117 protein-coding genes and 1 tRNA gene (2 of these 118 cut by a window edge) are annotated in these 111367 nt (G+C 66.1%); 47 read left to right on the top strand and 71 right to left on the bottom strand.

The genetic code is table 11. From position 1 onward, the window contains the following. Both ldtR and J3367_RS15455 read right to left on the bottom strand, forming a co-directional pair. Nucleotides 1–338: the 5' portion of a transcriptional regulator LdtR gene (gene ldtR, locus J3367_RS15450; protein ID WP_370195042.1), read on the bottom strand. It extends 160 nt beyond the left edge of the window; 338 of the gene's 498 nt are visible here — the first part of the coding sequence; the start codon lies at nt 336–338; its stop codon lies off the left edge, out of view. Nucleotides 339–562: 224 nt separating this feature from the next. After that, nucleotides 563–985 (bottom strand): DUF6163 family protein, encoded by a 423-nt coding sequence (locus J3367_RS15455; RefSeq protein WP_024350543.1) that lies wholly within the window; start codon nt 983–985, stop codon nt 563–565. A 281-nt stretch (nt 986–1266) separates the two neighbouring features. Here J3367_RS15455 and hemB point away from each other — a divergent pair, with 281 nt between their 5' ends. From hemB to J3367_RS15480, 5 genes are all read left to right on the top strand, one after another. Further along, complete coding sequence (hemB, locus tag J3367_RS15460) at nt 1267–2301, top strand: porphobilinogen synthase (protein ID WP_024350542.1); 1035 nt, start codon at nt 1267–1269, stop codon at nt 2299–2301. A 105-nt stretch (nt 2302–2406) separates the two neighbouring features. Beyond that, entirely contained in the window at nt 2407–2880 is a 474-nt protein-coding gene (locus tag J3367_RS15465) for an RDD family protein (protein ID WP_348646314.1), read from the top strand. A gap of 161 nt (nt 2881–3041) precedes the next feature. Next, entirely contained in the window at nt 3042–4862 is a 1821-nt protein-coding gene (locus J3367_RS15470; RefSeq protein ID WP_024350540.1) for an SLC13 family permease, read from the top strand. Between the two features lie 16 nt (nt 4863–4878). Beyond that, nucleotides 4879–5628: an arginyltransferase gene (locus J3367_RS15475; protein WP_024350539.1), complete on the top strand. Its 750-nt coding sequence runs from the start codon at nt 4879–4881 to the stop codon at nt 5626–5628. Between the two features lie 77 nt (nt 5629–5705). Beyond that, nucleotides 5706–6632: a DMT family transporter gene (locus J3367_RS15480; RefSeq protein ID WP_421461562.1), complete on the top strand. Its 927-nt coding sequence runs from the start codon at nt 5706–5708 to the stop codon at nt 6630–6632. A 53-nt stretch (nt 6633–6685) separates the two neighbouring features. Here J3367_RS15480 and parC read toward each other — a convergent pair whose 3' ends face one another. After that, the gene (parC, locus tag J3367_RS15485; RefSeq protein ID WP_024350537.1) at nt 6686–8938 is read right to left on the bottom strand and encodes a DNA topoisomerase IV subunit A; all 2253 of its coding nucleotides are present in this window, start codon (nt 8936–8938) and stop codon (nt 6686–6688) included. Between the two features lie 207 nt (nt 8939–9145). Between parC and J3367_RS15490 the strand changes: the two genes are divergently transcribed. Further along, nucleotides 9146–10327, top strand: coding sequence for a hypothetical protein (locus tag J3367_RS15490; RefSeq protein ID WP_024350536.1), 1182 nt, complete (start codon nt 9146–9148; stop codon nt 10325–10327). Between the two features lie 109 nt (nt 10328–10436). Here the strand turns inward: J3367_RS15490 and aspS are convergent, their stop codons facing one another. Then, nucleotides 10437–12224: an aspartate--tRNA ligase gene (aspS, locus tag J3367_RS15495; protein WP_024350535.1), complete on the bottom strand. Its 1788-nt coding sequence runs from the start codon at nt 12222–12224 to the stop codon at nt 10437–10439. Nucleotides 12225–12403: 179 nt separating this feature from the next. On the opposite strand from aspS, the gene rnd reads away from it, so the two are divergent. Continuing rightward, a complete protein-coding gene (rnd, locus tag J3367_RS15500; protein WP_024350534.1) occupies nt 12404–13555 on the top strand; it encodes a ribonuclease D in 1152 nt (383 codons plus the stop codon). Nucleotides 13556–13572: 17 nt separating this feature from the next. Here the strand turns inward: rnd and J3367_RS15505 are convergent, their stop codons facing one another. Genes J3367_RS15505 through J3367_RS15525 form a run of 5 tightly spaced genes read right to left on the bottom strand, consistent with a single transcriptional unit; the run spans nt 13573 to nt 20093 of the window. Continuing rightward, entirely contained in the window at nt 13573–15117 is a 1545-nt protein-coding gene (locus J3367_RS15505; protein WP_024350533.1) for a Ppx/GppA family phosphatase, read from the bottom strand. Next, nucleotides 15080–17602 carry an RNA degradosome polyphosphate kinase gene (locus tag J3367_RS15510; protein WP_024350532.1) on the bottom strand — a complete coding sequence of 841 codons (2523 nt, stop codon included), beginning with the start codon at nt 17600–17602 and terminating at the stop codon, nt 15080–15082. The genes J3367_RS15505 and J3367_RS15510 overlap by 38 nt, the downstream gene beginning before the upstream one ends. 23 nt (nt 17603–17625) lie before the next feature. Then, nucleotides 17626–18318, bottom strand: coding sequence for a DnaA ATPase domain-containing protein (locus J3367_RS15515; RefSeq protein WP_024350531.1), 693 nt, complete (start codon nt 18316–18318; stop codon nt 17626–17628). A 12-nt stretch (nt 18319–18330) separates the two neighbouring features. Then, nucleotides 18331–19491 carry an AI-2E family transporter gene (locus J3367_RS15520; RefSeq protein WP_187391838.1) on the bottom strand — a complete coding sequence of 387 codons (1161 nt, stop codon included), beginning with the start codon at nt 19489–19491 and terminating at the stop codon, nt 18331–18333. Beyond that, complete coding sequence (locus J3367_RS15525; protein ID WP_029703074.1) at nt 19488–20093, bottom strand: CDP-alcohol phosphatidyltransferase family protein; 606 nt, start codon at nt 20091–20093, stop codon at nt 19488–19490. Before J3367_RS15525 ends, J3367_RS15520 begins: the two co-directional genes overlap by 4 nt. Before the next feature lie 92 nt (nt 20094–20185). On the opposite strand from J3367_RS15525, the gene purM reads away from it, so the two are divergent. The 4 genes from purM (at nt 20186) to J3367_RS15545 (ending at nt 23797) form a co-directional block, all read left to right on the top strand. Next, nucleotides 20186–21250 (top strand): phosphoribosylformylglycinamidine cyclo-ligase, encoded by a 1065-nt coding sequence (gene purM / locus J3367_RS15530; RefSeq protein ID WP_024350528.1) that lies wholly within the window; start codon nt 20186–20188, stop codon nt 21248–21250. After that, a complete protein-coding gene (purN, locus tag J3367_RS15535) occupies nt 21247–21948 on the top strand; it encodes a phosphoribosylglycinamide formyltransferase (protein WP_009209408.1) in 702 nt (233 codons plus the stop codon). Before purM ends, purN begins: the two co-directional genes overlap by 4 nt. 167 nt (nt 21949–22115) lie before the next feature. Beyond that, nucleotides 22116–22553, top strand: a complete 438-nt coding sequence (locus J3367_RS15540) for a PACE efflux transporter (RefSeq protein ID WP_024350527.1) — start codon at nt 22116–22118, stop codon at nt 22551–22553. Between the two features lie 425 nt (nt 22554–22978). Next, nucleotides 22979–23797: an outer membrane protein gene (locus J3367_RS15545; RefSeq protein ID WP_024350526.1), complete on the top strand. Its 819-nt coding sequence runs from the start codon at nt 22979–22981 to the stop codon at nt 23795–23797. 225 nt (nt 23798–24022) lie between these two features. On the opposite strand, the gene J3367_RS15550 is transcribed toward J3367_RS15545, so the two are convergent. Both J3367_RS15550 and J3367_RS15555 read right to left on the bottom strand, forming a co-directional pair. Continuing rightward, nucleotides 24023–26155 carry a molybdopterin-dependent oxidoreductase gene (locus tag J3367_RS15550; protein ID WP_081651898.1) on the bottom strand — a complete coding sequence of 711 codons (2133 nt, stop codon included), beginning with the start codon at nt 26153–26155 and terminating at the stop codon, nt 24023–24025. A gap of 140 nt (nt 26156–26295) precedes the next feature. Then, nucleotides 26296–27408, bottom strand: coding sequence for an alkene reductase (locus tag J3367_RS15555; RefSeq protein WP_024350524.1), 1113 nt, complete (start codon nt 27406–27408; stop codon nt 26296–26298). A 184-nt stretch (nt 27409–27592) separates the two neighbouring features. Here J3367_RS15555 and J3367_RS15560 point away from each other — a divergent pair, with 184 nt between their 5' ends. The 3 genes from J3367_RS15560 (at nt 27593) to J3367_RS15570 (ending at nt 29654) form a co-directional block, all read left to right on the top strand. After that, the gene (locus tag J3367_RS15560; RefSeq protein ID WP_024350523.1) at nt 27593–28438 is read left to right on the top strand and encodes a 23S rRNA (adenine(2030)-N(6))-methyltransferase RlmJ; all 846 of its coding nucleotides are present in this window, start codon (nt 27593–27595) and stop codon (nt 28436–28438) included. 62 nt (nt 28439–28500) lie between these two features. Next, complete coding sequence (locus J3367_RS15565) at nt 28501–29034, top strand: hypothetical protein (RefSeq protein WP_024350522.1); 534 nt, start codon at nt 28501–28503, stop codon at nt 29032–29034. Nucleotides 29035–29048: 14 nt separating this feature from the next. Further along, nucleotides 29049–29654, top strand: a complete 606-nt coding sequence (locus J3367_RS15570; protein WP_024350521.1) for a glutathione S-transferase — start codon at nt 29049–29051, stop codon at nt 29652–29654. A gap of 18 nt (nt 29655–29672) precedes the next feature. Here the strand turns inward: J3367_RS15570 and J3367_RS15575 are convergent, their stop codons facing one another. Continuing rightward, entirely contained in the window at nt 29673–30344 is a 672-nt protein-coding gene (locus tag J3367_RS15575; RefSeq protein WP_024350520.1) for an outer membrane protein, read from the bottom strand. A 368-nt stretch (nt 30345–30712) separates the two neighbouring features. On the opposite strand from J3367_RS15575, the gene uvrC reads away from it, so the two are divergent. The 4 genes from uvrC to J3367_RS15595 all read left to right on the top strand — a co-directional run bounded on the left by uvrC (nt 30713) and on the right by J3367_RS15595 (nt 34280). Then, on the top strand, nt 30713–32785 hold the full coding sequence (gene uvrC, locus J3367_RS15580; protein WP_024350519.1) for an excinuclease ABC subunit UvrC: 2073 nt from the start codon (nt 30713–30715) through the stop codon (nt 32783–32785). A 91-nt stretch (nt 32786–32876) separates the two neighbouring features. Continuing rightward, complete coding sequence (gene pgsA, locus J3367_RS15585; protein WP_024350518.1) at nt 32877–33458, top strand: CDP-diacylglycerol--glycerol-3-phosphate 3-phosphatidyltransferase; 582 nt, start codon at nt 32877–32879, stop codon at nt 33456–33458. A gap of 70 nt (nt 33459–33528) precedes the next feature. Further along, complete coding sequence (gene moaD, locus J3367_RS15590) at nt 33529–33780, top strand: molybdopterin converting factor subunit 1 (protein WP_024350517.1); 252 nt, start codon at nt 33529–33531, stop codon at nt 33778–33780. 2 nt (nt 33781–33782) lie between these two features. Continuing rightward, nucleotides 33783–34280 carry a molybdenum cofactor biosynthesis protein MoaE gene (locus J3367_RS15595; RefSeq protein WP_051141577.1) on the top strand — a complete coding sequence of 166 codons (498 nt, stop codon included), beginning with the start codon at nt 33783–33785 and terminating at the stop codon, nt 34278–34280. A 92-nt stretch (nt 34281–34372) separates the two neighbouring features. On the opposite strand, the gene ndk is transcribed toward J3367_RS15595, so the two are convergent. Next, nucleotides 34373–34795: a nucleoside-diphosphate kinase gene (ndk, locus tag J3367_RS15600; protein WP_009209396.1), complete on the bottom strand. Its 423-nt coding sequence runs from the start codon at nt 34793–34795 to the stop codon at nt 34373–34375. A 195-nt stretch (nt 34796–34990) separates the two neighbouring features. Here ndk and J3367_RS15605 point away from each other — a divergent pair, with 195 nt between their 5' ends. The 3 genes from J3367_RS15605 to J3367_RS15615 all read left to right on the top strand — a co-directional run bounded on the left by J3367_RS15605 (nt 34991) and on the right by J3367_RS15615 (nt 38501). Beyond that, nucleotides 34991–35500 (top strand): DinB family protein, encoded by a 510-nt coding sequence (locus J3367_RS15605; protein ID WP_421461572.1) that lies wholly within the window; start codon nt 34991–34993, stop codon nt 35498–35500. A gap of 99 nt (nt 35501–35599) precedes the next feature. Further along, nucleotides 35600–37510 (top strand): ABC-F family ATP-binding cassette domain-containing protein, encoded by a 1911-nt coding sequence (locus tag J3367_RS15610; RefSeq protein ID WP_024350514.1) that lies wholly within the window; start codon nt 35600–35602, stop codon nt 37508–37510. A gap of 241 nt (nt 37511–37751) precedes the next feature. Beyond that, on the top strand, nt 37752–38501 hold the full coding sequence (locus J3367_RS15615) for a hypothetical protein (protein WP_024350513.1): 750 nt from the start codon (nt 37752–37754) through the stop codon (nt 38499–38501). 23 nt (nt 38502–38524) lie between these two features. Here J3367_RS15615 and J3367_RS15620 read toward each other — a convergent pair whose 3' ends face one another. Together J3367_RS15620 and J3367_RS15625 are read right to left on the bottom strand one after the other, a co-directional pair. Beyond that, nucleotides 38525–38977: a DNA polymerase III subunit chi gene (locus J3367_RS15620; protein ID WP_009209392.1), complete on the bottom strand. Its 453-nt coding sequence runs from the start codon at nt 38975–38977 to the stop codon at nt 38525–38527. A gap of 13 nt (nt 38978–38990) precedes the next feature. Further along, on the bottom strand, nt 38991–40490 hold the full coding sequence (locus tag J3367_RS15625) for a leucyl aminopeptidase (protein WP_024350512.1): 1500 nt from the start codon (nt 40488–40490) through the stop codon (nt 38991–38993). A gap of 286 nt (nt 40491–40776) precedes the next feature. On the opposite strand from J3367_RS15625, the gene J3367_RS15630 reads away from it, so the two are divergent. The 6 genes from J3367_RS15630 to rsmA all read left to right on the top strand — a co-directional run bounded on the left by J3367_RS15630 (nt 40777) and on the right by rsmA (nt 48671). Then, a complete protein-coding gene (locus tag J3367_RS15630) occupies nt 40777–41955 on the top strand; it encodes an LptF/LptG family permease (RefSeq protein ID WP_024350511.1) in 1179 nt (392 codons plus the stop codon). Next, entirely contained in the window at nt 41952–43034 is a 1083-nt protein-coding gene (gene lptG / locus J3367_RS15635; RefSeq protein WP_024350510.1) for an LPS export ABC transporter permease LptG, read from the top strand. Before J3367_RS15630 ends, lptG begins: the two co-directional genes overlap by 4 nt. Before the next feature lie 143 nt (nt 43035–43177). After that, complete coding sequence (locus tag J3367_RS15640) at nt 43178–45625, top strand: LPS-assembly protein LptD (protein WP_244495420.1); 2448 nt, start codon at nt 43178–43180, stop codon at nt 45623–45625. 205 nt (nt 45626–45830) lie between these two features. Then, nucleotides 45831–46775, top strand: coding sequence for a SurA N-terminal domain-containing protein (locus tag J3367_RS15645; RefSeq protein ID WP_024350508.1), 945 nt, complete (start codon nt 45831–45833; stop codon nt 46773–46775). A 25-nt stretch (nt 46776–46800) separates the two neighbouring features. Further along, entirely contained in the window at nt 46801–47835 is a 1035-nt protein-coding gene (gene pdxA, locus J3367_RS15650) for a 4-hydroxythreonine-4-phosphate dehydrogenase PdxA (RefSeq protein WP_373279280.1), read from the top strand. Then, nucleotides 47832–48671, top strand: a complete 840-nt coding sequence (rsmA, locus tag J3367_RS15655; protein ID WP_024350506.1) for a 16S rRNA (adenine(1518)-N(6)/adenine(1519)-N(6))-dimethyltransferase RsmA — start codon at nt 47832–47834, stop codon at nt 48669–48671. Before pdxA ends, rsmA begins: the two co-directional genes overlap by 4 nt. Nucleotides 48672–48717: 46 nt before the next feature. On the opposite strand, the gene gmk is transcribed toward rsmA, so the two are convergent. The 7 genes from gmk to fabD form a co-directional block, all read right to left on the bottom strand. Then, nucleotides 48718–49383, bottom strand: coding sequence for a guanylate kinase (gmk, locus tag J3367_RS15660; protein WP_024350505.1), 666 nt, complete (start codon nt 49381–49383; stop codon nt 48718–48720). After that, nucleotides 49380–50267, bottom strand: coding sequence for a YicC/YloC family endoribonuclease (locus J3367_RS15665; protein ID WP_024350504.1), 888 nt, complete (start codon nt 50265–50267; stop codon nt 49380–49382). Before J3367_RS15665 ends, gmk begins: the two co-directional genes overlap by 4 nt. Before the next feature lie 40 nt (nt 50268–50307). Beyond that, nucleotides 50308–51399, bottom strand: a complete 1092-nt coding sequence (gene mltG, locus J3367_RS15670; protein WP_029703065.1) for an endolytic transglycosylase MltG — start codon at nt 51397–51399, stop codon at nt 50308–50310. A gap of 103 nt (nt 51400–51502) precedes the next feature. Continuing rightward, nucleotides 51503–52768 carry a beta-ketoacyl-ACP synthase II gene (fabF, locus tag J3367_RS15675; RefSeq protein ID WP_024350503.1) on the bottom strand — a complete coding sequence of 422 codons (1266 nt, stop codon included), beginning with the start codon at nt 52766–52768 and terminating at the stop codon, nt 51503–51505. Between the two features lie 40 nt (nt 52769–52808). After that, a complete protein-coding gene (locus tag J3367_RS15680; protein ID WP_009209380.1) occupies nt 52809–53045 on the bottom strand; it encodes an acyl carrier protein in 237 nt (78 codons plus the stop codon). Nucleotides 53046–53229: 184 nt separating this feature from the next. Further along, a complete protein-coding gene (gene fabG / locus J3367_RS15685; RefSeq protein WP_024350502.1) occupies nt 53230–53967 on the bottom strand; it encodes a 3-oxoacyl-[acyl-carrier-protein] reductase in 738 nt (245 codons plus the stop codon). 68 nt (nt 53968–54035) lie between these two features. Continuing rightward, nucleotides 54036–54968: an ACP S-malonyltransferase gene (fabD, locus tag J3367_RS15690; protein WP_024350501.1), complete on the bottom strand. Its 933-nt coding sequence runs from the start codon at nt 54966–54968 to the stop codon at nt 54036–54038. Between the two features lie 407 nt (nt 54969–55375). Here fabD and rpsF point away from each other — a divergent pair, with 407 nt between their 5' ends. The 7 genes from rpsF to alr all read left to right on the top strand — a co-directional run bounded on the left by rpsF (nt 55376) and on the right by alr (nt 62215). Next, nucleotides 55376–55816, top strand: coding sequence for a 30S ribosomal protein S6 (gene rpsF / locus J3367_RS15695; RefSeq protein ID WP_009209377.1), 441 nt, complete (start codon nt 55376–55378; stop codon nt 55814–55816). A gap of 6 nt (nt 55817–55822) precedes the next feature. Continuing rightward, nucleotides 55823–56071 carry a 30S ribosomal protein S18 gene (gene rpsR, locus J3367_RS15700; protein ID WP_024350500.1) on the top strand — a complete coding sequence of 83 codons (249 nt, stop codon included), beginning with the start codon at nt 55823–55825 and terminating at the stop codon, nt 56069–56071. A 165-nt stretch (nt 56072–56236) separates the two neighbouring features. Next, a complete protein-coding gene (locus J3367_RS15705) occupies nt 56237–57202 on the top strand; it encodes a hypothetical protein (RefSeq protein WP_024350499.1) in 966 nt (321 codons plus the stop codon). Between the two features lie 33 nt (nt 57203–57235). Continuing rightward, complete coding sequence (gene rplI, locus J3367_RS15710) at nt 57236–57844, top strand: 50S ribosomal protein L9 (RefSeq protein ID WP_024350498.1); 609 nt, start codon at nt 57236–57238, stop codon at nt 57842–57844. Nucleotides 57845–58059: 215 nt separating this feature from the next. Continuing rightward, nucleotides 58060–59349 carry an SAM-dependent methyltransferase gene (locus J3367_RS15715; protein ID WP_024350497.1) on the top strand — a complete coding sequence of 430 codons (1290 nt, stop codon included), beginning with the start codon at nt 58060–58062 and terminating at the stop codon, nt 59347–59349. 212 nt (nt 59350–59561) lie between these two features. Continuing rightward, a complete protein-coding gene (locus J3367_RS15720) occupies nt 59562–61049 on the top strand; it encodes a replicative DNA helicase (RefSeq protein WP_024350496.1) in 1488 nt (495 codons plus the stop codon). A gap of 38 nt (nt 61050–61087) precedes the next feature. Next, nucleotides 61088–62215 (top strand): alanine racemase, encoded by a 1128-nt coding sequence (gene alr / locus J3367_RS15725; protein ID WP_244495425.1) that lies wholly within the window; start codon nt 61088–61090, stop codon nt 62213–62215. Here alr and J3367_RS15730 read toward each other — a convergent pair. Continuing rightward, nucleotides 62212–62529, bottom strand: coding sequence for a DUF1294 domain-containing protein (locus tag J3367_RS15730; protein WP_024350494.1), 318 nt, complete (start codon nt 62527–62529; stop codon nt 62212–62214). The genes alr and J3367_RS15730 overlap by 4 nt on opposite strands. 173 nt (nt 62530–62702) lie before the next feature. Here J3367_RS15730 and radA point away from each other — a divergent pair, with 173 nt between their 5' ends. The 4 genes from radA to J3367_RS15750 all read left to right on the top strand — a co-directional run bounded on the left by radA (nt 62703) and on the right by J3367_RS15750 (nt 67178). After that, a complete protein-coding gene (radA, locus tag J3367_RS15735; RefSeq protein ID WP_024350493.1) occupies nt 62703–64091 on the top strand; it encodes a DNA repair protein RadA in 1389 nt (462 codons plus the stop codon). Between the two features lie 120 nt (nt 64092–64211). Continuing rightward, nucleotides 64212–64826 (top strand): CvpA family protein, encoded by a 615-nt coding sequence (locus J3367_RS15740; RefSeq protein ID WP_009209369.1) that lies wholly within the window; start codon nt 64212–64214, stop codon nt 64824–64826. Between the two features lie 122 nt (nt 64827–64948). Beyond that, nucleotides 64949–66400, top strand: coding sequence for an amidophosphoribosyltransferase (gene purF / locus J3367_RS15745; RefSeq protein WP_009209368.1), 1452 nt, complete (start codon nt 64949–64951; stop codon nt 66398–66400). Nucleotides 66401–66437: 37 nt separating this feature from the next. After that, nucleotides 66438–67178, top strand: a complete 741-nt coding sequence (locus J3367_RS15750; protein ID WP_024350492.1) for an SDR family NAD(P)-dependent oxidoreductase — start codon at nt 66438–66440, stop codon at nt 67176–67178. Nucleotides 67179–67186: 8 nt separating this feature from the next. Here J3367_RS15750 and J3367_RS15755 read toward each other — a convergent pair whose 3' ends face one another. The 4 genes from J3367_RS15755 to J3367_RS15770 form a co-directional block, all read right to left on the bottom strand. Beyond that, nucleotides 67187–68017, bottom strand: coding sequence for a CDP-alcohol phosphatidyltransferase family protein (locus J3367_RS15755; RefSeq protein ID WP_024350491.1), 831 nt, complete (start codon nt 68015–68017; stop codon nt 67187–67189). Between the two features lie 5 nt (nt 68018–68022). Beyond that, nucleotides 68023–68721, bottom strand: coding sequence for a phosphatidylserine decarboxylase (locus tag J3367_RS15760; RefSeq protein ID WP_024350490.1), 699 nt, complete (start codon nt 68719–68721; stop codon nt 68023–68025). 111 nt (nt 68722–68832) lie between these two features. After that, on the bottom strand, nt 68833–70647 hold the full coding sequence (locus J3367_RS15765) for an ABCB family ABC transporter ATP-binding protein/permease (protein WP_228241137.1): 1815 nt from the start codon (nt 70645–70647) through the stop codon (nt 68833–68835). Between the two features lie 230 nt (nt 70648–70877). Beyond that, nucleotides 70878–73577: a LysM peptidoglycan-binding domain-containing protein gene (locus tag J3367_RS15770; RefSeq protein WP_421461581.1), complete on the bottom strand. Its 2700-nt coding sequence runs from the start codon at nt 73575–73577 to the stop codon at nt 70878–70880. A 294-nt stretch (nt 73578–73871) separates the two neighbouring features. On the opposite strand from J3367_RS15770, the gene J3367_RS15775 reads away from it, so the two are divergent. The 4 genes from J3367_RS15775 (at nt 73872) to J3367_RS15790 (ending at nt 76045) form a co-directional block, all read left to right on the top strand. After that, nucleotides 73872–73961, top strand: a tRNA-Ser gene (locus J3367_RS15775). A gap of 154 nt (nt 73962–74115) precedes the next feature. After that, nucleotides 74116–74526 (top strand): thermonuclease family protein, encoded by a 411-nt coding sequence (locus tag J3367_RS15780; protein ID WP_421461583.1) that lies wholly within the window; start codon nt 74116–74118, stop codon nt 74524–74526. A gap of 127 nt (nt 74527–74653) precedes the next feature. Beyond that, nucleotides 74654–75031, top strand: coding sequence for a hypothetical protein (locus J3367_RS15785; protein ID WP_421461585.1), 378 nt, complete (start codon nt 74654–74656; stop codon nt 75029–75031). A 45-nt stretch (nt 75032–75076) separates the two neighbouring features. After that, nucleotides 75077–76045 (top strand): flagellin, encoded by a 969-nt coding sequence (locus J3367_RS15790; protein WP_421461586.1) that lies wholly within the window; start codon nt 75077–75079, stop codon nt 76043–76045. Nucleotides 76046–76134: 89 nt separating this feature from the next. Here J3367_RS15790 and J3367_RS15795 read toward each other — a convergent pair whose 3' ends face one another. The 4 genes from J3367_RS15795 to J3367_RS15810 form a co-directional block, all read right to left on the bottom strand. Continuing rightward, nucleotides 76135–76470, bottom strand: a complete 336-nt coding sequence (locus tag J3367_RS15795; RefSeq protein WP_421461588.1) for a hypothetical protein — start codon at nt 76468–76470, stop codon at nt 76135–76137. A 3-nt stretch (nt 76471–76473) separates the two neighbouring features. Continuing rightward, a complete protein-coding gene (locus tag J3367_RS15800) occupies nt 76474–76926 on the bottom strand; it encodes a hypothetical protein (RefSeq protein ID WP_421461590.1) in 453 nt (150 codons plus the stop codon). A gap of 235 nt (nt 76927–77161) precedes the next feature. Beyond that, entirely contained in the window at nt 77162–77518 is a 357-nt protein-coding gene (locus J3367_RS15805) for a hypothetical protein (RefSeq protein ID WP_421461592.1), read from the bottom strand. 20 nt (nt 77519–77538) lie between these two features. After that, nucleotides 77539–78261 carry a peptidoglycan-binding protein gene (locus J3367_RS15810; RefSeq protein ID WP_421461594.1) on the bottom strand — a complete coding sequence of 241 codons (723 nt, stop codon included), beginning with the start codon at nt 78259–78261 and terminating at the stop codon, nt 77539–77541. A 152-nt stretch (nt 78262–78413) separates the two neighbouring features. Between J3367_RS15810 and J3367_RS15815 the strand changes: the two genes are divergently transcribed. Next, a complete protein-coding gene (locus J3367_RS15815) occupies nt 78414–79742 on the top strand; it encodes a hypothetical protein (protein WP_421461595.1) in 1329 nt (442 codons plus the stop codon). A gap of 14 nt (nt 79743–79756) precedes the next feature. Here J3367_RS15815 and J3367_RS15820 read toward each other — a convergent pair whose 3' ends face one another. From J3367_RS15820 to J3367_RS15865, 10 genes are read right to left on the bottom strand one after another with little or no spacing between them, the layout of a single operon-like run. Next, nucleotides 79757–80329 carry a hypothetical protein gene (locus tag J3367_RS15820; protein WP_421461597.1) on the bottom strand — a complete coding sequence of 191 codons (573 nt, stop codon included), beginning with the start codon at nt 80327–80329 and terminating at the stop codon, nt 79757–79759. A 3-nt stretch (nt 80330–80332) separates the two neighbouring features. After that, nucleotides 80333–81349: a DUF2793 domain-containing protein gene (locus J3367_RS15825; RefSeq protein WP_421461598.1), complete on the bottom strand. Its 1017-nt coding sequence runs from the start codon at nt 81347–81349 to the stop codon at nt 80333–80335. A gap of 39 nt (nt 81350–81388) precedes the next feature. After that, nucleotides 81389–82087 (bottom strand): DUF2612 domain-containing protein, encoded by a 699-nt coding sequence (locus J3367_RS15830; protein ID WP_421461600.1) that lies wholly within the window; start codon nt 82085–82087, stop codon nt 81389–81391. After that, complete coding sequence (locus tag J3367_RS15835; RefSeq protein ID WP_421461602.1) at nt 82077–82976, bottom strand: hypothetical protein; 900 nt, start codon at nt 82974–82976, stop codon at nt 82077–82079. The genes J3367_RS15830 and J3367_RS15835 overlap by 11 nt, the downstream gene beginning before the upstream one ends. Next, nucleotides 82976–83350, bottom strand: a complete 375-nt coding sequence (locus tag J3367_RS15840) for a hypothetical protein (RefSeq protein ID WP_421461603.1) — start codon at nt 83348–83350, stop codon at nt 82976–82978. The genes J3367_RS15835 and J3367_RS15840 overlap by 1 nt, the downstream gene beginning before the upstream one ends. Beyond that, entirely contained in the window at nt 83347–84018 is a 672-nt protein-coding gene (locus tag J3367_RS15845; RefSeq protein WP_421461605.1) for a Gp138 family membrane-puncturing spike protein, read from the bottom strand. Before J3367_RS15845 ends, J3367_RS15840 begins: the two co-directional genes overlap by 4 nt. Continuing rightward, nucleotides 84015–84923 carry a phage protein gene (locus J3367_RS15850; protein WP_421461607.1) on the bottom strand — a complete coding sequence of 303 codons (909 nt, stop codon included), beginning with the start codon at nt 84921–84923 and terminating at the stop codon, nt 84015–84017. The genes J3367_RS15845 and J3367_RS15850 overlap by 4 nt, the downstream gene beginning before the upstream one ends. Next, nucleotides 84923–85258, bottom strand: coding sequence for a phage baseplate plug family protein (locus J3367_RS15855; protein ID WP_421461609.1), 336 nt, complete (start codon nt 85256–85258; stop codon nt 84923–84925). Before J3367_RS15855 ends, J3367_RS15850 begins: the two co-directional genes overlap by 1 nt. Further along, entirely contained in the window at nt 85255–85866 is a 612-nt protein-coding gene (locus tag J3367_RS15860; protein WP_421461610.1) for a phage baseplate protein, read from the bottom strand. The genes J3367_RS15855 and J3367_RS15860 overlap by 4 nt, the downstream gene beginning before the upstream one ends. Then, entirely contained in the window at nt 85863–87791 is a 1929-nt protein-coding gene (locus J3367_RS15865; RefSeq protein ID WP_421461612.1) for a tape measure protein, read from the bottom strand. Before J3367_RS15865 ends, J3367_RS15860 begins: the two co-directional genes overlap by 4 nt. A 59-nt stretch (nt 87792–87850) precedes the next feature. On the opposite strand from J3367_RS15865, the gene J3367_RS15870 reads away from it, so the two are divergent. Further along, nucleotides 87851–88168 (top strand): hypothetical protein, encoded by a 318-nt coding sequence (locus tag J3367_RS15870; RefSeq protein ID WP_421461613.1) that lies wholly within the window; start codon nt 87851–87853, stop codon nt 88166–88168. Here the strand turns inward: J3367_RS15870 and J3367_RS15875 are convergent. The 14 genes from J3367_RS15875 to J3367_RS15940 all read right to left on the bottom strand — a co-directional run bounded on the left by J3367_RS15875 (nt 88165) and on the right by J3367_RS15940 (nt 96062). Beyond that, the gene (locus tag J3367_RS15875; protein WP_421461614.1) at nt 88165–88308 is read right to left on the bottom strand and encodes a hypothetical protein; all 144 of its coding nucleotides are present in this window, start codon (nt 88306–88308) and stop codon (nt 88165–88167) included. The genes J3367_RS15870 and J3367_RS15875 overlap by 4 nt on opposite strands. A 44-nt stretch (nt 88309–88352) precedes the next feature. After that, nucleotides 88353–88805, bottom strand: coding sequence for a phage tail assembly chaperone (locus tag J3367_RS15880; protein WP_421461616.1), 453 nt, complete (start codon nt 88803–88805; stop codon nt 88353–88355). An 8-nt stretch (nt 88806–88813) separates the two neighbouring features. After that, nucleotides 88814–89242 carry a phage structural protein gene (locus J3367_RS15885; RefSeq protein ID WP_370194371.1) on the bottom strand — a complete coding sequence of 143 codons (429 nt, stop codon included), beginning with the start codon at nt 89240–89242 and terminating at the stop codon, nt 88814–88816. A 15-nt stretch (nt 89243–89257) separates the two neighbouring features. Further along, the gene (locus tag J3367_RS15890) at nt 89258–90421 is read right to left on the bottom strand and encodes a DUF3383 family protein (protein WP_421461618.1); all 1164 of its coding nucleotides are present in this window, start codon (nt 90419–90421) and stop codon (nt 89258–89260) included. 65 nt (nt 90422–90486) lie between these two features. Beyond that, a complete protein-coding gene (locus tag J3367_RS15895; protein WP_421461620.1) occupies nt 90487–90981 on the bottom strand; it encodes a phage neck terminator protein in 495 nt (164 codons plus the stop codon). Beyond that, nucleotides 90978–91310 (bottom strand): head-tail adaptor protein, encoded by a 333-nt coding sequence (locus J3367_RS15900; protein ID WP_421461622.1) that lies wholly within the window; start codon nt 91308–91310, stop codon nt 90978–90980. Before J3367_RS15900 ends, J3367_RS15895 begins: the two co-directional genes overlap by 4 nt. Nucleotides 91311–91312: 2 nt before the next feature. Beyond that, nucleotides 91313–91753 (bottom strand): hypothetical protein, encoded by a 441-nt coding sequence (locus J3367_RS15905; RefSeq protein WP_421461624.1) that lies wholly within the window; start codon nt 91751–91753, stop codon nt 91313–91315. After that, complete coding sequence (locus J3367_RS15910) at nt 91753–92160, bottom strand: DUF4054 domain-containing protein (RefSeq protein ID WP_421461625.1); 408 nt, start codon at nt 92158–92160, stop codon at nt 91753–91755. The genes J3367_RS15905 and J3367_RS15910 overlap by 1 nt, the downstream gene beginning before the upstream one ends. Nucleotides 92161–92162: 2 nt before the next feature. Beyond that, nucleotides 92163–92576 (bottom strand): hypothetical protein, encoded by a 414-nt coding sequence (locus J3367_RS15915; protein WP_421461627.1) that lies wholly within the window; start codon nt 92574–92576, stop codon nt 92163–92165. Further along, nucleotides 92573–93109, bottom strand: coding sequence for an HNH endonuclease signature motif containing protein (locus tag J3367_RS15920; RefSeq protein WP_421461628.1), 537 nt, complete (start codon nt 93107–93109; stop codon nt 92573–92575). The genes J3367_RS15915 and J3367_RS15920 overlap by 4 nt, the downstream gene beginning before the upstream one ends. A gap of 89 nt (nt 93110–93198) precedes the next feature. After that, nucleotides 93199–94122 carry a DUF2184 domain-containing protein gene (locus J3367_RS15925; protein ID WP_421461630.1) on the bottom strand — a complete coding sequence of 308 codons (924 nt, stop codon included), beginning with the start codon at nt 94120–94122 and terminating at the stop codon, nt 93199–93201. Between the two features lie 12 nt (nt 94123–94134). Beyond that, nucleotides 94135–94593, bottom strand: coding sequence for a structural cement protein Gp24 (locus tag J3367_RS15930; RefSeq protein WP_421461632.1), 459 nt, complete (start codon nt 94591–94593; stop codon nt 94135–94137). Beyond that, on the bottom strand, nt 94594–95727 hold the full coding sequence (locus J3367_RS15935) for a DUF2213 domain-containing protein (protein WP_421461634.1): 1134 nt from the start codon (nt 95725–95727) through the stop codon (nt 94594–94596). It lies immediately after the preceding gene. After that, a complete protein-coding gene (locus J3367_RS15940) occupies nt 95727–96062 on the bottom strand; it encodes a DUF3307 domain-containing protein (protein ID WP_421461636.1) in 336 nt (111 codons plus the stop codon). The genes J3367_RS15935 and J3367_RS15940 overlap by 1 nt, the downstream gene beginning before the upstream one ends. Nucleotides 96063–96119: 57 nt before the next feature. On the opposite strand from J3367_RS15940, the gene J3367_RS15945 reads away from it, so the two are divergent. Together J3367_RS15945 and J3367_RS15950 are read left to right on the top strand one after the other, a co-directional pair. Beyond that, nucleotides 96120–96338 (top strand): hypothetical protein, encoded by a 219-nt coding sequence (locus tag J3367_RS15945; RefSeq protein WP_421461638.1) that lies wholly within the window; start codon nt 96120–96122, stop codon nt 96336–96338. Then, nucleotides 96338–96583, top strand: a complete 246-nt coding sequence (locus tag J3367_RS15950) for a hypothetical protein (protein ID WP_421461640.1) — start codon at nt 96338–96340, stop codon at nt 96581–96583. The genes J3367_RS15945 and J3367_RS15950 overlap by 1 nt, the downstream gene beginning before the upstream one ends. On the opposite strand, the gene J3367_RS15955 is transcribed toward J3367_RS15950, so the two are convergent. Genes J3367_RS15955 through J3367_RS15965 form a run of 3 tightly spaced genes read right to left on the bottom strand, consistent with a single transcriptional unit; the run spans nt 96580 to nt 99428 of the window. Further along, the gene (locus tag J3367_RS15955; RefSeq protein WP_421461642.1) at nt 96580–97407 is read right to left on the bottom strand and encodes a minor capsid protein; all 828 of its coding nucleotides are present in this window, start codon (nt 97405–97407) and stop codon (nt 96580–96582) included. The two genes, J3367_RS15950 and J3367_RS15955, sit on opposite strands and share 4 nt — an antisense overlap. A 1-nt stretch (nt 97408) precedes the next feature. Further along, nucleotides 97409–97621 (bottom strand): hypothetical protein, encoded by a 213-nt coding sequence (locus tag J3367_RS15960; protein ID WP_421461643.1) that lies wholly within the window; start codon nt 97619–97621, stop codon nt 97409–97411. Between the two features lies 1 nt (nt 97622). Continuing rightward, complete coding sequence (locus tag J3367_RS15965) at nt 97623–99428, bottom strand: anti-CBASS protein Acb1 family protein (protein ID WP_421461645.1); 1806 nt, start codon at nt 99426–99428, stop codon at nt 97623–97625. On the opposite strand from J3367_RS15965, the gene J3367_RS15970 reads away from it, so the two are divergent. Then, a complete protein-coding gene (locus tag J3367_RS15970; protein ID WP_421461646.1) occupies nt 99409–99813 on the top strand; it encodes a hypothetical protein in 405 nt (134 codons plus the stop codon). The two genes, J3367_RS15965 and J3367_RS15970, sit on opposite strands and share 20 nt — an antisense overlap. A 293-nt stretch (nt 99814–100106) precedes the next feature. Here the strand turns inward: J3367_RS15970 and J3367_RS15975 are convergent, their stop codons facing one another. The 13 genes from J3367_RS15975 to J3367_RS16035 form a co-directional block, all read right to left on the bottom strand. After that, entirely contained in the window at nt 100107–101393 is a 1287-nt protein-coding gene (locus tag J3367_RS15975) for a phage terminase large subunit (protein WP_421461647.1), read from the bottom strand. After that, complete coding sequence (locus J3367_RS15980; RefSeq protein ID WP_421461649.1) at nt 101380–101889, bottom strand: terminase small subunit; 510 nt, start codon at nt 101887–101889, stop codon at nt 101380–101382. The genes J3367_RS15975 and J3367_RS15980 overlap by 14 nt, the downstream gene beginning before the upstream one ends. Before the next feature lie 214 nt (nt 101890–102103). Next, a complete protein-coding gene (nusG, locus tag J3367_RS15985) occupies nt 102104–102736 on the bottom strand; it encodes a transcription termination/antitermination protein NusG (RefSeq protein WP_421461651.1) in 633 nt (210 codons plus the stop codon). An 81-nt stretch (nt 102737–102817) separates the two neighbouring features. Then, nucleotides 102818–103210, bottom strand: a complete 393-nt coding sequence (locus J3367_RS15990) for a hypothetical protein (protein WP_421461652.1) — start codon at nt 103208–103210, stop codon at nt 102818–102820. A 308-nt stretch (nt 103211–103518) separates the two neighbouring features. After that, nucleotides 103519–104286, bottom strand: coding sequence for a KilA-N domain-containing protein (locus J3367_RS15995; RefSeq protein WP_421461654.1), 768 nt, complete (start codon nt 104284–104286; stop codon nt 103519–103521). A 308-nt stretch (nt 104287–104594) separates the two neighbouring features. Beyond that, nucleotides 104595–106949, bottom strand: coding sequence for a bifunctional DNA primase/polymerase (locus tag J3367_RS16000; RefSeq protein ID WP_421461655.1), 2355 nt, complete (start codon nt 106947–106949; stop codon nt 104595–104597). Between the two features lie 2 nt (nt 106950–106951). Continuing rightward, nucleotides 106952–107335 carry a hypothetical protein gene (locus tag J3367_RS16005; RefSeq protein ID WP_421461657.1) on the bottom strand — a complete coding sequence of 128 codons (384 nt, stop codon included), beginning with the start codon at nt 107333–107335 and terminating at the stop codon, nt 106952–106954. Next, nucleotides 107319–107774, bottom strand: a complete 456-nt coding sequence (locus tag J3367_RS16010; RefSeq protein ID WP_421461659.1) for a helix-turn-helix domain-containing protein — start codon at nt 107772–107774, stop codon at nt 107319–107321. The genes J3367_RS16005 and J3367_RS16010 overlap by 17 nt, the downstream gene beginning before the upstream one ends. Then, nucleotides 107774–108364, bottom strand: coding sequence for a hypothetical protein (locus J3367_RS16015; RefSeq protein ID WP_421461661.1), 591 nt, complete (start codon nt 108362–108364; stop codon nt 107774–107776). Before J3367_RS16015 ends, J3367_RS16010 begins: the two co-directional genes overlap by 1 nt. Continuing rightward, nucleotides 108361–109017: a methyltransferase gene (locus J3367_RS16020; RefSeq protein WP_421461663.1), complete on the bottom strand. Its 657-nt coding sequence runs from the start codon at nt 109015–109017 to the stop codon at nt 108361–108363. The genes J3367_RS16015 and J3367_RS16020 overlap by 4 nt, the downstream gene beginning before the upstream one ends. Beyond that, nucleotides 109017–109700, bottom strand: coding sequence for a hypothetical protein (locus J3367_RS16025; RefSeq protein WP_421461664.1), 684 nt, complete (start codon nt 109698–109700; stop codon nt 109017–109019). The genes J3367_RS16020 and J3367_RS16025 overlap by 1 nt, the downstream gene beginning before the upstream one ends. After that, nucleotides 109700–111337: a DEAD/DEAH box helicase gene (locus tag J3367_RS16030; RefSeq protein WP_421461666.1), complete on the bottom strand. Its 1638-nt coding sequence runs from the start codon at nt 111335–111337 to the stop codon at nt 109700–109702. The genes J3367_RS16025 and J3367_RS16030 overlap by 1 nt, the downstream gene beginning before the upstream one ends. Further along, nucleotides 111334–111367, bottom strand: partial view of a hypothetical protein gene (locus J3367_RS16035; protein ID WP_421461668.1) — the 3' end only. Its footprint extends 275 nt past the window's final position; 34 of the gene's 309 nt are visible here — the last part of the coding sequence; its start codon lies beyond the right edge, outside the window; its stop codon occupies nt 111334–111336. Before J3367_RS16035 ends, J3367_RS16030 begins: the two co-directional genes overlap by 4 nt.

Below are 111367 nucleotides of genomic sequence, written 5' to 3' on the forward strand. Positions count from 1 at the left end.
GTGTCGGTCAGCGACACCTTCACCGCGCGGCGGTCGACCCGCGACTTCTGGTGGTTGATGAAGCCCAGATCGACCAGCTTCTTCAGATTGTAGGAGACGTTGGAGCCGAGATAGAAGCCGCGGGTGCGCAGCTCGCCGGCGGTCAGCACCGAGTCGCCGATGTTGAAGAGCAGCAGCGCCTGGACCGCGTTGATGTCGGTGCGGCTGTTGCGGTCGAACTCGTCCTTGATGACGTCCAGCAGGCGGCGGTGCAGCCGCTCGACCAGCTGCAGCGTCTCCAGGTAGAGCGACTTCAGTTCATCCTTCGGACCGACCTGCGGGGCGGCGTCTGCCTTCATCTGAGCGTTCATAGTAGTCTCCGCTGTTGAGCTGATGGATGTTCTCTATCGACCCCATCTTGAGACCCAACATAGGCAGCGCATCTAAAATTCGACTTAAACCGCAGGCTTAATGCGCCCTTACACTTGCGCATTCAAAGTCTTGATTAACAAGACCTATCCCCGATCTGAACAATTCCTTTCGGCCTCCCGGCAGGCCGCGGAGGCGGGGTATGGAGGCCACCTCAATAGCCGCGCAGGCGCCGCCGTTCGTAGAGCCCCACCGCGCGGATCACCGCCAGCATGCCGAGCCCCCACAGATGGAAGCCGAGCCACAGGAGGTTGGGGCCGAACAGTTCCGGAAAGCCGAGATGCATCACCGCTTCGATCAGGGCGATCAGCACCCAGACGACAGCGCCCCAGCCGACCGTGAGCCACAGGCCGATCCCGGCGACCGGATAGAGCACCGCCAGCGCCGGCGCGGCGATCTTCCACCACAAGGGCATCAGGTCGAAGCGGTTGAGCGGCCCCTCGTCGATGCCGACGAGACGGATCCAGTAGCCGACGCCGGCGACGAACATCACGATGGCCGCCAGCCGGTAGAGCCAGACCGCCAGCGCGCGATTGAACGCTTCGGCCTTGGCGCGCTGGGCAAATCCCTTGATCACGAGGCTCCACCTTCCGGACCGTTCGGCGCCCTTGCCGCCTTGCATGCGGTCGCGCGGGGAGACATGGCGTGCGGATGACCGCATGCGGGCCGGGCGAGCGCCCGACGCGCCGGAACCTACGGTGGACGCGAAGAGCGCGTCAATCTTGAAGTCGCGGCGCCGAGGGCATACGCAGAAGCCGACCGCGCGGCGATCGGCCCCGCGCATGATGGACGCCGTTCTCGCCTCTCCATGAAAGGCGCGGGACGGAGGCGCCCGACAGACAGATAGGATGCTGCCGCATGACACGGACCGGCGATTCTGGAGTTTCGATCACCACGCGGATCGATGCGGCGACGGCAGGCCTGCGGATGCGGCGGCTGCGCCAGTCCGACTGGTCGCGCCGGCTGGTGCGCGAGACCAACCTGACCGCCGACGATCTGATCTGGCCAATCTTCGTGCGCGAAGGCGGCGGCGCGCCGGAACCGGTGCCCTCCATGCCGGAGGTCTTCCGCCTCTCGGTCGAGGGCTGCGTGGAAGCCGCCAGGCGGGCGCGGGATCTGGGCATCCCGGTCGTCGCGCTGTTTCCCTATACCGATGCCGACAAGCGCGACGAACTTGGCAGCGAGGCCTTCAACGAGGGCAATCTCGTCTGCCGGGCAAGCCGGGCGATCAAGGCCGCCGTGCCGGAGGTCGGCATCCTCTGCGACGTCGCGCTCGATCCCTATACCTCCCACGGCCACGACGGCATCATGGAGGGCGACCGGATCCTCAACGACGAGACCGTCGAGGCGCTGTGCCGACAGGCCGTCGTGCAGGCCGAGGCCGGCTGCGACATCATCGGCCCCTCCGACATGATGGACGGGCGGGTCGCCTGCATCCGCCAGGCGCTCGACGAGGTCGGCCATCGCGACACGCTGATCATGTCCTATGCGGCGAAATACGCATCGGCCTTCTACGGCCCGTTCCGCGACGCGGTCGGCTCCGGCGGTATGCTCAAGGGCGACAAGCGCACCTACCAGATGGACTACGGCAACAGCGACGAGGCCGTGCGCGAGGCCGCGCAGGACATCGCCGAGGGCGCCGACATGATCATGGTCAAGCCCGGCATGCCCTATCTCGACATCGTCTCGCGCCTGTCGCGCGAATTCGGCGTTCCGACCTTCGCCTACCAGACCTCCGGCGAGTACGCGATGATCATGGCGGCGGCCGGCAATGGCTGGCTCGATGGCGAGCGGGCGATGATCGAGAGCCTGACCGCGTTCAAGCGGGCCGGTGCGTCCGGCATCCTCAGCTACTTCTCGCCGACCATCGCCGCGCGCATGCCCCGCCGCTGACTGGAAGCGTCCCGCGCGACGGGCGCCGCTGCTGCACCGAAGTTGCACGCGGCCGTGATCGTCACCATCTGGAGGACGACAGCAAACCGCGACGAAGGACAGCCCGTGTACGACGACACCATGACCCGGACGGCCGAAACGCGCGCGACGGATCTCGACGCGCCGCGGCTCTATGATGGCGTGCGCACCCGGCGGATGATGTCCTTCGTGGTTGATTACGCGCTGGTGCTGCTTCTGTCGGTGCCGGCGGCCATCGTCGTCTTCATCCTCGGCATCGTCTCCTTCGGCCTCGCCTGGGGCCTCTACGCGATCCTCCTGCCGGTGATCGCCATCGTCTACATCGCCTTCACCATGGGCGGCGCCAAGCAGGCCACGCCGGGCATGCGGGTGGCCGGCCTGCGTGTCGCCCGGCTCGATGGCGCAAGGGTCGACCCGACGCTGGCGGTCCTGCACGGCGTCCTGTTCTGGGCCTCCGTCTCGGTCCTGACACCCTTCGTCCTGCTGGTTGCCCTGTTCACGCGCCGCAAGCAGCTGTTGCACGACCTGTTGCTGGGAACCGCGGTCGTCCGCGACCGCTGAACCCGGCGGCCTCCCAGCCGGACGCCCTCGCCGTTCGCCCTCTCTCCGCTGCTGATCGCGCCGAACTCCGCTTCGGCCGATCCTGTTCGATCGACCCCACGGGTTGCCATTCGCCGCCACGACACGGATAAGGTCAGGCGGACAACGGAACGCGGCGGTTTATGGATTCGCTACACGTCTGGGTCACTTACCTTTTCATCCTGGTGAGTGTGATCGGGTATTCGCTGGAACGCTGGCCGATCGAGGCCGTCGCCGCGGCATCTCTCAGTGCATTCCTGCTGTTCTTCGCCCTGTTCCCCTACCGGGACGCGGCCGGCTTCGCGGTCACCAGCGGCGACCTGCTCGCCGGCTTCGCCAATCCGGCGCTGATCACCGTTCTGGCGCTGCTGATCGTCGGCCAGGGCCTCTTCGCAACCGATGCCATGGCGCAGCCGACGCAATTGCTGTCGCGGATCGGCGGCACGGCCGGCGCCGGTGCGATCGCCGTGGTCCTGCTCACGGCCGCCGTCCTGTCGGCCTTCCTGAACAACACGCCGGTGGTGGTGATCTTCATCCCCATCCTCACCATGCTGGCGACCCAGCGCGGCATCTCGCCCTCGCGGGTGTTCATGCCCCTGTCCTTCCTGTCGATCCTCGGCGGCGTCACGACGCTGATCGGCTCGTCCACCAACCTCCTCGTGGCAGGCGTCGCAGCCCGCTCGGGCATCACCCTCGACTTCTTCGACTTCACCATTCCGGGCCTCGCCATCGCGGTGGTCGGCGGCATCTACGTGATCAAGGTGATGCCGCGCATCCTCACCCCGCGCGAAGGCCCGCAAGGCCGCGTCGTCGATGCGGGCGGCAAGCAGTTCCTCGGCGAGATCGACATCACCGAGGAGCACGCCTTCGTCGGCAGCACGGCGCGGGCCGGCCTGTTCACCGATCTCGGCGATCTGATGCCGCGAATGATCCTGCGCGACGACGAGACCTTCCTGCCGCCCTTCGACGGGGTCTCGCTGCAGCCCGGCGACCGGCTGATCGTCACGGCAACGCGCCGGGCCTTCTCAAAGGCGCTCGCAGCCGGCAATCTGACCATCAAGACGCTCGACCCGTCCGGCTACTCGGCCGAACAGCGCAAGATCGGGCCCGACATGGTGATGGCCGAGGCAGTGGTGGCGCCGGGCTCGCGCTATGCCGGCCGCACGATGCAGTTCTCCGGCCTGCGCACCCAGTTCGGGATCACCCTCTTCGGCCTGCAGCGCAAGAGCCGCATGGCCCGCTCGGCGCTGTCGGAAATTCGGCTCGAGCCCGGCGACACGCTGCTCCTGTGCGGCCGCGAGGCGGCGATCTCGTCGCTCAAGGGCAACCACGATCTGCTGCTCCTGGAATACAGCGCCCAGGCGATCCCGCAGAGCACCAAGGCCAAGCTCGCCGTCGCGATCTTCCTCGGCATCATCGCCGGCTCGGCCACCGGCCTCTTGCCCATCGATGTCCTCGCGGTGACCGGCGCGGTGCTGATGGTCGCCACCGGCTGCCTCACCGTCGGCGAGGCGGCGCGTTCGGTCGATCGCTCGATCTTCATGCTGGTGGGCGCAGCGATCGCTGCGGCGACGGCGCTGGAGCGCACCGGCGGCGCCGCGATGATCGCCGAAGGCACGGTCGCCGCGCTCGACGGCCAGTCGCCGACGATCATCCTCTCGGCCCTGTTCCTCGTCATCGCGATCATGACGAACTTCCTGTCGAACAACGCCACCGCCGTGCTGTTCACGCCCATCGCGCTCGACATCGCCAACCGGCTGGGCGCGCCGCCGCAGGCCTTTCTCGCCTGCGTCATCTTCGCCGCCAACGCATCCTTCGCCACACCGATCGGCTACCAGACGAATCTCATGGTCATGGGCCCGGGACGCTATCGTTTCGTCGACTTCGCCAAGGCCGGTGTTCCCCTCGTGATTCTGGTGTGGTTAACATTTTCGATCGTGGGCCCATGGTATTATTCGTTGTGAGACGGGAGGCTCGGCCTTGACGGTTCATCATCCGCAGACGCCGCAATTCTTCCTCACGTCGCCCTCGCCCTGCCCCTATCTGCCGGGGCAGTCCGAGCGGAAGGTGTTCACCCATCTGACCGGCGAGCGCGCGCCCTCGCTGCTCGACCTCCTCAGCCAGGGCGGTTTCCGCCGCAGCCAGAACATCGCCTACCGGCCCGCCTGCGAGCGCTGCCGCGCCTGCGTGTCGGTGCGCATCCTGGTGGACGAGTTCCAGCCGACGCGCTCCATGCGCCGTGTGGCGACGCGCAACCGCGACCTGATCGGCCGGATGGACCAGGCCGAACCGTCGAGCGAGCAATATTCGCTGTTCCGGCGCTATCTCGACCACCGCCACGCCGAGGGCGGCATGGCCGAGATGAGCGTTCTCGACTACGCCATGATGGTCGAGGACAGCCAGGTCGATACGCGGCTGGTGCAGTACCGCCGACGCGGCGCGGATTCGGCCTTCAGCCCGCATTCCGACGGCGAACTCGTCGCGGTCGCGCTCAGCGACGTCATGGCCGACGGGGTGTCGATGGTCTATTCGTTCTTCGAGCCCGACGAGAGCGAGCGAAGCCTCGGCACCTTCATGATCCTCGACCATATCGAGCGCGCCCGGAAGCTCGGCCTGCCCTATCTCTATCTCGGCTACTGGGTGAACGGCTCGCGCAAGATGGACTACAAGATCCGCTTCCGCCCGCAGGAACACCTGCTGCCCAAGGGCTGGGAACGCTACGAGGGCTGACGCCGGACGTCGCGCCGGTTGCCATGCCGCGCCCGGCACGATAGCCGGTCAGGGTAACTTACCATTCGCAGGTTCCCATGTCCGCCGTTTCGTCGCAGACCGAAGCCGCCGCTTCGGCCCAGTCCTATGGCCAGGGCCTTGCCATCGTCGGCATCGGCGGTCTGGTCCTGTCCTTCGACATTCCGCTGATCCGCATGTCGGAGAGCGCCTTCTGGACCGTGCTGGCGGTCCGTGGCCTGCTGACCGGCCTCGCCGTCCTCCTGATCTGGCAGGTCGACCGGATCCGCAATCCGCGCGGCCAGAAGCTGATCGCCGGCTGGACCGGCCTTTTGATCGTCGCCGTCTTCTCGGTGGCGGCCACCACCTTCGTCTTCGCCGTCTTCAACACCAGCGCGGCGAATGTCGTCTTCATCCTCGCCTTCAACCCGATGTTCGCGGCGATCCAGTCCTGGTGGCTGATCGGCGAGCGTCCGCCCCTGGCCACGGTGCTGGCGATCCCGGCGACGCTCTTCGGCGTGCTCCTGATCATCGGCGCGGGCTTCGAGACAGGCAACTGGACGGGCGACCTCTCCGCGCTGGCGACCGCCTTCCTGATAGCCCTCGCGCTGACCCTGTCACGGCGCTCGCGCACCGACATGCGCTACACCGCAGCGCTCGGCGGTCTGCTGCCGGCCATCATCGCCCTGCCCTTCGTCGCCGGCGAGGGGCTTCATTCCGAGGCGATCATCTGGCTCATCCTGAATGGCGGCGTGCTGATCCCCGTCGCCATGATCTGCCTGGCGATCGGGCCGATGTTCGTACCCGCCCCGGTCGTCTCCATGGCCTTCCTGATCGAAACCGTGCTGGCCCCGGTCTGGGTCTGGCTGATCTTCGGCGAGCGCCCGGTCGATCTGGCGATGGCGGGCGGCGGGGTGGTGATCGCGACGCTGGTCGCCCATTCGGTCGCCGAGTTGCGGCGGGTGCGCGGTCAGCGGCGCCTTGCCGGGCAGAACCGCGTCGACTGAGGCGCGGGGAGCTTCGCGCATCGCCTCGCCCGCATGCCGGGCAAGGCCGGTGACTAGCCGTCGAAGCGGTTGGTCTTGGGGAAGCCCTTCGGCACCAGCCGGCCGGCCTGGGCGCGGTCGCCGCGCCATTCCAGGAGCTCAGTCTCCGAGCGGGTAAAGCTGCGGCCGGCGGAATCGGTCCAGGTCAGCCCGTCCGCCATGGCGAAGACGCGGGCATCCGACAGGCCGCCATCCTTGTAGCGCTGCAGCCGCACGCCCTTGCCGCGGGTCATCTGCGGCACCTGTACCAGCGGGAAGACCAGCAGCTTGCGGTTCTCGCCGACGATGGCCACGTGGTCGCCTGTCCCCACCGGCGCGGCCAGCGCGAGCTTGGTCTTGCCGGCGACATTCATCAGCTGCTTGCCCTTGCGGGTGTTGGCCAGCATGTCGGCCTCGCTGGCGACGAAGCCATTGCCGTCGGAGGAGACCAGCAACCGGCGGCGCTCGGGATCGGCGACGAAGGCCAGCGCGATGTCCTGATCGTCCTCGAGCTCGAAGGCCAGCCGGATCGGCTCGCCCTGCCCGCGCCCGCCCGGCAGCTTGTCGGCGCCATGGGTGAAGGCGCGACCGCCGGTCGACAGGAACAGCAGCTTGTCGGTGGTCATGGCGTGGAAGGCGAGCTGCAGCCCGTCGCCCTCGCGGAAGGCCAGCGACGAGAAGTCGGCCAGATGGCCCTTCATGCCGCGCAGGAAGCCCTTCTTGGACAGGACGACGGTGATCGGCTCCTTCTCGATCAGCGCCACCGTGATGTCGTCGAGCGCCCGGTTCGGCGCGTCGGCGAACAGGGTGCGGCGACGACCGATCTTGGTCTTCTTCGAATAGGTCTCGCGGACCTCGCGTACTTCGGCAGCGATGCCCGCCCACTGGCGTTCGTCCGAAGCCAGCAGCGCTTCCTTCTCGGCCTTTTCCTCGGTCAGCGTGTCGAACTCGCGCTTAAGCTCGAATTCCTCCAGCTTGCGCAGGGAGCGCAGCCGCATGTTGAGGATCGCCTCGGCCTGGGTGTCGCTCAGCTCGAAGGTCCGCATCAGGACGGCCTTGGGCTCGTCCTCCTCGCGGATGATCCGGATCACCTCGTCGAGGTTCAGGAAGGCGATCAGATATCCGGAGAGGATCTCCAGCCGCCGCTCGATCTGCGCCAGCCGGAAGCGCGAGCGCCGCACCAGCACCTCGCGCTGATGCGCCAGCCATTCGGCCAGAACGTCCTTGAGCGACATGACCCGGGGCACCTTGCCGCCGGACAGGACGTTCATGTTGAGCGGGATGCGCGATTCCAGATCGGTCAGCCGGAACAGCGATTCCATCAGGAGTTCGGGATCGACCGTGCGGCTCTTCGGCTCGATGACGATGCGCACGTCCTCGGCCGATTCGTCGCGGATGTCGCCGAGCAGCGGCAGCTTGCGGGCCAGAAGCAGCTCGGCGATCTTCTCGATCAGCCGCGACTTCTGGACCTGATACGGGATCTCGGTGACGACGACCACGTAGCCGCCGCGGCCCTGGTCCTCGGTCTCCCAGCGCGCCCGCACCCGGAACGAGCCCCGCCCGGTGTCGTAGGCCTCGCGGATCTGCGCCTGGTTGTCGACGATGACGCCGCCGGTCGGCAGATCCGGCCCCTGCACGAAGCGCAGCAGCGCGTCGGTGGTGGCGTCCGGGTTCTCGATCAGCTTGAGCGCCGCGTCGCAGAGCTCGGCCGCGTTGTGCGGCGGGATCGACGTGGCCATGCCGACGGCAATGCCCGACGAGCCGTTGGCGAGAAGGTTCGGGAACGCGCCCGGCAGGACGATCGGTTCCTCTTCCTCCTCGTTGTAGGTCTTCTTGAAGTCGACCGCGTCCTCGTCGATGCCGCGCAGCAGCAGCGTCGCGACGTCGGTCATCCGCGCTTCGGTGTAGCGCATGGCCGCCGGGCTATCGCCGTCGATATTGCCGAAATTGCCCTGCCCGTCGATCAGCGGGTAGCGGATGGCGAAATCCTGCGAGAGCCGGACCAGGGCGTCGTAGATCGACGCGTCGCCATGCGGATGGAACTTGCCCATCACGTCGCCGACGATGCGGGCGCATTTCTTGTAGCCCTGGCCGGGATCGAGCCGCAGGATGCGCATGGCATGGACGATGCGCCGATGCACCGGCTTCAGGCCGTCGCGCACATCCGGCAGCGCCCGGCCCATGATGGTCGACAGCGCATAGGCAAGGTAGCGCTCTTCCAGCGCTGCCTTCAGATCGATCGGTTCGATGTCGCCGCCACCAGCCGGCGGTTCGGTAGCCTTGCCCATGCGGTTTCCTCTAGGCCATGCACCGGATGGGAACAACACCGGAACGGGCTTATCCCGAACTTTGTCGGCGCCGGCCAGACGGGCAATTGCCGCATGCCGCCGCGCCCCCCTTTAACGGCGAAGCGACTTGGCCATATGTGTCGCGCAGGGCACGACGACCGGGCACCGGACGGATCGGCTCACCGGCTTCCAGCGAAAGGTTTTCCCATGCGCGCCACGACAGGCATTTCCGCAGCCGCGACAGCCGTGCTGCTTCTCTCCTCGACCTCGGCCTTCGCGGTCGATGCGCAGGCCTTCGGCGAGCGCCTGAAGACCCTCGTGCAGAACGGCGAGCATTCGATGTCCTATTCGAGCGCCGAAGCCGACGGCGAGAACGTCATCCTGAAGGACGTCTCCTTCGGCGAGGACTCCGATGTCGGCGACCTGACCTTCGAGAACGTCGCCGGGTCGACGCCCGAGGGCTGGACGGTCGAGCGCCTGGCCTTTCCCGAGCTCGACCAGACGGAAGACGGCAAGCGCGCCCAGATCAGCGACGTCAGCATCGAGGGCCTGATGCTCGCCGGCACCGATACGGCCAACGCCCCCGCCGCCATGAAGCTCTCCAGCTTCTTTTTCGACAAGGCGACGATCGGCAGCATCAACCTCGCAAGGGACGGCAAGACCGTCTTCGAACTCTCCGACGCGTCGATGGAAAACGAGGTCGGCGACAGCGGCAGCCTGGCCACCGAGGTCAATGTCGGCGCCTTCACCGCCGACCTGACGACGGGCGACTCGCCCGAGGCGACCCAAGCCATCCGCGACGTCGGCTACGAGACCATCAGCGGCTCGCTGAACGGTTCGGCGAACTGGGAGCCCGAGAGCGGCCTCCTGGAGCTCGATCCCTTCCTGCTGTCGGTCGAGGACGCGGGCGAGCTGTCCTTCACCTACGCGATCTCGGGCTACACGACGGCCTTCGCGGATTCGCTGTCGCAGCTGCAGGAGCAGATGGCGAGCAATCCCGACAACCAGCAGGCCACCGGCATGGCGGTGATGGGGCTGATCTCGCAGCTGTCGCTGAACTCGGCCGACATCACCTTCACCGACGAATCCCTGACCGGCAAGCTGCTCGACTATTACGCCAAGGAGAACGGCCAGAGCCGCGAGGAACTGGTGCAGAACCTGACGGCGATGCTGCCGGCGGTTCTCGGCTATCTGCAGAACCCGGAGTTCCAGGAAGAGGTCACCGGCGCCGTGACGACGTTCCTCAACGACCCGCAGGCGCTGTCGATCACCATCGCGCCGGAGAACCCGATCGCCGCCACCCAGATCATGGGCGCCGCGATGGGCGCGCCCCAGACCCTGCCAAAGGTCCTGTCGCTCACCGTCGACGCCAACGCGGACGCGAAGTAACCCGCCGATCCCTGCGGTTAGAACGAGAAAGGCCCCGTGCTGGACGCACGGGGCCTTTTTCATGTCGGCTTGAAGATGCGCCGGACGAAGTGCCCGTCCGGCGGCTTCCTCAACTCTTCGCCTGCGGCGCGATGCGCAGGCCGAGGTCGCGCAGCTGCGCCGGCGAGGCCTCGTTCGGCGCGCCCATCAGAAGGTCGTGCGCCTGCTGGTTCATCGGGAACATGGCGATCTCGCGCAGGTTCTTCGCCCCGCAGAGCAGCATGACGATGCGGTCGACGCCGGCGGCCATGCCGCCATGCGGCGGCGCGCCGTACTGGAAGGCGCGGTAGAGCCCGCCGAAGCGCTCCTCGACCGTCTCCTTCGAATAGCCGGCGATCTCGAACGCCTTCACCATCGTCTCGGGGAGATGGTTGCGGATGCCGCCCGAGGCGATCTCGAAGCCGTTGCAGACGATGTCGTACTGGAACGCCTTGAGCTCCAGCGGCTCTTCGTTCTGCAGCGCGTCCATGCCACCCTGCGGCATCGAGAACGGATTGTGGGCAAAGTCGATCTTCTTTTCCTCTTCCTGCCACTCATAGAAGGGGAAATCGATGATCCAGGCGAGCTCGAACCGGTCGCGATCGACGAGGTTCAGCTCCTCGCCGACCCGCGTGCGCGCAGCGCCGGCAAAGGCCGTGAAGGCCTCCGGACGCCCGGCGACGAAGAAGCAGGCATCGCCCGCCTCGAGGCCGAGCTGGGTGCGGACCGCCTCGGTGCGCTCCTCGCCGATGTTCTTGGCCAACGGCCCGGCGCCGGCGACGGCCCCCGCCTCCTCGCGCCAGAAGATGTAGCCGAGGCCGGGCTGGCCCTCGCCCTGCGCCCAGGAATTCATCCGGTCGCAGAAGGCGCGGCTGCCGCCGGTCTTGGCCGGGATCGCCCAGACCTCGACCGCCGGATCGCCGGCGATCATGTTGGCGAAGACCTTGAAGCCCGAGCCGGCGAAATGCTCGGTCACGGCCTGCATCTCGATCGGGTTGCGCAGGTCGGGCTTGTCGGAGCCGTATTTGCGCATGGATTCGGCGTAGGGAATGCGCCGGAAGCTCTGGCTCACCGGCTTGCCGTCGGCAAACGCCTCGAACACGTCGCGGATCACCGGCTCCATGGTCGACAGGATGTCCTCCTGCTCGACGAAGCTCATCTCCACGTCGAGCTGGTAGAACTCGCCATAGAAGCGGTCGGCGCGCGGGTCCTCGTCGCGGAAGCACGGCGCGATCTGGAAGTACCGGTCGAAGCCGGACATCATGATCAGCTGCTTGTACTGCTGCGGGGCCTGCGGCAGGGCGTAGAACATGCCGTTATGCAGCCGCGACGGCACCAGGAAGTCGCGGGCGCCCTCGGGCGACGAGGCGGTCAGGATCGGCGTCTGGAACTCGAAGAAGCCGGCATCGCCCATCAGCGTGCGCATCTTCGAGACGATCTGCGTGCGCCGCATCATGTTCTTGTGCAGCGTCTCGCGGCGCAGATCGAGGAAGCGGTACTTGAGGCGGATGTCCTCCGGATAGTCCGGCTCGCCGAAGACCGGCAGCGGCAGCTCCTTGGCGGCCGACAGCACCTCGATCTCCTTGGCGAAGACCTCGATCGCGCCGGTCGGCAGCTTCGGGTTGACCGTCTCGGCCGAGCGCGCCTTCACCTCGCCGTCGACCCGGATCACCCACTCGCCGCGCACCGTCTCGGCAATGGCGAAGGCCGGGGAATCGGGATCCACGACGACCTGGGTCAGGCCGTAATGGTCGCGCAGATCGATGAACAGCAGGCCGCCGTGGTCACGAATGCGATGGGCCCAGCCCGACAGGCGAACCGTGTTGCCGACATCCTCCTTGCGGAGGGCGGCGCAGCTGTGACTGCGATAGCGATGCATGGCGTTCTTCCTAATGGCTGGTCCGCGCCGACGCTGCGTCGATGCGCGCGCAGGCGGGTCGTTCTCGATCGGCGGAATCGCCGCGGACAAGCGCATGCGTCATGCCCCATGTCAAGATTCCGTCCGCGCGCGACGCTTCCGGGTTTCGCCCGCGCCGCGGATCGGTCTAAAGGATGGCCATGCATACGATCACCACCACCGCCGAATTGTCCGAAGCCTGTTCGCGGCTCGCCGCCGCCGAATTCGTCACCGTGGACACCGAATTCATCCGCGAGACCACCTTCTGGCCCGAGCTCTGCCTCATCCAGATGGCGTCGGACGATCTGGCCGTGCTGGTCGATCCGCTGGCGGACGGCCTCGACCTGGCGCCGTTCTTCGATCTGATGCGCGACGAGCGCATCGTGAAGGTCTTCCACGCCGCCCGGCAGGACGTCGAGATCATTCACAAGCTCGGCAACATCATCCCGGTGCCGCTGTTCGATACCCAGGTCGCCGCCATGGTCTGCGGCTTCGGCGAGTCGATCGCCTACGACCAGCTCGTGGCGCGCACCACCGACGGCCGCATCGACAAGACGTCGCGCTTCACCGACTGGCGCCGGCGTCCGCTGAGCGACCAGCAGCTCGCCTACGCGCTGGCCGACGTGACCTATCTGCGCGACGTCTACCGCTTCCTCTCCGCGCAGCTCGCCGAAAAGGGTCGCACGCGCTGGGTAGACGAGGAGATGGCCGTCCTCACCGATCCGGCGACCTACGATCTGCATCCCGACGACGCCTGGCGCCGCCTGAAGCTGCGGGTGCGCAAGCCGATCGAACTGCAGATCCTCAAGGAAGTCGCGGCCTGGCGCGAGCGCGAGGCGCGCGAGGCCGACAAGCCGCGCGGCCGCATCCTCAAGGACGACGCGATCTACGAGATTGCCCAGCAGGCGCCGACCGACGAACAGTCGCTGTCGCGGCTGCGGACGATCCCGCGGGGCTTCGAGCGCAGCAATGCCGGCCGCGAGATCGTCGCCGCCGTACAGCGCGCGCAGGCCGTGCCGCGCGCCGACCTGCCGTCGATCCCGCGCCCGCCGCAGCTTCCCGAAGGCACGGCGGCGGCCGTCGAGTTCCTGAAGGTGCTCCTGAAGATCGTCGTCGAGGAGAACGGCGTCGCCGCCAAGATGATCGCCTCGGGCGACGACCTGGAGAAGCTCGCCTGGAAGGGCGACGAGGCCCCCATCGCCGCGATGGACGGCTGGCGCCGCGAAATTTTCGGCGACCGTGCGCTGAACCTCCTGAAGGGCGAAACCGCTCTCGTCTATCGTAACCGCAAGGTAGAGATCGTCGCGCTCTGACGCGGCGATCGGGCCTCTCAGCGCACTTCCATGCGTAGGGTCTTCTCCACGACCTTGGCAAATTGCTGCAGGCGCCCTTCCGGGCGCTCGCCGACGAGATCGGCCAGGTGCTGCGGGATCACCAGTGTAAAGCCGCCACGCGGGTCCTGGGCCCATTTGATCTGGTCGAGGACGCCGGGCATCGAGGCGGTCAGCAGATAGGCCACCCGGAACAGCGAGCCGAGAATGCGCGCCCGGCGCATCAGCCGGTCGTCCACGAGGCGTTCGATCTCCGGCAGGTGCACCTGCTCGAAGCTGCCTTCGTGGCGATAGTAATTGGTCAGTCCAAGATAGACGCGCCCGCGATGATCGACCGCCGGGAACGCGGCATGGGCGATGATCGAGAGCGACTGCTTGCCGCGATAGTCGGGATGCGCCCGCCAGCCGATGTCGGCGAGGAGGCAGGCGGCCTGGCGCAGCCGTTCCTCGGCCGGCGTCTCGTCGATGCCGAAGGCCTCGAAGGTGCGCCGGCTCCACTCCACGAGTTCGCGGGCATGATCGGGCGAGCGTGAGCGCAGGATCGACAATTCGCGGGCCGATTCCAGCAGCGGGTCCTTGGCCCGCTCTTCCGGCGACAGCAGCGAATGCAGGTAGCCCTCGCGCACCCCGAGCGCCGACAGGACGATCTTCGACGGCTTCAGGTGCCGTATGATGCTCTTCAGCGTCACCGCGCCATAGGCCAGCAACGGCCGGCGCGACTTCGAGACCGCGCCGATGCCCGGCAGCTTGTCGGGCGGCGTGCGCACGACCATGTCGAGGAAACCGTCGATGCCGGCCGCGTCGATCTCGTAGCCGTGCATCACATGCAGGGGATATTTCTCCTGCTCCATGTGCAGCTTGGCTAGATTGCGCCAGGTGCCGCCGACGGCGAAGAACGGCCGCCCCTCGCCCTTGCCGGCCAGAGCGCAGGCCGACAGATGGCTCTCGGCCACCGCCTGGGCGCGCGTCAGATCGCCTTCCGAGAGGTCGCGCAGCCGCAGCCCGCCCAGCGGCAGGGTCAGACCGCCCTGGAAGCCGCCTGCGTCGATGTCCACCAGTTCCAGGCTGCCGCCGCCGAGATCGCCGCCGACCCCGCTGGGATTGTGGAACCCCGACAAGACGCCCTCGGCCGCGTAGCGGGCTTCGTCCTCGCCCGACAGGATGACGATCTCGCAGCCGATCGCAGCTTCCGCCGCCGCGATGAAGTCTGGCCCGTTCTGGGCCTCGCGGGCGGCGGCCGTCGCGATGGGATGGATCTCGCGCACATTGGCCTGCGCGGCGAGCCGGCGAAAGCGCGACAGCGCGGCGAGCGCACTGTCGACGGCCTTCGGGTCGAGCCGGTTGGTCCGCGCCAGCCCCTTGCCGAGACCGCTCAGGACCTTCTCGTTGAAGAGCACCGTCAGCGAGCGGCAATTGCCTTCGTAGATGACCAGGCGAACCGAGTTCGACCCGATATCGACGACCGCGACCGGCTGACGGTCCTGCAGCCGTCCCTGCGCGATCGGCTCAGTCGAACCGGGAATGTTCTGCCCGTTGTCTTGCAATGAGTTTTGGAGCATCCGTCTTCAGTGCTTTACCGCGCCCCGACAGACTCGGATTTGTCATGAAATAGCGTTGGGCATTGAACGGCTGTTCGCCCGGCGAGGGTACGATATGGCGCGATGTACCGTCCGCGGCTACCGACCAGCTCTGCTGATTGTCCAGAATATTGCCCAGCATGATCTGGGACAGGATCTGACTGTGGACCGTCGGCGTGGAAATCGGCACCAGCGTCTCGACCCGCCGGTCGAGATTGCGCGGCATCATGTCGGCCGAGCCCAGATACACGATCGCTCCCTCCGAGGGCAGCCCCTGGCCGTTGCCGAAGCAGAAAATGCGGCTGTGCTCCAGGAAACGGCCGACGATGGATTTCACCCGGATGTTGTCGGACAGGCCGGTGACGCGCGGGCGCAGGCAGCAGATGCCGCGCACGATGAGGTCGATCTCCACGCCCACCTGGCTGGCGCGGTAGAGGGCGTCGATGATCGCCGGATCGACCAGCGAGTTCATCTTCATCCAGATCTGGCCGGGCCGCCCGGCCTTGGCATGCTCGGCCTCGGCGCGGATCAGGTCGACGATGCGGTTGCGCATCGTCAGCGGCGAGATCGCCAGCTTCTTGACCTCGGTCGGCTCGGCATAGCCGGTGATGTAGTTGAACACGAGCTGCACGTCGTGGGCGATCGCCGGGTCGGCCGTGAAGTAGGACAGGTCGGTGTAGATGCGCGCCGTGATCGGGTGGTAGTTGCCCGTGCCGATATGGACGAAGTTGACGAGCTTGCCCTCTTCGCGCCGCACCACCAGCGACAGCTTGGCGTGGGTCTTCTTCTCGATGAAGCCGAACACCACCTGCACGCCGGCCCGTTCCAGGTCGCGCGCCCAGCGGATATTGGCCTCCTCGTCGAAGCGGGCCTTCAGCTCGACCAGCGCCGTCACCGACTTGCCGGATTCCGCCGCGTCGATGAGCGCCCGCACGATCGGGGAATCGTTCGAGGTCCGGTAGAGCGTCTGCTTGATCGCGATGACATTGGGGTCCTGCGCCGCCTGGCGCAGGAACTGCACCACCACGTCGAAGGATTCGTACGGGTGGTGGACGATGATGTCCTTCTCGCGGATCGCCGCGAAGCAGTCGCCATTGTGTTCGCGAATGCGCTCGGGAAAGCGCGGGATGTAAGGCGTGAACTTCAGGTCGTCGCGCGGCAGCTTGCAGAGCTGCGACACCGAATCGAGCGCCAGCATGCCGTCGAGCACCGAGACCCGGGAATCGGGCACCTCGAGCTCGTTGGCGACGAAGTTGCGCAGCGATTCCGGCATCACCGAATCGAACTCGATACGGATCACCGAGCCGCGCCGGCGCCGCTTCAGCGCGCTCTCGAACAGCCGCACCAGATCCTCGGCCTCCTCCTCGACCTCGATATCGGAGTCGCGGATGATCCGGAACGTGCCGGCGCCGCTGACCCGGTAGCCGGGGAAGAGCTTGCCGATGAACAGGGCGACGACGCTCTCCAGCGGCACGAAGCGGGTCATGCCCGCCGCGTTCGGCTCCATCTGGATGAAGCGCTGCAGCGCCACGGGCAGCCGCAGCAGGGCGTTCATCTTCTGCGAATCGCGCTCGCGCACCAGCGCCAGCGCGATCGAAAAGCCGAGATTGGGGATGAACGGGAACGGATGCGCCGGATCGACCGACAGCGGCGTCAGCACCGGGAAGATCGTCTCGTTGAAATGGTTCTCCAGCCAGGCGCGGTCCTCGCGCTTGAGATCGCCGGCGCCGACGATCTGGATGCGCTCCTCGCGCAATGTCTTCACCAGTTCGGCGAGCGAGGCCTGCTGCTCTTCCTGCAGATTGTGAACGTCGATCAGGATCTGGTTGAGCTGTTCCTGGGGCGTTAGCCCGTCGATGCTGCGCACCGAGATCTTCTCGCGCACCTGACCGGCGAGGCCGGCGACGCGGACCATGAAGAACTCGTCGAGATTGTCGGCCGAGATCGACAGGAAGCGCACGCGCTCCAGGAGCGGATGCGCCGGATTGAGCGATTCCTCCAGCACACGGCGATTGAACTGCAGCCAGGAAATCTCGCGATTGACGAAGCGGTCGGCCGGCAGCTCGGTCTCGGCCGCCAGGTTCTGCGCCGCCGTGCGGGCCTCGACCTCGGCCGTCGGGGCCTCAAGGATGACCGAGGCTTCGCTGACCCGTGTGTCGGTCGAGGCGGCGGCCGGGGCGCCCTCCTCCGGCTTGTGCGCACCGGAGCCGGCATCCGCCGGCTTCACGCTGTCGGCGGTCCGCTGCTCTGTCAGCGCGGACTTTGCCGGAGCTTTCGCAGGCCTGCGGCGGATCGGCGTGCGCGCCAGATCCTTCGCCTCACCGTTGCCGGGCGCTGTATTTTCAGCGGGCGTCGCCGTGGCGGATGCCCTGGTATTGCTGCGCGGGGTCGCCGTACGGCGCCGCGGCGCGCGCGGCTTGCGTTCCGGTCGGGGCGGTGTGGTGTCGTCCATGCAAACTCCTCCGTCGCCGCCGGTTAGCGGCCGGATGCGACAGTCGCATGACGCATCGCCGCAGTGCCGCGGTCAAGCACCCGTTTGATCAATCGCGTGCCGATCCGCTCGCGCGTCGCCAGCGCCTCCCGGTCGATCTCGGCCACCAGGAAGCCGGCCGCATCCAGCGAGCGCTCCATGCGCTGCACGAGATAGTTCACCGCCCGGGGCGACACGGCGATCTGGCGATCGGCGAAAAGCTTGATCAACACACCGGTCAGCAGCGCGTCGTCGGGCGCGCCGAGTTCGGCGATGGTCGCCGCGGCGAGGCGCGAGCGCAGATCGGCGGTCGCGACGTTCATTGCCTGCGGCATCACCCGCGAGGTCAACAAAAGGCTGCCGCCGCCCAGCCGGGCCGCATTGACGAGGCCGAACAGTTCGGCCTCCGACAGGGCCGTCCGGTCGGCATCGTCCACCACCACGCGAAAATCGGCGGCCGCAAGGCTCGCCTCGGTCGCGCCGGGCCGCGCCACCGTCGCTCCGGCGCGTTCGCTCCACGCATTGGCAAGATGGGTCTTGCCCGATCCCGGCGGCCCGACGATCAGAAGCACCGAATGCCGCCAATGCGGCCAGGAATCGATCGCCTCCACGGCGAGCCGGTTCGACGGCGACATGATCAGGTCCTCGCGGGCGAGCGAGGCCGCATGCGGCAGTTCGAGCGGGATCTGGGTCGGCATCGCGATCGCGTCCTACTCGCCCGCCTCGCCGCGCGGCACGGTGCCGACGGCGGGCGGCGCCGATTGCGTCTCGATCTGGACGGCGGGCTGCTGCGGCTGCGTGCGACCGTAATACATCTCGCTCTGCAGATATTGCGACAGGGCAAAGCGCACCAGCACTCCGACAGCCGCGGCGGCCGGCACGGCAATCAGCAGGCCGACGAAGCCGAACAAGGCGCCGAAGGCGAACAGGGCGAACATCAGCCAGACCGGATGCAGGCCGACCGAGGCTCCGACGAGCTTGGGCTGCAGGATGTTGCCCTCGAAGAACTGGCCGACGAAGAACACCACCGCGACCATCAGGATCGAGACCCAGTCCGGCCAGAACTGCACCAGCGCCACGCCCAGCGCCAGGATCAGGCCGATCGCCGAGCCGACATAGGGGATGAACGAGATCAACCCGGCGAACAGGCCGATCAGCAGGCCGAAATTCAATCCTGTGAGCGTCAGGCCGACGCCATAGATCGTGCCGAGGATCAGGCAGACGCTGCCCTGCCCGCGCACGAAGCCGGCCACCGACCGGTCGATCTCCCGCGCAAGCCGTCGGACCGTGTCGACATGCTGGCGCGGCGTCCAGGCGTCGATCTTGTCGACCATCCGGTCCCAGTCGAGCAGCAAATAGAAGGCAACGACCGGCGCGACGATGAACAGCGAGACAAAATTGACGACGGCGAGCGACGACGACCACAGCCCGCCGAGGAAGGTCGTGACGATGCCGGTCCCTTCACTGGCGAACTGGGCGAAGTCCTGCTTGAAGTTCATCTCCTCCCCGGTGAACAGGAAGGCCAGCGGCCCGCTGCGGGCCGAGACCGCAATCGCCTGCAGGCGATCGAGATAATCGGGGATGCGCTCGACGAAACTGGCGATCTGCGAACCAACCACCGGCACGACGACGAGGATCGCCGCGGCGAAGAACAGGACGAACAGGATCAGGATGACGATGGTCGCCATCAGCCGCGAGAAGCCGCGCCGCTCGAACCAGTCGGCGACCGGATCGAGGAAATAGGCGATCACCATGCCGACCAGGAACGGCAGGAGGATTCCGGAGAATACCCACAGCAGGAGAATGGAGACCAGCGCCGCCACGCTCCAGAACAGGACCTGCCGCCGGATCAGCGCGCTTCGATCGGTCATTGGGGGTCGCCTCTGCGGTCGGACGGATCGTCGTTGGGGTTCATGTGTCGAAGCCAATCAACGAGATAGGCGGCGGCCGACACACCGGTCAAGACCACGGTGACCGCCACCAGAAATTCGATTTCCGCGGTCAGCGACAGGCCGAAGGCCGGCTCGCCGAGGGCCACGCCGGCCAGCACGATCTGCGATACGGTATTGAGCTTGGAGATGAGCAGCGGCCGCACCGTGACCGGCCGCCCCATGACGTAGGACAGGAGCACCGCGGCGACGATCAGCAGGTCGCGGCTGACCACCGCGATCGCCAGCCAGCCCGGCAAGCGCTCCAGCAGCGCCAGGCCAACGAAGACCGAGACCAGCAGCACCTTGTCGGCAATGGGGTCGAGATAGAGGCCGAGTTCGGATTGCTGGTTCCAGCGCCGCGCGATCACGCCGTCGACCGCGTCGGAGAGGCCGGCCACGACGAAGATCGCGAAGGCCAGCGTCCAGTCGCGTTCGATCAGCGCCCAGATCAGCACCGGCACGCCGCAAAGGCGGGCAATCGTGATGATGTTCGGCAGGGTCAGCGGGTGCCCGGGGCCGTGTTTTGGTCCGTCGCCGGTCATTGTCGTACCATGGCGACAATCCTTAGCATTGGAAGCCGGGTCTTGCTCACAGCCGGCGATCATGTCAACTCGACCAAAACGGTGCGGGGACCATGGCCGAAACGACTCCACTGACCTATCGCGACGCGGGCGTCGACATCGACGCGGGCAACGATCTCGTGCAACGCATCAAGCCGCATGTGCGCTCCACGGCGCGGCGCGGTGCCGATGGCGAGATCGGCGGGTTTGGCGGCCTGTTCGACCTGAAGGCCGCCGGCTTTAACGATCCGCTGCTGGTCGCCGCCAATGATGGCGTCGGCACCAAGCTGCGGATCGCCATCGAGACCGGGCTGCACGACACGATCGGCGTCGATCTCGTCGCCATGTGCGTCAACGATCTCGTCGTGCAGGGCGCCGAACCGCTCTTCTTCCTCGACTATTACGCCACCGGAAAGCTCGATCCGAGCGAGGGCGAGGCCATCGTCAAGGGCATCGCCGAGGGCTGCCGGCAGGCCGGTTGCGCGCTGATCGGCGGCGAGACCGCCGAGATGCCCGGCCTCTACGCCGACAAGGATTACGACCTGGCCGGCTTCGCCGTCGGCGCGGTCGAGCGCGACCGCCTCCTGCCGGCCGGCAATATCGAGTCCGGCGACATGATCCTCGGACTCACCTCGTCGGGCGTCCATTCCAACGGCTACTCGCTGGTCCGCCGCATCGTCGAGCGCTCCGGCGCCGGCTATTCCGATCCGGCCCCCTTCGACGCCGATCGCAGCCTCGGCGAGACGCTGATCGCGCCGACCCGCATCTATGTGAAGCCGCTGCTCGCCGCCTTTGCCGAAACCCGCGGCATCAAGGCCCTCGCCCACATCACCGGCGGCGGCTTCGTGGAAAACATTCCGCGCGTCCTGCCCGACACGATGCGCGCCGACATCGACCTCTTCGCGGTTCCCGTGCCGCCGGTCTTCGGCTGGCTCGCCCAGGCGGGCGGCGTCGCCGAAGCCGAGATGCTGCGCACCTTCAACTGCGGCATCGGGATGATCGTGGTGGTCTCCGATGCGGACGCCGCGGCCGTCAGCGCCATTCTCCAGAGCGCTGGCGAGACGGTCGTGCCGCTCGGGCGCATCCGCCCGCGCCAGGACGCCGCGGTGACCTTCAACGGCGCGCTGGCGCTGGCATGAACGCGGTGCGCCGCAAGAAGATCGCGGTCCTCATTTCGGGCCGCGGCTCGAACATGAGTGCGCTGATCGCCGCCTGCATGGACCCGGGCTACCCCGGCCAGATCGCCGGCGTCGTGTCCAACCGGCCGGACGCGCCCGGGCTCGACACCGCGCGGCGCTACGACATTCCGGCCGTCGCCATCGACCAGACCGCCTATGCGGACCGGGCCGCCCACGAGGCAGCGCTGATCCGGGCACTCGACGAGATGGCGCCGGACGTGGTGTGCCTTGCCGGCTACATGCGGCTGCTGTCGGCCGATTTCGTCCGACGCTTCGAGGGCCGGCTGATCAATATCCACCCGTCCCTGCTGCCCCTGTTTCCCGGCCTCGACACCCACAAGCGCGCCATCAATGCCGGCATGCGCATCCATGGCTGCACGGTGCATTTCGTCACCGACCGCATGGACGAGGGCCCGATCATCGCGCAGGCGGCCATCGCCCTCGTGCCGGGCGACACGCCGGAGACCGTCGCCGAGCGGCTGTTGCGGGCCGAGCACCGGCTCTACCCCCACGCCCTGAGGCTCGTTCTGGACGGGGCTGTGCGCATGTCCAACGGACGCGCCATCGTCAAGCCGGCGCCGCCGGTGGAAGACGAGACCATGCGCCTCGGCGATGGCGACCCGATCCTCGTGTCGCCGGATGCCCGCCGCAACGGCTGAACCGTCGCCATAAAACGCTGTGCCGATGACCGTCTGACCCGGCTCGCGCCGGGGCATGCCGGTTGCGATCGACGCTCCGCGGTGCCATATGCGCCGCGAAGGACGACCTTCCTTTTTCCTCCCATCATATCGCCGGGACGACCCGGCACAGGACAAGCAGGGTCGCCATGCGCTCAACTCCCGATCGTATCCGTCACGCCGTCAGCTTCGAGATCGTCGGGCTGGCCCTCGTCACCCCGGCCGGGGCGTGGCTGTTCCACGTGCCCTTCGCCGATATCGGCGTCGTCACGGTCATCGGCGCGACCATCGCGACGCTGTGGAACTACGTCTACAATCTGGGCTTCGACCATCTGATGCAGCGCGTGCGGGGCACCACCCGCAAGACGCCGCTGATCCGGGTCGTCCATGCGATTGTGTTCGAGGCCTGCCTGCTCGCCTTCCTGCTGCCGGTGATCGCGCTGTATCTGGAGATCGGCATCGTTCAGGCCTTCCTGATGGATGCGAGCTTCGCGGCGTTCTATGCGGTCTACGCCTTCGCCTTCAACTGGGCCTATGACCGGATCTTCCCGCTGCCCGAATGGCGGGAAGCGGCGGCCGAAGGCTGAGAGCCGCGGACCGCGCGTCGGACTATTCGCTCGCGGATCGTCCGTGCGACCGCGAGGCGGGATTGCCCCGGCACATCCGTCAGTCCCGACTATTCCCTGAGTTCCCGCCGCGCGACGACGGCGTGAGCATACGGCTGGCCTCGCAGCTCACGTCTTGGACCGCTTGGCCTCCGTTATGCGCCGTCACAATATTTCTTAGGCGGGAACACTTCGCATCACGCCTCGGTAGCAAGAATGTGATCGCCGCTTTACTTTTCTTTTCGGTCTTCCGCCTTAGCGCGCGCCTCGGCATTCGGGTGTTTTATTTCGGCATCACACATCAGTGATGCAAAGATAGTCGGGGAATACGCAGGTGTGGCAGAGCGGGCATAGGCGAACCAAGTACAACGCCGCATAAGCATGGACATCAACAAACGAGGAATTCCATGCGCACCTACCTTCTCTCGATCCTGACCGCCTCCACCGCCCTGACCTTCGCGACCTACGCCCAGGCCGCCGACGTGATCTACGAAGAGCCGATGGCACCGGCGCCGATGGAGATCAGCCCGGTCGCGTCCGGCTGGACCGGCATCTATCTCGGTGTCCAGGGCGGCGGCGCGTTCAACCCGCAGGATCCCGACAATGTCGACCTGCGCACCAACGGCTTCGCCTTCGGCGGTTCGGCCGTGCAGACCGCCTTCGGCTCGAACTTCGACTCGAATGTCGACTCCAGCTTCCTCGGCGGCGCGCATATCGGTTACGACTACCAGATGGACAGCGTCGTCTTCGGTGTCCTCGCCGACATCAACGCCATCGACATCACCCGCTCGTCCAACGCCGATTCCTCGACCCCGGCCTATTACCGGACCGACCGCGAGCTGAACTATCTGGGCACCGTGCGCGCCCGCGTCGGTTACCTCGTGACCCCGGGCGCCCTCGCCTATGTCACCGGTGGTCTGGCCTATGGTGACGTCGACTATTCGTTCTCGACCAACTCCCCGGCCGTGACCGGCGCGACGCCGGCCGTCGTTTCCGAGGACGAGGACAGCTTCGGCTACACCGTCGGCGGCGGCATGGAAGTGAAGTTCACCGACAACATGTCCTTCGGTGCCGAGTATCTCTACACCAACCTCGGTGGTTCGGGTTACACGCGCCTGAACGGCGGCCCCTTCGCCGGTGGCGTCGGTGGCTCGACCGATTTCGCCGTCGACGACGATTTCGACTTCCACACCGTGACCGCCAAGGTCTCCTACAAGTTCAACTGATTTCGGCGGACCGTCCGGTCCGTCCGAACAGGAAAGCCGGCGCTCTTCGCGCCGGCTTTTTTGTGTCCAGACGAAACTGAGTAACGTGCAAAGTGCGCGAAATGTCGGCACTTTCAGCGTCTTACGGGCGCGAACGGACTCTGATTCAGAACCTCAGCTTCACCGCACAAGCCACTGAAGACCGCGTGAGACTCTGGCCTCGACGCCACGCGCCAACCCGGCCGGCTATGCCCGTGCGGTCCGCAGCCAGACCCGGTTGTCGTGGAACGCCGCGCCGCCGAAGGGGGCGACGGGATCGGCTCCGGTCAGGACGTTGATGCCCTCGCCGTCGAGAAAATCCGTATTCGCCCACAGGCCCTCGTGGATCAGCACCCTGGGTTTGACCGTATCGCTGACCTTGACCGGCAGCCGGACGCTGCCGCGGCTGTTGCCGATGGTGACGATCTCGCCGTCGCCGAGGCTCTCGCGCAGCGCATCCTCGGGATGGACGAGCAGCTCCGGCGCCCCCTCGCGCGAGCGCGATCCGCGGGTTTCCGCGAAGGTCGAGTTGAGGAACTGCCGCGCCGGCGACGTCGCCAGCCGGTAGGGGTGCGCATCGTCCACGGTTTCGATCAGCGTGACGTGGTCGGGAAACTCCGGCAGACCGGCAACCGGCCCCTGCGGGCCCATGCTGTCCGGCGGCCGGTTCGGCGCCTGCCCCCCGGTCCAGTCCGGCCTGAAGCGGAACCTGCCGTCCGGCCAGGCGAAGCCGTTCAGGAAATGCGCCTCCTCGAAGGGTGGCTGCCTGTCGATCCAGCGCTCGCGCTGCAGGCCGTCGAAGCCTTCACTGTCGCCCGCGGCCTTCAGCATGTTGTCGATCAGCGTCCGCTCGTCGAGGCCGAAGCCCGGATGATCGGCGACTCCGAGGCGCTTGGCCAGTTCCTCGATGATGAAATGATTGGTGCGCACCGTCTCCGGCGCATCGACCAGCTTGGGCCCGAGAACGATGTGGTTCTGCCCGCCGCCGCGATAGATGTCGTCATGCTCCAGGAACATCGTCGCCGGCAGCACCAGGTCGGCGATCTGCGCCGTGTCGGTCATGAACTGCTCGTGGACGCAGGTGAAGAGATCGTCCCGCAGCAGACCCTGCCGCACCAGCCGCTGCTCGGGGCAGACATTGGCCGGATTGGTGTTCTGGATCAGCATGGCCGCGACCGGCGGACCGCCGGCGAGCGCCTCGGCGTCGCCGGTCAGGACGGCGCCGATGCGCGACTGGTCGAGATAACGGATCGACGGATCGCGGTCGGCAACGCCCATGATCTCGGACTTGTCTAGGCCGAAGATGTCGGAATTGGAGTGGAACGCCCCGCCGCCCTCATGGCGCCAGTGGCCGTAGACGGCCGGCACCGACATGGCGGCGTGCATCGCCACCGCGCCGTTGCGCTGACGGGTGAAGCCGTAGCCGAGGCGAAAATAGCTGCGCGGAGTCCGGCCGACCAGCGCAGCGAAGGCTTCGATGTCGGCGACGTCGAGGCCGGTGATCGCGGCCGCCCATTCGGGCGTCCGTGTGGCCAGATGCGCCTCCAGCCCGGCGGGATCGTCGGTGTAGCGGGCGAGATAGTCCCGGTCGGCCGTGCCGTCCCGAAAGGCGATGTGCATCAGCGCGCAGGCGAGCGCCGCGTCGGTGCCCGGACGCAGCTTCAGGGCCATGTCGGCCTGCTTCATCGTGGCGTTGTCGTAGATGTCGATGACGACGATCTTGGCGCCGCGCTCCTTGCGAGCCTTTGCGGCGTGGGTCATCACATTGACCTGGGTGGCGACCGCATTGGTGCCCCAGATGACGATGCAGTCCGACTTCGACAATTCGCGCGGATCGGCGCCGCGCATGGCGCCGGCGCCGACGAACCAGCCGGTCCAGGCCATGTTGGTGCAGATCGAATCGAACTGGCCGGAATAGCGCTTGGCATGGCGCAGCCGGTGAATGCCGTCGCGCTGTACCAGCCCCATCGTGCCGGCATACTGATAGGGCCAGACCGCCTCCGATCCGTGCCTTGCCTCGGCCTTCACGAACTGTTCGGCGACGAGGTCGAGCGCGTCGTCCCAGGAGATCTCGCGCCAGCCACCCTCGCCCTTCGCGCCGACCCGCTGCCGCGGTGTCATCAGCCGGTCGGGATGATGGATGCGCTCGGCATAGCGCGCGACCTTGGCGCAGATGACGCCGGCCGTGTAGTCGTTCGCCGCCGCCCCGCGCACCCGGCCGATCGTCCGGTTTTCGAGGATCTCGACGTCGAGCGCGCAGGTGGAGGGGCAATCATGCGGACAGGCGGAATGTCCGATGGCGACGGGAAGCGGTTTGTTCATGGCGCGACGATACCGCAAGAGCGGTCCCGGCCCCAATTCATTTTCACGATCAAGACCATCGTCCCCGGCGATCGGCTGTACCCCGACGCAAGGAAGGGCCGGACCCCGCCGGCCCGACCCTTCTCTCGTCTACGTTCGCTGTGCTGAGTTCGACGCGATCAGGCCGCCTTTGCCAGTCGCGAGCGCTCGTCCTCGCTCAATGCCGGGTAATCGATGAACCCCTTCTCGTCGCCGCCATACATCGTCGCCTGGTCCCATTCGGCCAGCGGCGCGTCGAGCTTGAGCCGCTCGACGAGATCCGGGTTGGAGATGAACGGCCGGCCGAAGCAGGCGAGATCGGTCTCGCCGTTTGCCACGCGCTCGATCGCCATCGTCCGGTCATAGGCGTTGTTGCCCATGTAGAGACCGTCGAACTTGTCCTTCAGCGACCAGGCCTTGAACTCCTGCGGATCGCGGGCCCCGCCGGTCTCGCCCTCGACGACGTGGAGATAGACCAGCTTGCGCTTCGACAGCTCCTCGACGTAGCGGGTGAACAGCGGCTCGGGATCGCTGTCGGTCAGGTCGTTGGCCGGGCTGACCGGCGAGATGCGGATGCCGACGCGCTCCGCGCCCCAGACGCCGACCACGGCATCGACGACCTCGAGCGGGAAGCGGATGCGGTTCTCGATGGAGCCGCCATATTCGTCCGTGCGCTGGTTGGCGCCGTCCCGCAGGAACTGGTCGAGAAGATAGCCATTCGCCGAATGCACCTCGACGCCGTCGAAGCCGGCGGCCTTGGCGTTCTCGGCGGCCTTCACGTAGTCGGCGACGACACGCGGCAGCTCGTCCTTGTCGAGCGCCCGCGGCGCCGGAATGTCCTTGAAGCCGTCGACCGTGAAGGCCTTCATGTCAGGCTTCACCGCAGAAGGAGCCACCGGCAGCGCTCCGCCCGGCTGCAAATCGGGGTGCGAGATGCGGCCGACATGCCAGAGCTGCAGGAACATCTTGCCGCCCTTCGCGTGGACGGCATCGGTCACCTTCTTCCAGTCCGCCACCTGGCGGTCGGTGAAGATGCCCGGCGTATAGGCATAGCCGCGCGCTTCCGCCGAGATGTTCGTCGCCTCGGTGATGATCAGGCCGGCGCCGGCCCGCTGGCGGTAATATTCGACATGGATGTCGCGCAGATCGCCGTCGTCGGTGGCGCGGCTTCGGGTCAGCGGCGCCATGACGACGCGATTGGCCAGATGGGTGGGGCCGAGATCGAGCGGCTCGAACAGTTTCTCGTCAGCCATTGCGGTGTCCTCTTCCGGATGCAAAGACGGCCGGCATGTGCCGGCGTTGCCGCGAGAGATGGGGACTTGCCGCAGCGCGGTAAGGCGGATGAACACAGCGTTCGCCAGCCGCGATCCGGCATCGCCCCACGCCGCTGGAGAGTGTTCGCGCGCGGGCACCTGCACCGAAGGAACACGACGCCCGATGAACTATCGCCACGCCTATCACGCGGGCAATTTCGCCGACGTGGTCAAGCACGCCCTGCTGACCCGGCTGATCGCCTATCTGAAGCGCAAGGAAAAGCCGTTCCGCGTCTTCGACACCCATGCCGGCCGCGGCAGCTATTCGCTCACATCCGACGAAGCGCAGCGGACAGGCGAGCATGCGGATGGTGTCGGCCGGCTGGTCCAGGCCGCGGCCGACGTCATGGACGATCCGCTCCTGGCCGAATACCGGGAGGCGCTGGCCTCCGATCTCTCCGAAGACCGCTATCCGGGCTCGCCGCTCATCGCGCGGCGCCTGCTGCGGCCGCAGGACCGTCTTTCAGCCTACGAGTTGCACCCTGCCGATGCCGCGGCGCTGAAGACGCTCTTTGCCGGCGACATCCAGACCAAGGCAATCGCCCTTGACGGCTGGCTGGCCCTCGGCTCCCACGTGCCGCCGAAAGAGAAGCGCGGCCTCATCCTGATCGACCCGCCCTTCGAACGCACCGACGAGGTCGACGCCATTGCTGAAGGACTCGCCAAGGCCCTGCAGCGTTGGGCCGGCGGCATCTATGCCGTCTGGTATCCGCTGAAGCGCCCGGCCCTGGTCGCGGCCCTGCACGAACGCCTCGATGCCCTGCCCGTCAGCGAGCGTGTGACCGCGGAATTCTTCCGCGAGCCCTATTCGACCGACGAACGCTTCGTCGGCACCGGCCTGACCGTCATCAATCCGCCTTTCGTCTTCGCCGCCGAGGCCGAAGCGGTGCTGACGACCCTCGCGCCGCTGCTGGGAAGCGGCGCCGCGGCAACATTTTCGGTTTTTACGTCGTCGTCGCCGCGCCCGTGAGGTCGCCCGCAGTGATTTCGTGCTACCGAAACCCAAACGGATCCGACGTGGAAGGCTGTCCCATGTATCGTGCCATCGCTGCCGCCCTTGCCCTGTTCGTCGCCGGTGTGGCGGCCCTGCCCGCCCAGGCGGCCGATCTTCGCTACGGCGAGCCCGCTCCGTTGCGCGCCGCGCTGGTCCCGGCCTGCGACGATGCCGACGTCCTCGGCCAGGTCGAGGACCAGTTCGAATACGGCGCGCCGACCATGGTCGGCGTGAAGCTGGAGATCCTCGAATTCAGCGGCATGTTCGAGAAGGCCTATTTCCCGCAGCGCGCCGGCGAGCCGCTGCCGGCTGAGCCGATCGAGCGCCGCTACTGCCAGGCGACCGCCCTTCTGTCCGACCATGTCAGCCGCACCGTCTACTACGTCATCGAGCATCCGATGGGCTTTGCGGCAGCCGGCGAATATCTCGGCGGCTTCTCGCCGGTGGCGTCCTGGCGGGCCGAGGGCTGCGTTCTGGGTCTCGACGAATGGCACGTCTATGGTGCCAATTGCGAATCGCTGCGCCGCTTCCCGGAGGAGGGACGCACCGGGTATGGCTACGTCTCCAAATAGGATCGTCGAACAGCATGCGTCTCTATTATTCCGCCCCGTCCCCCTTTGCCGCCAAGGTCCGCATGGCCGCCAGCCATTGCGGCATCCCCGTCGAGACCGTGCCGGTCGACACCACTGCCGAGCCCGATGAGCTGCTCAAGGCCAATCCGCTCGGCAAGATCCCCGTGCTGGTCATGGACGATGGCGCGACGGTCTATGACAGCCGCGTGATCTGCGCCCTGTTCGACCGCATGAGCGGCAATCAGATGGTGCCGCAGGCGATCGAGCCGTGGCGCATCGCCGCCACCGTCGAGGCGACGGCCGACGGCATCGTCGATGCGCTGATCCTGTCCGTCTACGAGGTCCGCTACCGGCCCGAGGACAAGCGTCACCAGCCTTGGGTGGACAAGCAGCTGCGCAAGGCCGATCGCGGCCTGGCATCGCTGGAAGAGCAAATTCTGGCGCTTCCCGAAGACCTGACCATCGGCCACTTCGCCGTCGCGGCGCTGCTCGGCTGGGCCACCATGCGCTTCCCGGGCAAGATCGAGGGCGAACGGCCACAGCTGGCAGCCTGGCTGCAGCGCTTTGAGCAGCAGTTCCCGGCCTATGCCGATCTCAAGCCGTCCATGCCGGCGAGCTGATTCCGACCGGGCCGGCCGCTAGAATTTCAGCGCGATGCCGGCCCGGATCGAATGCTCGTCGAAGCCCGACGAGATACTGGTATTGCCGAGATCGTAGGTCTCGCTGCCGAAATCCGAATAGCGATATTCGAGCCGCGTCGTCACATCGTCGCTGACGCGCGCTTCGACACCGGCGCCGAGCGTGTAGCCGATGCTCGTCTGGCTGTCGGAAAAGCCGTTGAGCGACAACTCGTTGCGCGCCGCGGCCACGCCGCCCGTCGCGAACACCAGAAACGGATCGACCGCGACGCCCGCCCGTGCCCGGAACGAGCCGAAGATGTTGCTGTCGGCATCGATCTGCGCACCGGTGGCCGCATTGGTTCCGCTCGCATCGACATCGGACCCGCCGAGATCGGCTTCCAGACCGTAGACGAACTGATCGGTCTGCCAGTTGTAGCCGGTGTAGACGCCGCCGACGAAGCCGTCGCCGTCGAAGCTCGCACCGGCCGACTGGTCGAAATTCGACGTGTTGTAGCCGACGAAGGCGCCCGCATACGGTCCCGACCAGACATAGACCGGCGTGGAGGGAGCGAGCGGCGCCACCACCGGCGGCTGCGGCTCTTCATAGATCACGTCGGCTGCGCGTGCGGCGGGCACCAGGGCAACGGCCGCCGCGGTTCCGACCGCGAGACTGCGAAGCAGGTTCAGCATGCGCCTTCTCCTTCCCGATCCCGCCGGCAAAGGTCCCGGCCGGCGCTCGTGGCGCCCGCGCCCGTTCGGGGCGCGGCAACCACATGACTCTCGATCCGATGTGGGGATCGTTCCAAAAGGAAACAGCCGACATCGCGAATGGCTGCATCGTTTCGGCGCGTTTTCCAGTGATAGTTGCCGAATCGCGACACCTGCCGTGATGCGCTGTCGCCAGATGCGCGGAAGTGATCGCCACCCCCTGCATTCTCGCCGGTGCGGAATCATATAGAAGGGGCGCAACCGCACCGGCATCCCCACGGCCGACGCATGGCGGACCCTGATTCTAGATATCCGGAAGCGGCGCCAAGCCCCGCTCCGGCCAGGATAAAATGATCGACGAGCCTGAAGAGACAGACGACGATTTGATCGACGGCGCCGAGTCCGATCCGTTGGACGAGGGCAGCGAAGCCCCGGACGGTGATGCCGCCGCGGCCAGTGCGGCGCTGCTGGCCTCGATCGACTGGGACGATGCCGGCCAGCAGCTTGCGGGCGACCTCACTGGGGCCGAGCTCATCGCCGCGCTCGCCAAGCGGCTGCCGAACCAGCCGGGCGTCTATCGCATGTTCGGCAAGGACGGCGACGTCCTCTATGTCGGCAAGGCCCGCTCCCTGAAGAAGCGCGTCGCCAATTACACGCGGCTGGGCGGCCACACCCAGCGCATCGCGCGGATGATCCGCGAGACGCGGCAGATGGAATTCGTGACGACGCGCACGGAGACCGAGGCGCTGCTGCTCGAGGCGAACCTCATCAAGCGTCTGCGGCCGCGCTACAACGTGCTGCTGCGCGACGACAAATCCTTCCCCTACATCCTGGTGAGCGAGGATCACGAGGCGCCGGCGATCATGAAGCATCGCGGTGCGCGCTCGCGAAAGGGCAGCTATTTCGGCCCCTTCGCCTCGGCCGGCGCGGTCGGGCGCACGATCAATTCGCTGCAGCGCGCCTTCCTGCTGCGCACCTGCACGGATTCGGTCTACGAGAGCCGCACCCGGCCCTGCCTGCTGCACCAGATCAAGCGCTGCTCGGCGCCCTGCACCGGCGAGATTTCGATCGCCGACTATGACGGCCTCGTGCGCGAGGCCAAAGCGTTCCTGTCCGGACGGTCCAACCAGATCAAGAACGGCATGTCGGCGGCCATGCAGGAGGCCTCCGACGATCTCGATTTCGAGCGCGCCGCGATCTACCGCGACCGCCTCGCCGCCCTCTCCCACGTCCAGAGCCACCAGGGAATCAATCCGACCGGGATCGAGGAAGCCGACGTCTTCGCCATCCACCAGGAAGGCGGCATGACCTGCATCCAGGTGTTCTTCTTCCGCACCGGCCAGAACTGGGGCAACCGCGCCTATTTCCCGAAGGCCGATTCCTCGCTGGAGCCGAGCGAGGTGCTCGGCGCGTTCCTCGCGCAGTTCTACGACGACAAGCCGGTGCCGCGCCTCGTCCTGCTGCCGCTGATGGTCGACGACGGCCCGCTTCTGGCCGAAGCGCTGAGCCTGAAGGCCTCGCACCGGGTGCAGATCGGCGTGCCGGCCCGCGGCCTGAAGCGCGACCTCGTCGACCATGCCACCGCCAATGCCCGCGAGGCGCTGGGGCGCCGGCTGGCCGAGACCTCGTCGCAGGCGCGGCTCCTCAAGGGCGTCGCCGAAACCTTCGGCTTGGCGCGCACGCCGCGTCGGATCGAGGTCTACGACAACTCCCACATCATGGGCACCGCCGCCGTCGGCGGCATGATCGTCGCCGGCCCGCAGGGCTTTGCCAAGAATCACTACCGCAAGTTCAATATCCGCGGCGACGACATCACGCCGGGCGACGATTTCGGCATGATGAAGGAAGTCATGCGCCGGCGCTTCTCGCGGCTGATCAAGGAGCACGGCGACACCCCGGTGGACCTCTCCGCCCAGACCGAAGACGAGGAGGATCCGCAGGATGCCCTGTCCGACTCGTCCATGCCCGCCTGGCCGGACCTCGTCCTGATCGACGGCGGCAAGGGCCAGATCTCCGCCGTCCGCGAAATTCTCGCCGAGCTCGGCATCGCCGACCGGGTTACCACGATCGGCGTCGCCAAGGGTGTCGACCGCGATGCCGGCCGCGAGCGCTTCGTCACTGGCGAGCGCGAGCCCTTCTCGCTGCCGCCCCGCGATCCGGTGCTCTATTTCCTGCAGCGGCTGCGTGACGAGGCCCACCGCTTCGCGATCGGCACCCATCGGGCGCGGCGCAAGAAAGAGCTGGTGAAGAATCCGCTCGACGAGATCGGCGGCATCGGCCCGTCGCGCAAGCGCGCCCTGCTCCACCATTTTGGAACGGCCAAGGCCGTGTCGCGGGCCGCCCTCAGCGATCTGCGCGAGGTCGAGGGCATCTCGGCGGCCATGGCGAAATCGATCTACGACCACTTCCACGAGCGTGGATGAACTGACCGTCATGTGTCATGCCGACAATGGCGGTTGACGAAAGCCCGGCTTGCGGGCTTGTACTGACACGCACAGCCGAAGCGGACTTTCCATGGCATCTCGCGCCTACAGCCTACCCAATCTCCTGACCTATGCGCGCATCGTCTGCGTGCCGCTCGTCGTCCTCTGCTTCTTCCTGGAAGGGACGCTGCGAAGCCCGGACTATGCGCGCTGGTCGGCGCTGTTCATCTTCCTGGCGGCCAGCGTCACCGATTTCCTCGACGGCTATCTGGCGCGCGCCTGGCAGCAGACCTCGACCATCGGCCGCATGCTGGACCCGATCGCCGACAAGCTCCTCGTCGCCGCGGCGCTGCTGCTGCTGGCGGCCGACGGCACCATCGCCGGCTGGAGCCTGTGGGCGGCCATCGTCATCCTGTGCCGCGAGATCCTCGTCTCGGGCCTGCGCGAATATCTCGCCGAACTGAAGGTCTCGGTGCCGGTCACCCAGCTCGCCAAATGGAAGACGACCATCCAGATGGTGGCGATCGGCTTCCTGCTTGCCGGGCCTGCGGCCGACGATATCTACCCCCTCGCCACCGAGACCGGGATCGTGCTCTTGTGGATCTCGGCAATCGTGACGCTCTACACCGGCTATGATTATTTCCGTGCCGGTCTGAAGCACATCGCGGACTGACGACGGCCAAGCCGCGCCCGTCGCGGCCACTCGCGCGCGCCAGCCCGATGTCCATTGCAGGAGGTTCCCCATGAAACTCGCCTATTTCGCATGGGTGCGCGAACGCATCGGCGTCTCCGACGAGGAGGTCGAACTGCCGGCGGGGATCGTCACGGTCGCCGATCTCCTGGCCTGGCTGAAGGGGCGCGGCGAGACCTACGCGGCAGCGCTCCAGTCGCCGGAATTCATCCGCGTCGCCATCGACCAGGAACATGCGGACCATTCCGAACCCGTCGCCGGCGCCCGCGAGATCGCGCTGTTCCCGCCGATGACCGGGGGCTGAAAATGACTGAGGGAACCGCCATCCCGGCCTCGTCCGCCGACATCGAGCCGGTGGTCCGGATCCAGGCGGAGAACATCGACATCGCGGCCGAGATCGCGGCCATGACCGGCGGCGGCGCCGTTGGCGGCCTCGTCACCTTCTCGGGCTATTGCCGCGACGAGGGCGGCCGCCTCGCGGCGCTGGAACTCGAACACTATCCCGGCATGGCCGAACGCGAGATCGCGCGGATCGCCCGCGAGACCCTGGCGCGCTGGCCGTTGTTCGGCTGCCGCGCGATCCACCGCTACGGCCGCGTTGCGCCCGGCGAGGAGATCGTCTTCGTCGCCTGCTCCTCCGCCCATCGCCAGGCCGCCTTCGAGGCCGCGTCCTATCTGATGGACTTCCTGAAGACCCAGGCGCCCTTCTGGAAGCGCGAGCATCTGGTCGACGGCAGCACCGGCGGCTGGATCGAGGCGAAAGACACCGACGACGCCGCAACCGATCGCTGGCACCGGATCTGATGCCCGGGACAACGAGCGCACCCCTGTCCTGAAACGAAAAAAGGGAGGCCATCGGCCTCCCTTCTTCGTTCAGTCACCTGAAGCGTCGGCGATCAGCCGACGATTTCGGTCTCGGAGAACCAGTAGGCGATCTCCTGCGCAGCCGTCTCCGGCGCGTCGGAGCCGTGCACCGAGTTCTCGCCGATCGACAGGGCGAAGGCCTTGCGGATGGTGCCCTCGGCGGCGTCGGCCGGGTTGGTGGCGCCCATGATCTCGCGGTTGCGCGCGATGGCGTTCTCGCCCTGCAGCACCTGGACGACCGTCGGGCCCGACGACATCGACTCGACGAGCTCGCCGAAGAACGGGCGCTCCTTGTGGACGGCGTAGAAGCCCTCGGCCTCGCGGCGGCTCATCCACACGCGGCGCGATGCCACGACCGTCAGGCCGGCCTCTTCCAGCATGGCGGTGATCGCGCCAGTCACGTTGCGACGGGTCGCGTCGGGTTTGATCATAGAGAACGTGCGTTCGACCGCCATGTCCTAGTCCTTTTCGATTGGATCGGGGAAAGTGGGCGACCTATAGCGACGCGCCTTGGCCGGAGCAAGGCGTTGCAGCGCACCCGCCCCGTCCCCGGCGCGATTTCGCAAGCTGCGCCTTGCCAGCTTCGGTCAGGCGCGGAATTCTCGACGGCCATGGTGGCCCTCGCCACTATCTGATGCCGGAGATTCGCGATGCTCTCGACCGACACCGCCCGCCTGCTGGCTGGCTACAATCGCTGGTGCAACGAACGGCTCTATCGCGCCGCCGCCGATCTCACCGCCACGGAACTGCGGGCCGACCGCCGCGTATTCTTCGGCTCCATGCTGGGCACGCTCAACCACCTCCTCGTCGCCGACCGGATCTGGATGCGGCGCTTTACCGGCACCGGCGACGCGCCGGACCGGCTCGATGCCATCCTGTTCGAAGATTTCGCCGAGCTGCAGCAGGCAAGACAGGCCGAGGACGCCCGGATCGCCGACTGGATCGACGGCCTGACCGATCACGACCTCGACAGTCCCATCTCCTACCGCTCGCTTTCCGACCCGCGGGAATTCACCCAGAAGCTCGGCGCCGCGCTCCTCCACGTCTTCAATCATCAGACCCACCATCGCGGTCAGGCCCATGCGATCCTTACCGGATTTGGCCGGGCGGCGCCGGGGTTCGACCTCGTGACCTACCAGCGCGAGACCGGACATTCCTAGCGAGAGAGCCATCGCTGCGGCGATCGCGAACAGCTTGGCGCGCAACTGTCTCCCATCGTCCCCTTCCGCACTGCGTCATGGCGTGGCAAAAGCTGCGCCATGCTTCAGATCACCAATCTTTCCGCTCGCGTCGCCGGGCGCCTTCTCATCGACAATGCCAGCCTGTCGCTGCCGGCCGGCAGCAAGGTCGGCCTCGTCGGCCGCAACGGCGCGGGCAAGTCGACGCTGTTCAAGGTCATCACCGGCGAACTGGCGGCCGAGACAGGCAGCGTGTCGTTCCCGAAGAACACCCGCCTCGGTCAGGTCGCCCAGGAGGCCCCCGGCACCGAGGAGCCGCTGATCGAGATCGTGCTGAAGGCCGACCGCGAGCGCGTCGATCTCCTGGCCGAGGCCGATACGGCCACCGATCCCGGCCGGATCGCCGACATCCACACCCGCCTCGCCGATATCGAGGCCCATTCCGCAGAAGCCCGCGCCTCGTCCATCCTGTCGGGCCTCGGCTTCGACATGGCGGCACAGGCCCGCCCCGCCTCGTCCTTCTCGGGCGGCTGGCGGATGCGCGTCGCGCTGGCCGCGGTGCTGTTCTCGCGGCCCGATCTGCTGCTTCTCGACGAGCCGACGAACTATCTCGATCTGGAAGGCACGCTCTGGCTCGAGAATTTTGTCTCGCGCTATCCCTACACCGTGATCGTCATCAGCCATGACCGCGACGTCCTGAACAACGCGGTGAATGCGATCGTCCATCTCGACCAGAAGAAGCTGGTCTTCTACCGGGGCGACTACGACCAGTTCGAGCGTCAGCGCGCCGAGAAGCTGGAACTCCTGCAGAAGTCGATCGTCAAGCAGGAAGCCGCCAAGAAGCACATGGAGGCCTTCGTCGAGCGCTTCCGCGCCAAGGCGTCCAAGGCCCGGCAGGCCCAGTCGCGCCTGAAGGCGCTGGAACGCATGCAGCCGCTGCAGGGCATCGTCGAGGAGCACGTCACGCCCTTCGTCTTCGAGGGGCCGGAGAAGCAGGCGGCCTCCCCGATCATCCGCATGGAGCATGTGACGGTCGGCTACGAGCCCGGCCGGCCGATCCTGTCGGGTCTCGACCTGCGGATCGACACCGAGGACCGGATCGCCCTCCTCGGCCAGAACGGCAACGGCAAGTCCACCTTCGCCAAGCTCCTGGCCCAGCGGCTGCGCGAGCAGAGCGGCACCATCACCCGCGCGCCGGGGCTGAAGATCGCCTTCTTCGCCCAGCACCAGATCGACGATCTGCGCCCGGCCGAAAGCGCCGTGCAGCATGTGCGCCGGCTGATGCCCGACGCCACCGAGCCGAAGGTGCGCGCCAAGGTGGCGCAGATGGGCCTGCCGACCCAGAAGATGGACACCGCCGCCGAGAAGCTGTCGGGCGGCGAGAAGGCCCGCCTGCTGATGGGTCTTGCCACGCTGGACGCGCCCAACCTTCTCATCCTCGACGAGCCGACCAACCATCTCGACATCGAGGCGCGCGAGAGTCTGGTGCGGGCGCTGAACGACTATCCCGGCGCCGTCATCCTGATCAGCCATGACCGCCACATGGTCGAGGCGACGATGGACCGCCTGTGGATCGTCGCCGACGGCACGGTGTCGCGCTATGACGGCGATCTGGAAGACTACAAGAAGCTGGTCCTGTCCGGCGCGACCAAGGGCAGCGGCGCTCCGGCCGTGGGCAGCGTCGGTGAGGTCGCGCCTGCGCCCGCGCCGGTTTCCAAGGTCGACCAGCGCCGCCAGGCCGCCGAGCGTCGTGAGGCCCTGAAGCCGCTCAGGAAGAAGATCAGCCAGCTCGAGATCCAGATCTCGCGTCTCCAGAAGACCATCGAGGCCTTCGACGAGAAGCTCGGCGATCCGGCGCTCTACACGAGCGATCCGGCCAAGGCGAGCGAGCTCAACAAGCAGCGTGCTGCGGCAGCCAAGACGCTCGCCGCCTGCGAGGAAGACTGGCTCGGCCTGACCGAGGAACACGATTCCGCAATGGCCGCCGAATAACACCATCGACCACCGCGAGCCGCCAGCCGGTGAACGGATAGTCGTTATCGCAAGCAACGTCCCCGGCTTGCGGTGGGCGTCACGAAAATGACATCTTGGCTGCACACGCCTGCAACACGTCGTTGCCGGCGTTCGGTCGGCGCTGGCTGTCCCCGCCGGGCGGCCCCGCCATGTCGAAGCCGCCCTCTGGCCGCCAGTCCTTTCGGACAGTCATGGAGAGCGCTTCAGGAAAGCACCTTGCATGCGCATCTCATATGCCGGCCTGTCAGGCCTCCCCGGAGACATTCTGCATGTCGTGCGACAACGGCTGCATTGGCGTGAGATGGCGGTTTTCGCCGCCATTGCAGCGGGAGCGATTCTGTTCGCTGTCGCCTGCAGCCTCCTGCTGGTGGGCGCCTCCGCCGGCGATGCGACGATCGCCGAGAACAGCCCGCATGAACTGCTGCAGGTCGCAACCGTCGCGCTGGCCGCCGTCGGCTTCCTGATCGCGGCGCTGCGGTTCGACTTCGAGACCTTCTACGTGACGTTGCTCGGCAGCTTCGGCTGCGCCATGGCCAGCATGCGCGAGACGCCGGCCTGCTCCAGCAGCTTCTACGAGGGCGGTCCGTGCCTGACCGGCACATACAAGGATGTCATCCCGTTTGCCCTGGCGCTCGGCGCCGTGGCGCTGCTGCTGTACCGCCGGGTGCCGCTGGCTCGTAGCATCCGCGAGGTCACCCTGTTCTGGCTCGTGCCGGTGGGTGCCAGCACGCTGATGCTCGTCGGCGCCGAATGGGCCGAGGCTCGCAACGCCGTCTGGATCGAGGAAACGCTGGAACTGGCGAGCTTCGCCAATCTCCTCGCCTTCGCCCTGATCGTCCATCTGCGACCAGGCTGGTACCGGGCGACGCTCACCGCGGCGAAGACAGTGCCGACCCATCTGGCGCGGCGGACCGAACCGGCCAATACGCGCGACGAACGCTGGCTCGGTGGCCACAGCAGCGAACGCTGACATCCGGCAGAACCATCGCCGGCTCAGGCCTTCTTGATCCAGCGGCTGTCGTCGTTCTGCTGCCAGTAGGTGACCGCGTGCCCGGCGGCCTTCTCCACCTTCCAGCGCGAGCGCGCCAGATCGAGCTGTTCGGCATCGTGGCCGTCGAAGAGGTAGACCGCCCGCACATAGCCCTCGAGGCTCGCCGGCACGGCCCCGTCGACGAGGAACCGCACCTGCGGATCGTTGGCCTTCTGCTCGGCTTCGACCGTCAGCAGGATCGGCTGCAACGCACCGCTGCTGTCTGAATCGCTGCCATGCGGCAGGAAGCTCTCGTCGCGATAGACCCAGAGATGATGGTCGAGGGCGTCGCGGCGTTCCTCCGAGGAGAACTGCACCACGACGCGCCACCCCCGCCCCAGGCTCTTCTCGAGAAGGTCGGGCAGCGCCTCCTCGAGCCGGCTCTGGGTCAGGTGGTAGAACAGGACCTCGGTCATCGGGCCGCGGTCCCTAGCCGGCCTGGTAGTGGTCGGACACCAGCCGGTCCAGGAGGCGCACACCGAAGCCCGACGCCCAGGACTGGTTGTACTCGTTGGCCGGCGAGCCCATCGCCGTTCCGGCGACGTCGAGATGCGCCCATGGCACGTCGTTGACGAACCGCTGCAGGAACTGCGCCGCAGTGATCGCGCCGGCCGCCCGTCCGCCGCCGATATTCTTGATGTCGGCGAACTTGCCCTCGATCATCTTGTCGTATTCCGGCGCCAGCGGCAGGCGCCAGACCTTCTCGCCGGTGCCGATGCCCGCGGCCAGCAGCCGGTCGGACAATTCGTCATTGTTGGAGAACAGGCCGGCATGCTGGTTGCCGAGCGCCACGATGATGGCCCCCGTCAGCGTCGCCAGATTGACCATGAATTTCGGCTTGAAGCGGTCCTGACAGTACCAGAGCGCGTCGGCCAGAACGAGGCGGCCTTCCGCGTCGGTGTTCAGCACCTCGATCGTCGTGCCGGACATCGCGGTGACGATGTCGCCCGGCCGCTGGGCATTGCCATCCACGGAGTTCTCGACGAGGCCGACAATGCCGATGGCGTTGACCTTGGCGGACCTGCCCGCCAGCGCCCGCATCACGCCGACCACGGCGGCTGCGCCACCCATGTCGCCCTTCATCTCGTCCATCGAGCCCGCCGGTTTGATCGAGATGCCGCCGGTGTCGAAGACGACGCCCTTGCCGACGAAGGCGATCGGCGCCTCGTCGTCGGGACCGCCGTTCCAGCGCATGATGGCGAGGCGCGGCGGCCGCGGCGAGCCCTGTGCGACGCCGAGAAGCGCGTCCATCTTCAGCGCCCGCAATTCCGCCTCGCCGAGGATCTCGACATCGATCCCCTGCTGCGACAGCGCGGCGATGCGGTCGGCGAACTCGACCGGCCCGAGAACATTGGCCGGCTCGTTGACGAGGTCGCGGGCAAGCATCGTGCCGGCGGCGATCGCCTCCTGGACCGTGTAGGCGTCCTTTGCCGCGGCGATGTCGGCGACGGCCAGGGCGATCTTCGAGGCGACCTTGGGCTCGTCGTCGCCGTTCTTGCGGGACGACTTCGTCTTGTAGAGGTCGAAATCATAGGCGCGCAGGCTGGCGCCCGCGGCGAGCATCGCGGCTTCGGCGGCCGAGACGTCGCCGTCGGCGCGCTCGCAGCGGATCGTCACCTCTGGCGCGCCCTTGGTCTTCGCGGCGATGACGCCCCCGAGCTTCAGCCAGTCCTCGTCGGTCAGCGGCTTGTCGGCATGCGTGCCGACGACCAGCAGCCGGTCGGCATCGACATCGGCGGGTGCCAGGACGTCGAGTGTCGCAAGGTGCTTGCCCTTGAACCTCGCGACGCCCGCGGCGCGCGATACGAGGGACCGAACCGCGTCGCCCGCGCTCGCCGCCAGGCCGGCATCCTTGCCGGCGAGGACGACCAGCACACCCTTGGCTGGTGCATCCTTTGCGACGAACTCGATCGAGGGAAGGCTGGCCATGATGTCTCCTGCGGGTCGAATGAAATCGTGTCGCGGCGGGACAGCCGTCCGGGGGCGGCATGCGGCGACGCGGGCAATGATGGTCGGGACGGGCCGCATTGCAAGGCCCGCGGCCGAAGATACGCCCTGTTCACCATCGTTCTTCGCCCTTCTTTAGCCAAGCTGGTGTAATCTTCCTTCCACGACGAGAGCCGGCCGCCGGCTGTTTCTCCAGGCCCGCGCCGGCCGCAAGTGAAAAATCGAGCGAGGCAATGGGCCAATCTGCAGCCGCGGGAACGGGAACCGCATGACGATTCTGGAACGCTACATCTTCAAGCGGGCCTTCGTGTATGCGGCCTCGTCGCTGACCTCGCTGGTGCTGATCGTCTGGATCGTCCAGGCGCTGTCGCGCATCGACGTGGTCAAGACCAGCGCCTCGGCCGCCAGCAACATCTTCTGGATCGCCCTGATGCTGCTGCCGGACCTGTTCGCCGGGGTCCTGCCCTTCGCGCTGCTGATCGGCGCGATCCAGGCGCTGAACTCGCTGAATTCCGATTCCGAACGCGCCGTCATCTCGGCCGCCGGGGCGTCCCAGGCCGTCATCGCGCGTCCCATCGTCGCCCTCGGCCTTCTGGGCGGCCTGATCATGCTCCTGATCGGCAATGTCGTCGGGCCGGCCTCGATGAGTGCGTTCCAGAACGGTATCCGCTCGATCAACGCCGACATGATCACCCTGTTTCTGAAGCCCGGCCGCTTCGAGCAGGTGCAGGACGGCATCGTCATCAGCATCGGCGACGTGAACGGCGCGACGGTCGAGAGCCTCGTGATCGCCGACACCCGCGACCCGGCCAGCGACCTCACCTATTTCGCCCGCGAGGCGAAGATCATCGACGAGGACGCCAATTCGCTGCTGCTCCTGTTCGACGGCCAGCTGCACCGTCGCAACACCGCCGACAACAGCGTCTCGGTGATCCAGTTCCAGACCTATGCCTTCGATCTCGCCGCGCTGCGGCCGGCGACCGATAACAGCTGGGTGCGCGCCTCCGAGCGCAGCACCGCCGCGCTGATATGGCCCGATCCCAATGACGGCCTCTACCAGGAACGGCCGCACAGCTTCACCGAGGAACTGACCGACCGCATGACCAACTGGCTCTTCGCCATCGCCTTCGTCCTGTGGGCGATCGTCGTTGCCGGCCAGCCCTCGACCAACCGCCAGGGTACCGGCCCGGCCATGACCCTCGGTCTGTGCGGCGGGCTGATGCTGAAAGCCGCCGGCTTCGTCACTCTCTCCCAGATCGAGCAGGGCGTCTTCTGGGTGGTGATCTCCTATCTGCTGCCGCTGGCCGCCATCGCTTTGAACAGCGCGCTGATCTGGCGCAATTTCGACCTCGCCGGCTGGGCGCCGCTGCAACAGGCGACGACCGCCCTGCAGGACGGCTATGCCGCCCTGTTCGGCCGGCGCCGGGCCGCGGGGGCCGCCCGATGAGGAACTGGACCCTCAACCGCTATTTCTTCCGCATGTATGTCGTCAGCTTCCTGTCGACGCTGCTGACGGTCTTCGCGCTGATCTACCTGATCGACCTGATCGAGGTCAGCCGTCGCAGCCGCTTCGAGGATCTCGGCTTCGGTGCGACCGCCCTCTTCTCGTTGCTGCGGGTGCCGAGCTTCATCGGCCAGGCCTTCCCCTTCATCGTCCTGTTCTCGTCGATCTACACGCTCCTGACCCTCAACCGGCGTCTGGAACTCGTCGTGGCGCGTGCCTCCGGCGTCTCGATCTGGCAGATCCTCCTGCCCTTCGTGGTGGGCTCGTTCCTGATCGGGATCGTGGCGACCTTCGTCTACAATCCGCTGACCGCCTATACGAAGACCCTGTCCGAGGACATGCAGACCACCATGACCGCCGGCGGCGACGTCTCTAGCTCGGACCGCGTGCCCTGGCTGCGTCAGGAGGGCGACGGCGTCCAGTCGATCCTCGGCGCCAAGACGGTGGCGCGCGGCGGCACGGTTCTCGGCGACATCACCGCCTTCGTTATGAACGACGAGGGCATCGTGAAGGAGCGCATCGACGCGGCGCGCGCGGTTCTCAACGACGAGTACTGGCTTCTGGAGAAGCCGCGGGTGACGCGGGTCGGCTACCGGCCGGAATTCCCGAAGGAATACAAGCTTCCCACCAGCCTGCGCCCCGAATATGTCGAACAGCGGATCGCCGATCCCGAGGCGATCTCCATCTGGCAGCTCGGCTCGAAGATCGACGTTGCCGCAAGTCTGGGCTTCAACACCGACGCCTTCCGGATGCAGTACCACACGCTGGTGGCGCAGCCGGCCCTGTTCATCGCCATGACTTTGCTCGCCGCGACCGTCGCCACGAGGTTTTCGCGCACGGGCCAGTCTGGTAGGACGATTGCGGGCGGTGTAATGGCCGGATTCGTGCTTTACGTCGTCACGTTCTTGGCGAAAGCTCTCGGAAGCAATGACGTGGTACCACCGGTTATGGCAGCGTGGTTTCCGGTCTTGGCGGCAGGATTGTCTGGGGTGACGATCCTGCTCCATCAAGAGGATGGTTGAGTATGGTTGCGAGGGGGGCCAGTCGCGCAGAACGCCGCGACGCGCAGGCCGGCATACGGGCGGTTCTCCTTGCGGGAACAGCCATTTGCGGCCTCGGCTTCGGGGGCCAGGCAGCGTGGGCACAGGCGGTCATTCCGGCCGACATGTCGGTGCCGGACGACGCCCAGATGTTCCTGGAAGCCGATACCGTCACCTACAATACCGACAACTCCATCGTCACCGCTTCCGGCGGTGTGCGGATCGACTATGGCAGCTACAAGCTGGTCGCGCGGAACGTCACCTACGACCAGAACACCCGTCGTCTGGTGGCTTCGGGCGATGTGGAATTGCAACAGCCGGACGGAAATAAGGTCTACGCGGACAGCATCGACATCACCGATGATTTCCGCGACGGCTTCGTCAAGGCGCTGCGGATCGAGACCCCGGACAACACCCGTTTCGCCGCCCGTGACGCCGTGCGTCAGGACGGCAGCGTCACGACTTTCCAGCAGGGTGTCTACACGGCCTGCGAAACCTGCCGCGAGAATCCGGATCGGGCGCCGCTCTGGCAGGTGAAGGCCCGCAGGATCGTCTGGGACCAGACCGAGAAGGAAGTGCGCTACTACGGCGCCAAGTTCGAGCTGCTCGGCGTGCCGATCGCCTACATGCCGTACTTCCAGTCGCCGGACCCGACGGTCAAGCGCAAGACCGGTTTCCTGACCCCGACCTTCAAGTCGTCGAGCAATCTCGGCTACGGCCTGCGCACCCCGTATTTCATCGACATTGCCGACGACAAGGACGTGACCCTGTCCGGCACCTACTACACCAAGCAGGGCTTCCTGGCCGAGGCCGAGTACCGCCAGGCCTTCGAGAACGGCTTCTTCACGCTGCAGGCCGCCGGCATCAGCCAGAACGACCCGGACGCCTTTGCCGGCGACAACGTCTACAACACGACGACCGGCGAACTCACCAGAGCCTCCCCCGACTTCGACAACACCGAACGCGGCATGATCGGCTCGAAGGCGCAGTTCGCCCTCAGCGAGCGCTGGACGCTCGGCTGGGACGTCATGGTGCAGTCGGACGAGAACTTCTCCGCGACCTACGAAATCCCCGGCTACGGCGACACCGTGAAGACGTCGGAGATCTATCTGACCGGTCTCGGCGACCAGAGCTATTTCGACCTGCGCGGCCAGAAGTTCCAGTATCAGTCGGTCAACCCGGATGCCGCCGACACCCAGCCGCTGGTGGCGCCGAGCTTCGACTATGAGCGCATCGAGCAGGAAAGCGTTCTCGGCGGCGAAGTGAAGCTGGAGATGAACGTCGCGTCGCTGCATCGCGACGACGGTTCGGTCGATCCGATCTGCGCGACCTCGCTCTACCTCGTCGACGACATGAACGAGGCCTGCCGGACGCCGATGAACGGCTACCAGTATCGCTCCGACCTTCTGCGCTACAACGCGCTGGAGGGCGACTATACCCGCGCCTCGGCTGATCTTGCCTGGCGTGACTCCTATACGCTGGAGACCGGTCTCGTCCTGTCGCCGACCGCCTCGGTGCGCGGCGATTTCTACACCGCCGACATGCGCTCCGACGGCTTCGCGAACTATTACTACGAGCCCTACACCTATACCGACCCCGCGACCGGCCGGCCGGTGACGATCCCCAATCCGGTGACGCCAGCGGCCTACAATCTGGTCCCGAACGACCAGAAGGGCGACTGGCTGGCCGATTACTACCGTCAGGGCGCCCTGTCGCTGGACGATACCGGCACGCGCGGCATGGCGACCGCGGCGATGGAAGCGCGCTACCCCTATCTGATCGAAACTGCCAATTCCTCGCATGTGATCGAGCCGATCGGCCAGGTCATCCTGCGGCCGGACGAGCAGAAGATCGGCCTTCTGCCCAACGAGGACGCGCAGACGCTGGTGTTCAACACCGCCAATCTGTTCGCGCTCGACAAGTTCTCCGGCTACGACCGGATCGAGGGCGGCTCGCGCGCCAATGTCGGCGTCAAATATGCCGGCAATTTCGACGGCGGCTACTCGGTCAACGCGGTGTTCGGCCAGTCCTACCATCTGGGCGGCGTGAACTCCTTCGCGCAGACCGATCTGGCGCTGGTCGGCTACGATTCCGGTCTGGAGTCCGATCGCTCCGACTATGTCGGCTCGATCGCCGTCGGCACGCCGATCGGCATCACCCTCGGCACCCAGGCCCGCTTCGACGAGGAGAGCTTCGCGGTCCGGCGCACCGACGTCTTCGGAACCTACGGCTCGTCCGATGCCACCGCGACGGTGACCTACACCAACATCGACGCCCAGCCGATCTATGGCTCGATCGAGGATCGCAGCCAGATCACCGGTTCGGGCACGCTGAAATTCGCCGAGAACTGGAGCGCCTTCGGTTCGGTCGGCTACGACATCAAGAACCAGTCGGTGGTCGAGAAGACCTTCGGCATCGGCTATGCCGACGAGTGCTTCAGCCTGCTCGTCTCCTACCAGGATACGGTGAACCGCTATTCGCAGGAATCGGATTCCTCGCGGCTGATGTTCACCATCGGGCTCCGCACGATTTCCGATTTCGGCTATTCCTACGATCTCGGCGACGACGGCTGACATCCGTTCGCCCCGCCGCCGGGCGAACGGCCGACCAGATCACGGTTTCGCCAAAGCTGCACGCTACGAGCAGTCCGGACTTGCAGGCGAAACGGCTTTGCGGGAGCCTTGCCCTGTGCGACATCCGGGCGGATGGTCGCCATGAGCGGGCGAAGGACAGGGCGCGGGAGCGGGACGCGCCGCCATTCAGGGAGTTGAAGCAGTCATGATCGTTGGAAACGTCGCCAGACGCGCGGCCCTCGCATTCGTCCTTGCCGGGTCGGCCGCTGCCACGCTGCCCGCCACCACCGTATCGGTACAGGCCGCCAGCGAGATCAAGGCGGTGGTGAACGGCATGCCGATCACCAGCTACCAGATCCGCCAGCGGGCCGCCTTCCTGAAGCTGCGCCGCGTCGGCGGCAATGCCACGCAGAAGGCGACCGACGAGCTGATCGACGAGGCGCTGAAGAAACAGGAGATCGGGCGCCGCGGCATCGCCATTCCGGACGAGGCGGTCGACGAGGCCTTCGGCCGCTTTGCCGCCGAGAACAAGCTGACCCGCGAGCAGCTCGGGCAGGTGCTGTCGCGCGCCGGTTTCTCGTCGGACGGCTTCAAGGACTACATCCGCGTGCAGATGGGCTGGGGCCAGGCCGTTCAGGCGAACATGCGCAGCACCGAGCGACTGAGCGAGCAGGACGTGGTCCAGCGCATGCTGGCCCAGGGCGGCGAAAAGCCGAGCACCACCGAATACACGCTCCAGCAGGTGATCTTCGTCATCCCCGACGCCCAGCGTTCGGCCCTTATGGCCCAGCGCAAGCGCGAGGCCGAGAGCATGCGCTCGCGCTTCCGCTCCTGCGATTCCACCTACGAATTCGCCAAGGGCCTGCGTGACGTGACCGTGCGCGACCTCGGCCGCGTCGCCCAGCCGGAACTGCCGCCGCGCTGGAAGAAGGACATCCAGGCGACCTCCGTCGGGCGCGCCACCCCCGCCCAGGCCACCGAACGCGGTGTCGAGTTCATCGCCGTGTGCAACACCCGCAACATCTCCGACGACAAGGCCGCCGCCCTCGTCTTCCAGGCACGGGAGATGGAAAAGCTCGGCGAACAGGCCGAACCCGACGCAGCCTATCTGAAGAAGCTGCGCGACAGAGCTCAGATCGTTCGCCGCTAAGGGGCAGCTCATGCGGGATTTTGCGATGGATGCACCGATCGCGGTGACGCTCGGCGATCCGTCGGGTGTGGGCCCGGACATCGTGATCGCCATCCATGGCGACCACCGGGCCGATCTGCCGCCCTTCTTCGTGATCGGCGATCCCGACGTCCTCGCCTCGCGAGCCCGCCGTCTCGGCCGCGAGCTGGCCATCGCGATGATCCACAATCCGGCGGAAGCGCATGATGTGCCTGCCGGCGCCCTGCCCGTCCTGCCGCTGGTCAACCGCCAGTCCGATGCGCCCGGCAAGACAGACCCGGCCAATGCCGCCGGAACGATCGAGGCGATCGACCGGGCGACGGCGCTGGTGCTGGAGGGGAGCGCCGCGGCGGTCGTCACCGGACCGATCGACAAGAAGGCGCTCTACGACGCCGGCTTCCACCATCCGGGCCATACCGAATATCTGGCGCATCTGTGCCAGTTGCGGCTCGGACGTCCCTTTACGCCTGTCATGCTGCTGACCGGTCCGGACCTCTCCTGCGTACCCGTGACCATCCATATCCCCATCGCCGACGTGCCGGCCCAGCTCACCGCGGAGCTGATCGAGACGACCTGCCGGATCGTCGCCGCGGACTACAGCGCCCGCCTCGGCATTGCGCGCCCGCGCCTCGCGATCGCCGGTCTGAACCCGCATGCCGGCGAGAAGGGTGCGATCGGCACCGAGGACGAGACGGTGATCCGCCCGGCCGTCGCGCGCCTTCGCGCCGCCGGCATCGACGCGGTCGGGCCGCTGCCTGCCGACACGATGTTTCATCCCGAGGCCCGGGCCCGCTACGACGTCGCCGTCTGCATGTATCACGACCAGGCGCTGATCCCGGCCAAGACGCTGGCCTTCGACCAGACGGTGAACGCCACCCTCGGCCTGCCGATCATCCGGACCTCTCCCGATCACGGCACGGCCGCCGACATCGCCGGCTCGGGCGACGCCCGACCCGACAGCTTCCTCGCGGCGATCCGGCTGGCCGGTCGCATGGCCGAAATCGGCACGGGTGCAGGCAGCGCCGCGACGGCCAACGCGTGAGCCCCATCGACAGCCTGCCGCCCCTGCGTGCGGTCCTGGAAGAGCATGGTCTCGATCCCAAGCGCAGCCTCGGCCAGAACTTCCTTCTCGATCTTAACCTCACCGGTCGGATCGCCCGCCAGGCACTGCCGCTGGAGGGGGCGACAATCGTCGAGGTCGGCCCCGGCCCCGGCGGCCTGACCCGTGCGCTGCTCGCCGAAGGCGCATCGCGTGTCGTGGTCATCGAGAAGGACAGCCGCTGCATTCCGGCGCTCGAGGCCATCGCCGCGCACTATCCCGGCCGGCTGGAGATCCGCCGCGCCGATGCGCTGGACTTCGATCTGGCGGAGGTTGCACGCCCCGAGGGCGCCGACGCGCTGAAGATCGTCGCGAACCTGCCCTACAATGTCGGAACGCAACTGCTGCTCAACTGGATCGCGACGCCGCAATGGCCGCCGCTCTGGTCGAGCCTGACTTTGATGTTCCAGCGCGAGGTGGCCGAGCGCATCGTCGCGGTGCCCGGCTCGAAGCATTACGGCCGTCTCGGCGTGCTCGCCGGGTGGCGAACGCAGGCGAAGATCCTCTTCGACGTGCCGCCGGAAGCCTTCACGCCGCCGCCCAAGGTCACCTCCTCGGTCATCCAGCTCCGGCCGCGCGTCGAACCCGAGCCGGCGAGCCTGGCAGCCCTCGAACGCGTGACCGCCGCCGCCTTCGGCCAGCGCCGCAAGATGCTGCGCCAGAGCCTGAAGAGCCTTGGCGGCGAAGCGCTTCTCGTGGCGGCGGACATCGATCCGCAGCGCCGGGCCGAAACCCTTTCGATCAGCGAATTCGTTCGCCTTGCCAACGGCCTGGACTAGCCGGCTGACTCAGATTGTCAGCCGGTGACGGGCGCATGCCCCGGTCTCAGCAGACGGTCTGGGAGAGAAGTTCGGCGGTGAAGTCGAACAGGCCCGGCCGCCGGTCGCGGCGCAGCCGCTCGGCATTGATGATCGACCGCACGGCCGAAAACGCCTTGTCCAGATCCTCATTGACGACGACGTAGTCGTAGTCACGCCAGCGCTCGATCTCGACCTTGGCGTTCTTCAGGCGGACCGCGATGGTCTCGCCGGAATCCTCGGCGCGCCGCAGGAGGCGGGTCTTCAGTTCGGTCATGGACGGCGGCAGGATGAACACCGAGACGACGTCCGCCTTGGCCTGCTCCTGCAGCTGCAGCGCGCCCTGATAGTCGATGTCGAACAGCATGTCGCGGCCGTCGCGCATGGCCTTTTCGGCCGCAGCCCGGGGCGTGCCGTAGAAATTGCCGTGGACCTCGGCCCATTCCAGCAGGGCGCCCCCGTCACGCAGCCGCTCGAACTCGGCCCGGTCGATGAAGCGGTAATGCACGCCGTCGATCTCGCTGGCCCGCCGCTTGCGCGTGGTCACGCTGACCGAGAGCTGGAAGCCGGGATCGGACTCCAGGAGATTGCGCGCGATGGTCGACTTGCCGGCGCCGGACGGTGACGACAGCACCAGCATCAGCCCACGGCGTGCGATCGGCGCCCCCGATTCCGTTTCGAAAATCGACGTCATTCTATGTTCTGCACCTGCTCACGGAATTGATCGACCGCCACCTTCAGTTCCAGTCCGATGGCGGTCAGCGAAGTCGCATTCGACTTGGAGCAGACCGTATTCGATTCGCGGTTCAATTCCTGCGACAAAAAATCGAGGCGTCGGCCGATCGGCCCGCCGTTCGACAGCAGCGCCCGCGCCGCCGCCACATGGGTCTGCAGCCGGTCGATCTCCTCGCGGATATCGGCGCGGGCGGCGATCATCGCCGCTTCCTGGTGCAGACGCTGTTCGTCGAGCCGCTCGTCGGCGCCCATCAGTTCGGCCACCTGCGCCCGCAGTCGCTCCCGGCAGGCCTCGATGCTGCGGGACGGATCGGCCTCGGCCGCATTGGCCAGCCGTTCGATCTCGGCGAGCCGCTCGGAGAGAATGTCGGCAAGGGCGGCGCCCTCGGCCTGCCGCGCGGCGGCAAGGCTCTCGACCGCGGCGACGAAGGTCGTCCCGGCGGCAGCGAGCTGCGCCTCGCGCTCCTCGGGGTCGAGACGGCTCTCGGCGACCTCGACGATCCCCTTGATCGCCAGGATGCCGTCGGCGCTCGGCGGGCCGGCGTGACCATCGGCGACCAGCCGGCTGGACAGTGCCAGAAGCTGGCCGAGCATCGCATCGTTGATGGTAAAGGCCGGTGCCGTCTCGTCGCGCCGGATCTGGAGATTGGCCTGGATGTTGCCCCGGCTCAGCCATGTGGCGGCCGTTCGCTTCAGATCCGCCTCGATCGCCTCGAAGCCCTGCGGCAGACGCAGCCGCAGGTCGAGCCCCTTGCCGTTGACCGAGCGCAATTCCCAAACGAACTCGGCGCCGGCCTGCGTCGACTCGTGGCGGGCAAAGCCCGTCATGCTCTGCACCGGCATCGCGGTTCTCCCCCTCGCGCCGCCGGGAACGGCGGCGTTGCTACTGCTCGGCCCGGTTCTGGCGCTCCAGCGCACGGTAGTCGCGGACGTTGCGATTGTGCTCGTCCAGCGTCTCGGCGAAGACATGGCCGCCGGTGCCGTCGGCCACGAAGTAGATGTCCTTGGTCTCCAGCGGATTGGCAACGGCCTCCAGCGCGGCCCGGCCGGGCAGCGCGATCGGACCGGGCGGCAGACCCTTGATCTTGTAGGTGTTGTAGGGCGTGTCGCTGTCGATGTCGGACTGGGTCACCGGCTTGCCGGACGGTTTGCCGGCCCCGCCATAGACGCCATAGAGGAATGTCGGATCAGACTGCAGCCGCATGCCCTTGCGCAGCCGGTTGACGAACACCGAGGCGACATGCGGGCGCTCGCCGGCGATGCCGGTCTCGCGCTCGACGATCGAGGCGAGGGTCAGGAACTGGCCGATATCGTCGATCGGCAAATCGTCCGCCCGGGTCTCCCAGATCTCGGCGACGAGCTTGTTCTGCGCCTCGCGCATCCGCCGGACGATTTCCTTGCGGGTCAGGCCCCGCTGGAACAGGTAGGTGTCGGGCATCAGCGTGCCTTCCGGCACCATCTCCGGCATGTCGCCGGTCAGGGACGGCTCGGCGGCAATGCGCTCGAAGGCCCGCTCCGCCGTCCAGCCTTCCGGAATGGTCACCGAATGCATGATGGAGCGTCCCTCGCGGAGCTTTTCCATCACCTCGCGCATCGAGGTGCCTGGCGCGAAGGCGTATTCGCCGGCCTTCAGGTCACCCGCGGTCCCGGCGAAGCGCACGCCGTATTCGAACACGGTGGCGTCGCTGATGACGCCTTCCCGCTCGAGCCCGCTGGCAATCGTCTGCAGACCGCTGTTGCGCGGCACGACATATGTGGTCTCGGCCTGCAGCGGGCCTGCGCCCTCGAACTGGCCGACGCCCCAATAGATCAGCGCACCGGCCGCGAGCATCACGAAGAGCGCGGTCGACAGGCAGAAGTTCAGGAAGATGACGAGCTGGTTGCGGGAAGCCCGCGAGCGTTTGCGCGCCGGAGCCGGACCCCGGCCACGACGGCCCTTGCCTGAGCGAGCGCCCTCGCCGCGTTCGTCGGTCACCGCATACCCCCGAATGAAATTGCCTCGTGGCTGCCGAAGCACCATCGGATTGTGGCGAAAGCCCGAACGGCAGCGGCGGCATCATGCGCCGCCGCCATCGTTGTCAGTCGGCCACGCGTCGCAGCACGAGCGAAGCGTTGGTGCCGCCGAAGCCGAAGGAGTTCGACAGCGCCACGTCGATGCGCTTTTCGCGCTTCTCGTGCGGAACGAGATCGATCTTGGTCTCCACCGACGGATTGTCGAGATTCAGCGTCGGCGGCGCGACATTGTCGCGGATCGCCAGCGCCGAGAAGATCGCCTCGACGGAGCCCGCCGCACCGAGCAGATGCCCGATCGCGGATTTGGTGGACGACATGGTGATGCCGCTGGCGGCATCGCCGACCAGCCGCTCGATCGCCCTGAGCTCGATCTCGTCGCCGAGCGGCGTCGAGGTACCATGCGCGTTGACATAGTCGAGTTCGGACGGCTGCACGCCGGCCCGCTTCATCGCCGCCGACATGCAGCGGAACGCGCCGTCGCCATCGGAGGCCGGAGCCGTGATGTGATAGGCGTCGCCCGACATGCCGTAGCCGATGACCTCGGCGTAGATTTTCGCGCCGCGCGCCTTGGCGTGCTCGTATTCTTCCAGAACGACCACACCGGCGCCCTCGCCCATGACGAAGCCGTCACGGTCGCGGTCGTAAGGCCGTGAACCGGCCGTCGGGTTGTCGTTGAAGTGGGTGGACAGCGCCTTGCAGGCGGCAAAGCCGGCCATAGCGAGGCGGCCGACCGGTGATTCCGCACCGCCTGCCACCATCACGTCGGCATCACCGAGCGCGATCAGTCGCGACGCGTCGCCGATCGCATGCGCGCCGGTCGAGCAGGCCGTGACCACCGAATGATTCGGGCCCTTCAATCCGTTGCGGATCGACACATGGCCGGAGGCCAGGTTGATCAGGCTGCCGGGAATGAAGAACGGGCTGATGCGCCGCGGGCCCTTCTCGGCCAGGATCAGCGACGTGCGCTCGATCCCCTGCAGGCCGCCGATCCCCGAACCGATCAGAACGCCGGAAGCGATCTGGTCCTCGTAGGTCTCGGGATGCCAGTTGGCATCGTCGAGGGCCTCGGACGCAGCTGCGACAGCGTAGATGATGAAGTCATCGACCTTGCGCTGCTCCTTCGGCTCCATCCAGTGGTCCGGATCGAAGGTGCCGTCCTGGCCGTCGCCGCGCGGAATCTGCCCGGCGATCTGACACGCCAGGTCGTCGACCTGGAAGTTGTCGACACGCTTCAGGCCGCTTTCGCCGTTCAGCAGACGTTTCCATGTGACGCCGGCACCCGCCCCGAGGGGCGTGACCATGCCGACGCCTGTAATGACTACTCGTCTCATCAATCGCTCTTCGCCCAGGCGGTTAGGCCGCCCGATTGGGTCAGGCCTGGTTCTTCTCGATGAACTTGACCGCGTCGCCGACCGTCAGGATGGTCTCGGCGGCATCATCGGGAATCTCGACGCCAAACTCTTCCTCGAAAGCCATGACGAGTTCGACCGTATCGAGGCTGTCGGCGCCCAGATCGTCGATGAAGCTCGCGTTGTCCGTGACCTTCTCCTGCTCGACGCCCAGGTGTTCGACGACGATCTTCTTCACTCGCTCAGCGGTATCGCTCATTGTCAGTCCTCTATTGCGATTGGTTTCGCCGCTTTCGTTAGACGTGGCACGACGCATTATCAAGCGTTGTGGTCATCCTCGTCGCGGCCAGTCCGCAGGCAACGACAGCGGAAAATTCGAAGTGCCGGCGCATAGCATGCCCTGCCGCGGGGGCCAAGCGGCCAGCGGCGGGGCAGCCGTGCCCTCAGATCATGGCCATGCCGCCGTTGACGTGCAGGGTCTGGCCGGTGACGTAGCCGGCCTCGTTGGACGCCAGATACACCGCCGATGCGGCGATTTCATCGGCTTCGCCCATGCGCTTCATCGGGATCGCCCCCATGATCGCGTCCTTCTGCTTGTCGTTCAGCTTCTCGGTCATGGCGCTGGCGATGAAGCCGGGCGCGATGCAATTCACCGTCACCGAGCGCGAGGCGATTTCCTGGGCAAGCGATTTCGACAGGCCGATCATGCCCGCCTTCGCCGCACAATAATTCGCCTGGCCGGGATTGCCGGTGACGCCGACGATCGAGGTGATGTTGATGATTCGCCCGAAGCGGCGCCGCATCATCGGATGGGTCACGCCGCGCGTCAGGCGGAACGCCGCCGTCAGGTCGACCTCCAGCACCGCGTCCCAGTCCTCGTCCGACATGCGCACGAACAGCCCGTCGCGGGTGATGCCGGCATTGTTGACCAGGATATCGACGCCCTGCATTTCGGCTTCGGCGGCTTCGGCCAGCCGCTTCTGCTCGGCCCGGTCGGACAGATCGGCGGGAAACACCATCGCCCGCTCGCCCAGCGAAGCGGCCAGGTCGTCCAGCTTCTCGCGTCGGGTGCCGTGCAGGCCCACGGTCGCACCGGCGCCGTGCAGGGCGCGGGCGATCGCCTCGCCGATGCCGCCGCTGGCGCCGGTCACGAGCGCCTTGCGCCCGGTCAGATCGAACATGTCGGATTCCCTCCGTTATGGTCTGCTCCGCAGCGCCAGGCGCCTGCGGCTCTCTCTAGATAGGATGATCAGCCGGCGGTGAAAGCGCGGACATCGTCAGCGGTGCCGATGGCGCGCCCTTCGAGGCTGCGATCGATTCGGCGCGCGAGCCCGGTCAGGACCTTGCCGCTGCCGATCTCGACCAGCGAATTCACGCCGTTGGCCGCCAGCCATTCGATGCTTTCGCGCCAGCGCACCTGGCCCGTCACCTGTCGCACCAGCCGCTCGCGAATCTCGGCGGGATCGGATGTCGGACCGGCCGTCACATTGGTGACGACTGGAACACGCGGAACCAGGATCTCAGCATCGGCCAGCGCCTCGGCCATGCGATCGGCCGCCGGCTGCATCAGCCGGCAATGGAAGGGCGCGGAGACCGACAGCGGCAGCGCCCGCTTGGCGCCCCGCTCCTGCGCCAGCGCAATCGCCCGGTCGATCGCCGCGGCATTGCCGGAGATGACGATCTGGCCGCCGCCATTGTCGTTGGCCGGCTCGCAGACTTCGCCCTCGGCAGCGTCCTCGCAGAGCTTGGCGACCGCCTCGGCATCGAGGCCGATGATCGCTGCCATCGAGCCCGCACCGCTTGGCACCGCCTCCTGCATGGCATTGCCGCGGATGCGCAACAGCTTCGCCGTCTGCCCGATCGACAGCGCGCCGACTGCGGCGAGCGCCGAATATTCGCCGAGCGAGTGGCCGGCGACATACGCCGCCGTCTCGACGGAGAAGCCTTCGGCCTCCAGCGCGCGGATTGCCGCCATCGACACCGCCATCAGGGCCGGCTGGGCATTTTCGGTCAGCGTCAGACGGTCCTCGGGTCCCTCGAAGACCAGCGCCGACAGCTTCTCGCCGAGCGCCTCGTCGACCTCGTCGAAGACGGCACGGCTGGCGTCGAAGCTGTCATAGAGAGTACGGCCCATGCCGACGCTCTGACTGCCCTGTCCCGGAAAGACCAGTGCGGTGGTCATGCGGCTCTCCCTTGTGTTGCTGGTTGCAAAACGAGTGCAGGCAATGGTTTGGTCAAGCCCGTCCTGTCAAGCAGGCGGCCCGATCCGTGCTCGAGCCGGGCGCGACAACCCGGCCGAGGCGCGGCGACCGCGCGGCGAATGGCCGGCGGGACTTGCCAAACGCCGCGCAAGCGGGTAGTGGAACCCTCCTCATTGTCCGGGTCTCAGCTGGGGGCTGAACGGAAAGCTGTCGATGTCGTCGACAACAGATGCCAAAAGGTATCGGTTTCCCGTGTCTCCGCTCTCGACCGTTCTTGTACTGACGCCTTTCCGATCGTCCTGCTTCCCGCGGGTTTCGCACGAAAGTCGTTGAGGCTTAGCCGCTGTACCCGGGCGAATGCGAACGTGAAACGGAAAGGCGATAGCGCATGGCTCTGTACGAGCACGTATTTCTCGCGCGCCAGGATATCTCGAACCAGCAGGTCGAGCAGCTCGTCGAGCAGCTCCGCGGCATTCTCGAGACCAATGGCGGCAAGATCGGCAAGGTGGAAAACTGGGGTCTGAAGACCCTCACCTTCCGCATCAAGAAGAACCGCAAGGCGTATTACACGCTGATGAATATCGACGCCCCGTCGGCGGCGGTGCAGGAGATGGAGCGCCAGATGCGCTTCAACGAAGACATCCTGCGCTACATGACGATCCGCGTGGAAGAGCACGAGGAAGGCCAGTCGGCCATGATGCAGAAGCGCGACGATCGTCCGCGCCGTGGCGATCGTGGCGACCGCCCGCGTCGTGACCGCGAAGACGGCCCGCGCCGCGACCGCGACGACGACCGTCCCCGCCGCCCCCGCGACACCGATTCGGAGTAAGCCAAGATGGTCGATATCGCCCAGCTTCCCACCCGCCGGCCCTTCCATCGCCGTCGCAAGTCCGACCCGTTCGCCGGCACCGATTCGCCGAAGATCGACTACAAGGACGTACGTCTCCTGCAGCGCTACATTTCCGAGCGTGGCAAGATCGTGCCGTCGCGCATCACGGCCGTGTCGCAGAAGAACCAGCGGGCTCTTGCCCAGGCCATCAAGCGCGCGCGCTTCCTTGGCCTTCTGCCCTACGTCCTGAAGTAGGACCGACCACATCTCCGGCGGCGCTCATGGCGCCGCCGGCTTTCCGGACGCATCAGGCGGCGCCGGAATGACGGGACGAAAGCCGGCATGGTGCCGCGACCGTCCGCCAAGCCGAGTTGGGGCATCTGGCCTCTAACTGCCACGAGCAGGACAGCGAACGAGTTCATGCAGCCCACCGCCATCATCATCGCGATCATATCCGGCCTTGCCAGCGCGCTGCTGTTCGCCGGTATCGTGCTGCAGTCGAGCTCCGCCGTCAGCCTTGCGCTGGCCGCCCCCATTCCCATCGCCATTGCCAGCCTCGGCTGGGGATCGACCGCCGGTTTCGTCTCCGCCGCCGTCGCCACAGCAGCCATCTATGCCATCGCCCAGTCCGTGCCGAGCGCGCTGACGCTGCTCGCCTCCATGGCGCTGCCGACGGCCGTCGCCGGTCATCTCGTCGGGCTGGCCCGCCCGCTGGCCGACGATGCGCCGCGCCCGCTGGGGGCAGCGAACGCCGCTCCGCCCCTCGACTGGTATCCGCTGTCGCGCGTGCTCATGGCGATCACGCTGATGGCGATCGGCTCCTGCATCTTTCTCGGCTGGTATCTCGGCTTCGACCCCGAGGACTTCATCCCGGCCGTCGTCGACGCCCTGCGCCAGAGCGGCGGCGCCATGGACACGGCGACCGACGACGAGCGCCGCGCCATCGCGCAGCTGATCATCGGCCTCGTCCCCTTCGTCCAGCCTGCCGTCGTGGCGATCTCGCTGATCGTCGGGCTGTATCTCGGCGCCGCCATCGTGCGCGTCTCGGGCCGCCTGCCGCGGCCGAAGGACGACATTCCGACAAGCGCGCAGCTGCCGCAGATCAGCCTCGTCATCTTCGCGGTGGCCGCCGGCGCCGCTTTCGCGGGCGGCACGATCGGCCTCCTCGGCGACGTGCTCCTCGGTGGCTTCGCCGCCGCCTTCACGCTGGTCGGGCTCGCGGCACTGCATCGCCGAACCCGCGGACGCCAGGGCCGTTTTCTGGTCCTGTTCTCCAGCTATGCGGCGTTGATCCTGCTTTCCTTCCCGATCGTCCTGTTTCTGGCGATGGGGATCTACGAAACCTGGCGGCGCCCGGACGATCCGGCACCGACCGGTCGCAACTGATCCAAGAACCAAACCTCCTGAAAGGACAGACCAATGGACGTCATTCTTCTCGAACGCATCGCAAAGCTCGGCCAGATGGGCGAGACCGTGAAGGTTCGCGACGGCTTCGCCCGCAACTTCCTGCTGCCGTCGGGCCGTGCACTGCGCGCCAACGAAGCCAATGCTGCGCGCTTCGAAGCGCAGAAGGACCAGCTCATCGCCCGCAACGAAGAGCGCAAGGCCGAGGCCCAGGGCGTCGCCTCCTCGCTCAACGGCAAGAGCTTCATCGTCGTGCGCCAGGCCGGTGAGACCGGTCAGCTCTACGGTTCGGTCTCCACCCGCGACATCGCCGACCTGCTCGCAGCGGCCGACTTCAAGGTGAACCGCAACGACATCCAGCTGAACCAGCCGATCAAGACCATCGGCGTGCACCCGATCACGATCGCGCTGCATCCCGAGGTGGACGTCAGCATCTCGATCAACGTCGCCCGTTCGCAGGACGAAGCCGAGCGCCAGGCGCGCGGTGAAGACCTGACCTCCGCCGATGCGATCTACGGCATCGACGAGGAAGAGGAAGAGCTGGACGAGGACGAGCTGGACGGCGAAGAAGTCGAAGCCGGCGAGACCGACGAAGCGACCGCAGAGTCCGACGAGACCAACTGATCGGCAGTCGCCGGCGGGCCCTGCCCGCACCGACGATTCCGCAGCGACCCGTAACGAGAGGGGCCGGCATTGATTGCCGGCCCCTTTTGCGTTGGGATCGGGCCCCCTTCCCATCGCGCCGGTGGCCCATAAGATAAGGAAGGCAGTGCATACCAAGCGATAAGTTCCCGTGACGCCGCGAGCCGTCAGGCTCAGGCCGACGCAGGAGTGGTGACATGAACCGCATACTCGCGACGTATCTGAAGCATCTTCTCGTTTTCGGCGATCTCACCGTGACCGACAGTGACGGCCGCGTGACCCGCTGGGGCGACGGCACCGGTGATCCGGTCCATCTGCGCTTCAACACGGCCGCCGCCGAACGCGGCGTGGCGATCAATCCCGGCCTGAAATTCGGCGAAGCCTACATGAATGGCGGCGTCGACATCACCGAGGGCACGATCTTCGACATGTTGGCGCTGGTCTTCCGCAACGCCGGCAACAAGGCCCAGAACGAGCCGTGGATGCGGGCGATCGCCCGGCTGCGGCTGATCTATCGCCGGGTGATCCAGAACAACACGCCGCAGCGCGCGCGGCGGAACGTCAAGCACCACTACGATCTGTCGTCGGAGCTCTACGACCTGTTCCTCGACGTCGACCGGCAATATTCCTGCGCCTATTTCGACCGGCCCGGCGCCGGGCTCGACGAGGCGCAACTCGCCAAGAAGCGCCATATTGCCGCCAAGCTGGCCTTCGACCGGCCGGGCCTGAAGACACTGGACATCGGCTGCGGCTGGGGTGGCATGGGGCTGTATCTCGCGCGCCATCTGGACGCCGACGTCACCGGCATCACCCTGTCCGACGAGCAACTGGGCATCGCCCGCTCAAGGGCCGATGCGGCCGGGCTCTCCGACCATCTGCGCTTCGAGATCGCAGATTACCGCGACACCGCCGGCCCGTTCGACCGGATTGTCTCGGTCGGCATGTTCGAGCATGTCGGGGTCGACTTCTACGACGATTATTTCCGCCAGTGCGCCCGCCTTTTGGACGAGGACGGGGTGATGCTGCTGCACACGATCGGGCGCTGGGACGAACCGGCCAACACCAACGCCTTCATCAACAAGTACATCTTCCCAGGTGGCTATCTGCCGTCCCTCTCGCAGATCGCCCATTCGGTCGAGCGCGCCGGCCTGATCATCAGCGATGTCGAGGTGCTGCGGCTTCACTACGCCGAGACAATCCGCCACTGGCGCGATCGCTTCGCCGCGCGCCGCGACGAGGCCAGGGCCCTGTATGACGAGCGCTTCTGCCGGATGTGGGAGTTCTACCTCGCCGCGTCGGAAACCGCGTTCCGCTGGCAGGATTGCGTCGTCTTCCAGGTCCAGCTGACGAGGAAGGTCGACACCCTGCCGATTACCCGGGACTACATGCTGGAAGCCGAAGCCAGGCTGCGCGAACTCGAGCAGCGGGACACCGTCCGCCCGATCGCCGCCGGACGGACCGAAATGGACCGGCAGGCCGCGGAATAGTCATTCGGGCCGAAGGGACACCGGCGCACCCGTCAACAGCCGCGCCGGTTATCCCCGATCTTATCCACCGTCACGCCGCCCATCGTGGCGGTTTCGCCGATGCGGATCACTCACCGCCGGATCGGCGTCACGGCCGGTGCGAATCGCTGGCAGCGGACGGCCCTGTGGTGTAGTCAGAACGCTTCCTGAAGCGATGGCAGAGGTGACGCGGCATGGCGGATGCAGCGCGCAAGATGGACGACGACGCGGCGGCGCTCTATCGCGAGGCTCCGAGCAATATCGAGGCCGAGCAGGCGCTGCTGGGCGCCATGCTGGTCAACAACGACGCCTATTACGTCGTCCACGATTTCCTGAAGCCCGACCATTTCTTCGAGCCCCTGCACCGGGAGATCTTCGCCAAGACGTCCGAGATGATCCGGATGGGCAAGATCGCCAATCCGGTGACGATCAAGACGTTCCTCGCCGCCGGCGACAAGGTCGGCGACCTGACCGTGGCGCAGTATCTCGCCCGTCTGGCCGCCGAGGCGACCACGATCATCAACGCCTCCGACTATGGCCGGGCGATCTACGACCTCGCCATCCGGCGCTCGCTGATCCGCATCGGCGAGGATGTCGTCAACATCGCCTTCGACGCGCCGCTGGACATGGAGCCCAAGGCGCAGATCGAGGACGCCGAGCGCCGGCTGTTCGAACTGGCCGAGACCGGCCGCTACGATGGCGGTTTCCAGTCCTTCACCGAAGCCGTGACGCTTGCCGTCGAGATGGCGACCGCCGCCAAGGACCGCGACGGCGGCCTGTCGGGCGTCTCCTCCGGGATCAGCGCCCTCGACCGCAGCATGGGCGGCCTGCAGGCGTCGGATCTGATCATCCTCGCCGGCCGGCCGGCCATGGGCAAGACCTCGCTCGCCACCAACATCGCCTTCAACATCGCCGCCGCCTACGAGCCGGCGGAGCAGGCGGACGGCTCCTTCAAGGCCAAGAACGGCGGCGTCGTCGGCTTCTTCAGCCTGGAAATGTCGGCCGAGCAGCTCGCCACCCGCATCATCTCCGAGCAGACCGAGATCTCCTCCTCGAAGATCCGGCGCGGCAACATCAACGATCAGGAACTGGTCAAGCTCGTCGGCTGCTCCGAGACGATGCAGCGGATCCCGCTCTATATCGACCAGACCGGTGGTATCTCGATCGCCCAGCTCTCGGCGCGGGCCCGGCGCCTCAAGCGCCAGCGCGGCCTCGACGTCATGGTCATCGACTATGTCCAGCTGATGCAGGGCTCGAGCCGCACCCAGGGCAACCGCGTGCAGGAGATCACCGAGATCACCACCGGCCTCAAGGCGCTGGCAAAGGAGCTGGCCGTCCCAATCATCGCCCTGTCGCAGCTCTCGCGTCAGGTGGAAAATCGCGACGACAAGCGCCCGCAGCTCGCCGACCTGCGTGAATCGGGCTCGATCGAGCAGGACGCCGACGTGGTGATGTTCGTGTATCGCGAGGAATATTACCTCGCCAACCGCGAGCCCAAGCCGGGCACGGACGACCATCTGAAATGGGAGCAGGCGCTGAACGAGACCCGTGGCAAGGCCGAGGTGATCATCGCCAAGCAGCGTCACGGCCCGACCGCAACGGTGCCCCTCGCCTTCCAGGCCGAATACACCCGCTTCACCGATCTCGCCGACGACAGCTATCTGCCGGAACGGTTCGAATAGCCGGTGCGGTCGTGACTGCTCCGCACCGTTTCGGGCGCATGCCCGTGGTCGAGATCGACCGCGCAGCGCTCGCCGCCAACTGGACCCTGCTAGCCGCACGCAATCCCGGCGCGCGCACCGGCGCCGCGGTCAAGGCCGACGGCTACGGCCTCGGCGCTGCCGAGACCGCCCGCACGCTCCACGCCGCCGGCTGCCGCGACTTCTTCGTCGCCTGGGCCGAGGAAGGCCGGATCGTGCGGGCAGCGCTTGATGGATTGGCGCGCCCGAATGACGGTACCGCGCCTTCGCGCATCTTCGTCCTGCAGGGGCTCGAACCCGCCAGCGTCCCCCTGCATCTCGAGACCGGTCTGATCCCGGTCCTCTCGACGCCCGGCGACATCGCGGTCTGGCGTGACGGTCTGAAGGCCGCCCGACGGCGCGCGCCGGCGGCGATCCAGCTCGAAACCGGCATGAACCGGCTGGGGCTCGACCGCGCCGACGCCGAAGCCGCAGCTAGCCTCGCCGCATCCGGCGCACTCGATCTGGCTCTGGTGATGAGCCACCTGGCCTCGGCCGACGAGCCGACGGACCAGAGCGCCCGGCAGCATGCCCGGTTCCTGGAACTGGCCGGGCTGTTTCCTGGCGTGCCACGTTCGCTCGCCAATTCCGCCGCGGTGTTTCTCGGCAGCGAATTCGGCTTCGACCTCACCCGTCCCGGCATCACCCTTTACGGCGGCGAGGCGGGGCCGGCTTCGCGCGGCGTCCTGCGGCCGGTCGCGCGCCTCACCGCCGCCATCCTGCAGGTCCGCACCGCCACTGCCGGCGAGGCCGCCGGCTATGGCGCCGCCGCACCGCTCACACGTGAGACGCGGATTGCGACGGTCGGCCTCGGCTATGCCGATGGTTATCACCGCGCCGCCTCGGGCGCCGGGGTGGCCGTGCGCGACGTGCGTCCCGGACCGCAGGCCTTCGTCGCCGGGCAGCGCGTGCCCGTGCTGGGACGCGTCTCGATGGATCTGACCCTTCTCGATGTCACCGATGTCCCGGATGACGCGCTCGCGCCCGGCGACCGGGCCGAGTTCTTCGGCCCGAACCTGTCGATCGACGCGGTGGCCAGTGCGGCCGGGACGATCGCCTATGAATTGCTGACCGGCCTCGGTCCGAGGGTCGAGCGCCGCTGGTTCTAGCCGACCTGCCCCACGATCCACTGCTGCACCGTATCGGCCCCCAGCACGAGAACCGCCATGCCGAACCCCACGATCAGGAGCACCTGCATGGCCGCGATCGCCCAGAGCTGCGTGCGGAACGGTTCCTTGCGGGTCTTGTGGCGGATGATCTGCTGCGCCGCGATGGCCCCGAGGCTGCCGCCCATCAGCGCGTAGCGCAGCAGCGTGCTTTCCGGCGTGCGCCGCACTCCGGCCCGCGCCTTCGTCTTGTCGAACACGAACGCCCAGTAGGCGGCGATATTCACCGCCACGAGATAGAAACCGATGATCAGCATCGTCGCCTCGCGCTCAGGTTGCGGCCACGATCATCGCATCGCGAGATTGCCGAACCCTTGCCGGCCTAACGATAGCGCGCAGCTCCTGAAATCGCCTCTCGATGCTGGGCCGACCGCAGGCTTGTTTTTGTTTTGTTCTTGACTGACGGGCGCGTGGAAACCAAGAAGGCGCCATGGCCAAAGCGAAACCTTCCTTCATCTGCCAGAGCTGCGGCGCGGTCTATACGCGCTGGCAGGGCAAGTGCGAATCCTGCGGCGAATGGAACACCGTCGTCGAGGAGAACGCCTCCGGCGGCATCGGCGGCGGACCCCAGCGCGGTCGCCGCAAGGGCACGCCCTCGGCGCTGCTGCCGCTGTCCGGCGAACTCGAAGAGGCGCCGCGCATTGTCTCCGGCATCGACGAGCTCGACCGGGCGACCGGCGGCGGCATCGTGCGCGGCTCGGCTCTCCTGATCGGCGGCGATCCCGGCATCGGCAAGTCGACGCTCCTGATGCAGACCGCAGCCGCCCTGTCGCGGCGCGGGCACAGCGTCGTCTATGTCTCGGGCGAGGAAGCGGTGGCGCAGGTGCGGCTGCGCGCCCAGCGGCTCAACGCGGCCGATACCGACGTTCAGCTCATGGCCGAGACCAATGTCGAGGACATTCTCGCGACCCTCGCCGAGGCGCGCCGTCCCGACCTCGTCATCATTGATTCGATCCAGACCCTATGGAGCGACCTCGCCGAATCCGCGCCGGGCACGGTGACCCAGGTGCGGGTCGGCGTGCAGGCGATGATCCGCTTCGCCAAGGCCAGCGGCGCCGCCGTCATCCTCGTCGGCCATGTCACCAAGGAAGGCCAGATCGCGGGCCCGCGGGTGGTCGAGCACATGGTCGATGCCGTCCTCTATTTCGAAGGTGAAGGCGGGCATCACTACCGCATCCTGCGCACTGTCAAGAACCGCTTCGGTCCCACCGACGAGATCGGCGTCTTCGAGATGGGCGATCTCGGCCTGCGCGAGGTGCAGAACCCGTCCGAGCTGTTCCTCGGCGAGCGCAACGAGAAGGCCGCCGGCGCCGCCGTCTTCGCCGGCATGGAAGGCACCCGGCCGGTCCTCGTCGAGATCCAGGCCCTCGTCGCCCCCTCGGCCCTCGGCACGCCGCGGCGTGCCGTCCTCGGCTGGGACCAGCCGCGGCTGGCCATGGTGCTGGCGGTGCTGGAAGCTCATTGCGGCGTGCGGCTCGGTCAGCACGACGTCTATCTCAACGTCGCCGGCGGTTTCCGCATTTCCGAGCCGGCGGCCGATCTGGCCGTGGCCGCGGCGCTGGTCTCCTCGCTCAGCGGCGCGCCCCTGCCCGCCGATTGCGTCTATTTCGGCGAGATCAGCCTGTCCGGCTCGGTGCGCCCGGTTGGCCAGGCGGCGCAGCGGCTGAAGGAGGCGGAAAAGCTGGGCTTCCGGCAGGCCGTCCTGCCGTCGGGCAGCCCCGACCTGCCGCGCACCCGCGACATGGTTGCCAATGAGATCGAGGCCCTGCCCGATCTCGTCGCGCGGGTCGCGGCGGGCGGCAATGGGAGCGAGGCTTGATTTTCCGGCAAGTCCCTAGTGTAAAACTGTCATGAAAAGCGCTACAGCGTGGGCGAGCGGGGCAGCCCGGACGATCCCGCGCCCGCCCGCACGATCCATATGCCTACGGGGCCATCCTTCATGACCGTCACGCTTCTCGATGCGATTCTCTTCGCGATCATGCTGGTCTCGGCGCTGCTCGCCATGGTCCGCGGCTTCTCGCGGGAGATCCTGTCGGTCGTCTCATGGCTTGTCGCGGCGGCTGCGGCCTTCTTCTTCTACAAGCCGCTGACCCCCTATGCCGCCGAGTACATAGCCTCCGACACCGTCGCCATGGTGGCGGCCGCCGCAGCGATCTTCCTGGTCGTCCTGATCATCGTCTCCTTCATCACCCTGCGCATCGCCGACTTCATCATCGACAGCCGCATCGGTGCGCTCGACCGCACGCTCGGCTTCATCTTCGGCGCCGTGCGCGGCCTGCTCCTCGTCGTCGTGGCGATGCTGTTCTTCAACTGGCTTGCCCCCGAGAACCAGCCGGACTGGATCGCCGGCGCGCGCTCCAAGCCGTTCCTCGACAATCTCGGCCAGCAGCTCGTGGCCGCCCTGCCCGACAACCCGGAAGAGGTCATCCTCGACAGCATCCGCGGACCGCAGGATGCGGATGGCGTTCCCGAGGGCACGGCGACGCCCGGCGAGCCGACCTCGATCGAAGGTGTCATCGAAGGCACCGACACTCCCGCGCAGCCGGCGAACTAGCCGGCGTTGCGGCCGCGGCATGATCTCTTCGCTCACCGCCTCGCATGCGACGACATAAGCGCGTATAGGGTGGGGCATCTAACGGACGGCCGACCGACAACGGCAAACGGCGGATAAAATCGATGGATGACACGCCTTTCGGCGATGACTCGCTGCACGAAGAGTGCGGCGTTTTCGGCATTTTCAAACGGACCGATGCGGCCGCACTGACCACGCTCGGCCTGCATGCTTTGCAGCACCGGGGCCAGGAGGCGGCCGGCATCGTCTCCTTCGACGGGAGCCAGTTCCATGTCGAGCGCCACGCCGGGCTGATCGGCGATACCTTCACCAAGCAGGCGGTCCTCGAGCGCCTGCCCGGTTCCTCGGCCATCGGCCACACCCGCTACGCCACCACCGGCGGCGGCGGCCTGCGCAACGTCCAGCCCTTCTTTGCCGAATTGTCGGCCGGCGGTTTCGCCGTTGCCCACAACGGCAACATCACCAACGCCATGACCGTGCAGCGCGAATTGCAGCGCCGCGGCTCGATCTTCTCCTCCACCTCCGACACCGAGACGATCCTGCATCTGGTGGCCACCAGCGCCGCCCGGCTGTTCGTGGAAAAGCTCGTCGACGCGCTGACGCGGCTCGAAGGCGCCTTCTCGCTGGTCGGCCTGTCGTCGAAGAAGATGGTCGGCGTGCGTGACCCGCTGGGCATTCGCCCGCTGGTTCTCGGCGATCTCGAAGGCTCGCCGATCCTGGCGTCCGAGACCTGCGCCCTCGACATCATCGGCGCGGATTTCGTGCGCGACATCGAGCCCGGCGAGATGGTCGTCATCAGCGACGACGGCATCGAGAGCATCTTCCCGTTCCAGGCGCGGCGCGCCCGCTTCTGCATCTTCGAATATGTCTATTTCGCCCGGCCCGATTCCACCGTCGAAGGCCGCAACGTCTACGAGATCCGCAAGAAGATCGGCGGCGAACTGGCCCGCGAGAGCCATCCCGAGGCTGATCTCGTCGTGCCGGTTCCCGATTCGGGCGTTCCGGCGGCAATCGGCTACGCGCAGGAATCCAACCTGCCCTTCGAGCTCGGCATCATTCGCAATCACTATGTCGGCCGGACCTTCATCCAGCCGACGGATTCGATCCGCCACATGGGCGTGAAGCTCAAGCACAACGCCAACCGGCGCATGCTGGAGGGCAAGCGGGTCATCCTCGTCGACGATTCGATCGTGCGCGGCACGACCAGCCAGAAGATCGTCCAGATGGTCCGCGAGGCCGGCGCGACCGAGGTGCACATGCGCATCGCCTCGCCGCCGACCCGTGCCAGCTGCTTCTACGGCGTCGACACGCCGGAAAAGGCCAAGCTGCTCGCCTCGCGCATGACGGTCGAGGAGATGGCCGACTTCATCAAGGTCGATTCCCTCGCCTTCCTGTCGATCGACGGGCTCTACCGGGCCACCGACGAGCCGTCGCGCAACAAGATGGCCCCGCAATTCTGCGACGCCTGTTTCACCGGCGACTATCCGACCTCGCTGACCGATCAGGAGGGCGTCGAGAACGTCCGTCCCCTGACGCTGCTCGGCGGCGCCGGCTGAGACCCCAGACCATATCCATTCTACCGGCAGACAGCAGATGACAAAGCAGCTTCAAGATCGCGTCGCACTGGTCACCGGCGCCTCGCGCGGCATCGGCTACCAGATCGCCAAGGGCCTCGCCGCCGAGGGCGCGCATGTGATCGCGGTCGCGCGCACGGTGGGCGGTCTCGAGGAACTCGATGATGAGATCAAGGCACTGGGCAGCTCGGCCACCCTGGTGCCGCTGGACCTGACCGACATGGGCGGCATCGACCGTCTCGGTGGGGCAATCCACGAGCGCTGGGGCAAGCTCGACGTGCTGGTGGCCAATGCCGGCCTCCTGGGCGTCCTCGCGCCCATCGGCCACATCGAGGCGAAGGTCTTCGACAAGACGATGACGGTGAACGTCAACGCCACCTGGCGGCTGATCCGGACCACCGACCCGCTGCTGCGCAAGTCCGATGCAGGGCGCGCCATCATCATGTCGTCGGGCGCAGCGCATTCGGCCAAGGCCTACTGGTCGCTCTACGCGGCCACCAAGGCCGCCTGCGAGGCGCTGGTGAAGTCCTGGGCCAACGAGACCGAGAACCTGCCGCTGCGCGTCAACTCGGTCAATCCGGGCGCCACCCGCACCGCCATGCGCGCACTGGCCATGCCGGGCGAGGACGCCAAGACCCTGCCGACCCCGCGCGAGGTCGCGGCCAAGATCGTGCCCCTCGCCTTCGCCGACGTGACCGCGACGGGCAAGCTGTTCGACGTGCGGCAGGATCGCTTTCTGGATTATCGCGACCCCGCCTGAGGGTCGCCCTAAAGCGACATGCCGGACATGCTGCGTCCGGCTTCGCGGCTCTGCCGCTGCCGATAGGCGCGGACCGAGAAGAAGATCGACGCGCCATAGACCAGCACCGTCAGCGTCGCCGTCGCCCAGAAGAAGCTCAACAGAACCGCGATATAGCAGACGACCGCCAGCATGATCGGGATGGCGTAGTCACGCCGCACCCGGATGCCGGCGCCCTTGCCCGACCAGGTCGGAATGCGGCTGGCCATCAGAAGCCCGATGAAGACCAGATAGACCGAGGCGACGACCGCGGTAACCTCCGGCAGGCCGGATTCGAAGCCCGCGAGACTCAGATAGATCGGGAACATCGCCATTCCTGCCCCCGCCGGCGCCGGCACGCCGACGAAGAAGGCCGACTGCCATTTCGGCCGCTTGGGATCGTCGAGCATGGTGTTGAAGCGGGCCAGCCGCAGCGCGCTGGCACTGGCGTAGAGCAGCGCCGCGATCCAGCCGAGCGAACCGGCATCGTGCAGCATGTAGGCATAGAGCACGAGCCCCGGCGCCACGCCGAAATTGACGATGTCGGCAAGCGAATCCATCTCGGCGCCGAACCGGCTCTGCCCCTTGAGGAGACGCGCCACGCGCCCGTCGATACCGTCGAGCAGCGCCGCACCGAGCACCATGCCGACGGCCAGTTCGAACCGGCCCTCGAAGGCCAGCCGGATGCCGGTCATCCCGGCGCAGATCGCCAGGATGGTGATGAGGTTGGGCACGATATGCCGGAACGGGATGCGCCGGCGAACCTTGTCGTCCTCGGCGTCCGGCTTGCCCGGATCGAAGGGCGGAAACGGCGACTCGATCGCCATCAGTCGCGCCTCGACGGCCACGTCTTCAGGTTCTCGCCGAACTCGGCGATGATCGTCTCACCGGCCACGGCCCGCTGGCCCTCGGCCACCCGCGGCACGAAGCCGTCCGGCAGATAGACGTCGAGGCGCGAGCCGAAGCGGATCAGGCCGAAGCGCTCGCCGGCCTCGATCCGGTCCTCGACATTCGACCAGCAGATGATGCGGCGGGCGACCAGCCCGGCGATCTGCACCACGCCGATCTCCCCGCGCGGTCCCTCGATCACCATCGAGGAGCGCTCGTTGACCTCGCTGGCCTTGTCGAGTTCGGCATTGCGGAACTCACCCTCGCGATAGGAGATCAGCCGCACCCGGCCGCGCATCGGCGCGCGGTTCACGTGGCAGTCGAAGACGTTCATGAACACCGAGATGCGCAGCATCGGCTCGGTGCCGAGGTCGAGCTCCGCCGGCGGCATGACGTGGCCGACCAGCGAGACATGGCCATCGGCCGGGCTGATCACCAGATGCTCCGCGACCGGCGTGACGCGCTCGGGATCGCGGAAGAAATAGGCGCACCATGCGGTCAGGACGAGGCCGGCCCAGAACAACGGCTCCCACAGGAAGCCGAGGACCAGCGAGACGACGAAGAAGCCCGCAATTAACGGATATCCCGCCCGGTGGATCGGCACGAGCGCGTTGCGGATCGAGGTGAAGATGGTCACTGGCTGTCTGGTTCCTTCAAAACTGGCGACGCGGCTGCGCCTGCCGGTCGGATAAGGGGCAATGGCGGCAAAGCAAAGACGGTTCCTCTGCGCCACTTACGAGAACCGATATCACGTCTCCGGCGTGCGCCGGCGATCGACGATCCCGAACTCGTCCGCCTCGCGGGCGCGCCGCAGGGCTTCCTCGGCCTCGCTGGCCTCGCGCTGCATCGCCCACATTTCGGCGTAGAGCCCCGCATTTTCAAGCAGTTCGCGATGGGAACCGCGTTCGACGATCTCCCCGGCCTTCAGGACGATGATCTCGTCGCAGTCGATGATCGTCGACAGGCGGTGGGCGATCGTCAGCGTCGTGCGCTCCCGCGAGACGAGATCGAGCGCCGTCTGGATTTCCTGCTCGGTATGGGTGTCCAGCGCCGAGGTCGCCTCGTCCAGGACGAGGATCGGCGGCGCCTTCAGGATGGTCCGGGCGATGGCGACACGCTGCTTCTCGCCGCCCGACAGCTTCAGGCCGCGCTCGCCCACCATGGAGTTGAAGCCCTCCGGCAGTTCGCGGATGAAGCCGGCGATCTGCGCCAGTTCGGCCGCCCGCAGCACCTCTTCCTCTGTGGCCGTGATCCGGCCGTAGCGGATATTGTAGAGAACGGTGTCGTTGAACAGCACCGTATCCTGCGGGACGATGCCGATGGCGCCGCGCACCGACGCCTGCTGCACCTTGGCAATGTCCTGGCCGTCGATCAGGATGCGGCCGGACTTCACGTCGTAGAAGCGGAACAGCAGTCGCGAGATCGTCGACTTGCCGGCGCCCGACGGTCCGACGATCGCCACCGACTTGCCCGGCGGCACCTCGAAGGAAATGCCCTTCAGGATCTCGCGCGCCGGATCGTAGCCGAAGCGCACGTCCTCGAAGCGGATCGCGCCCTCGGTGACGGTCAGCGCCGGCGCGCCGGCCGGATCCTTCACCTCCGCATCGACCTCGAGCAGGCCGAACATCGCCTCGATGTCGGTGAGCCCCTGCCGGATTTCCCGATAAACGAAGCCGATGAAGTTCAGCGGCACCGAGAGCTGCATCAGCATGGCGTTGATGAAGACGAAGTCGCCCAGCGTCTGGGTGCCGGCCCGCACTTCCAGCGCCGACATCACCATGGCGATTGCCATGCCGACGCCGAAGATCACGCCCTGGCCGAAATTCAGCCAGCCGAGCGAGGTCCAGATACGGGTCGCGGCCGTCTCGTAGCGCGCCATCGAATGGTCGAAGCGCTCTGCCTCCATGCCCTCATTGCCGAAATATTTGACGGTCTCGAAGTTCAGCAGCGAGTCGATCGCCTTGGTGTTGGCGTCGGTGTCGGAATCGTTCATGTCGCGGCGGATCGCGATCCGCCAGTCGCTGGCCTTGATGGTGAACCAGCCATAGAGCCAGACCGTCGCCGCGATGACCGCGAGATAGGACAGGCCGTAGGCGAAGCCGAAGATGATCGCGACCAGCGCGAATTCCAGGATCGTCGGCAGCGTGTTGAGAATGGTGAAGCGGACGATCGCCTCGATGCCCTTGGTGCCGCGCTCGATGATCCGCGACAGGCCGCCGGTGCGCCGTTCCAGATGGAAGCGCAGGGACAGGCGGTGCATGTGCACGAAGGTGCGGTAAGCGAGCCGCCGCACGGCATGCTGGCCGACCCGCGCGAACAGGGCGTCGCGCAACTGGTTGAGCCCGACCGAGATAATCCGCGCGACATTGTAGGAGACGACGAGCGTGATCGCGCCGGTCAGCGCCAGCGGCAGCCATTCCGTCGCCGTATCCGCGCCGTCGAGGGCGTCGGTCGCCCATTTGTAGAAATACGGGACGAGGACGGTCAAAAGCTTGGCAAGGACGAGGAAGATCGTCGCATAGGCGACGCGCATCCGCAGGTCCGGGCGCTCCGACGGCCACATATAGGGCCACAGATTGGCCAGCGTCTCGAAGGTCCGGCCGCTATCGCCGGACACGCGTTTACCGGGGTCTGACGCCACGTCGATCCTTTCCAACGAAGCGGCGCGCCGGGCTGTCCCGCCGCGCCGTCGACGTCTGGTCTGTGTCCGCCCGCGTCTAGATCACCGCCCGGCCGAATACAACGACGCCGCGCATCTTGCGGCCTTGCGCCGCCCTGCGCGTCGCGGCGCGATCAGCCTTCACCTTCGCCCGTCGCCTCGATGGCACCGGCGTCGTCGCCTTCGCCGGCATCGCCGTCCGCCGGCGTCTCCGGCAGGCGGAAGACCTGCGCCGGATAGATCAGGTCCGGATCGCGGATCTGGTCGCCATTGGCAAGGTAGATGACCGTGTAGCGTTGGCCCTCACCATAGGTCCGCCGCGAAATCTCCCACAGCGTATCGCCCTTGCGGATGATCACGCGCCCATCCGCATTGGCGAGCGCCGGCTGCCGGTTGACCGGGACGTCGGCCTCATCGCCATCGGCCGCGGATCCGGTCAAGGGCTGGTCACCCGCGCTGCTACCCGCCGGATCAGTCCGTGGCCTCTGGGCGTCGGCCTGCTCCGGACTGGTGGCAACGACCGCACGCTCGGGAGCCTCGGACGCCACGACTGTCGACGAAGAACCACCGGACTCGCCCGTTGCGCCCGACGCGGCATCGGCGGCGGCGCCGGTTTCCTGACCAGTGGCGTCGCGCCCGGCCTCGCTGCTGTCGCCCGGCCCGCCCGCCGCGGGTTCGGCCAGAGCCGGCGCGGCTGCATCCGGCGTACCGGCAGCAGTCTCATTGGCGTCCGCAACCGTCACTCGACCGGATTTCTCGGTCCCGGCCTCGGGAGAGGTCTCGCTCGTATCCACCAGCCCGGCACTATCCGTCGCCCGGCTCGCATTCTCGGCATTCGCCATCGACGACGCGTCCGGTACGCTTGCCGACGAAGCCTCTTCATTGCTCCCGGCCGCGTTCGAAGCCGAACTGTCCTGCGACGCTTTCTCCTGCGGCGCGCGATCTTGCGCCGGCGCCACGGCCGCGGCGGTCGCGCCCTCGGGGCGCGTGAACGGCACCTCGGCGCGGGCCACGACGCGGCCGTCCGGCGAAATCTGGTCGGCGCGCACCAGATGCTCGCCGACGCTCATGCCGGTGTCGCCGGTGACCAGGAACCGATCGCCGAAGCCGGCCTCGTCCTCGGCCAGGAAGACATTGTCGACATAGACCCGCACCCGCGCCCCGCGCTCGGCGGCGCCGGCGATATAGACCTGCGAACCCTCGACCTCCACCGCCTCGACCCGCAGCAGCGGCACCGTGGACGGGCTCGACGGCACGGCGTCGGCACTCCTGTCGCGCGGCAGCATCACGGCGCCGCCCGGCTGCACCGGCGCATCGCTCGCCGTCACATCCGTTTCGTCCGACGTGCTGGCGGCACTGTCCGCGGAACCCTCCGCCGGGACCGCCACCGACGGGGTACCCTCCGCGGCCGTGTCCGCAGGTGCGGACGCGCCCTCTGCGGGCAGACGTGCAGCCGTCTCGCTCGGCGTGGGAGATGCGCTGGCCGCATCCGCCGGCTCAGGCTTCTCGGCCTCGGACGGCGACCCCGCCTCCGCCGGCAGAGCCGGCTGCGCTGCTTCAGAAGCCGCGCCAGGCGCTGCGGCATCACCACCGGCGGCCGGCATCTCGATGAGCCGGGTCGGCGCATTCGGCGCCTCGACCATCGCCAGCAGTTCGCCCGGGCGGTCGCGCGGCGGAACGCTGACGATCGCGGTTTCCTGCGAGCGCGTGACGCTACCGTCCGGTAACGTCGCGCGAATGGTGATCGCATGATCGCCCGGCGGGAGCGGAGCATCGAGCACCACCGCGAAATCGCCGCCGATCCCGGCCGTATCGCCGCCGAGCACCGTCTTGTCCGACATCAGCGCGATGCTGCTGTCGGCCGGCGCCCGCCCGGCAATGACGGTGGAACCATCGGGCTCGACCCGCAGCAGATCGAAGCGCGGCGCTTGGGAAGCTGCAGCAGCGTCGCCGTCGGCGCGCCCCTCGTCACGATCGCCGGCATTCGCGGCAGCGGCAGCGTCGACCGATTCGGCAGACGCAGGATTCTCAGCGTCGCCGGTCTCATTGGCGGCCGTCACCGGATCGCCGCTTGCCCCGTCCTCCGTACGACCGGCGCCAGGCGTCTCCGAAACATCGGCAACGTCCGCACCGGCTGTCGGGGTCGAGGCCGCGTCGCCATTCTGCGCCGAACCGCTCTCGCTCGCCCCTGCGACCGTTCGATTCTGGCCGTCGGATGCGGTGCCCTCAGGAGGCTCCGTTCCACCCGCATCGTCGCCAGCGCCCGTACTGCCAGCACCGGCCTCGCCCACATTCGCAGACGCATCCGCGACAGTCCCCGCAGCGCTCGCGTCCGAATCGCCGGCATCATCAATGGCCGACGGCGTGGAAGCTGCGTCGGTCGTGACATCCGAACCCGCGACCGCACCGGCTTCGGTGGAAACCGAGGGATCCTCGACAGATCCCTGATCCCCCTCGCCCGCAGTCGCGACCTCCGTCTGCGCCTGTGCCGTCTCCGGCTGTCGCTGCGCCTCGGTGTCTTGCCCAGCCTCTTCGTTCCCCGCGACGGCCGGCGCGACATCGGACGTTGCCGAAGCGGTCGCGTCTCCTTCGGTGACCGACGGTTCGTCCGCAACGTCTGCACCGGGCGACGCAGTCCCTGCATCCGCTTCGGAATCGGTCGCGGCCATTTCCGTCGAATCGTCCGGGACTGGCCCGGCATCCGCCGTCTCGCTGCCAGCGTCCTTACCGGCGACCCCATCCGTCACCTCGGCCGGATCGCCGCGTTGCGCCACCCGCAGCTTTTCACTGCTCAGCATGTCCCAGTAGCCGGCGACGATCGCCGCCAGGAGCACGAGACAGACGAGGACGATTCCGAAAGCTTTTTTCTGCATGATCACACCATTGCCGCCGCCCCGATCGCACGGCCGCTGAACCCCGGGGACAACTCCCTGTGATCTTTAGCGAAGCCCCGACCCGGTCACAAGCGAACCGCGCTGCGGTTCGTCTGCGCAGCCCGGTGCGAAGGCACGCCACCACACGTCGCCCATGTCCGAGAACGAACGAAATTGGCGAAGACGGCGATTCCCCACGAGTTTTCTCGTCCACGCCCTTGCAAGCACGTGCCACGACGGGTAATCCGCGCAACTGGAGAGGTGGCCGAGTGGTCGAAGGCGCTCCCCTGCTAAGGGAGTATACGGGAGACCGTATCGAGGGTTCGAATCCCTTCCTCTCCGCCAGAATATGGGCTTTCGCCCTCCCCCTACATCTACGGCTCAGAACGGCTCGCCCCGGAACATTCCGAGAAAATCCACCTTGTTGCGGGGGAAAATCGGGGGACGGTGTTGTCGGTGCGTTCTCCGTCCACGATTATCGTCCGATGTGGAAAAGCCAATGACCCAAAGCGCACTCACGATCATCCTGACGATGATGCTCTCGCCCGCCCTCGCCGGCACCATCCCGGTTTGCTCGGGCGGCGACCGGGCGGCGCGCAAGCTGACCTGCATCGTCGATGGTGACACCGGATGGGAGCGCGGCGTGAAGTGGCGCGCCCTGAACGTCGACACCCCGGAGATCAGCCAGCCGGAATGCGCCGCTGAAAAGCGGCTCGGGCTCCAGGCTCGGGATCGCCTGCGGCAGTTGATGGCCGGCGGGTATCGGATCGAGTGGACCGGTGGGCGCGGTCGCTACGGGCGCGAGCTTGCCAACGTCATCCTGTCCGATGGACGCGACGCCGGGCAGGTGCTCATCGAGGAAGGGCTTTCGCAGCCATGGCCGAATGAGGGGAATCGGTGGTGCCGGTAGAGCCGTCACCCGACCCCCATACGATCGACACCCTCGGCAAACTCGCCGACGCCGGCATGGGGCTCGCCTGGGCCTGCAATCACTGTCACCGGACGCTTGGCCTGACGCTAGATGAGGCGAGCCGCAGATGGGGGCGAAACCAGGTGTTCGTGCAGTGGAAGCCGCGGATCATCTGTGGCAGCTGTCACAGCCGGGACATCAGCATGCGGGTTCGCGCCAAGGTGCCGGGGCGCTGAAACGACAAATGACCCGGCCACCCAGGAAGGGCGGCCGGGCGGAGTATGACGACGAGAAAATTGGAGTGATCGTCGCGGAGGCGCAGTTGCTGGGCGTAGTGACAGCGCTGAGCCTCAGTGATTTGAAGCCGACGCGAAGGAAATCGGAACGCAATATCGCGTTAACCACTCCAGTTGACGGATTAGAAAACAAGATTCCCTTACGAATACGGAATATCGAACCGACAGTAGCTGTTGGAGGCATGATGCCGCTTCGCTATTCCGGCTGATCCGGACAGTCCCTTCTTCATGTATAAGCGTTTTGGGACACCAGCATGACCTCCACAAACACAAATACGTCTGCCATGACTGCGTTGCAGAGCTTGGCATCAATCAACAGCAATCTCGACCAGACCCAGAACCGCATCTCGACCGGCTACCGTGTGGGTGCCGCCTCAGACAATGCGGCCTACTGGTCAATCGCCACCACCATGCGCTCCGACAACAAGGCGCTCGGCGCAGTCGAGGACGCACTCGGCCTGGGTCAGGCGAAGGTCGACACGGCCTATACCGGCATGAAGGCCGCAATCGACGTCGTCGACGAGATCAAGTCCAAGCTCGTCGCTGCGAAAGAACCCGGCGTCGACAAGACCAAGATCCAGGCGGAAATCACCGAACTGCAGGGTCAACTGACGTCGATCGCGACATCCGCCTCCTTCTCGGGCGAGAACTGGCTGTCGGTCGATTCCACGGCACCCGCCAACGCGACCAAGTCGGTCGTTGCGTCCTTCAACCGCGCCGCCGACGGAACGGTCTCGGTCGGCACTATCCAGATCGACACCTCGAAGACCAAGCTGTTCGACGCGGCGGTGGAAGTGGGTGCGACAGGTACCGGCATTCTCGACGGCCGATACAACGCCGTCGGCGGTTATAACCAAGTAGATCAGACGTCGTCGGATCCACTTAGTTTTACCGTCGCGACCCTCGACATCTCGGCTCTAACGGATTCGATCACTGATGGGTTTACATTGGACGCCTACATCGTTGGCGTCGATGACGCCCTTCAGCGGATGACGACGGCCGCGTCTAACCTCGGCGCTGCCAAAAGCCGCATGGATATTCAGTCGGAGTTCGTCTCGAACCTGCGCGACTCTATTGAGAAAGGCGTGGGCACGCTGGTGGACGCGGACATGACCGAGGAATCGACCCGGCTAAAGGCACTCCAGACGCAGCAGCAGCTGGGTGTGCAGGCACTGTCGATTGCCAACTCGTCCTCGCAGTCGCTGATGTCACTGTTCCGTTAAGACACGGCACTCCGACCCTGATACAGATGGGTCCGACCGCAAGGCCGGACCCATCTGCGTACGGCCCTCAGTTTGCGCGATCGTTTCCATCAGCGACGTCGACTCATCTCGTGGCGGAGCTCCTGCACCTCCTCCTTCAACGCCAGCACTGCCCGCGACGATTCCCGAATGGCCTCGGTCTGGGCTTTCGTTGCAACGCACTGCTCGGTGATGGCGATAGCCTGTCCGGTCACCTCCCCAGACAGTTGCCGCACGGCTGCGCTATCGACGAGCGCGCCGGCCACCTCGACAGTGTGACCATCGTTCTCCTGCGAACGGGACGGAGCGCGAAGCCCCCTGCGAATTCCGAAATAGCCCAGAAGGCCGGTGACGAGAATGAGGATGCCATTGGCCGCCTTCTCGAAGTCGATCACGCTCCAGTCCATGCACTACTCGCCCCGGATGTCTTTGCCGATGTCGGAGCCCGACCGGACGAGGTTCGCGAGCTCCATGGCGCAGAACGTCCCATAGGCGACGACCGCGGACGGGGCGCCCTGGCCGGTGAGCCATGCGATGAGAAAGCCGAGCGTGAACTGCGACCAGAACACGATGCCGGCGAGCGACGCCCCAAACCGCAGATGCGGCGAGAAGCGAAAACCCTTGAAAGTCCCGTTTACCGTCAGCGCCGCCAGTCGAACGACGCCGCAGGCGAGAACGATCAGGCCCCACGTCGCCTCCTCCGCCCATCGTCCGAGCAGATCGAATGACGGCGACACGGCGAACATATCGGGTGACGCCTTGAACGCGGCCGCCATGCCGAAGGTCGGCAGCATCATCACCCACTCGGTGAAGCGGATCGGGAAGTGATCCGCAATCCCTCGGTAGACGCGGAACACGATCATCGCGGCACCCAGAGCGACCACCGGACACAACCGCGCCCGTCCCGCCACGAGACTTCCATCCGCCCCTGCCGATCCAGCCGGATGGCAGGCACGGTTCCGGCGCGGTCACAGTCGAGGTCGGCCAGGCGTAGCGGCTGCCGGGGCGTCGGCGCCGCATGGGCCGGCGTGAACAGCCACAGCACCGCGGCGGCGACCAGAGCGACCCCGACCGCCCATGCCGTCCAGCGCCACGCGCTCACGGCTTCGCCCTGTCCATCTGCCGCTGGATATGGGGCACGACGAGATCGGCGATCTTGCTGTCGGAAAGCCCCAGCTGCCGCACCGTGTCAGGCACGGACGCCTTCACGTAGGCGATCGCCGCGCCGGTGGCGTCCGAGGTCACCGCCGGGATGATGGGCGCACCCCCTGCCCGCGCGATGGCGGTCAGCGCCGCATTCTCCAGCGCCGACTGCAGGAGCTTCGCCCGGGCCTCGTCCTTGATGACGTTGTTCGCCTTCAGCCAGGCGATGGCTGCCGGAATGGCGATCGTCGTCAGTACCGTGGCGAGCAGCGGCAGGACGACGGCGAGCGTGATGTCGATGGCATTTTCCATTGAGGTTCTCCAGTCAGGGATCAGAGGCGAGCGGCTTGGACATGCATCCAGTCGAAGTCCCGGGCGCGGCCGAGCGACATCCAGCCTTCGTCCTCCCAGCACTTCCAGAAAGGCAGCGCGTCCGCTTGAGAGAGACGGGGCCGCGGTGCCTTCCATTTCAGCTGATTGCGGATCGGATCGAAGTCGATGGCGATGCCCCATGAGTGCATCGAATAGGCGGACCCGCCGCGCATCCGACGCACGTTGAGCGAGCCCCCGAACAGGTGGAGCCCCAGGTCTTCGCGCTCGCGGGTGGAGTAGAGGCCGGCGAGCCGCTGGAACACGCGCTCAGCTGACGCCGCGACCTTCTCATGCATGGTGATCCGGCGGATGCGGACGCTCTTGTCCCACGCCAGAACCATGTCGAACGGGATCTCGACCCGGGTCTGCCGGGTGCCGACGGCGCCGTAGAAGCTCGTCACGTCCCGCTGGCGCGGCCATGTGTTCTTTACCGCGCCCGGTGTCTCGTCCGGCTCCGCATTCCGGTCGGGGATGTCGGCCATCGTCGACGGCGATACAGCCGATGCGGAGGCCCGGAGCGCCTTCACCACCTTCGGGTCGGCCATGCCGTCAATAGTCAGGCCATGTGCCCGCTCGAAGGCTTTGAGGGCAGCCAGCGTGACGGGCCCAATGATGCCGTCGATCACCCCGCACGAAAATCCGTGGGCGGTCAGCCGGCTCTGCAGCCACTTCTCAAAAGTCATGGTGGATCTCCGATGCGGGCACGAAAAAGCCCGCCGCGGCTGGACCGGGCGGGCGAAGGGAAGCGGTATGGGTCAGTGAATTGCCAGAATTTGCGATTTCAGCATGCGTGCCTTACGCAGGCCAACATACCTGACAGATAGATCGGCCAGCTTTGTTCACCCTCGCAGTTCTCTACCTTCTCGTTCCGGCGGCCATCGTTCTGCTGGCCTTCAGCAGTTGGCCGATGGTGCTCTTGTCGCTACTAGGGTTAGCCGCTGCGGCATACGCTTATCGCCAACAAGAAAACCTCAGTGGCGACGAAGCTCCCAATCTGAGCTACTACTGGCCGTTGATGATAGTAGCGGCTGGAGCAGTATGGCTTTCGGGGGTCCTGCCGCCATTTCAGCCGAACGGCGATTGGACCAAGCACTACGCGCTTTTCAACACGTTGCGAGATAATGCTTGGCCGCCAACGATCGATATTGGGCAAGGCCCGGCGACGCTGCGTTATTCTCTTGGCTGGTACGTGATGCCTGCGCTCGCCGCGAAGATATTGGGCAAGAGCTTCACAGGCCTTGCCATATTCGCGTGGACAGGTCTGGGCTTGTTCATCGTCTTGCGCTTAGCGTTCAGAGACTTACAGCGACCATCACAATTGTTCTCCGCTGGATTGATTTTCATTTGCTTCAGCGGTGCTGACGTTTTGGGGATGTGGATCACGGGCTACGAGCCGGGCCATTGGCAACATCTGGAATGGTGGGCCGGGTTCGCGTCTCTTCCGTCGAACGTCACCAGTGTGTTCTGGACCCCCCAACACGCGATCCCGGCGTGGATTGGTGCAATGTTATTCCTACGCTACCCCGAGCGCGCTTTGGCGTTTGGAGGACCCTTGGCCGCTGCAATTCTTTTATGGTCCCCTTTCGCGGCGATCGGAATGGCCCCTGTCGCGCTATGGGCGATGTGGCACTCTGGCTGGCGTCATGCCCTCACGACCGCAAACTACGTCGCTGGCCCCGCACTCGTCATTCCCGCAATACTGTACTTGGGCGAGGGGACTGGCGATATTCCAGTAGGACTTTCCATTGGCTACCCGGGTTTTTCTTGGCCCGTATGGGGTTGGTTTGTTTTTTTGGAGATCGCGGCAATCGGCGCGGCCATCTCTATTTCGAGACCCTCCACAACCCCTCTGCTGCTAATCTGCGGGGGGTTCGTGATCGCGCTTACCCTTACGAGGGTCGGTGCCTTCAACGACCTGACGATGCGCGGGTGCTTGCCCGCAATCGGGATTTTTGCGGCCCTCGCCGCCGGAACGCTCATCCAAACCGGCTACCGGCGCACGCTTATGGTCGCATGCTTCGTCGCTGGGCTCCCCACCGCGGGGGGCGAGATCATGCGAGGTCTGGTCACGCCACCCTTTGCCGACCCTTACGACCTCACGCTCCAAGATGTCCTACTCGGACAGGAGACACTCGCTACGCAATATCTGGTGCCTCTCCGGTAGGCTGTCGGCGCAGTTCATCCGGGCCAGCCGGCATCAATATCAATTGCTTCGAGATCGGTCTCGTCGGCAGCCTCCCTGATCGCGTCCTTCAACGCCCATGCCCTTGCCATGACGGCACCGCGCCACTGGCCCATCGCCACCATCGCGCTCGAAACCACATTGGCCGAGGCATCGAAGGTGTCGTCGTTGGCGTCACGGATGGCGATCGGTGCCGAACCATGTCCGGCAGCGATGGCGCTGTCGGCGATGCCTTTGAGGCCGAGCCAGTTGATGGCGTCCAGTTCGGTGCGCTGATCGAGTGTTCGGCTCCCGGCGGAGCCGCCGAAATTGTGCCGGTAGCCGCTGGCGATTGTGGCGTCGCGCTTAGCGTTGACGGCACTTGATGCCGAATCTTTCAGAGCCTTAAGACCGGGACCTGACGGCGCCAATACCGCACCGCCACGTAGCACCCAACCGGCCTCAGCAATAAGTGGAACTTCGATTAGCGCTGCAAAGACGTCCGGGTGAAGGCTCTCCTGCAGTGTGAACCCTTCCGGGGGCTTAGGGAACTCGCTGATTACATCATCAACGACAAGAGCTTTCTTCATCGGTCAATACTCCAAAACGAGCTGGCCGGGACCGCCGGCGCCGCCCGTAGCTGCACCGCCGCCATTGCCTCCTATACCCGGCAATCCGCCATTGATGCCTGTCCCGCTGCCGCTGGCTGGCAGATTGCATGCACCCTGTCCGTACGATCCTCCGCCAGTACCTCCGACAAGCGAACTGCTGACAATCGAACCGCCACTGCCAGTACCTCCAGGCCAGTTAATTAGGCCACCTGTTGCGGGCGCTGTACCGGCCCCGCCACCAGTGGGTGAAGTAGTCGCACCGCTGCCGCCATTGCCTCCAGGGGCCGTAGCAAAGGTGCTGAATGACGTCACACCGCCTGCGCCGCCGGCCACACCACCTTGACCGCCCGATCCACCGGCTCCGACTACGACAGCGTAGGAAACGCCCGGTACGACAGGATAAACCCCAATAAAGACTGCCCCGCCCGATCCGCCACCACCCGCACCGGATCCGGTTGATGATCCACCGCCGCCACCGCCTCCGCCGCATCCTGTTGCTTTGACACTGGTGACGTTAGGTGGGCACACCCATGATGTTGAACCCGGCCCAAAAACCGTGATCAGACCAAGCGTCCTAGCGGGCTGCTGCCAGATCGACCCGTCGAACCAGATGACGACGAAGTCCGTTCCAGAAATATAGTTTGCCTGCAGCCCCGTAGCCGGATCGGCGAACACCCAATTATCGCCGGTCCAGATGGCGATCTGGTCGTCATGCCCACTCCACGCGCCCGTTCCGGTCGTCTTGACGATGTATCGATCACCATCCGTGGGCGAGCCCGGAGGCGCCGATTGCCAGCCGTTGACGGGAATGTCGGTGCGGCCGTTTCCGAGAGACAGAGCATTGATCGCCTGCTGCAGATCCTGGAACAGGCGATTGTGCAGTTCCCGCAGCCCGGTGGCACCGCACTCGAATCCCTGATCCTGCTCGGAGACTGTCGGATTGCGCAGGTTTTCACTGTTCTCCGCCCATACGATTGGGAACGGTAGCTCATATGCCATGAGGCACCTCGTCAGTTGGCATGATGTCGGGAGGCGCCGTCAGGCGCAGACGAAGGGATCAACGCGGGTCGGGCAGAAGTAGCCCGCGTCTTCGCAGTAGCCGGCCCAGCCGGCGCCGTAGCCGAATATGAGCCCGTCACCGTCGTGGACATAGGTTGTGATGCCCGACGCAAACGGCAGGACGCGGAAGGCGAGTGGAAGCTCCCGGGTTTCCGCATCGGTCAGGGCTCGGCCGGGCGCTACACACGCCCTCGCCTGCTCCATATTTACGGCATAGGCATCCTCGCCCCAGATATGCCGGGCCGCCGCCTGCAGGTCATCGATGCTGTATCGCTGCAGAGCCTGGTAACGCCGCGCCTTGACGTATCCGCGGTAGACCTCGTCGTCGTTCAGGCAGAGATCGCCGGACCCGGCCGCATAACAGCCGTAGAAGACCGCATCCTCGCAGTAGCCGACGATCGTCAGGTTGGGGTTGGCTGGCTCGCAGGGATAGCCGAACAACGGCGGGATGACGCAGACGCAGTGGCAACGCGGCCAGCCGAGGCGGGCTCCGATGAGGGTCAGCTGGTCGCCGACTGCCGTGTCGATGTCGAAGAAAGACGGAATGCTGTCAATCTCGGCCGCGACGTCCGCGATCTGCCCGACGTCATACCGGACGATACCGAGGAGGTTTGAGCTTTCCCTGTATTGCGTCAGGACGCGGTCAGTTGCCGCCTCTACGAAGTCATCACGGTTCAAGGACATTGATCGTCACGTTCGCCAGGGTGATGAGCGGGATCTCATTGAAGGTGAAGGCCAGCGGCAGGGAGACGGGAGTGCCGTCGTTCTTCGCGCCGCGCACAGCGACGACCTCGACATTCGGCTTGGTGCAGAGCGCCTGGGCGATGGTGTGCCGGGTCAAGGTCACGCCGTTGCGCGGCCGGGCGGCACCGGTCAGGTTCAGCACCAACTCCTCGGCGATCGCCTGCGTCGGGTCGGGCGGACAACCGCCGGCATCGGCCCACTTGTAGATGTCCACCTCGAGCGTGGTCGGGATTTCAGCGGGGCGCTCGATGTATATGGTCCGGCAGAAGCCATCGATCTCGGTCTCGACGCGGGTGTTTCCGAACGCCGTGATCCCCGGCACGATGTACCGTCGGGCCACCAGTGCGATTTCCTCGTCAACTCCGCCGAGGGCAACGACAGCGACCGAATGGGCATCGAGGCCATTGTCGTCCACCACGGTCCCGTCGTTGGTGTAGACCTTCGCCCATGAGACGCCGGTCACACCGATGATGGCGCGATAGAAGTCCGCGTCTCGAGTGTTGGCCACGCCGGCATTGGTGATGGCTTGCGCCAGGTCGGCATCGGTCTCGCCAGGCTGGCGGGTGATCAGCCGGAGCGCAGCCAAGCGTTCCAGCGGGATGCCTTCGGACTGGTTCGGGTCGTAGGACTGGTAGGCCGCGAGCGCGACCTCCCACAGCACCCGTTCCCGTTCGGCCCGCAGCCCGTTCAACTGTCCCATCGGCGACTGTGGCGTCTGGACGAGGCCGGGCCCGAGGATGGCGATGTTCTCCTGCTCGATCTGGTCGAGGATTTCCGCCAGCGTCGGGAGGATGAAGCCGGTCGGCTGAACACCTGTCGCCATTACACGGTCACCTCTTCATCGTATTCGGTTGCGAGCGTGGCGCGGGTGACGTTGAGCCCGCGGAGGGTGCGGTTGAACGAGAGCGAGAAGGCCTCGATCGCCGTCACGCCGTCGGTCTCGATCAGCTCTTTCTTGATGACGCTCTCCGACAGCGCCGGATCGAACTGCCGGCCCATGATCTGGTCCAGCCAGGGCACGCCGCAGGTCGTGTCCAGGTACCATTCTGCGAGATGCGTCATCACCCTTTGACGCGCGTGCTGGCCGATGGCCTCGGCGTCCGTCACCATGTCGAGGTTGCCGTCGGCGGTCAGTGCGATGTCGTGGATGCCGTTCTCGTTCGGGCGCAGCGCGAGGCCGATGCGGGAGACCGTCATAGCGCCATCGCCCTCACCTTGGCCGCGAGATCCATCAGCGCCGCGCGGTTCTGCAGCGCGTGTCCGGTGCCGGCTGACGAGCCGTAGGCGATCGCCAGTTGATCGGAAGCGACGAGCTCCATGAAGGTCGCGAGGATGTCGTAGAGGTTGCCCTCGCTGCCCTCGATCTTGAACTTGCCGTCGGCCGAGCCGCGCAAACCGAACGATCCATCCTCGCTGAACCGGATGTGGGTGTTCGCAGGGTCGAAGTTCTGGATCGGGCTCGAGATGCTGTCGCCGCCGACGACCGTGGCCGTCATGTCCGACAGGTTGAACGACCGCTCGGACGCCGCATCGTAGGCGCCGCCATCGACGTCATAGCTCGTGCTGTCACGCATCTTCGGGGTGAGCCGGACGCGGTCCCCGACTTTCACCGGATGCGTGATGGCGCCCGATCCTGCCCGCGGGAACTCGATCGGCACTTCCTGCAGGTCTGCCACCTGAGTGGGAACACCCGCGAGGTTCTTGCGATAGAATGGCCTCACGGTGGCGGTCTGCTTGGCCGGGTCAAAGGCGACGATCTCGCCGTCCATCGGTCCCCATTGGTCCTCGCGGTCGTTCCTGATGCGCGTATCGATCAGATCTTCCAGCAGCGTATTGGTCTTTGAGACGTAGCCAAATCCGCTCATCGCTTCAGCTTCTCCTTCGCCACGCCCTCGTCGACCTTGCCGCCCGCCACGCGCTCGCCGTGGATCGACACCTTGAAGTCGCCGTTCCGGTTGTTGCCCTGGAAGTCGCAGGAGCCGACGCGGTACATCCCGCCTTCGGCATTCATCTCCAGCGTCTCGCTCTCGATCTGCACCCGGCGGCCGGGCCTGATCTGCGGGTTGAGGAAGGCATCAGCCTTCACTCCGTTGTCGGTGATGGACGGCACGCCGATGAGGCCGGTCGATGGCGTCAGGAGCGCGATACCGCCGAGGTAGCCATCGCCGGGCACCACCTCGAACGTCTCGTTCTGGATCGACCAGTGCAGCTTGTTGCTGCGGCCGATCCTGTCCATCTCTCGTGAGCAATCCCCGCAGGCCGAATAGGGGCGCTTGAACGCCGGGAGACCGTCCAGCCCCTTCACCTCGCCGCGGGCAATGCCTTCCTTTTCGAACTGCGCCTGCAGCTCGTCCACGACCTCGCCGACCTTTGTCCCGGCCGGGAAGGTCTTGTTGATCGTCGCCCGGCGGATCGCGGCGTCCCCATCGCCGCACTGGACGGTGCTGATGATGTCGTCGCCGTCGCGCTTGTGCTCGACGTCCCGAAGGTTGCCCGCGAAGATCACGCCGACGTTCGATCCGCCCGAAGGCGGGATGTAGCCGGCCTCCAAGATGATCCCGTCGAACTCCTTGCCCATCGCGTTCCGTGTGCCTTCGGCGAGGTTCCAGATATCGATCAGTGCGGTGTTCGCGGTCGAGGACAGGCTCTTGGATATCGCGAACTGGACCTGGATCTGCTCATCCGTCTCGTCGCCCGGGTTGATCGTGTGCACGACCTTGCCGTTCTTGCGGAGATAGATGCGGACCTTCCTGAGATAGAACTCGGCCATCAGCCCCTCGCCGCAATGGCCGTTGCGATATCCACGTCGGTGAAGTGGTAGAGCCGCACGACGCCGTTCGGCAGTTCGTTCCGGCCGGGAACCGCAGTGCCGCCCTCCTGCGCCGTCGCGGCCACCAGATGCCCGAGCCCGAAGTTGAACGCGGCCAGAAGATCGACCCCCAGCACGATCCGGCGCCCATGCAGCACCGGTTCGTCATCGAGGGACAGATCCAGCGACCAGCGATCCGAGAACGGCGCATAGCGCAGCCGGAACGTCGCCCGCCGGTTCATAAGCACGACCGAGAACTCCTGGTCTGCCGCGTCGATCACTGGAAGCTCGATCATTGGGTGAGCCCATAGATGATGGATGAGCCCCGGCCGCTATCGGCAGGGACCGGAGTGGTGCGCGCGTCGCCGCGGTTGACCGTGCCCGATGCCCGATCGACCGTTGCCGGCCCGGATGCTCGGGAAGCCGCAGGCGTGGCCGCACGGCGCGATTTCGCCCCGCCGGGGTTCTTGCCCCCACCGGAAGATGCTTCGCTGCCCCTGCGCCCGCTCTCGCCAATGGCGGATGCATCGCCGGGCACTGAGGCCGACGAGAGGATCAGCACCTTCTGGAACTCGACCTTGCCGCGGAACACCCGGCTGAACTGCGAGGTCCGCTCCGGGGCAATGCGCTTGATCAGCAGATCGGTGTGGACATCGAAGCCGGAGACGACCGTGAACGGAATGCGCGCCGCCTGCCATGCCTTCAGCGCCTGCCAGGTCACTGCTGCATTGTCCGTGACGACGTTCCAGGTCAGCCGCTCCGGTTCCATGTGGGCATGGTCTGTACAAACAGCGCCATTTTCGAGCGGGATCTCCGTGATCGACAGAACGCTTTCCGGCTGCTCGGATTCCACGACCGCGATCGGCACCGGCCCGATGGCTCGGGAGAAGAGGATCGCGCTCATGGGGCTGCTGCCGATTGTGCGACCTGGGGACGGGACCGGACGGCGCCCGATGCCCCGCCGGCTGCTGCCTGCAGGTTCCGAAGACGCGTCTCGGCCCGGTCAGCGTTCGCCATCCACTGCGAAATATCGAGATTGGCGACTGCGTTGACGCCACGGGACAGGTCAGCCTGGATCGCCAGAGCCTGATTGGCCGGCGCAAGGAACTGCGACAGATCGAGCGCCACCTTCATGATGGCCTCCTCGGTCAGCCCGTATTCCGCCTTCATGCCTTCAACGGTCTGAGCGCCAGATCGAATGAGATCGACCATGCCCGTGGAGCCGCCAGACGATGAAGGAGCGCGAGTGGTCTGGCCCGTGGTCGCGACCTTGCCGGCGCCGGGGTTGGCCTGCGCCGTCCCGCCCGCGCCCGGCAGCATCGCGTCGAGCGAAGCCAGCGTGGCCTTCAGGCTCTCGATGGCCGACTTGATGGATTCGATCGGCGACGACAGCGCGGTCAGCACCGACGCCACGTTTTCCATCGCGGCGGACAGGTTGTTGACGCCCGTCGTCATCAGGTCGATGGCGTACTGGCCGGGATCGGTCACCAGTTGCTCAAAGCTCTTGAGCGTCCGGTCGATCATCTCGGCCGGGCGCGCAAGGATGCCCTCCATCTGCACGCCGAGATCCGGCATGTCTGGCAGGGTCAGGGCTTCTGCAATGCGGTCGCGCACCGAGCCGAGGCTGTCCGCGAAGCCGGTCGCCGCGGTCTGCAGCGCCGTGAACTTCTCCTTCAGCCCGTCGAGCGCCTGCTGGCCTGCCTCCGTGGATCCGACGAGGCTGTTGTCGCCGTTCAGGCCGGAGATGATGTCGTCCATCGCCAGCGCGGCCGCAACGAACGGCACCCGGCGAGCTACCGCCATGAGGATGCCGCGGCCCATGGCCGACGATGCGAGGAGCCCGGCGCCGAGACCAGCGGCGGACATGCCCTTGGAAAGCCCGGTGACGCGGGACGTGAGGTCGAGAACACCGTCAGCAGCATGGAAGAATGCCGCGCCGACGCGCCATGCCTGGGTCGCGAGATGCGTGGTGGTGTTCAAGGCCGCGATCAGGCCGCGAGAGATGCCGCCTGCGACGTCAGCGACCATGCCGCTTTCAAATGCCGTGTTCACGAAGTCCAGCGTGCCCTGCAGCCGGCGCTTGATGTCGTCGTAGTAGCCGGCGTCACCGATCTCGCGGAGGAATTCCGTCCAGCTATCGGACAGGTTCGACGTCATGCCGACCCAGGTCTTCGACTGCTCGTCCATCGCGCCGTTGAACCGGCCGAAGATGCCCATCAGGGCCTTCTGGATCTGAACGGCGTCCTTCTTGACCGTCTTGGTGAGGACCTTCCCGTTCTCGGTCCAGGTGTAGGTGATGTTCTCGCCTTCGGCACTGGCGCGGACGCCGAATTCCTTCAGGCGCTCGTTCTCGCCGGTCACCGCATCCGCGATGGCCTCGACGCCCGACATGAGCGACTTGCCCATGGCCGATGCCGCATCGCCGACCGTCCGAAGTGAGCCGTCCATCGGATCGATGCCGTAGGACTTCAGACGGACGAAGGCTTCCGTGACCTGTCCAGCCTCGTAGGGCGTGGTGCGGCCGAACTCGGTGATCCAGTCCATCGACCGGCGGGCTTCTTCTGCCGACCCGGTGATGGTCTTGAGCGTGGCTTCGTAGGTTTCAAACTGCGCGTTGACCGTGGCGATCGAACTGACGAATTCGCCGACCTGCCGGCCAATCGCGAGACCGCCAAGTGCTCCAATCGCGGCCCCGCCGAGCGCCACCAGCGTCTTCGAGAAGCTACGCGCCTTTCGCTCGGCGCCGTCCAAGCCCTGATTGAACTTCCGGAGCTCGCCCTCGCCGCGGACGTCGAACCCGAGGATGGCGACTAGTTCGTCAACGATCATGCGTTGATCCTTCGGACGCGGACGCCGATATTCGGGCGATGAATCGAGGAGGATGACCGATGCGGAGCCTGATCACCGCGGCTGCGATGCTGCTTTCGACCGCTGCCCATGCCGATTGGAAAGACGCCGCACTGGAAGAGATCCGTGCGGAGCCGAAGGTCGTTGAGGCGATGTTTCAGAACGGCGGCCGCACGCTGTGGGTGTCCATGCAAGATGATGGCTCGTCCAGAGACGGCTACGCCAACTATCTCTGCCTGGTCATGTCAGATGCAGGCTTGCCCGCCGGGGATCGTGTGCGGATCCGCATCTGGGATGCCGCAGTCATGCGGGACGAACTGCGCCAGATCGGCGAAGGCTCATGCGAGAGCGGCAGCTAGTCCTTCTCCATCGCCCGTTGCTGCATCGCGCCCTTGAGGTCCAGCGCCTCGTGCATGTCGATCAGATCGGTCAGCGTCACCCACTGATTGAGGTCGCCGGGCGTGCACAGCGGCGGCTCGGAAATCACCGGCCGCCACAAGAACAGGTTCAGGTTCGGCGCGATCTTGCCAATCTCGGCTTCACTCAGGGTTTTGCCGGAAGCTTTCGCGCTCCATTCGCCGTGAGTGCGGTAAAAAAATCACCGAACTGCTCCTGAAGCACGAAGCCGACGACCGGGAGAATGCCCTGCAGGTTGCCGGTGAAGTCCTGATCCATGATGACCCGGCGATACCGCCCGCCTTCCTGCACCTCGGCGAGTTGGACGATGTCCTCGATGAGGTTGCCGAACGCTTCCGGGTCGATACTCTCGGAGATGTCCCGCAGCGCCTGTAGGCCCGCCTCCATCGCAATGCGGTCGGCCTCGGCCTTCTGAGCGTCAGTCGCCGTCTTCGGGTCGACGCGGGAGGCGAAGGCCTTGACCATCGCAGGCATCGCCGGGCCCAGCACCTTCGTCAGACGGGCCTGGAGAACCAGCGCGCGCTTGGCGAGGATCGGCGTCACCGAGTAGAGGACGCCGTCGATCTTCTTTTCAGCCACGGGTCACCTCAACCGTTCGGGATGCTTCGGTCATACTGCGACGTCCACAGTACCCATTCCCGCATGGTCGCGGCCTTGCCCTTCTCGGTAGCCGGCGCCTGCATGATGAAGCACTTGTCGGCCGTGCCGCCCTCGCCCGAGCGCCGGTCCTGGACGGTGAACGGCACGCCATTGAGCCCGCCTTCCCGCTGCTGTTCAAGAAGCTGCGTCAGGTAGCGGTGCGTCGGCGACGTGTGCTGCAGCTTGATCGAGATCTGCGCGCCCTTGCCGGCGTGCTGGGAGAAGATGCCCGAGCCGTCGGCGCCGATCAGGCCGGTGCCGATGTCCTCGCCCTCGGAGACGGCGATCGCATCGTCGCCCTCCCACATGCCGAGGATAGACCGCTGATTGATCGTCGCGGTGACGTCGATGTAGCTGTACGCGGAGGTCTGTGCCATTTTCCGAGGCCCCTATCAGTAGCGGACGTTGATCTGGGCCTGCGCGTAATGCACAGCGCCGGCAGCGCGATAGTTGACGACGATCGGCGGTGCGATGCGCGCCTTGCGCTGCGAGGCCGGGACCGAGAAGACGTCCGGGACGGTGATCTCATAGGGCGGCAGACGCTCGCCGGTCTCCTCGTCGTAGTCCACCGCCACCAGCCCGGCCCGGTCGGCCTGCTGCATGACCGTGCGGGCGCCGGAGGCCAGAAGGTTCAGGCCCGGATTGTCGAACGAGACCCGGGCGTTGTTCAGGAGGACGCCGAGGATCTCCTCCTCCATGCGCGCCACCATCCAGTCGCCCGAATGGATCTCGTCGATGAAGACGTTGGGCGTCAGGGTCGTGCCGAACTGGGTATGGTTACGGCCGCCGATATCGACATAGGCATTGGCGACGTGGCCGCTGATCTTGTCCTCGCCCAGCGCCGGCACGAAGCCGGTGATCGCCTGGAGCGCTGCGGAACCGATATTGGACGCCGGCAGGCCACGGATGAACTTGAAGGCGCCGGTGTAGGCCGAGTTGGCGCTGTCGAAGCTGTAGGTGCCGAGAAAGGCTGCCAGAGCGAAGCCGGGGAAGTATGCGGCGTTGTCGTGCCAGAAGATCGCCGTGCGCTCCACGGTGCCCTTGTAGCGGGCCGCGACGTTGGTCGTGTCGGCCTCGTCCTTCATCAGCGCGTCGTTGGACGTGATCAGCGCCATCTTCCGATGTGCCTCGATCCACGGAATGACGCCATCGAGCAGCGGGCTGTCGCGGAGATCGGTCTCGACATCGAGCCAGTACCAGCCCGGGTCGACGTCCTGGATGGCGTCCAACGCATCGGTCAGCAGCGCGGCCTTGGCGGCTGCATCGGCGCCGGCGTCGACCGCGGCGGCATCGTAGTAGCCGGCCTTGATCTGAAGCGGCGACGGGCGCTGCGAGAACGCCTGCTGGGCGGCCAGATAGAAATCGTCGGCGGCATCCCAATCGGCGGCGACCTCTTCCATCGATCCGTAGACCTTGGTGAGGTTCGTCGCGTCCAGTTCGCCGGCGACTGCCGTGGAGGTCAGGAACAGCGGAACGCCGAAGCCGCGCCGGCTCGGGAATGCGTCCTGCCGGGTGAGCTGCACGTTGACGACACGGGAATACGGGAGTCGTGCCATGGAGGGAACCTCATGGTTGAAGCCCTAACCGGGCCAGGCTTGATGATGGGAGGGCGGTTGCCCGGTTAGACCCGGCTCGCTTCGACCGGGGCAGTCTCGGCGACGTCGATGACGAGGCCATCGCGGACGATGCCGCGGATTTCCAGATCCATCTGCGCGCGTGCCTGCCACTCTTCGTTCAGGAGCTCGGTCGCGTCGCGGATCTGCGATGTCTCGAACAGGGACAGCGGAGCGAGGCTTTCCAGCGCCGTGGGCACGTGCTGCGCCGTCTTGATCTTGCGTAGGAGCGTCTTGCCGCCGTCGCCGTAGACGTTCAGCGAGAACATCCAGAACCAGTCGCGCACCGGCGCCTGGCGGATCGTCTCGTCCTCGGTGCCTTCGTCCGTCACCGGATATTCGTATTCGCTCGGGTGCTCGTGTACCGCGTCCGCCATCGTCAGGTTGATGACGCCGTAGGGTTCTGCCGGCTCCGGCCCACCCTGGTAACTGTCGATCCAGAGAATGCCCGTCGCGTCGGCGATCCAGTTGCGGGTGGCGTCCAGGACCTCGACCTCGGTCATCGCAGAGCCCCGAGAATGGCCCGCGTGTAGCCGCCGAGCTTCTGCCAGTTGTCAATGTGGAGCACCTTGTGGCTGGCATTGCCGTCAATGATCCGATCGCCGGATTTCAGCTCGTGGCGGGTGATGATCTTGTCTTTTGCCTCACTGCGAATCCCCGACGGGAGGTTGGCGAACTCATCGCCCGAGAGAGGCTGGATAGAGGCACGGATGGTCGTCGTGGTCGTCGCGCCCGGCACCCACTTGCCGTTCACATAGGCACCTTCGGCATCGCGCTCGTGCGTGACGCTGGTGGTCGTGTGGCCGTTGAAGGCGGAGGCGAGGTTGAGCATTGTCAGTCCTCGATTTTCCAAGATATCGAAGACCGGAGGCGGCCGGTGTCGATGAGCGGATTCGAGCTGCCCTTCTGCCGGATGGTCGACGGCGCGTTCGGAGGACTGTCGAGAGCCGTAATTTCGGCTTGGATTTTGCCTTGGAAGTAGATGCCGAGGCGGGCCATAGCGGCCTGCATCGAAATCTCTCCGCGCATGATCTGCGCCGCCGCTTTGCCGGTCACGCTGCGGATGCCGTGGTCGTTCCCGCGAACGGCATTTCTGATGAACGGCCGCTCTGGAATGGTGCGAGTCCCGAACTCGTTATAGATGCCAATCGCGACGAGATCGCCGGGCGCCTGGCCGGAGGGCAGCCCGACTTTCACGGTCGAAGGGCCGCGCAAGGCAGCCGCGACCTTGTTCACGTCGAGATATGTGGTCCGAACAACTTTCCCGGTGAACATCAGGCGACCATTGGCCCGCCGAAATTGGCTCGCCGTAGCGCCAGGAAGCGCTTCCCGTATTCGGTGGCGGAAAGCCCCGACAGATCGCCCGACGCGGCTCCTGCCCCCTCGCCTGTTCCGGCGTAGCTCACCTGCACCTCGCCGACGCGATAGGACTTCACTGCCCCCGTCGTCGTCATGCTGGACGCGCCGTCGCCGTCCGGGTTGGCCCGCTCGACCGCGCCTTCCGTGACCAGCATGTGCGCAGTCAGCAGCATGATGGCTGGGGCATAGTCCCGCTCCAGCCATGAGGTTGAAACCGACCGCTGTGCGTCCTCGATCACCGCCGAAACGGTCTCCGTGGGCACATTCGCGAATTCGGCGTACCGAGCTTTCAGGGCGGCAGCGGTCGGCACGGTGTAGGCCATGATCAGTCCTCGGCCTTGTTCGCCTCGACGAAGGCGGTCTTGTCCTCGCGGGAGAACTCGTCGAACCCGGACACGTCGTCCTTGCGCAGACCCTTGGTGACCTGCTCGTCGCCCTGGAAGACGGCGAACCAGCCGGGCGAGGTCGCCTTGACCTCGTAGGCGGCGGTGGGCGCGCTCTCCGTCTCGGACGGGCCCGCTGCGAAGCCGCGAAGCTCATCCCGCTTCAGGCCGGCAAGGGCGCGCTCTGCGGGCTCCTCGTCGGCCTCGATGACGCCCAGCTTCAGCCAAGTCCGCACGGCATTGCCGCCGGAGACCATCCGCCAGTTTTCGATCTTCGCCGTCTTGCCCGGCTGGACCGTGACGCCGCCCATCGTGAGCGGCGCCGTATGCTTGTTCGTGACATTGGCAGCGGTCATGCCGCGCTCCTTTTGCTGAAGGCGAACTCGCCATAGTGGTGTTTTTCGGCCTCGTCGCGGGCGGCGATTGCTTCCTGAAGCTCATGGAAATCGCCGAGCAACAGCGTCCGTCCGTCAACGACAATCCGCGCGTGCCACTTCTGCGTATCTTTGCGCCACGACACACCCTTCCGTCCGGACTTGTTGTTTCGGTGCGGACCGGAATTGATGTTGTTCTGCGACCGGGTGGCCTCGCGAAGATTATCCCAGCGATTATCATCACGACTGCGGTTCTCGTGATCGATATCGAAGCCTGTAGGCCACTCCCCCGTCATGATGAGCCATGCGAGGTGCTGCGCGCGATACTGCCGCCCGAACAGGATGATGTGACGATACCCGTCCTTTATCGTGCCAGCCTCATCCCCCGGATGGATGGCGCCGCCGTGACCATGGGTTTCGATCTTCCACCGGAAGATGCCCGTGACGGGATCGTAGGACAGGAGCGCGAGCACTTCCTCACGCGTGAAATCTCGTCTATTACGACGATCAGCCATCTTGACCTCCGAACAGGTTGGGCTGGTTAGAAAGGCCGGGGTGTTGAAGCACCTTCGGCCTTTCGTTCTTAGCATGTTCCGCTCAGGAACTATATGCCGTCGCCGTAGCGAACTTCCTTCGGGCGACGGATATCGAGGCCGCCCAGCCGGAAGACGCCCGGAACGACCCAGTGCAGCGGGCCATCCTGGAACACCGGCAAGAACCGGTGCGGCATCGGGATATGCAGCTTCAGCACCGAAGGATCGCGGCGGTAGGCCACCATGCGCGCCGTATCGCCGGCACCAGCCGTGGAGAGGCCGCGCACCGTGCGGATCGTCAGTTCCTGGCCCGTCATCGCGGTGACGACGTTGTTGCGGCGCAGGAAGTCGAGGATCGTGCCCTGGGTATCGCCGAGACGGTTGGAGGCGAGGATGCTCAGCTTCTCGTAGGGAAGCAGGAGCGTGTTCGCCATCGCCGTTTCCTTCGTGTCGGTGGTGATGCCGAGCAGCACCTCGTTCACGTCGGCGAGGATCTGATCCTCGGTGGCAGTCGCCCAGGCACCGGTCGTCACGCTCGCGGCGGTGACCGCCGCATTGTCGATCAGGCCCTTGAAGTTCTTGGTCGCGTCGCCGGCCAGAGCCACACGATCGACCATCTCCTCGTAGGCCCGACGTGCCGCCATGGCATCGTCGTTGGAGAGATTGCGGCCGGTCATCATGGCCACGTTGATCTCTTCCCAGCCGTAGCCGTAGCCGATCGCCGCAGTGTAGACGGCGGTCTTGTGCTCGTTCAGCTCGGAGCCGGCCATCGGGATGTCATCGGCATTGCCGTTGATCCAGTCGGCCCGACCGACCTTGTCGCTCGAGTAGTAGGTGACCGTCTGGGCGAAGGGGTTCGCCGAGGTGTCCACCGGGATGAGCGACGGATACTGGATGTCGGGGTAGACGGTCTCGTTGACCCCCTGCTCGACATGGGTGGTCTGCGAGCGGACGAAGCCGGTTGCAGCCTGGGCGTCAAAGACGTGCTGGTTCATGATCGGGTCTCCTTAGCCCAGACGGAGCATGGCGAGGCCGGCACCAGAGGTGCTGGATTCCCACCGCGCATTCGGAATGGCCACGACGCCCGCGCCGACGGCAGTCTTGCCGATGACGCCAGAGGCGAGCGTGACAGTGACGATGTCGGCCGGGGTCACCGCGACCGCGACCTCGACCCAGATGACGCCCTTGCGCATGATCAGCGCGGACTCGTACTGGGCGAAGGCGTTCGGCGTTTCCGGCCGCACACCGCGCTCGCGCATGGTGATGCCGACGTAGGTCTGCGCCGTCATGCCGGTGAGATCGGACTTGCAGCCCTTGTCAGCGGTGCCCTGCTGGACGACCTTGCCGAAGCCGACCCCGGCAGCCGTCTCGACGGTGCGGGAGATCAGATCGACCGGCTCCATGTTGGCCCGCATACCGGCGCGGGCCGCATCCATGGTCTCGTTGTAGGTGGACTGGACAGCCATTTACTTCGCTCCCTTCCAGGCGTCGCCGAGGCGCGCTTCGTAGGCCGACTGGCCGTTGTCGGTGACCGGGGCCGGCTTGCCGTCGGCGAGTGCGCGGGCGACCGGATCGGTGCCCTTCTTGGCGTCCTCGGCGAGGATGTCGAAGCGAGCATCGACGTAGGCGGCAGACTTGCCCTCGACCGCAGCATCGCCGAGCTTGGCGACCACGACGGCCTTGCGGATGTCGGCATCGGAGACGCCGGTCGTCTTCACGTCCTTGGCGATGGCGCCGGCCAGCGCGACGAGATCGCCGCGGTCCTGGACGCGCTTGTCGAGATCGGCGTCGGACAGGATCTTGCCCTTCGCGTCGTCGAGGGCAGCATGTGCCTTCGCGATTTCCTCGTCCTTCGCAGCAACCGCGACGGTATGGGCGTTCTCGGCATCTGCGAGAGCCCGCGTCATGGAAGCCTTGAAGGCCTCCAGCTTTGCGGCGTCGGACGCGGCGATCTGCACCGCGCTATCCCCGACGACCACGGTGGTCAGATCAGCCATGGGTGGCTCCTTTGGAGTGTGGTCTTGGAGGGGCGTGGCGCCCCAGGTGGTAGTGCGGTTGCCCGCGTCGTCCGCACTGTCGCCAATGCGAGCCTCGTCACCTGCGCGCGCTCGATCGACGAGGGCGAGGTGGTTGATCTTGATGCCGACCTGGCGGCCGTCATACGCCTCGCCTTCGGGCGTGGTGCCGGGCGTCATGTCGAGCTGGCAGACATAGCCTGCCGAAAGCTGCCGCTTGCCGCTGTCCAGCGCAGCGATGGCCTTCGCGTCCTTCAGGATGAGGGGCAGGGAAACCCACTTGCCATCGACCTGTGCGGCCGTGGACACCTCGCCGACGGCCAATTCGCGCCAGTTGTCAGCCGATACCTGCTCGCTGGGATGATCGATCGTGACCGGAGCGTGGGAGAACGACTGGAGGCTGTCCTGCGAGAAAACTTCCTCGGGGCTGCGATAGATGCTGACGATGGCCTTGTCCGCCACGCCGCACTCGTGGCCGGCATAGTGCTGAATCCCGACGCGGACACTCTTGGCCGTGGCGACGAGAAAGCCATCGGCCGTCCGGCGGGTTGCGCCAGACACCGTTACGGCGTCGATGAACTGCATCAGACGATTCCCCATGCGATGAGCGCCAGCCACAGCGCCTTGCAGACGATGTGCAGTGCCTGATCCTGCGCGAAGGTCGTGGCACCGCGCGTCTTTGCCTCGTCGATCATCGTGTGCAGAACCCATTCGGCGATGCCGAGGGCGACCGAGCCGGTGACGAGGAAGACGGCGCCGCCCTGGATGCCTGCGTGGGCGATCAGGTGGTAGGCGCGCAGCGGGCCCTTCTGCTTTGCCGAGGACAGGAAGTCGCCCTGCAACGGATAGTCGGCGATCCAGTGGGCGACGAGTAGCATCAGCGCCAGCGAGGCAAGCCCGCCGTCGATCAGCATGTGCATGGGCTTTGCCCTCGATTGTGGTATGTTTGCCGGCGTTACTATTGGAGCCGGCGTGCAATGACCTCGGAGCGTGAACTGCGCGAAGCCGTGCGACGGTTGTTGGATTCACTCGCTCCGATAGTCGAAACCTACGGAGGGCTTGATCCCAACGTGCTCGTCGACTTGATCTCCGACGACTTCGATACGTCGAACGAGGCGATCGAAGCCGCGATCAGAGACGAGGCGAACAAGCGAGAGATTCCATTGGTCCCCGTTCACCACCACACCGAGCACTGATGACGACCGACCGCGAACTCAAAACCCTGATCCTCGACCTCACCCTCAAGGTGATGGACTTGCAGGCTCAGGTCCGGCGCTTGGAAGAGGCACATGAGCGTCATCACCGGGCGACGTTCGACTGGTGCGCCCCGCAGTCCCTCAAGGCCGAGATCGCGTCGATTGATGGCGTCGGGTTCGATGAAACGGTGCCGCCGGACGATGTGGCCGGCTCGCTTGATGAATGGCTGAAGCGCGGGCGCTAGAACCGCTCCCCGTCGATCTCGACGATGCCGCGCGCGACACATCGGCACTGAATAGGCTGGCCCGGCGGAAGCCCCTGCTCCGCGCCCGTGGGCTCGCCGTATTTGTATTCCTTGCCGTCCAGCTTCCGGTGGCGCTCGCGAACTCTCTCGTCTCGGCTGCTCATCCAGACGTAGGAGGTGACGCCGGCTTGCTCATGCCGGCGGCGGTTGAGATCGGAGGTCAGCTTCGACACCTGATCTCTGGCGATGAGCTTGGCCCGGCTGTCGAGCACACCGAACTCTTCCGTCATTCGCTTGCGCAGTTGCGCCGCCGTCTGGCCCTGCAGGATCGCCTGGTAGGTTGCCTGCTCGACCCGCTTCACAGCGTCGTCGCCGAGCGACTTGATCAGGCTCGCGTTACGCGCCGCCGCCGTGGTCAGGTAGTCAGCAAGGTCCTCCTGGCTCACCACCGCGGCGAGATCGATCCCGATGGTCGACCGGACCGAGGCCATCCACTTCTTGGTGTGCCGCTCGCTCTCCAGCCGAAGGATGCGCCCGACCATTCCCTCGGCAATGACACCGAGCCGGACGGCCAACTGCTTCAGCCCCTCGAACACGAACTCCCCCAGCGCGTCCTGCGTCATGGCTGACCGCTGACGGGCGATCTCGGCTTCTGCGGCCGGAAGCACGTCGGATCGCACCGCGGCCGCCAGTGACCGCAGCATGGCGCGGAGGGCGCGGAGGTATTCGGTCTGGGCGCCCTTGCTGTCGGTGATCGGTGGCAGGGTGATCGTTGGGCGCTTGGTCTTCGTCGCGGCCATGCGGGAGAGGCTGTAGGACTGCACGTCAGCGCTGCGGAAGGACCAGACCCATCGCCTTCAGACGATCCCGGGCCGCCATCTCGCGATCCTGACGCATGGCGCGATCCTCGAGGTCCGCAACCCGGCGCTCAAGGTCGGCGTAATCCGGCTTTGGCAGCAGGTACGGCGAGGAGTCGCGCAGGAATGCCGACGTCTCGGCGGTGGCGCCCATCGTCTTCATCATGTCCGGTGACGGCATTTCAGTCCTCCTTGACCTCTTCCCAGATTTCCGGTCCCAGCACGATCTTGCCGCGGTACGGCTCGACCGTGGACAGATCGATCGGCGCTTTCGTCAGAGAGACGTGCGTCTGATAGTCGGGGAACCCGTGCTCGGCCCCCGCCCGGATGATGTCGGCGTGGCGCCATGCGAGGCGTGACGATGCGAACATGAGCACCGCCGCCATACCGCCAAGCGGCTCGACCACGCGGGGCCCACCCTCGGGGATCACCATTTGATCCTTGCCGTCGGAACCATACTCGCTGTCGTTGCCGGCCTTGATCCAGTCCAGTGGCTGCCGGCTGTAGATGATCGTGACATGCAGGTCGGGCACGATGTCGGTCATGCCCTGCGACTTCGCCCATGCGATGATGTCGGCAGCGTTCAAGACGTCCCGGCGCACATACAGCGTCCGGGGCGCCGCATCGTTCGCCGCCGCCTGCATCCGGGTGACGTTGGCCGCTGCCGGTGCCTGCTGTGCTGCTCGTGCCGCCTCTTCCTTGCGGGCCTCTGCCTCGAAATCGATCTCGGGCGCATCCGACATCGCGTCCTCGAAGCCGGGCAGGAAGCCATCCTCGATGATGCGGTTGGCGGCAGCCTTGGCCAGCGCCTCTTGCGGGAACAGCCCCATCATATCGTAGCGCTGGATGCTCTCAGAGACCTTGGACGCGACATCGGCGGCGTCCTTCTCCGATAGCTGCCACAGAGGGGCCCAGCGGTAGTGAATGGATGGCGGCCGTTTGCCCAGCGCCGACCAGATCAGGCACTCGTCGAGGACCGACATGGCCGGACGTAGCTCGAGCTCCTGGCCGGCGGAGATGCGGTCGTAATAGTTCCTGAGATCGCTCTCACCCGTCGCGTTCATGCCTGCCGGGCTCTGCCCCAGAAGCCGCGTCACCGGGATATCAGCCGCGCCGGCTGCGATCTGCATGAAGCGGTCCATCACGTCCGGCAGCGTGGCGAAGGTGATTTCCTTCTGCTCGTACTCCTCGTCGGCGTCCATGATCAGGGCATTGTAGAGCCCCTTGATCATCATGGACGTGGACACGCGCTTCTGCAGCCGCGCTTCATAATCCGGGTCCGACGCCATCGCCGTCAGGTTCGGGATTTTGATGATGTCGAGCTTTCCCTCGTGGGTCATCTCCGACACGTTCGCCGCGGTCGCCTCGGCATCCTTCAGCGCGCGAGACACAGCATCGAGGACGCTGTCGCCCCACGTCGTCGCGACGGTGGTTTCCACGTTCGGCAGCGGGGCGCCGATGAACCGCACCAGGCGCGACGGATGAACGATCACCTGAGCGCCCGTGCCTGTCTGCAGGGTGTAGATCTTGGGCGTGCCGTACCAGGGCGAGGTGACGTCGGTTTCCAGTTCGCCGGCTGCCAGCCGGGTGCAGGTCAGGACCGGCAGATACCGAAGCCCCCCTCCGGCCAGCCGCTCGGGCCGCAGTTCCTCGGACTGGTTCGTCGTGCCATCGCCGATGAACATCGCAGCGCCGCCATACAGCCGCGCCTTCGTCTTGGCCTCCAGCGCCTTGCCGCGGACGTTCAGCCGCTTTTCCTCGGCCTCGATCTTCTCGATCTGGTCGTTCTCGGCCTGCCAGTCGCGCCATTCCCGGCACATATCCATGGCGGGGATGTCGATGACCTTCCGGGTCAGCCACGAGCCCCGATAGGCCGCTTCCAGCTCCATCGGGTCCATGGGGGCGAAGTTATAAGTCGCGCCCTGCGATTTCCCCTTACCAAGCCCCTGGCCGGTGAAGATGTTGACGATGGAATCGAGAAACCGCACCGGCTACTTTCCTTTTTTCGGTGGGTTCTGGATCAGGTGGCGGCCGACTGCGGGAAGGGTTTTGGCGACTGCCATAGCGCCCTTCTTCCGGGCCTCGGACAACATGGCGCGACGCTGGGCGCATGATTTGCAGGGCATGGGTGTTGCCCTCCGGACTCTTTTCAGGATCCAAACACCGGCGTACCGTGCCGGCATGGCTGACGATCGCTACACCCTCAGGATGGACGACAACTGCACGTGGTCGGTCGTCGACATCTTCACGAATTTCCCCGCTGAGGTGGGCGACAAGATTTTGGTCCGCATGGACATGGAAGAGGCTGACGACATGGTCGACCTACTCAATACGCTGGACCGAAAGCGGCGAGCCGCTCAGTCTGAAGCCTGACCCCATGCCTCACGATCGATATACTATCAGGTGGAACGCCGTCGGCCGATGCAGCATCATTGACATCTTCACCGATGAGGCCGCCACCATCGGACGCTTCCACATGGTCAACCTGCTCCCCGGCGAGGCTGCCGATATGGCGGAGGTCTTGAATGACGCGGATCGACTGAAGCGTCGCCGGTGGTCTATGGCTGACGACTAGAGCCCCTGCCGTTTCACAGCTCGCATCAACAGGATGGCGAGCAATGTTCCGATGGCGTTCATGATTTGCCGCTTCAGCCATCCGACCATCATCACCCCCATGCGGCGAGGTTGTAGTTCGAGCCGGTGAGCATCAGGTCCGTCATCGCCCAGACCAGCGCGTCGGCCCGGTCCGGTGATCCACTGCCCTGGTATCCATCCGTCGTGAACATCGCCATCTGGTCTTCGAGCTCGACGAAGGTCCCGACGTGGTGCGCCCGGGCGGGGTAGCCGTCGCGATCCTCATACAGGCCGGCAATGGGCTCGGCCCGGACATGCTTGCCTCTGGAGGCCGTCACCAGTTGGACCGGCACCGTGTTGTCGGCCAGTTTGATGGTGCTCTCGACCATCGCGCCGCCGTAGTTCGCTTCCGCAACCACCTTGTCGGCACGCCACTTGGCATGCATCTCGACAACGCGGCGCCCCCAGCCGGCAGGCGACAGGCGACACGTCGCGTCTTCCAGCACGTAGGCGTGACCATCGACACCCTTGCCGACGACGATGATGCCCTGGCTGTCGCCGCCCATGCCGTCCGAACCCGATGGGTCGACGCCGATCACGATGCGGGTCAGATCTGGCGGTGAAGCTCCACGCCCGGCGTCGATGCGATCCTGCGGCCAGAGCGTACCGGGTACCTCGGAGAGATACTTGCCCTCCTTGAAGCGCTGACGCTGCCGCTCTGGTAGCGTGTCGAGCTCCTCGAGGTAGGCAGCCGGCAGGTGCGGATTGTCATCCGGGTTCAGCGTGACGTAGGCGCGGGTGCCGGCCGGAAGTGGAAGCCTGTTCTCTGGCCTCACGCCCTCAACGAACTCGCGATAGGTCCAGTGGGACCGGCCGACCGGGTTCAGATCGTAATAGGCCTTGAGCGGGAGGTCTCGACCGTCGCGCCGCTTCACGTTCTGCGCGAGGCGGGTACGGAGCGTCAGGATGGTTTCGTAGGCGATCTGCGAACACTCGTTCGAATAGATCGTCGCGAATTCCTTGCCGAGGATCTTCTCGACCCGCTCCTTGTCGTCGAGGCCTCCGAACCAGATCTCGGCGCCATCCGGCATCGTGATGAACTGGTCCTGCTTGTTCTGGGTGTACGGGACGCCGGGATAGGCTGCCCGCATCATCGCCGGCCAGGTGTCCATCATCACGGCCTGCCGAACGTCGATGTTGTGCAGCCGGGCGATGAGGTGGCGTGAGCTGGGAGCGGCGAGCGCACGCGTCGCGACGCAGTAGCAGAACCCGAACGTCTTCCCCGACCGCGACCCGCCATAGCCGAGAATATGGCGGGATGGCCCAGCGGCGGCGTTGCGCAGTTCCTGCTGTTTCGCCGTGAGGCTAAAGGTCAGCATCCGGGCCAGCGATGTTGACCGTCACATTCCCGCTTGTCTCGACCTGGTCCTTGAACGCCTGTACCTCGACGTGCTTGCCGATCAGTTCGAGGCGCTTGACGCGATCGGACAGCTTCAGCTTCCGGATCACGCCAACAGTCACGCCCTCCTCCTTCACCTCCTCGACATCGAGGCCGGCAACAAGGCCCTTGCGCCAAATCGGGGGCCAATCCTGGACCGGCCGGAGTGATCCGTTCTCGTCATAGAGATCGGCCACGTCGGCCTCGGCTTCGTCGGCGAGGCGGCGGAGCAACCAATCGGCGTCGACCCGGGTGCGGGTGGAGCGGGCGGTCTTGGCTTCGGCGATGGCGGCCGAAACCTCAACATCCTTCAACAGCCGCTGGCCTTGCGAATAGGCCGTCTTCTGGCTGTAGCCGGCCCTGATGGCCGCCTGGGTCGCGTTCAAGTCGTGGAGATATTCCTCGACGAAGCGTCCCCGCTTCTCGCCGAGCGCCATGACCATGTCCTTGGGTGATGAAAAAGAAAAGGGCCAGCTTCCGCTGACCCATAAGACCCCATCCGTGCCGCCTAGCTATCGCTGGGGCTGGGTCCGAGCGTGCGCGTCATCATGCGCATCAAACGGGGGGCGTCCTGCGTGGATGGTTGGCATGATAGTGAGGGACAGTCAATACGGTTTCATACCGTTTCATACCGTTGCACACCCCTCGTCACTAGGCAGCCTCCAGCACGTCCAGCGGCACCCGGATATCATCTACAGCACCACCGAACAGCGTCATGCCCAATCTGGCGAACCCGCCCCCGATCGCTACGACCGGCACGACCATGCCATCGAAGGGGCCGTCCATGACCCGAACATCATCCCCTACTGAAAATTCCCTATGGGTGCGCATGTGCTTCTGCGCCTCGGGAGCGTTTAGGCCGGTCGCGGTGCGCCGGATCAGACGGCGCACCTCCTTGTTCGGAAGCAGCATGGGCCTTCCGTCCAAGCCGGCTACGACTCCCGTGATGCATGGTAGGTTGAACAACCTGAACCAGAGCGGCCTTCCCCTCTCGAACCCTGCCAGCACGTAACGTGGAGCAACCGCCATGCGGACTTCGCGTTTCGGCAGCCGAAGCTGTCGGGATTTTTTGCTGGAGTGCCGGTATTCCACACGCACCGGGACAAACGTCCGGAGCCCATACCGACGCAGGATCTTCTGCGCGACGAACTCCTTCTGTGGCGGCACCTGCAGCGCATACCAGTTCAGATCTGCGGCGACTTCGAGAATGTCGGGGGAGACGTCATAGTCTGACATCCGGTCCCGCATTGGTGGCATGGATGTGGGGCTGGTCTTGTCCTGCATCATGGCTCCTCGTGTGGCGGCGAGGAGCCCGGAACGGGGCGTCGTGAGCGGGGGTGATTGTGTGGTGTGTTCGCTATCGGGTCAACTCGTTTTCAGGGCGAGCGTGTAGAAGATCGAGGGTCTGCCGCGGCGCCCCTCACCCTCCCTGCGGATCCACACCTCGCCATCCTCCGCAAGCGACGTCATCACAGTCGTGATCTGCGCCGACTTCGCCCTGCCCTTCAGGCTGCGCACCAGGTCCGCATGGCTTACCTCTCCGCCAGCCCGGATCAGCCGGACTGCCTCAACCGTGACTACCCTGCGGATGTCCGGATCGATATCCCCATGGGGATGAGGATCGAAGGCGTTGGCGAGGTTCCGGATTGCCCTAGCCCCACGCTCCCGACGCGCATCATCGACGATGGCACCAGCGAAACCTGCGAGCAAGGCTTCAAGCCTCTCGATGCGTGCCTCTAGCTGCGATACCCGGTCCATGTTCCCCTCGCGCGCGTGAATATCTGTTCTGGGACCCGATATTACTGGTAAATCTGATAAACGGCAATAAGCGGTTATGAGAAGGATAGGACGGGAAAAAGCGGGAACACCGTGAACACTGAATAAATATATATATAGAATAGGTACTTAGACCCAGAACGGTGTTCACACCGGTGTTCACGGTGTTCACAAAATTTCCGGCCGGTGTTCACGGTGTTCACGTCGATTTGGGAACACCGTGTGAACACCGACTTGGACACGAAAAAGCCGCCCCGGAGGGCGGCTCTCGTGGCGTGAGTGTGGGGCAGTCAGGCTGCCTGCGGCGGTGCCGGAAGCAGCCTCGGGAGATACGCAAGGGCAGCGCTGTCCTTCCCGGAGAAATAGGCGATCGACCTGTTCGGCAGCCACTCGTCACGGAAGTGGCGGCGCCAGTCGGCCAAGAGGCTCTCCGGATAGGCCTTCGCCTGAACCCGTCGACCATCTTCGAACACGTGAGTGTACGTCGGCAGCGTGTCGGTATCGATGCCATGCTTATCCCGCAGCCATTTGCAGAACATCCGCCCATGGGAGATGTCCGGCATCAACCGCTCCGGCAGCGTGTAGCCCATTATCTCCAACGGGGCGATGAGAGCTTGGGTCATCTCCGTCAGAAGCGAGAAATGGCCGACCGGCACATTCCTCTGGTTCGCGACATACCGCCGGAGGTGATAAGGGACCGAGGGAGTGGCTGGTTTGGCTCTGCCAGCCATCCAGTCATAGACCCACTGGCTGACCTTGACGGCAAACTCCCCGGAGAGCCACTGGGCAAGATTGATTGCCACTTGGGGGTGGACCCAAGTGCCTTGGATGCGCACATCCCCACCCTTGATCGACTGGACAAGCGTCGAAGCCGGAATACCGGTTTCGATAGCCAGAGCGTCCAAAAAAGCTCTCGTGGAACTCACGACGGAGTAGTGGTTCCACCGCTTGCCTGCGGCCTGGCACATCGCTGTAGCGTTGATATAGCCGTCACCGGGTCGCTGATAGATGGTCGATCCCTGGGCCTGGTGAGGGATCAGTTCGAGATGCTGTTGCACTGAAATATCGCTCCTTGGCGAATGGAGCGGAGGCTTCAAAGATCGGTTGACATAATCCGGTGTTGCCCGACATATGGTCTCGTGATCACAACGAAGCCCCCGCAAGGTGGTTTGAAATACGGGCCGCACCTGTTGACGCAGGGCGGCCCGCCCCTTTTGACCTCGACGAATCGGGGCCAGAGACCAACATCACCGATTCCGTGCTGTTCGGCAACGGCCACACCTCATCCGTGCACGTATTCAGAGTCGGTCTCCGTCAGAACGCGGTCGGCGCTATGCGGCTGTGTATAACTTTGGGGATAAGCTTCTCACTCGAGTGTCCGGTACCACGTCACTGGCGTGCCACCCGCGCCCGGCTCGATCTTCTGCAGCTCGAGTTCCTCGGCGTCGACCATTGAGCCCAGCAGGTCTCGCAGATCCCTCGCCTTCATTGAGTGCTGCATTGCCCGTAGCAGCACCTTGTGCTGCACCCGACCGCCGCGCTCTTTGATGATGCGACGGACCCGCTGGGCGGCTGCCTGGTTATCCGTGTCGGCCATATAGTCCGCGGCGCCGACGATCATCGTCTCGGCACTACCGAGCGCGACCGCCTTCCCGAATTCCATGTCCTCGACCGAAACGGAATTCAGGCTGTTGAAAGGGTGGCGGCCGACGGCGACGATCGTCGCGATCCGCAACGCCATCTCGGCCGTCCTGGCATAGAAGCTCGCGCTGTCAGGGTCGGAAAGCTTCGCCTCCACCCGCTTGCTGAACTGGTCGTAGGTGGTTTTCGCATTGGGCCCAGACCATGAAACCACCTGCCGGTTCGGTGTCGGATCCATGTCGGACTGGTTGCGCAGAGTCGCCTGCATAGCGCCGGACCGCTCATAGATGGCGAGCAGCGCGTCTACGATCGAAGCGGGGACTGTCGCAGGATCATGGGTCGGGTCCCGCTCCTCTGGCCGGCCAGCGCCGCCCACGAGCAGGAAGCGGTTCAGGGTGCCATCCTCAACGCTCCCGCCCTCCATGGCTCGCCAGAACTGCTCCGGCGTCGACGCGCCGTAGATCGAGATGGCCGGCGCGTGGATCGTCGCAGCCTCCTTCCCCGCCCATTCCGGCGTGGTGTAGTTGGCGAAGGACTTTCCCCACATCGTCCGCAGAACCTTCGAGATCGAGCGCTCGAAGCCCGACGCCCGCTTGTTGCCGATGCGCGCCATGAAGTCGCCGAACTCGTCCATGGCGCATAGGGACAGCGGTGACCGGACGAGGAAGTTGACGACCGCCGGCATCGAGATGAACTCGGACGGTCCGATGTGATGCGACATCCTGGCGGCCGCGAGGATCCGCTCGATCTGCTGCAAGGCGAAATCCTTGCCGGCGCCCGTCGGCGCCAGGCCGAGAACATAGAGGTGCGTGGCCGATCCGGTCGGACCGACGAACTGCCGCCCGGCCGCGGTACCGACGATCGTCAGCGCGGCGCCCAGGGCAAGCCCCGGCTGCGGCCGCCGGGATGTGTCGCAGATCCATTGGGCGATGTCGCCCACCAGGCCGGGTGGGAATACGGGGTGTGGCGGCTCCGCGGAAGTGGTGGCAAGGGCCACCGTCCCTCCCCCCTGCCCACCGACATCGACAATCACCCCATCCTCATCCGTGACGGTACCGTCGGAGTGTTCGATCAGGCGGCGCGCACGTGAGAGGGCCGCAACGACCTTCCGACCATGGGCCAGCGCCTGCGGATCCTCCGGGGGCATGTGGGCGATTCTGATGGCGCTGAGGTCAGCGCCGTACTGCTTTGCCAGCGCGGCGAGCGTCGCGCCGTTGACGCCGGTGGAGCGGAACGACTTCCATTTCCGGGCGACCTCGCCCGCCTTGTACTTCGACCCGCCAGAGCTCCAGGCGTCCGCCATGGCAAGGCCCTGACTGGATCCGCCCGTCGCAGCATGGACAGCCATGAGCGCCTGCACCCATTCGTCATAGCCGCAGTCGGCCGGGATGTGTCCGAGAAGGTCGGCGATCTCTTCGGGGGTGGTATCGGTCGAGGGCGCAGATGGCGGAGCTAAACCGGCCGGGTCTGGAGCCTTGCGTTGCAGGGGTTCGACGGCTCCACCGCCTCCCTCGCCGGCCACCCCCTCAAGCCACCCGGCCAGCCAGTCAGGGACCGGCGGCGCCTCGGCAGGATCGCCGTCGCACTCGTACTGCCGCCCGTCGGCCATGATCGCGCCGGGCGCAACGATGTAGCCACCATCACCACGGACGTCGACGCCCTTCGGCAGCCGGCCCTTGCGATTGCCGAGGCCACCCGCCTGCCGGAAGATCCAGTGGTTGCCCTCGTTTGGCGTGGCCACAATGGGAATGCCATAAGGCGATGCGCCCGCCCCCTCCATGACAGCCGCCCATGCCTCGACGCCGTCATGCTCCGGATCGTGCCGGTCTGCATCAATGACGAAGAGACCCGACTTGCCGACGTCCAGTGCCGGCGCCGCATCGGGCCACTTCCGCCACCACTCGCGGATGACGGTTGGGTCCGAGCAGGACTGATCCCGCCAGCGGAAGAACGGCATCGGCGCCTTGGCCTTCGGCCCGCCGGACTGCACCGGGAACACGGCGAAGCCCTTGGCGGCAAGCGAAAGCGCGACAGCGAGATTGGCCGGTTCGCCGGTTGGTGGAGGTGTGTCGATACCCACGGTCAGAATGGCGCCTCGTCCCGGAGTTTCACCTTCAGCGCGGTCCGGTAGCCGGCCACGACCTGGCGGGCGAACTCGCAACGCTGCGCGTCCGTCATGTCGGCGAGGTCGGCCGTGCCGATGCTGATGGCGAACGCCTTGCCTTGCTCCAGCCCCTCCTGCGCCGCAAGGCTCTCGATGCGGTTGAAGTCTTCGGATGACATTCCGTAGGTCTCCCTTGCGATGGCGAGGCAATCGGGGTCGTCACACACCCACATGACCGGCAGCGCCGGCTGGCCCCAGCGGGCCTTCGGCGCGTAGCCGTAGCCGACAGCCTGCCGGGCGCAGACGCCGCAGCACTGGTCGTCGAATCGGGTTGGTGCTTGTGCGTCACAAGTCGCGGACATGGCGGCCCATCTCCCTGCGCTTGCCGGGATAGGCCCGGACGCCGTGCAGCACGGTCGTGTGGTCACGGTCGCCACAGAACCGGCCGATCTGCGGGAGCGACTTCGAGGTCAGGCGGCGCGCCCAGTAGAAGAAGGCGTGCCGAGGAAGTGCAATCTTGCGATCACGACTTGGTCCGAGGATCTCCTTCGGCTTGACCTCGTAGGCCTTCGCCACCCGTTCTAGGATGCGCCGAAGTGCTGGTCGGTATGGAGCGGGCGGCAGGAACGGCCGCTCGATCTGCCGCTCGTAGACGAGGCGGTATCTGAGATTGAGGTGGGTGGCGGGTGCGCGTGTCAGGGGCGCGGGATCGGCGCGCAAGGCCCTGCCCTGCGTCCCGGCCAACCGCTGGCGTTCCGCGATACCCCGGGCGGTGAATGTGGAATGTGCCGCGATACCCATCAGGCTGCCCTCCTGGTGGCGGTTGCAGGAACGCGCTGCCGCAGGACGTGGCAGACCATCGCCGTGACGGCATGCCCTGTCAGAGTCCGGGCGAGATGATCGATGACGGCTTCTGAGGGGATGTCAGCGCCCGGGCCAAGACCCCGCAGTTCCGCGGCCGTCAGCAGGCGGAGCATCCGCAACGGCCATGGCGGTGTCGGGGTGGGGAGTTGCCAATGATTGTGCGGCCAACCTCCAACCGGCCACTGCCAGAGGGTCCCGGCGCCATGGAACTGGATGACCTTGCGGACATCGCAGTTCGGGTAGTTGGCGGCGCGGCCGCACCACTTCTCGTCTGCCACGATCACGAGACCATGGCAGGCCGGATGGAACAGCTGCACCTGCCGGGAAAGACGGTGCAGCTTGTCCCGGCCGCTCTTGATTTCGAAGAGCCACAACTGGTCGACGGTTACAGCCGCAACGTCGGCTCGCCCCGCGCCGCCTTCGACATCCAGTTCATGAATTACGTGTGCTGATGGCAGCAACGTGTTGATCCGGTTGACGACAGCTTCACGGATTGGTCGTTCGTCTGTGGTGGGGTGAGGGGTCATGCCGCCACCTCAGCAACCGGGTAATCGCCCTCACGCTCCAGCTTGCGCCGACACGGCGGTATCCAGACGAAGCGCGTATTCGGTTCGCCATCGATCCAGACGAGCCAGCAGTAGGCGGTCGCCGTGGATCCGGTAGCCGTCAGCCGTCCCTTCACCATCGGGACGCGCTCCGAAAACTGAGCGATGATCGACGGCGGATTCTTGCTGAAGAGGTTCGTGTAGCGCCCGACGCCCTCCAAAAACGAGGTGCGAACGATCATCGCGAAGCCAACCTTCGCCACGTTGCTCGCGCGCTCGATGAACTGCTCAGCCAGCCGGAAAGGCGGGTTGGTGATGATCCAGTCCGGCACAGAGCCGCACCACTCCATGACGCGCGGAGTGACGGGGAACAGGAAGTCGTGCTGGAACGCGCCATCAAGGCCGTAGTCGTGGATATCGGAACACCAGACCGCGCTGAAATACTCGCCCAACGGGTCAACCATGTGACCTCGGTTACAGGCCGGCTCCCATACCTCGCACCGCTTCAGATCGGCGGGCGACAGGACGTGTTCGCAGAGAGCGCGTGTTGCCCATGGCTGCGTGGGGAAATCGTCGAGGCTGTCGTGCACTTCGTGCCGCTGGGCCATCACCGCGTGGGAGGTGTTCTGCGCCATCAAGCGGCCCTCCCCATTTCGTTGGCCGCGTAGCCGCCCCATTGGTCGGCCGCGGCGGCCATCATGCCGGGATACGAGCGGCTCCGAAGTCGCGTCCTGTCAGGGCCCGGCGGCATCCTGTGAACAGCGTTCCAGCGTTTCCATTCGTCAGAGCCTCGCTCGGGCTCCGGCAGAAAGTCCGTCGCTGCCAGCAGGGGAAGGCCGCGTAGATACCAGCCCGTGCCCTTGTAGGCCGGCTCCCCGAACCAGAACGGCTGCACCATCTGAGGGCGCGGAAGATCCGCTGGCATCCGGTCCCGGGCGAGGTCGTTCATCTCCGGGTTCTCGATTGCCACCCGGTCGATCGGCGCATCCCAGCACGCAGTGAAAACGCTCACGCCTTCCTCGAACTCTGCGCGCATGTCGTTGAGCGTGCGGCCCTTGGGGAGTTGGCGAGGCTCGGTCCATTTCCCGGCGCCGCTCATCCACCGTCGGCCGGACCGGCATAGCCTGGTGCATGGCGGGTGCATGACCGCCAGCAGGTCCCATCCTTCCGAAAGGATGCCGCCTCGCACGTCGCAGCGGATATGCCGGTTGCTGCCGTCCTCGGCGGGGAGGATGTCGCAGGACCAGACGTCGTGCCCGAGTTCACTAAAGGCACGACGGGCGATCCCGCTCGTCTCACAAGCGACCAAAACCCGCATCACGCCGCCTCCCGCTCAGGAAATGTCCGCCCGACGATGTCGGTGAACTTCGGGTTCTGCTTCGACGGCCGCACCGAGATCGTCACGGGCGGGACAAGCTCTGACTTGCGTGCAAGCATCTCGTCCGCGCTCACCGGGAATGGCGACGCGCCGCCATGCATGACCCACCACTCGGCAGCCTTCCTGCCGGCATAACCGTCATGTTCGGGGCAGACCCATTCCGGGTAGCGCTGCAGGCCGGCCAGATAGTCGATCCGGACGGAGTCCGGCGCTCCCGCCTTCGTCCAGCGGCGGAACTGCCAGTCGACGACCGGGACCATCTGCGGCGGTACCGCCTCGGTGGAGAGGATGCCGGTCGTGCCGTCGGCTTCGGCCTCGTGCCGTGGCTTCTCCTCCCGTGGCCACTCGTGGCCGCATGTCTTGCACGACTGGGCATTCAGGGCCGCGAGCGTCTCGCACTCGGGGCATGCCTTGGCGCGAATGTCTGAGACTTCGGCCTTGCCCCTATCACCGGCACCCCCGCCCTTCGGCATAACCGATACTGCATCGACCGGGCCGTGGCGTCGGACGTTGCCGGCGAAGTCCAGCACCAGACAGTTCTCTTTCCCGGGGGCCAGCCTTGTTCCGCGCCCGACGATCTGGACGTAGAGGCCGGTCGAAAGCGTCGGGCGGAGCATGACGACGAGGTCCGTGGCCGGCGCGTCGAAGCCAGTTGTCAGGACATTCGCATTGGTGAGACACCGAATGCGACCGGCGCGGAAATCGCGGATAATCCGATCCCGCTCGCCGTTGGGCGTCTCGCCCGACACCATCTCGGCGATGATACCCCTCGCCCGCATCGCGTCCCTGACGGCCGCGGCGTGTTTCACCCCGGCGCAGAATACGAGCCACGACCGGCGGTCCTGCCCGTAGCGGATCGTCTCCTCCACGGCGGCCGTGGTCAGGCGATGCTCCATCGCCGCGGATTCCAGCGAGCCGGCCACGAACTCGCCACCCCGGCGCTGGACGTTCGAGACATCGATCTCGGAGGCCGACGCCTTCGAGATGAGAGGCGTGAGGAAACCATCCTCAATCCCTCGGCCAATGCCGTAGGAATAGACCGTCTCGTCGAACAGCCGATCCGTGCCGTCGTCCAGACGCCCCGTGTCGAGCCGGAACGGGGTGGCAGTGAAGCCGCACACCCGCATGTCTGCCATCTCGCCGAGATCGTCGAGGAGCTTGCGATACATGCCGGCGCCCTTCGCTCCGTTCGGGACGAGATGCGCCTCGTCGATGATGACGAGATCGCGGGGGCCCAGCGCCCTCGCCTTCCGGTAAACGGACTGGATCGAGGCGAAGGTGACGCGGTGATGCGTGTCGCGCTTGCCCAGCCCGGCGGAGTAGAGGCCGATCGGCGCGTCCGGCCATGTCCGGAGCACGGCGCCATGGTTCTGGGCGACCAGCTCCTTGACGTGGACGAGCATCAGGACGCGCATCTGCGGCCAGGTCGTGAGGAGCCGACGGACCACGTTGGCGATGACAACCGACTTGCCGGTACCGGTGGCGAGATCGACGAGCGCATTGCCGCCGCCGCCAGCCCAGTAATCGAACACGGCGTTCTCGGCCTCGGTCTGGTAATATCTGGGTTGAATGCTCATCCCTGCCGCTCCTCGATCATGCTGACGATC

It is taken from the genome of Aurantimonas sp. NFXS3, assembly GCF_049132005.1.
Classification (GTDB): domain Bacteria; phylum Pseudomonadota; class Alphaproteobacteria; order Rhizobiales; family Rhizobiaceae; genus Aurantimonas; species Aurantimonas coralicida.

Bases quoted from the DNA above. Each gene is read 5' to 3' on its own strand.
- J3367_RS15865 (WP_421461612.1), bottom strand. From the start codon at position 87,791: ATGATCGTTGACGAACTAGTCGCCATCCTCGGGTTCGACGTCCGCGGC.
- J3367_RS16030 (WP_421461666.1), bottom strand. From the start codon at position 111,337: ATGAGCATTCAACCCAGATATTACCAGACCGAGGCCGAGAACGCCGTG.
- J3367_RS15785 (WP_421461585.1), top strand. From the start codon at position 74,654: ATGGGGGCGAAACCAGGTGTTCGTGCAGTGGAAGCCGCGGATCATCTG.
- J3367_RS16010 (WP_421461659.1), bottom strand. From the start codon at position 107,774: ATGGGTATCGCGGCACATTCCACATTCACCGCCCGGGGTATCGCGGAA.
- J3367_RS15940 (WP_421461636.1), bottom strand. From the start codon at position 96,062: ATGCACATGCTGATCGACGGCGGGCTTGCCTCGCTGGCGCTGATGCTA.
- J3367_RS15620 (WP_009209392.1), bottom strand. From the start codon at position 38,977: ATGACCGAGGTCCTGTTCTACCACCTGACCCAGAGCCGGCTCGAGGAG.
- J3367_RS15945 (WP_421461638.1), top strand. From the start codon at position 96,120: ATGACCTCGGAGCGTGAACTGCGCGAAGCCGTGCGACGGTTGTTGGAT.
- J3367_RS15860 (WP_421461610.1), bottom strand. From the start codon at position 85,866: ATGAGCGCGATCCTCTTCTCCCGAGCCATCGGGCCGGTGCCGATCGCG.
- J3367_RS15715 (WP_024350497.1), top strand. From the start codon at position 58,060: ATGAACCGCATACTCGCGACGTATCTGAAGCATCTTCTCGTTTTCGGC.
- purM (WP_024350528.1), top strand. From the start codon at position 20,186: ATGGCCGAAACGACTCCACTGACCTATCGCGACGCGGGCGTCGACATC.
- J3367_RS15905 (WP_421461624.1), bottom strand. From the start codon at position 91,753: ATGTTCACCGGGAAAGTTGTTCGGACCACATATCTCGACGTGAACAAG.
- J3367_RS15625 (WP_024350512.1), bottom strand. From the start codon at position 40,490: ATGGCCAGCCTTCCCTCGATCGAGTTCGTCGCAAAGGATGCACCAGCC.
- J3367_RS16020 (WP_421461663.1), bottom strand. From the start codon at position 109,017: ATGGCGCAGAACACCTCCCACGCGGTGATGGCCCAGCGGCACGAAGTG.
- J3367_RS15950 (WP_421461640.1), top strand. From the start codon at position 96,338: ATGACGACCGACCGCGAACTCAAAACCCTGATCCTCGACCTCACCCTC.
- moaD (WP_024350517.1), top strand. From the start codon at position 33,529: ATGAAACTCGCCTATTTCGCATGGGTGCGCGAACGCATCGGCGTCTCC.
- J3367_RS15790 (WP_421461586.1), top strand. From the start codon at position 75,077: ATGACCTCCACAAACACAAATACGTCTGCCATGACTGCGTTGCAGAGC.
- J3367_RS15765 (WP_228241137.1), bottom strand. From the start codon at position 70,647: ATGTGGCCGTCGGAGCGCCCGGACCTGCGGATGCGCGTCGCCTATGCG.
- purN (WP_009209408.1), top strand. From the start codon at position 21,247: ATGAACGCGGTGCGCCGCAAGAAGATCGCGGTCCTCATTTCGGGCCGC.
- J3367_RS16005 (WP_421461657.1), bottom strand. From the start codon at position 107,335: ATGTCCGCGACTTGTGACGCACAAGCACCAACCCGATTCGACGACCAG.
- J3367_RS15970 (WP_421461646.1), top strand. From the start codon at position 99,409: ATGGAATCGAGAAACCGCACCGGCTACTTTCCTTTTTTCGGTGGGTTC.
- J3367_RS15855 (WP_421461609.1), bottom strand. From the start codon at position 85,258: ATGATCGAGCTTCCAGTGATCGACGCGGCAGACCAGGAGTTCTCGGTC.
- J3367_RS15515 (WP_024350531.1), bottom strand. From the start codon at position 18,318: ATGCCGACCCAGATCCCGCTCGAACTGCCGCATGCGGCCTCGCTCGCC.
- J3367_RS15630 (WP_024350511.1), top strand. From the start codon at position 40,777: ATGACGATTCTGGAACGCTACATCTTCAAGCGGGCCTTCGTGTATGCG.
- J3367_RS15885 (WP_370194371.1), bottom strand. From the start codon at position 89,242: ATGGCACAGACCTCCGCGTACAGCTACATCGACGTCACCGCGACGATC.
- J3367_RS15680 (WP_009209380.1), bottom strand. From the start codon at position 53,045: ATGAGCGATACCGCTGAGCGAGTGAAGAAGATCGTCGTCGAACACCTG.
- J3367_RS16025 (WP_421461664.1), bottom strand. From the start codon at position 109,700: ATGCGGGTTTTGGTCGCTTGTGAGACGAGCGGGATCGCCCGTCGTGCC.
- J3367_RS15930 (WP_421461632.1), bottom strand. From the start codon at position 94,593: ATGGCTGTCCAGTCCACCTACAACGAGACCATGGATGCGGCCCGCGCC.
- gmk (WP_024350505.1), bottom strand. From the start codon at position 49,383: ATGACGTCGATTTTCGAAACGGAATCGGGGGCGCCGATCGCACGCCGT.
- J3367_RS15795 (WP_421461588.1), bottom strand. From the start codon at position 76,470: ATGGACTGGAGCGTGATCGACTTCGAGAAGGCGGCCAATGGCATCCTC.
- J3367_RS15560 (WP_024350523.1), top strand. From the start codon at position 27,593: ATGAACTATCGCCACGCCTATCACGCGGGCAATTTCGCCGACGTGGTC.
- J3367_RS15840 (WP_421461603.1), bottom strand. From the start codon at position 83,350: ATGACGGTCTCCCGCATCGGCCTCGCGCTGCGCCCGAACGAGAACGGC.
- J3367_RS15540 (WP_024350527.1), top strand. From the start codon at position 22,116: ATGCGCTCAACTCCCGATCGTATCCGTCACGCCGTCAGCTTCGAGATC.
- J3367_RS15980 (WP_421461649.1), bottom strand. From the start codon at position 101,889: ATGGCGCTCGGCGAGAAGCGGGGACGCTTCGTCGAGGAATATCTCCAC.
- J3367_RS15920 (WP_421461628.1), bottom strand. From the start codon at position 93,109: ATGGCTGATCGTCGTAATAGACGAGATTTCACGCGTGAGGAAGTGCTC.
- J3367_RS15890 (WP_421461618.1), bottom strand. From the start codon at position 90,421: ATGGCACGACTCCCGTATTCCCGTGTCGTCAACGTGCAGCTCACCCGG.
- J3367_RS15720 (WP_024350496.1), top strand. From the start codon at position 59,562: ATGGCGGATGCAGCGCGCAAGATGGACGACGACGCGGCGGCGCTCTAT.
- J3367_RS15615 (WP_024350513.1), top strand. From the start codon at position 37,752: ATGCGCATCTCATATGCCGGCCTGTCAGGCCTCCCCGGAGACATTCTG.
- J3367_RS15595 (WP_051141577.1), top strand. From the start codon at position 33,783: ATGACTGAGGGAACCGCCATCCCGGCCTCGTCCGCCGACATCGAGCCG.
- ndk (WP_009209396.1), bottom strand. From the start codon at position 34,795: ATGGCGGTCGAACGCACGTTCTCTATGATCAAACCCGACGCGACCCGT.
- rplI (WP_024350498.1), top strand. From the start codon at position 57,236: ATGGACGTCATTCTTCTCGAACGCATCGCAAAGCTCGGCCAGATGGGC.
- alr (WP_244495425.1), top strand. From the start codon at position 61,088: ATGCCCGTGGTCGAGATCGACCGCGCAGCGCTCGCCGCCAACTGGACC.
- lptG (WP_024350510.1), top strand. From the start codon at position 41,952: ATGAGGAACTGGACCCTCAACCGCTATTTCTTCCGCATGTATGTCGTC.
- J3367_RS15470 (WP_024350540.1), top strand. From the start codon at position 3,042: ATGGATTCGCTACACGTCTGGGTCACTTACCTTTTCATCCTGGTGAGT.
- J3367_RS15990 (WP_421461652.1), bottom strand. From the start codon at position 103,210: ATGGACCGGGTATCGCAGCTAGAGGCACGCATCGAGAGGCTTGAAGCC.
- J3367_RS15810 (WP_421461594.1), bottom strand. From the start codon at position 78,261: ATGACTTTTGAGAAGTGGCTGCAGAGCCGGCTGACCGCCCACGGATTT.
- aspS (WP_024350535.1), bottom strand. From the start codon at position 12,224: ATGCATCGCTATCGCAGTCACAGCTGCGCCGCCCTCCGCAAGGAGGAT.
- J3367_RS15520 (WP_187391838.1), bottom strand. From the start codon at position 19,491: ATGACCGATCGAAGCGCGCTGATCCGGCGGCAGGTCCTGTTCTGGAGC.
- J3367_RS15835 (WP_421461602.1), bottom strand. From the start codon at position 82,976: ATGGCGACAGGTGTTCAGCCGACCGGCTTCATCCTCCCGACGCTGGCG.
- J3367_RS15570 (WP_024350521.1), top strand. From the start codon at position 29,049: ATGCGTCTCTATTATTCCGCCCCGTCCCCCTTTGCCGCCAAGGTCCGC.
- J3367_RS15545 (WP_024350526.1), top strand. From the start codon at position 22,979: ATGCGCACCTACCTTCTCTCGATCCTGACCGCCTCCACCGCCCTGACC.
- fabD (WP_024350501.1), bottom strand. From the start codon at position 54,968: ATGACCACCGCACTGGTCTTTCCGGGACAGGGCAGTCAGAGCGTCGGC.
- J3367_RS15645 (WP_024350508.1), top strand. From the start codon at position 45,831: ATGATCGTTGGAAACGTCGCCAGACGCGCGGCCCTCGCATTCGTCCTT.
- rpsF (WP_009209377.1), top strand. From the start codon at position 55,376: ATGGCTCTGTACGAGCACGTATTTCTCGCGCGCCAGGATATCTCGAAC.
- uvrC (WP_024350519.1), top strand. From the start codon at position 30,713: ATGATCGACGAGCCTGAAGAGACAGACGACGATTTGATCGACGGCGCC.
- J3367_RS15740 (WP_009209369.1), top strand. From the start codon at position 64,212: ATGACCGTCACGCTTCTCGATGCGATTCTCTTCGCGATCATGCTGGTC.
- J3367_RS15780 (WP_421461583.1), top strand. From the start codon at position 74,116: ATGACCCAAAGCGCACTCACGATCATCCTGACGATGATGCTCTCGCCC.
- J3367_RS15605 (WP_421461572.1), top strand. From the start codon at position 34,991: ATGCTCTCGACCGACACCGCCCGCCTGCTGGCTGGCTACAATCGCTGG.
- J3367_RS15750 (WP_024350492.1), top strand. From the start codon at position 66,438: ATGACAAAGCAGCTTCAAGATCGCGTCGCACTGGTCACCGGCGCCTCG.
- fabG (WP_024350502.1), bottom strand. From the start codon at position 53,967: ATGTTCGATCTGACCGGGCGCAAGGCGCTCGTGACCGGCGCCAGCGGC.
- J3367_RS15915 (WP_421461627.1), bottom strand. From the start codon at position 92,576: ATGACCGCTGCCAATGTCACGAACAAGCATACGGCGCCGCTCACGATG.
- J3367_RS15925 (WP_421461630.1), bottom strand. From the start codon at position 94,122: ATGAACCAGCACGTCTTTGACGCCCAGGCTGCAACCGGCTTCGTCCGC.
- pgsA (WP_024350518.1), top strand. From the start codon at position 32,877: ATGGCATCTCGCGCCTACAGCCTACCCAATCTCCTGACCTATGCGCGC.
- rpsR (WP_024350500.1), top strand. From the start codon at position 55,823: ATGGTCGATATCGCCCAGCTTCCCACCCGCCGGCCCTTCCATCGCCGT.
- J3367_RS15960 (WP_421461643.1), bottom strand. From the start codon at position 97,621: ATGCCGTCACCGGACATGATGAAGACGATGGGCGCCACCGCCGAGACG.
- J3367_RS15705 (WP_024350499.1), top strand. From the start codon at position 56,237: ATGCAGCCCACCGCCATCATCATCGCGATCATATCCGGCCTTGCCAGC.
- J3367_RS15665 (WP_024350504.1), bottom strand. From the start codon at position 50,267: ATGCCGGTGCAGAGCATGACGGGCTTTGCCCGCCACGAGTCGACGCAG.
- parC (WP_024350537.1), bottom strand. From the start codon at position 8,938: ATGGGCAAGGCTACCGAACCGCCGGCTGGTGGCGGCGACATCGAACCG.
- J3367_RS15910 (WP_421461625.1), bottom strand. From the start codon at position 92,160: ATGGCCTACACCGTGCCGACCGCTGCCGCCCTGAAAGCTCGGTACGCC.
- J3367_RS15975 (WP_421461647.1), bottom strand. From the start codon at position 101,393: ATGCTGACCTTTAGCCTCACGGCGAAACAGCAGGAACTGCGCAACGCC.
- J3367_RS15730 (WP_024350494.1), bottom strand. From the start codon at position 62,529: ATGCTGATCATCGGTTTCTATCTCGTGGCGGTGAATATCGCCGCCTAC.
- J3367_RS15870 (WP_421461613.1), top strand. From the start codon at position 87,851: ATGCGGAGCCTGATCACCGCGGCTGCGATGCTGCTTTCGACCGCTGCC.
- J3367_RS15800 (WP_421461590.1), bottom strand. From the start codon at position 76,926: ATGATCGTGTTCCGCGTCTACCGAGGGATTGCGGATCACTTCCCGATC.
- J3367_RS15640 (WP_244495420.1), top strand. From the start codon at position 43,178: ATGTCGGTGCCGGACGACGCCCAGATGTTCCTGGAAGCCGATACCGTC.
- J3367_RS15805 (WP_421461592.1), bottom strand. From the start codon at position 77,518: ATGGAAAATGCCATCGACATCACGCTCGCCGTCGTCCTGCCGCTGCTC.
- J3367_RS15480 (WP_421461562.1), top strand. From the start codon at position 5,706: ATGTCCGCCGTTTCGTCGCAGACCGAAGCCGCCGCTTCGGCCCAGTCC.
- J3367_RS15820 (WP_421461597.1), bottom strand. From the start codon at position 80,329: ATGAAGAAAGCTCTTGTCGTTGATGATGTAATCAGCGAGTTCCCTAAG.
- J3367_RS15825 (WP_421461598.1), bottom strand. From the start codon at position 81,349: ATGGCATATGAGCTACCGTTCCCAATCGTATGGGCGGAGAACAGTGAA.
- J3367_RS15935 (WP_421461634.1), bottom strand. From the start codon at position 95,727: ATGCAGTTCATCGACGCCGTAACGGTGTCTGGCGCAACCCGCCGGACG.
- rnd (WP_024350534.1), top strand. From the start codon at position 12,404: ATGCATACGATCACCACCACCGCCGAATTGTCCGAAGCCTGTTCGCGG.
- purF (WP_009209368.1), top strand. From the start codon at position 64,949: ATGGATGACACGCCTTTCGGCGATGACTCGCTGCACGAAGAGTGCGGC.
- J3367_RS15895 (WP_421461620.1), bottom strand. From the start codon at position 90,981: ATGACCGAGGTCGAGGTCCTGGACGCCACCCGCAACTGGATCGCCGAC.
- J3367_RS15490 (WP_024350536.1), top strand. From the start codon at position 9,146: ATGCGCGCCACGACAGGCATTTCCGCAGCCGCGACAGCCGTGCTGCTT.
- J3367_RS15850 (WP_421461607.1), bottom strand. From the start codon at position 84,923: ATGGCCGAGTTCTATCTCAGGAAGGTCCGCATCTATCTCCGCAAGAAC.
- J3367_RS15845 (WP_421461605.1), bottom strand. From the start codon at position 84,018: ATGAGCGGATTTGGCTACGTCTCAAAGACCAATACGCTGCTGGAAGAT.
- fabF (WP_024350503.1), bottom strand. From the start codon at position 52,768: ATGAGACGAGTAGTCATTACAGGCGTCGGCATGGTCACGCCCCTCGGG.
- radA (WP_024350493.1), top strand. From the start codon at position 62,703: ATGGCCAAAGCGAAACCTTCCTTCATCTGCCAGAGCTGCGGCGCGGTC.
- J3367_RS15900 (WP_421461622.1), bottom strand. From the start codon at position 91,310: ATGCTCAACCTCGCCTCCGCCTTCAACGGCCACACGACCACCAGCGTC.
- J3367_RS15610 (WP_024350514.1), top strand. From the start codon at position 35,600: ATGCTTCAGATCACCAATCTTTCCGCTCGCGTCGCCGGGCGCCTTCTC.
- J3367_RS15575 (WP_024350520.1), bottom strand. From the start codon at position 30,344: ATGCTGAACCTGCTTCGCAGTCTCGCGGTCGGAACCGCGGCGGCCGTT.
- J3367_RS15525 (WP_029703074.1), bottom strand. From the start codon at position 20,093: ATGACCGGCGACGGACCAAAACACGGCCCCGGGCACCCGCTGACCCTG.
- J3367_RS15510 (WP_024350532.1), bottom strand. From the start codon at position 17,602: ATGGACGACACCACACCGCCCCGACCGGAACGCAAGCCGCGCGCGCCG.
- hemB (WP_024350542.1), top strand. From the start codon at position 1,267: ATGACACGGACCGGCGATTCTGGAGTTTCGATCACCACGCGGATCGAT.
- J3367_RS15555 (WP_024350524.1), bottom strand. From the start codon at position 27,408: ATGGCTGACGAGAAACTGTTCGAGCCGCTCGATCTCGGCCCCACCCAT.
- J3367_RS16015 (WP_421461661.1), bottom strand. From the start codon at position 108,364: ATGACCCCTCACCCCACCACAGACGAACGACCAATCCGTGAAGCTGTC.
- pdxA (WP_373279280.1), top strand. From the start codon at position 46,801: ATGGATGCACCGATCGCGGTGACGCTCGGCGATCCGTCGGGTGTGGGC.
- J3367_RS15565 (WP_024350522.1), top strand. From the start codon at position 28,501: ATGTATCGTGCCATCGCTGCCGCCCTTGCCCTGTTCGTCGCCGGTGTG.
- nusG (WP_421461651.1), bottom strand. From the start codon at position 102,736: ATGCAGGACAAGACCAGCCCCACATCCATGCCACCAATGCGGGACCGG.